The following is a 115,343-nucleotide window of genomic DNA, read 5'->3' as shown; positions in this document are numbered from 1 at the left end:
CGCACGGCGGCGATGCCTTTCTGGACAAGACGCCGGCCGCGGCCACCGTGCTGAACGGCTTCGGCAAGAGCACCGGCCTGGTTCAGGTGCAGGAACTGGGCGTGCTGGAAACGCCGATCGGGCTGACGAACACGTTCGGCGTGGGCACCGTGGCCAATGCGCAGATCCGCGCGGCGGTCGCCGCCAACCCCGCCATCGGCCGCGGCATGGCCACCGTCAATCCGTTGGTCTTCGAGTGCAACGACGGCTACCTGAACGACATCCAGGCGCTGGCAGTCCAGGAATCCCATTACGCCGCGGCGCTGGCCGCCGCCGGCAAGCAGTTCGCGCAGGGCGCCGTGGGCGCCGGCCGCGGCATGTCCAGTTTCTCGTTCAAGGGCGGCATCGGCTCGGCCTCGCGCGTGGCGCAGATCAAGGACGGCCCGCAGTACACCGTGGGCGCGCTGGTGCTGTCGAACTTCGGCCGCCTGCCCAACCTGACGGTGGCGGGCAGGCCGTTCGGCCGCCGTCTGGCGAGCCAGCTTGACCAAGGGCTTGCGCAGCAGGGCGAGAACGCCGTGATCGCGCCCGAGAAGGGCTCGATCATCCTGCTGGTGGCCACCGACGCGCCGCTGGATTCGCGCCAGTTGCGCCGTCTGTCGCTGCGCGCCGGCGCGGGCCTGGCGCGCACCGGCTCGGTGTTCGGGCACGGCAGCGGCGACATCGCGCTGGCGTTTTCCACGGCATACACGATTCCGCAATTGGCCGAGTCGCCCATGCCCGCGCTTGCCATGCTGCACGAGGCCCGCATCGATCCGCTGTTCGAAGCCGCCGCCGAGTCCTGCGAGCAGGCCATCATTGCCGCGCTGTGGCACGCAGAGAGCGTGACCGGCCGCGACGGCCATCACCGAGATTCCATCCGCCACGCCGCGCCCGACTGGCGCCAGTGGCTGTCCGCTACCGAATTCTGAATATCCTGAAGGCCAACTCATGAAGATCCTGATTTCCACCGATATCGAAGGCGTCGCCGGCGTCTTCCATCCCGAGCAGGTCCGCGCCGGCAATGGCGAATACGAGCGCGCGCGCGCCTGGATGACCGCCGAGGCCAACGCGGCCGTGCAGGGCGCCATTGCGGGCGGCGCCGAAGAGATTCTGGTCAACGATTCGCACGGCGGCTTTCGCAATCTGCTGCCCGACGGCCTGGACGAGCGCGCCCGACTGGTGCTGGGCAAGCCGCGCTACCTGGGCATGATGGGCGGGCTGGAAGAAGCGTGCGACGCCGTCTTCATGATCGGCTACCACTCCCGCTCGCAGGGCCGCGGCATCCTGGCCCACACCATCAACAGCTTCGCGTTCGCCCGCGTCGTCATCAACGGCATGGAGCTGGGCGAAGCGGGCCTGTACGGCGCGCTGGCCGGCGAACTGGGCGTGCCCGTCATCCTGGGCACCGGCGACGATGTGTTCATCGCGGAAACGCGCGATACGTTCCCCGGCGCTGAATGGGTGCAGACCAAAGTCGCGCACGGGCAGGGCAGTGGCATCACGCTGTCGCCCGCCGCGTCCCGCCGCGCGATTGCCGCGGCCGCCGAAACGGCCGTGCGCAACTTCAAGCGCGGCGGCGACAAGAAAGCCGTTCCTTTCGTCATTCCCGCGCCTATAGAATGCCGGTTGCAGACGCAGAGCGCGGCATTGGCCGACCTGTTCTGCATGTGGCCCACGCTCGAACGCGTGGACGGCGTCACCTTGCGATTCACCACGGATAGCATGCAGTCCGCCATCCGTACGCTGAACAGCCTGGGCGCCATGTCTTTCATGTTGCGCTAAGGATCCCATCTCCCATGTCTAGCACCGACGCCCGTATTGCCCAATTGCGGCAGGCCATGAGCCGCCGCGGTCTGACCGCCTACGTCGTACCTTCCTCGGACCCGCACCTGTCCGAATACCTGCCGGCCCGCTGGCAGGGGCGGCGCTGGCTGTCGGGCTTCACGGGCTCGGTGGGCACGCTGGTGGTCACGGCGGACTTCGCTGGTCTGTGGGTGGACAGCCGCTACTGGGTGCAGGCCGAAGCGCAGCTCGCCGGCACCGGCGTGCAGCTGATGAAGATTGCGCTGGCATCGACGCCGGGCCATGTCGACTGGCTGGCCGCCAATACCGGCGCGGGCGACGTCATCGGCGTGGACGGCGCGGTGCTGGGCCTGGGCGCCTTCCGCGCCTTGTCGGCTGCAGCGGCAACGTCCGGCGCCGTGCTGGAAATCCGCGAAGACCTGCTGGACGAAGTATGGGACGACCGCGCCGGCCTGCCGGACGCCAAAATTTATGAACACGTGGCGCCCGAAGCCTGCGTGACGCGTGCCGACAAGCTGGCGCAGGTGCGCGACGCGATGCGCAAGCACGGCGCGGACGTGCATTTCATCTGCACGCTCGACGACATCGCCTGGCTGTTCAACCTGCGCGGCGCGGACGTGGATTACAACCCCGTTTTCGTCGGCCATGCGCTGGTAGGCCTGGACCACGCCACGCTGTTCGTGGCCGATGGCAAGATTGATGACGACCTGCGCGCCATCCTGGCCGCGGACGGCGTCGAAGTGGCTGACTATGCCCAGGCGGCGGATGCGCTGGCTTCGCTGGAACAGGATCAGAAGCTGCTGATCGATCCGGCCCGCGTCACCTGCGGCGTGTTCCATGCCATGGACCCGGCCGTGCCGCGCGTGGAAGCCATCAACCCGTCCACGCTGCTCAAGTCGCGCAAGACCGACGCAGAGCTGGCCAACGTGCGCCAGGCGATGGCGCAGGACGGCGCCGCGCTGTGCGAATTCTTCGCCTGGTTCGAAGGCGCGCTGGGCAAGGAAACCATTACCGAACTGACCATCGACGAGCAGATCACGGCCGCCCGCGCGCGCCGTCCCGCCTACGTCTGCCCCAGCTTCGCCACCATCGCGGGCTTCAATGCCAACGGCGCGATGCCGCATTACCGCGCCACGCCCGAATCGCACGCCACGATCGAGGGCGACGGCCTGTTGCTCATCGACTCGGGCGGCCAGTACCGGGGCGGCACCACCGACATCACGCGCGTGGTGGCGGTGGGCACGCCCAGCGCGGACCAGAAGGTCGACTTCACGCTGGTGCTCAAGGGCATGATCGCGCTGTCGCGCGCATCGTTCCCGCGCGGCACGCCGTCGCCCATGCTGGACGCCATCGCGCGCGCGCCCATCTGGGAAGGCGGCGCGGAGTACGGCCACGGCACGGGTCACGGCGTGGGCTATTTCCTGAACGTGCACGAAGGCCCGCAGGTCATCTCGTACCGCGCGATACCGGGCCCGCACACGGCCATGGAGCCGGGCATGATCACGTCCAACGAGCCGGGCATCTACCGTCCGGGCCGCTGGGGCGTGCGGATCGAGAATCTGGTCGCCAACCGCAGCTGGCTGACCTCGGAGCTGGGCGAATTTCTGTGCTTCGAAACGCTGACGATGTGCCCGATCGACACGCGCTGCATCGAGCCTTCGCTGATGCGCGAGGACGAGATCGACTGGCTGAACGACTATCACAAGACGGTGTTCGAACGCCTGTCGCTGCTGGTCGAGGGTGAGGCGCTGGCGTGGTTGACGCTGCGTTGCGCAGCGATCTGACGTTGCATTGATGCCGGCGGCGCCCGGCGCAAAGCAGAAAGGCCACGACGCATGACGCCGTGGCCTTTTTTCATGGCGCGCGGTTGAGGCTATCGCACGGACCCGCCTTGATTGCGGTAGAGCAGGCGCGTGGCCACCAGGCAACCCAGCGACAGCAATGCGCCGTAGGCCAGCAGCACCAGCGCGACGGACGCCGGTGATTGGGCGGCCCATGCCAACTGCTCCCAGGTCATGGACTTGAGGATGATGAGACCGGCGCCCAGGCCCAGCACCTGCGCGAACCAGAACGCAAGGCTGCCCAGCGCCACGGCCCGGCCGGTGCCGGCGTATTCAAAGGCGTGGGGTAGCAGCTTCAGGCACACGATCGTGACCAGCGCCAGCAGCGCGACTGGCAATACCCAATAGCCCAGCGCGTACTCGGCCCATCCCGCTTCCAGCGTCTGCATCTGCAGAAAGCCGCCGAGCATGATGGAGAAGCTGGTCTGCCAGATCAGGACGGTCAGGCCGCAAATCCACGCCGCATGCCGCCGCGTCAGCGTAAGGCCTGCGCCCGGGCCGGTGGGCCCCGCCGTCCATGCGGCAATGCGCAACGCCACCCAGATGCCGATGACTTCCAGCACGATGGTGACGGCGCGGATCATCAGGTTGATGGCGATGGACCGGCCCACGATGCCCAGGCCGAATGCTTCCTCGAGCCAGGAGCCGCTCTTGAACGTGCCGATCATGAGCACGTTCTGTGCAATGCCGACGCCGCTGGACAGGCACAGCGTGTAGAGCGCCTGCAGGGCCAGGAACGTAGCCAGCATCCTGCCGGGCTGATTCACGGTCGCGGCATCGTGCCGGGCGAGCCACTGGCGCGTCGCGCACCAGGCGGTCAGGCCCACGACCAGCAGGGTCGACACCAGGGTGGCCAGCAGCGGGGCCAGCACCGGCGGCTGCATGTAGCTCGCGCGGATCTGGTCGCCGTAGGGCAACGGCGTCATCAACGTGTAGGCCTGCACCAGCACGGAATAAGCCAGCCGCAGCAGAACGGCGGCGACAGCGATGCGCCAGGCAAGGGAATAGGCAGGACGGGTGGAGTCGGTCATCAGCGCGAGGGTGAAGAACGGAGGGCGCTGCCGGGAAGGCAGCGGTCGAAAAATAGGGAGCGACCATAGCACGTGCGCGTGGCGCGGCTCGCAGCGTTGCCTTGCCGAGTGCAGCCAATTGTTACCCGCACGGCGCTAGGGGAAAACCCAAGCAAGTCGCGTCGCCCGGCTATAATCCAAATTTCCCGCACGCGCCCGCTCGTCCCGGGTGCTCATTACGATGACCAAATACGTATTTGTCACCGGCGGTGTGGTGTCTTCCCTGGGCAAGGGCATCGCCGCTGCGTCGCTTGCTGCCATTCTCGAGTCGCGTGGTTTGCAGGTCACCATGCTGAAGCTCGACCCCTACATCAACGTCGATCCGGGCACGATGAGCCCCTTCCAGCACGGTGAAGTGTTCGTCACTGAAGACGGCGCCGAAACCGACCTGGACCTGGGCCACTACGAGCGCTTCATTTCCGCTCGCATGCACAAGGTGAACAACTTCACCACCGGGCAGATCTACGAATCCGTGCTGCGCAAGGAGCGCCGTGGCGACTACCTGGGCAAGACCGTCCAGGTGATTCCCCACATCACGAACGAAATCCAGGACTTCATCGCCCGTGGCGCCGAAGCCGGCTGGAATGGCAACACCGATGTTGCCATCGTCGAAATCGGCGGCACGGTCGGCGACATCGAGTCGCTGCCGTTCCTCGAGGCCGCCCGCCAGATGAGCCTGCGCATGGGCCGCAACAACGCGGCCTTCGTGCACCTGACGCTGGTGCCCTTCATCGCCTCCGCCGGCGAACTGAAGACCAAGCCCACGCAGCACTCGGTGCAGAAGCTGCGCGAAATCGGCATCTACCCGAACGCGCTGCTGTGCCGCGCCGACCGCCGCATTCCGGACGACGAGCGCGCCAAGATCTCGATGTTCTCGAACGTGCCCCTGGACGCGGTCATTTCCGTCTGGGACGCCGACTCCATCTACAAGATCCCCGCCATGCTGCACAAGCAAGGCGTGGACAACATCGTCTGCGAAGCCCTGGGCCTGACCCCGCCGCCGGCCGACCTGTCCATGTGGGACAACCTGGTCGAAGCGCTGGAACACCCCGAGCACCAGCTCACCATCGGCATGGTCGGCAAGTACGTCGACCTGACCGAGTCGTACAAGTCGCTGACGGAAGCCCTGGTTCACGCCGGCATCCACACGCGCTCGAAGATCAACATCGAGTACATCGACTCGGAAGACATCGAAACCCGCGGCACCGACCAGTTGAAGCACCTGGACGCCATTCTGGTTCCGGGCGGCTTCGGCAAGCGCGGCACCGAAGGCAAGATCGCCGCCATCCGCTACGCCCGTGAAAACGGCGTGCCGTACCTGGGCATCTGCCTGGGCATGCAGCTGGCGGTCATCGAATTCGCCCGTCACGTCGCCGGCCTGGGCGGCGCCAACAGCACCGAATTCGATCCTTCCGCACCGCACCCGGTGGTTGCACTCATCACCGAGTGGATGGACCGCGAAGGCAAGGTCGAAAAGCGCGACAACTCGTCCGACCTGGGCGGCACCATGCGCAAGGGCGCGCAACGCGTGCCGATCAAGGCCGGCACCCGCGCGCAGACCATCTATGGCGACGAAGTGAACGAACGTCACCGTCACCGCTATGAGGTCAACAACGTCTACGTGCCGCGCCTGGAAGAAGCCGGCATGGTGATCAGCGCCCGCACGCCGACCGAGAACCTGCCCGAAATGATGGAACTGCCCAACCACCCGTGGTTCGTCGGCGTCCAGTTCCACCCGGAGTTCACGTCCACCCCGCGCGACGGCCATCCGCTGTTCTCCAGCTACATCCGCGCCGCCATCGAGCAGAAGGCTCGCCGCGGCCAGGAGGCCTGATGCGCGTCCGCGGTCCTGAGTTCCGTAAGCGGATCCTCGGGGCCGCGGGCCGTTTCCCCAGCGCCGCCCTATACGGCGGCGCTTCTTTCGGATACAACCGATTAGCATCGGATATGCGTCGCCCGTGCGCCTTGCGCGACACTGGCGGCGGCGTCGTATCCGGCGTCAGCCCCCAACCAACGCAACTGCTCTGAAGGAACCCCATGAGTGCTTATCTCATCGCCGACGTCAAAGTGACCAAGCCTGCGCAGTACGAGGACTACAAGCGTCTGTCCACGCTCGCGATGCGCGCGTACGATGCCAAGATCCTGGTGCGCGGCGGCGAATCCAAGCACCTTGAGGGGCGTGAACCCGGCCGTACCGTCGTCATGGAATTTCCGTCCATGGCTGCGGCGCAGGCGTTCTACGATTCCTGGCAGTACCGCCGTGCCCGCAATGCCCGCGAAGGCGCGGCCGTCATGAATATGTTTATCGTTCAGGGAATGTAAAGTCATGAGTGCAATCGTCGACATCATCGGCCGCGAGATTCTGGATTCGCGCGGCAACCCCACCGTGGAATGCGATGTGCTGCTGGAATCCGGCGCCATGGGCCGTGCGGCCGTGCCGTCGGGCGCGTCCACCGGCGCGCGCGAAGCCATCGAACTTCGTGACGGCGACAAGGGCCGTTATCTGGGCAAGGGCGTGCTGCGCGCCGTTGAAAACCTCAACACCGAAATCTCCGAAGCCCTGATGGGCCTGGACGCGCAGGAACAGACGTTCGTCGATCGCACCCTGATCGAACTGGACGGCACCGAGTCCAAGGAGCGCCTGGGCGCCAACGCCATCCTGGCAGCCAGCATGGCCGTGGCCCGCGCCGCCGCCGACGAATCGGGCCTGTCCCTGTACCGCTATTTCGGCGGCAGCGGCCCCATGAGCATGCCCGTCCCGATGATGAACGTCATCAACGGCGGCGCGCACGCCAACAACACGCTGGACCTGCAGGAACTGATGATCCTGCCGGTGGGCGCCGGCAGCTTCCGCGAAGCCCTGCGTTGGGGCGCTGAAGTCTTCCACATGCTCAAGAAGCTGATCCACGGCCAGGGCATGTCCACTGCCGTTGGCGACGAGGGCGGTTTTGCGCCCAACGTTCCCAGCCACGAAGCCGCCATTCAGCTCATCCTGAAGGCCATCACCGAAGCTGGCTACGAGCCGGGCACGCAGATCGCCCTGGGTCTGGACTGCGCCAGCTCCGAGTTCTACCGCGACGGCAAGTACACGCTGGCCGGCGAAGGCGGCATCTCGCTGTCCTCGCAAGAGTTCACGAACCTGTTGGCCACGTGGTGCGACAAGTACCCGATCATCTCGATCGAAGACGGCATGGCCGAAAACGACTGGGAAGGCTGGAAGCTCCTGACCGACCAGCTCGGCAAGAAGGTTCAGCTGGTGGGCGACGATCTGTTCGTCACCAACACCAAGATCCTGCGTGAAGGCATCCAGAAGGGCGTCGCCAACTCGATCCTCATCAAGATCAACCAGATCGGCACGCTGACCGAAACGTTTGCCGCCATCGAAATGGCCAAGCGCGCCGGTTACACCGCCGTCGTCTCGCACCGTTCGGGCGAAACCGAAGACTCGACCATCGCCGACATCGCCGTGGCGACCAACGCGATGCAGATCAAGACCGGCTCGCTGTCGCGCTCGGATCGCATGGCCAAGTACAACCAGCTCCTGCGCATCGAAGAAGAGCTGGCTGAAGTGGCGTCGTACCCCGGCCTGGAAGCTTTCTACAACCTGCGTTGATAAGAAGCGCGGCCCCGGCGTCTTGCCAGGGCCGCATCCACGCCACGACAGTTGAGGTTCCCGCGTATGCGCCTGTTGTTCCTGGTGCTGTTCGTGCTGCTAGGCTTGATCCAATACCCGCTGTGGCTGGGTAAGGGCGGCTGGTTCAAGGTCTGGGATCTGCAACGCCAGGTGGCGGAGCAGCGCGAGACCAACGAAGGCCTGCGCGCGCGCAATGCCGCGCTTGAGGCCGAAGTGCGCGATCTGGAAGGTGGATCGGGAGCCATCGAGGAGCGGGCGCGCGGAGAGCTGGGCATGATGCGGGACGGCGAAGTGTTCGTGCACATCCTGCCCCAGAATACCCAGCCGCCCGCCGGCGCCTCGCTTTCCGCCGAAGCGCCGCCCAAACCTGCCGTAACCGGCACCCCGGCGCGCGCAAATGCGCCGGCTGCCCGGCCTGCGTCGGCCGCGCCCACGACCCGGCCTGCTTCGACGACGGCCACCCCCCGGCCCGCGTCGGCAACGCCTGCCAGACCCGCCGCCACGACCGGCGCCAACAATTCAAATTCCACCGCCCGGCAGTGATGCCCGGCGGTTTTTTTGACCGGGCGGCGTCCCCGCCTATCCTGAGCCGCAGCGCAACTGCCGGCACTCCCCGTACACCACGCCTTCCGGATGGGGCCGCTTGCGCGCCCAGTCGACCGGATGCGTGTGCATTTCGTGTTCCAGCTCCACCACGATGGGCAGCAGGCCGCGGGTCAGCGCGTGGCCGGTGTAGGTGCCATCCTGCCGGCCTGACACGGCCAGCAGCGCCCGCAACGGCGGCAGCAGTGGCTTGTGCAAATACGTCAGGCGCAGCTTGAGCGTGTTGGCCAGGAAGATGTCCTGGCCGCCCGGGCGTGGCGGGCGGCGGGCATGCTGCAGATCCTGGTAGCCGTTGTCGATGGTCCGTAGGCCCGGCGCGCCAGCCACCTGCAGGTCCGGCCGCCCGTGCTCGCGGAACGACTGGTCGTCGGGCCGCAGCACTTCAATGCGCCAGGGCGGGGCCCCCATCAATGCCTTCAGTGCTGCCATCGCGCCATCCCGCCGTTCAATGGCGCCGGCCGGGCCGCTGGCGCTCGCATGCAGCGGCAGCAACGCCTGCAGAAAGGCCGCTCGCAGCCGGGCCGGGTCGCCATGGCCCGTGGCGCCGGCGCGCGCCGCTTCCATCAGCGCCAGGTGCGCCATCTGGCGCGCGCCGTGCCACCGCGCGGCCTCGACGCACAGCAGGCCCAGCAGCAGCACGATGGCGCCTGCCACGGCGAACTCGAGGGCGGCGGCCCCGTGTTGCCGGCGTACGGCGTGTAAGTCGCAAGAAAAAATAAAGGCGGTCATGGCTGCGCAGTGTGGCGCGCCCATGACCGCCTGTCGATAAGGACAATCCGGCGTGACAAAAACGTTCCGGCGGGCTTGCCGCCGGGACGCATCAATCATCAATGCACGGTGGGAGGCTCATCTCCGGAGGACGTCTGGCTCGCCGAGAACAGCGCCGCGCAGTCGACCGTATCGAACTTGTAAGGCTTGCCGCAGAAATCGCAGGCCACGTCGACCTGGCCGCGCTCTTCCAGGATGCTGTTGACCTCTTCTTCGCCCAGCGAACGCAGCATGTTCGCCACGCGCTCGCGAGTGCAGGGACAGTGCCAGCTCACCGGCTGGGGGTCGAAGGCGATGAGCGTTTCTTCCCAGAACAGGCGATGGATGAGCGTGTCGATGTCGGTGGCCAGGATCTCGTCGCGCTTAAGCGTGCCGGCCAGGGCGTTGATGCGTTCCCAGGTCTCGGCGGCTACCTGTTCGGTCAGGGCGCGGTCGGTCTCGCCGCCGCCGTGGTGCGGCAGGCGCTGCAGCAGCATGCCGGCCGCGTGGTCGGCGTCGGCCGACAGCCACAGCCGCGTATCCAGTTGCTCCGAGGCCTTCATGTAGTGTTGCAGGGCTTCGGCGACGGTATCGCCTTCGAGCGGCACGATGCCCTGGTAGGCCTGCTGGCCGGGCAGCTTGCGCTGCGGGTCCAGCACCACGATGAAGCGTCCATTGCCGCCGGGGTTCAACAGGCTTTGCATGTCGCCGGTGCTGGGCACGTCGTGGCCTTCGCGCATCTTGACAGTGGCGCGCAGGCTGAGGTCCGAGCGGCATTCCACCACCAGCAGGGCGATGGGGCCGTCGCCCTGGATCTGCAGCACCAGCGAGCCATCGAACTTGATGTTGGCGGCGAGCAGGGTGGATGCCGCCACCAGTTCACCCAGCAGGTCGGTGATGGCGGGCGGGTAATCGTGGTTGGCCTGGACGGCCTTCCACGTGTCAGACAGGCGCACCGCTTGGACGCGGACGCTGCGGTCTTCGGTAAGGTATTTTTTGAGCTGATCGGTCATAGCGGAATGTTAGCCGATCGCGGGGGGGTATTCCCCCTGCTGGCAGCAGGGGTTGGGGCACTTGCGGGGGCCCTCGGGGGAGCCGTCAGCCGATGCGTTTCAGGGCCGTCTTGTACTGTTGGCCGCGCGCCACGTAATGGGCGGTGTTCTTGTGCATGTTGGCGATTTCCTCGGCGGAAAGCTCCCGCACGATCTTGCCAATGCCGATGACCAGCGAATTGTCCGGAATGACCCGGTCTTCGGGGATGATCGCGCCGGCGCCGATCAGGCAGTTGCGGCCGATGACGGCATTGTTCAGGACGATCGCCTGCATGCCGACCAGCGCCCCTTCGTGGATGGTGCAGCCGTGCAGCATGGCCTGGTGGCCAACGGTGACGTTCGGGCCGATGGTCATGGGACAGCCCGCGTCGACGTGCAGGACGCTGGATTCCTGGATGTTGGTGCCTTCGCGGATCAGGATGGCGTCGTTGTCGGCGCGGATCGATACATGCGACCAGATGCTGACGCCGGCTTCCAGCGTGACGTTGCCGATGAGGTCGGCGCTGTCGGCCACGTAGGCCTGCGGGTCGATGCGGGGGATCAGGTCGTTGAGCTGGTAAATGGCCATGCCTAGGTCTCCGTTTGCCGCGCCGGGGCGGCAACGGGCGCGCCAACGTCGGTCTGGGGCGCGCTGGCCTGCGCGCGTTCTGCTTCACGCTCGCGCAGGATGCGCCGCTGGATCTTGCCCGTGGTGGTCATGGGCAGTTCGTCCACGTATTCGATTTCCTTCGGGTATTCGTACGGCGCCAGGCGCTCGCGCACGTGCTCCTGAAGGTTTTCGGTGATTTCGCCTCGGTCCCGGAGGGCAAATTCCGGCGTCAGCACCACAAAGGCCTTGACCACCGCCCCGCGCTCGGCGTCCGGCTTGGGCACCACGGCGGCATTGGCCACGGCCGGGTGGCCAATTAGGCAGCTTTCGATTTCACCCGGGCCGATCCGGTAGCCGGCCGACTTGAAAACGTCGTCGGCGCGGCCCGCATACCAGAGGTAGCCGTCCTCATCCACGGTGGCGAGGTCGCCCGTCAGGCACCAGTCGCCCTTGAACTTGGCCAGCGTGGCGGCCTCGTTGCGCCAGTAACCCAGGAACATGACCGGGTCCGGAAAGCCGTGGATGTCCAGCCGGTTGACCGCGATCTCGCCCGTGGCGCCCGGCGCGACCGGCGTGCCGTCGTCGTCCAGCACCGCCACATTGTGGCCGGGATACGGGCGGCCCATCGACCCGGGTTTGGCGGGCCAGCGTTTGTTGCTGTTGCCCACCACGTAGTTCATTTCGGTCTGGCCGAACATTTCGTTGGGCGTCACGCCCAGCGCCGTCCGGCACCAATCGAACACCGTCTCGCCCACGCTTTCGCCGGCGCTCATGATGGAGCGCAAGGCCAGCTGGTAGCGCTGGCGGGGCTCTGGCACCGCCTTCATCATCATCTTCAGCGCGGTGGGGAAGAGGAACGTATTGGTGACCTGATAGCGTTCCAGCAGCTCGAAGGCGCGTTCCACGGAGAAGCGCCCGCGCGTGCCGACGATGGGGTGGCCGAAATACAGCGTGGGCAGCAGGGCGTCCATCATGCCGCCGGTCCAGGCCCAATCGGCGGGCGACCAGAATACGTCGGCGGGCTTGGGAAACCAGTCCTGCGAGGCAACAAAGCCCGGCAGGTTGCCGATCAGCACGCTGTGGGGCAGCAGCGCGCCCTTGGGGGCGCCGGTGGTGCCGGAGGTGTAAAGCAGGATGGCCGGATCCGACGAACGGGTCTGCACGGCCTTGAATTCGTTGGGCTGGCGGGCCAGCAGGCTGCGCCACGGCAGCACGCGCTCGTCGGCGAAGCCGATGCCGATGACCTGCTGCAGGGCGGGACAGTGTTCGGTAACGGCCAGCAGGTTGGCGCTGGAGGCGTGGTCGACGATGGCGACGCGGGCTTCGGCATCGCACAGGCGGCTTTGCAGTGCCTCGGGCCCGAAGAGCGCCGACAGGGGCAGGACCACCGCGCCCACGCTGTAGATAGCCATGTGGGCGACTACGGTTTCCGGGCGTTGCCCCAAAACCACACCGACGCGGTCGCCTTTGCCCACGCCCATTTTCACCAGGCCGTTGGCGAGCTGATTGGCGGCTTCCGCCAGGCGGGCGAAGGTCCAGACCTCGCGGTTGCCGGACTCATCTTCGTAGTAGATGGCAATGCGCCGCGCATCCGGACTGCTGGATGCCCAGCGGTGGCAGCACGCTTCCGCGATGTTGAACTGGGTGGGCACCAGCCAGCGGAATGATTGGTAGAGCGCCTGATATTGGTCGTTCATGGCCCTATGTTGTAAGCATGTTGCGGCGTGAACGGGTCATATCGCCCGTTACTCAGGTGCAAGCATGACCTAGAGGGGCGTGAACTGCAATATCCCCGTTGCGTAACGGGGACGCATACGGGTTATCACGGATGCTTGCCTTGCCGGCGCAGCGCGGAGGGCAGGGCGGGCAGCGTCAGGGACCGTGGCGGGCGGCTGGCCGGGTCGCGCTGGCGTTCGGCCTGCAGCACCGCCCAGTCCAGAAGCTGGAGCTGGCCATCGTGCGTTTCTGCCAGCGCCGACAGGCTTTCGACCCAGTCGCCGTCGTTGCAGTACAGGATGCCGCTCACGTCGCGCAGTTCGGGTTTGTGGATGTGGCCGCAGACCACGCCGTCCAGCCCACGCCGCCGGGCTTCGCCGGCCAGCGCCTCCTCGAAGTCGGTGATGAACGACACCGCGTTCTTGACCTTGTGCTTCAGGTACTGGGACAGGGACCAGTAATGCATGCCCAGCCGATGGCGAAGGCGGTTGAAATGGTGGTTGACCCACAACGCAAACTGGTAGAGCCCATCGCCCAGGTGCGCCAGCCAGCGGCTGTGCTGGATGACGCCGTCGAACTGGTCCCCGTGCAGCACCAGCAGCCGCAGCCCCTTGGCCGTGACGTGCACGTCCTCGTCCAGGACCTCAATGTCGCCAAAGGCAAACCCGGCGAACTCGCGGGCGAATTCGTCATGGTTGCCCGGGATGAATACCACGCGAGTGCCATTGCGGGCCTTGCGCAGGATGCGCTGGATCACGTCGTTGTGCGCGCGGGGCCAGTGCCAGTGCTTGCGCAACTGCCAGCCATCGACGATGTCCCCGACCAGGTACAGCGTGTCCGAGTCGTTGTGATCCAGAAAATCGAGCAGGAATTCCGCCTTGCACCCGGCAGTGCCCAGGTGAATATCGGAAATCCACAGGGCGCGCCAGTGCGTCGGTTGGATCTCGTTCACGGTCGCTTCCCCTGTGGGCTGTGGTCATGCTTGAGAATGAGACCACCTAGCGATGACGCGCGCGTGACGAATCCATGACGCGGTTGTGACGGCGCGCGCGGCCAGGCAGGCGCACGCACCACCCGTCCAGCGGATCAGGACTGCCCGGTGGCCTTCTTGCCCTTCAGGCGCTTCCACAGCCCGCCGCCCAGCGCTGCCGCGGCCAGGATGCCGACCTTGGCGAACTTGGCCAGGAAAGCCGCGATCACCGCGAACAGACCGAGCTTCTTGGCGGCGACGCCCGCCACCAGAGCCGCCAGGCCATACTCGGCGACCTTGTCGCTCGAGGCATCGAAATCGGCGTAGCGCTTGCCTTCCACGTAGTGCAGGTTGTCCAGCAGCGCCAGCACGGCGGCCTTGTCCGTGGGCACCTTGTTCTTTTCGGTGATCAGGTCCAGGGTGATGTAGCCGTCGCGGCCCAGCGCGTAGGTGTTGTAGTTGACGGTGGCGTCTTCCTCCGCGGCGGCGTCCTTGTGCTTGGCGGCCACCGACCAGACCAGGCGCTGCGTATTGCTGTCGTACTTGGGCGCCTCCACCCAGCCGCCCACCGTCAGCTCCGGAAAACCGCGCTTCTTGCGTTCCTCGTTGGACGCCTCGGTGCCTTCACGCAGGCTGTCCAGCAGTTCGTTGACGTTCCAGTTGCGGGCGTCGTCGTCCTTGATGTAGCCGGCCTTGTCGAAATTGACAGTGACGACCCAATCCTCGTCGTCGCTCTTGGGCATCACGACGCCCAGCAGGGAAGGATCCTTGCCGTTGCCATAGGCCTGCATCAACCGGTCGGCCTGCGGGCGCGGCACGAAGAACATGTTCTGGGGCAGCTTCAGCGTGGCCTGGTCGCCCAGAGTCACCTCGGTCGGCCCTTGCCGGGCGGCGGCGAAGGCGGCTTTGGAAGCCGCTTCGATTTCCTGCTGGGCCGATGCGTTTTGAGCGGACGCGCCTGCGTGCAGGAACAACAGCGCGCTGGCGAGGGCCAGCGACAGGCGGGAAAGGAATGCGCGCATGGTGAGAATGAAGCCGTAAATTAAATGGGGCCTCATTGTCCGGGCGTGCGGCTGTCATCTTTCTGAACAGGCGCGCGAAATAGCGGGCGGCTTGGCAAGCATCAAACGGCGATACCGGCCGCGCGCCGCCGAGCGTGCCGGTCAGCGCGCTTTCTTGGCCTGCGGCGCGTTGCGCAGGCGCGTGCCCAGAATCCGGTCGTGCAGGAACTGACCGTCCGGGTCAAACCACGACCAGATGAAGATGGCGAAGGGGGCCGCCACGATGAACATGTCCACGGACGGCCAACCGGTGGCCAGCGCCGTGCCCCAGACCACGGCGGCGCCTGCCAGCACCAGCGGCCAGGCCAGGATGTAGCGCACGATCAGCAGGCCGGTCGACGGCGTGTTGCCGTGTCGGTCCACCAGCCGGATGTTCCAGGTCTTCATGGGAAGCGTCTGGCCGCGGCGGCGCCAGCACAGCACGAAGTAGGCGCCGATCGCCACGAACAGCCACGCCTGCCGGGCGGCCCGCAATTCCAGCGCATTGCGGCTTTGGGTGAGGGTATCCAGCAGGTAACCCGCGAGGAACACGACGCCGAACAGCAGGACGGCTTCGTACATCATGCAGGCAAACCGGCGCAGCCGATTGGGCGTCTCGTCGAGGTGGGCGTCATTCATGGACGCGTATTATCCATAAATTGTTGCCCGCACGCCGGTGGAGGTGTGTGCCCCAAGCCGCGCGCGCGATGCGCGCTTGCTGGCCCGAGGGGGGCTGCCCCGCCTTCGGGCGGCCGGGCGGCTGTTCTGGCCACTGCCGCTTCAGCGCGGCGTACACGCAAAAAAAACCCGCCGGTGAGGGCGGGTCTATAAAAGGGGCTATGCAGCCCCCAAGGGGAAAATCGTTAGGCCCGAAAGCCTGGGCCCAGCTTAGGCAGCGGAATGCGCGTTCTTGGCGCTCGTCTTGCCGGCCAGAGCCTTGATGCCGTGGGCCAGCTTGCGCAGGCCTGCAGCCAACGCCCGCATCGGATGCGGGCGGAATTGTTCTTCGATAGCCTGGAGCATCAGTTGACGCTCGAGTTCGTCGGTCAGGCGAATGGTGTTGTTCGGGTTGATCACAATAGCCTCCACGGGCTTGCACAGTTGTTTGCTACTAGGGATAACCCGGATTATAGGGGTTTACCCTGAAACTATGCAAGAGGCCGATTCAAGCTGGTGCAACCTGGCAACACCTTGGTGCTGATGATGCCCCAAAACCGCGCGGCCGGGCACCATAAGCAAAGATAGGCGCCGCATGTTGCGGCGCTTTTACAACGTGGGATGCTGGCGGAATCAAGGAAGGGGCGCCCCCGCGGCGTGTGTCGCAGGGGGCAGAACGCGCTCAGGCGTCGCGGTAGCCGGCGGCCACCAGCTCGAAGCCGAACAGGCGGCAATCGAGCGCGCCGTTGTGCAAGGGGACGCGCCGCTTGGGCTTCAAGCGCATCTGGTTGGGCAGCGTCAGGTCGCTGGTGATGACGTGCAGCTCCCATCCCGCGAAATTGCGCTTCAGGCAGGTGGCCCAGTCGCGCCACAGGTCGGCGTCCTGCTCCGCGCCCATGCGCTCGCCGTAGGGCGGGTTGGTGACGATCCAGCCGTGGTCGGCGGGCGCCGTCACGTCGCGGGCATCGCCCACTTCAAAACGGATCGAGTCGGCCGTCAGCCAGGCGCGCTCGGCGTTGTTGCGGGCGTATTCGATGGCCAGGGGATTGAGGTCGTAGCCGACCAGCGGCGCGTCCAGCTGCGGCAGGATGCGGGCGCGGGCGTCTTCCTTAAGGTCGCGCCAGCGGTACGCATCGTGGTCACGCAGACGTTCGAAACCGAACGGGCGCGAGATGCCCGGGGGCACGCCCAGCGCGATCCAGGCCGCTTCGATCAGAATCGTGCCGGAGCCGCAGAAGGGATCCAGCAGCGGCGCCGCCGGATCCCAGCCCGCCAGCGCCAGCATGCCGGCCGCCAGGTTTTCGCGCAGTGGCGCCTCGCCCTTGTCCAGGCGCCAGCCGCGCTTGAACAGGGATTCGCCCGACGTGTCCAGGTACAGCGTGGCCGTGTGACCCGTCAGGAATAGGTGCACGCGTGCATCGGGGCGTACCGTGTCGATGCTGGGACGTTCGCCTTCAAGCTCGCGCAGGCGGTCGCAGATGCCGTCCTTGGCGCGCAGGTTGCAGTACTGCAGGCTCTGCACGGGGCTCTTGATGGCCGAGGTGTCCACGCGCAGCGTCTGTTCGGCGCCGAACCAGCGTTCCCAGGGCGTATCGCGGGCCAGATCCAGGATGTCGTCTTCGTGCGAGATCTCGGCGTGCGCCACCTGCACCAGGATGCGGGTCGCCAGACGCGAGTACAGGTTGGCGCGCTGGATGCCGGACCAGTCCGACGTGAACGAACAGCCGGCCCGGCCTGCCTTGGCATCTTCGTAGCCGAGGGCCTGCATTTCGGCGGTCAGCGCTTCTTCCAGGCCTTGGGGGCAGGGGGCGAAGACGGTGAAGGTTTCAGCTTGTCGCGGCTCGCGGGGACGGCGGCTGCGGACATCGACGCGGGGGGCGGCGCGCTCGCGCGGGGCATCCCAGTCGTGATCTGCATCGGCTTCGTGCGCGAAATCGGATTGCTGCGCGTCGTCGGATGCTGCGGTGTGGTCGGGCTCTTGCGCGAATTCGGGGGCGGGGCCGTCGTCTTCGAACGGATCGTAGAAACGGCCGGCCGGCGTCGCCGGGGCAATGTACTGGTCGTCACGCAAGCGCGGCGCGCGCTGCGGCGTGCGGCCTGCGCGCGAGTCGGGTGCGTCATCGCGGCGGCTGTCATCACGGCGGCTGTCGTCCGCGCGGGTGCGGTCCGAAGCGCCACGGCGCGCCGAGGGACGGTCGGATTGGCCGCGATCGGAAGGACCTCGGTCGTACGGGCTACGGTCGTACTGTCCGCGCTCGGCCTGCCCGGGGCGTGACTGGCCAGACCGCGACGGCCCCGAACGCGGCGACGTGCCACGGGAGGGGGCATCGCGACCCGCGCCGGATGGCCTGCGGGCGCTGCGGGCCTCTTCTTCCTGGCGCCGCTGGTATCCCTCGGGGTCTTTCTGGCGTTCGGTATTGTCGCGGGCACGCTCGATCTGCGCGACCAGGCGCGCGCGGGCGCCGGTGCGGGTGCGTTTGGCAGCGCCCTCGGCTTGGGCGTCGCGGGCAGTTTTCTTGATCGTCAGCGTCTTGCGCGGGCGGTCCTGTTCATCAGAGGACATACGAATCCTGGCGAATGTGCAAAGGTAGGGGTATCAGAAGGGTTTGACGACGACCAGCGCCACCACCACCAAGAGCAGCAAGACGGGAACTTCGTTGAACCAGCGATAGAACTTGTGCGAACGGGTGTTCTTGCCCTGTTCGAACTTGCGCAGCATGAGGCCACAGGCGTGATGGTAGCCGATGACGAGCAGCACGAAAAAGAGCTTGGCGTGCATCCAGCCATTGCCCGGGCCCACGCCGATGCGGTAACCCACGTACAGCCACATCCCGAAAATGATGGCCACGACCGCCAGGATGGTGGTGAAGCGGTACAGGCGGCGCGCCATGCCGAGCAACGTTTCCTGGACAGCAGAGTCCGAGGTCTGCGCCAGATTCACGAAGATGCGCGGCAGATAGAACAATCCGGCAAACCAGGAAGCGATGAAGACGATGTGAAAGGTCTTGACCCAGAGCATGGCCATGGCGCGATCCGATGGAGGAAAGCCGCATTGTATGCGCGCCGGTGTGAGCAGCAGACGCCTGCCGCTTACACCTCCCGTCAGCCGGACGCCCTCAGATCACGTACAAATCCATATATTCATGGACCGGCATCGCTTCCAGCGTCGCCTGATCCAGCGACGCCGCCAAAATGCGCTGCTGCTGACGCGGTGGAAACACACGGGCCAGGTTGGTGCGGAATTTGGCCTCCAGCAGCGGAATGCCGTCGGCGCGGCGGCGCTTGTGGCCGATGGGGTATTCGCAGACGATTTCATCCAGCGCCGAGCCGTCGTTGAACTGCACGGTCAGTGCGTTGGCGATCGAGCGCTTGGCGGGGTTGTGATAGTCGCTGGTGAACGCGGGGTCTTCCACGCAGACGATCTTGGCGCGCAGCGCGTCGATGCGCGGATCCTGCGCGATCTCATCTTCGTAGTCGCCCGCGGTCAGGCGCCCGAACAGCATCGGAACGGCCACCATGTACTGAATGCAGTGGTCACGGTCGGCAGGATTGTTCAGAGGTCCCTTCTTGTCGATGATGCGGATGCACGCCTCGTGCGTGCGGATCCGGATCTGCTTGATGTCGTCGGCGCTTTTGCCCAGGGACTTGAGCAGACCGTGGAGCTGCATGGCGCATTCCACGGCGGTCTGCGCGTGAAATTCAGCGGGAAACGAAATCTTGAACAGCACGTTTTCCATCACGTAGCTGCCATAAGGCCGCTGGAACTTGAACGGCTGCCCCTTGAAAAGCACGTCGTAAAAGCCCCAGGTCTTGGCAGTCAGCACCGACGGATAACCCATTTCGCCGGTACGCGCGATCAGCGCCAGACGCACCGCGCGGCTGGTGGCATCGCCGGCCGCCCAGCTCTTGCGGCTGCCGGTGTTGGGGGCGTGTCGATAGGTGCGCAGGCTCTGGCCGTCGACCCAGGCAAGCGACACCGCGTTGATCACTTCGTCACGGGTCAGGCCCAGCATCTGCGCGACGACGGCGGTGGACGCCACCTTGACCAGCACGACGTGGTCCAGGCCGACCTTGTTGAAGGAGTTTTCCAGCGCGATGCAGCCCTGGATTTCGTGTGCCTTGATCAAGCCGGTCAGCACGTCGCGCATGGACAGGGGCGGCTTGCCCGCCGCGACCGCCGTGCGCGACAGCCAGTCGGCTGTGGCAAGGATGCCGCCCAGGTTATCGGACGGGTGGCCCCATTCGGCCGCGAGCCAGGTGTCGTTGAAGTCCAGCCAGCGGATCATCGTGCCGATGTTGAACGCGGCCTGGACCGGGTCAAGCTGGAACTGCGTGCCGGGCACCTTGGCGCCTTGCGGCACTACGGTGCCCGGCACGACCGGACCCAGCAGCTTCTTGCACGCCGGATATTCCAGCGCTTCCAGGCCGCAGCCCAGCGTGTCGATCAGGCAGTTGCGCGCGGTCTCGTACGCCAGATCGCTGCGGACTTCGTAGTTGAGCACGTAGTCCGCGATATCGGCCAGGACCTGGTCGGGTTCGGGACGGACGTTCGAGATCGGGGCAGACATAGCAGTACCTCTTCGGAAAAGTGAATACAGGTGGCCATGCCGCGCCCTCGATCGGTTTTACTTCCGCTTGGCTTTACTTGCGCTTGTCGATGGGCACGAACTTCTGATCTTCCGGGCCCACGTAGTTGGCGGTGGGGCGGATGATCTTGTTGTCGATGCGTTGCTCGATGATGTGGGCCGACCAGCCCGCGGTGCGCGCGATGACGAACAGCGGGGTGAACATGGCGGTGGGCACGCCCATCATGTGATAGCTGACAGCCGAGAACCAGTCCAGGTTGGGGAACATCTTCTTGACGTCCCACATGACGGTTTCCAGGCGTTCGGCGATGTCGAACATCTTGGTCGTGCCGGCCTTCTTGGACAGCTTCTTGGCGACGTCCTTGATGACCTTGTTGCGCGGGTCGGAAACCGTGTAGACCGGGTGACCGAAGCCGATGATGACTTCCTTGGCTTCCACGCGGCGGCGGATGTCGGCCTCGGCTTCGTCCGGCGTTTCGTAGCGCTTCTGGACTTCGAATGCGACTTCGTTGGCGCCGCCGTGTTTGGGGCCGCGCAGTGCGCCGATGGCGCCCGAGATGGCCGAGAACATGTCCGAGCCCGTGCCGGCAATGACGCGGGCCGTGAACGTCGAGGCGTTGAATTCGTGCTCGGCGTACAGGTTCAGCGAGATGTGCATCGCCTTGACCCATTCGTCGCTGGGCTTTTCGCCATGCAGCAGGTGCAGGAAGTGGCCGCCGATGCTGTCGTCGTCCGTCTGCACGTCGATGACGCGGCCGTTGTGGCTGTAGTGGTACCAGTAGAGCAGAGCCGAGCCCAGGTTGGCCATCAGGCGGTCGGCGATGTCGCGCGCGCCCGGGGTGTTGTGGTCGTCTTTTTCTGGCAGCACGCAGCCCAGCACCGACACGGCCGTGCGCATCACGTCCATCGGATGGCTGGCGGCGGGCAGGGCTTCCAGGGCGACCTGCAGTTGCGCGGGCAGGCCGCGCAGGCTGCGCAGCTTTTCCTTGTAGGCTTTCAGTTCGGCCTTGTTGGGCAGCTTGCCATGGACGAGCAAGTGGGCGATTTCCTCGAACTCGCTGGTATCGGCGATGTCCAGGATGTCGTAGCCGCGATAGTGCAGGTCGTTGCCGCTGCGGCCGACGGTGCACAGTGCGGTGTTGCCCGCGACCACTCCGGACAGCGCAACCGACTTCTTGGGCTTGAAACCGGCTTTTTCTTCCGGCTTGGCGTCCGATTTGGCTTCTTGCTTCTTGGGAGCCGTGCTCATGTCTCTACTCCTTTCCTTACGCGATGGAAGATGCAATGGGGGCGGGCGCCGCCGCGGGTCTGCCGCGGCGCGCGCCTGACGTTGCGCAACTAGGCCTTGCCCTTCTGAAAGAGCGCGTCCAGCCTGGATTCGAATTCGTGATAGCCGATGCGGTCGTACAGTTCTTCGCGCGTCTGCATCAGGTCGACGACGTTCTTCTGGTGGCCGTCGCGGCGGATCGCGGTGTAGACGGCCTCGGCGGCCTTGTTCATGGCGCGGAAGGCCGACAGCGGATAGAGCACCATGCCTACGCCGACGCTCTTCAGTTCCTCGACGGAGAAAAGCGGCGTCTTGCCGAACTCGGTGATGTTGGCCAGCACGGGCACCTTGACAGCCTTGACGAAGCGGTCGTAGGTGGGCAGGTCGTAAGCGGCTTCGGCGAAGATCGCATCGGCCCCGGCTTCCACACACGCCAGCGCGCGTTCGATGGCCGCGTCCACGCCGTGCGAGGCGATCGCGTCAGTGCGGGCGATCAGGTAGAAATCGCTGTCGGTACGCGCGTCGGCGGCGGCCTTCACGCGGTCGGCCATTTCCTCGGTGGTGACGATTTCCTTGCCGGGCCGATGGCCGCAGCGCTTGGCGCCGACCTGGTCCTCGATGTGGCAGGCGGCCGCGCCGAACTTGATCAGGCTTTTGACGGTGCGGGCGATGTTGAACGCCGACGGGCCGAAGCCGGTATCGATGTCGACCAGCAGCGGCACATCGCACACGTCGGTAATCCGGCGAACGTCGGTCAGGACGTCGTCCATCGTGTTGATGCCCAGGTCCGGCAGACCCAGCGAGCCGGCCGCGACGCCGCCGCCGGACAGGTAGATGGCGCGATAGCCGGCGCGCTTGGCCAAGAGGGCGTGGTTCGCGTTGATGGCGCCGATGATCTGCAGCGGATTCTCTTCGGCGAGCGCGCGGCGAAAGAGGGCGCCGGGCGATTCGGGTCTGGCCATGGTTGTCTCCTGTTCTTGGTAGCCCACGACCTTATCGCGGGTCCGAAAAATGAATCTGTCCCCTGCGCGACAATCCCCGCGGCAAGATCTTTCGCGAAGAGAGCGAAGAGACAGGTGTATTTCACGGTACTGCGGTATTCAATGCGGCACTGCGGTGCGGCACTTCAGGTGCCGCGCGCAATGCGGTCCCGCTTAAGGATTGGGCCCGCATGAACGGGCCCAATCCTTTTACTGCACGCTGCTTACTTCAGCAGGTCCTTGACGCCGTCGCGCTCTTCGAGGAGCTCTTTCAGCGTGAAGTCCAGGCGCTCACGCGAGAAGGCGTCGATTTCCAGGCCTTCGACGCGCTTGTATTCGCCGTTTTCGGTCGTGACCGGCACGCCGTAGATGATGCCTTCGGGGATGCCGTAGGAGCCGTCCGACGGGATGCCCATCGTGACCCACTTGCCGTTGCTGCCCAGGACCCAGTCACGGACGTGGTCGATGGCGGCGTTGGCGGCCGAAGCGGCCGAGGACAGGCCACGGGCTTCGATGATGGCGGCGCCGCGCTTGCCCACCGTGGGAATGAACGTGTCGCGGTTCCAGGCGTCGTCGTTGATCAGCTTGGACAGCGATTCGCCGCCGACAGTGGCGAAGCGGAAGTCGGGGTACATCGTGGGCGAGTGGTTGCCCCACACGACCAGCTTTTCGATGTCGGCGACGGCCTTGCCAGACTTGGCGGCCAGTTGCGACAGGGCGCGGTTGTGGTCCAGGCGCAGCATGGCGGTGAAGTTCTTGGCGGGCAGGTCCGGCGCCGACTTCATGGCGATGTAGGCATTGGTGTTGGCAGGGTTGCCGACGACCAGGACCTTGACGTTGCGGCTGGCGACGTCGTTCAGGGCCTTGCCCTGAGCCGTGAAGATCTGTGCGTTGACGGACAGCAGGTCCTTGCGCTCCATGCCCGGGCCGCGCGGACGGGCGCCAACCAGCAGGGCCACGTCGGCGTCCTTGAAGGCGGTGCGCGGGTCGCTGTGCGCGGTGACTTCCTGCAGCAGCGGGAAGGCGCAGTCATCCAGTTCCATGATGACGCCTTTCAGGGCCTTTTGCGCTTTCTCGTCGGGGATTTCCAGCAGTTGCAGGATGACGGGTTGATCTTTACCCAGCATTTCGCCCGAGGCGATGCGGAATAGCAGTGCGTAACCGATTTGGCCGGCGGCGCCGGTGACGGCGACACGCAAGGCAGGCTTGGACATGGACGTTCTCCGTAATGGTTTGGCGAGAATAAAATCTCACCAATCAGTGTAATCGTTGGGCGCGGTAACAAGCGGCCGCTAGGGGCGCTGCGCGTCGCGCGGACAGCTTTGAATCCTAGATCGAATTAACGTAAGCGTCAATTGATCTTCTATCTTATATAAGACATAAGACGTTGGACAGCTCGCCTCCCGATATGCCACAATAGAGCGTTTATTCGAATGCGCCGCGGCCCACTGGGCCGCGCGCCTGTATCAAGCCATAAGGCCGGCGGCAGCAGCGCATACGGATGAGTCTGCATCCCTTGGTGCTGCCTTCTCATTCATCCGGATAAACATGACACTTTCAAGAAGATCCATGGCAGAGCCTAGGCCCGAAACCTCCTTACGCAATCGCGCCGCCCGTCCAACGGGCGAGGGAGCCGCTTTCAGTCCGCTCTACCGCCAGATCAAGGATCTGCTTGTCCAAAGCCTCGAACGCGGCGAATGGAAGCCCGGCGAGCTCATCCCCAGCGAAATCGATCTGGCCGCCCGTTTTCAGGTGAGCCAGGGCACGGTGCGCAAGGCGGTCGATGAGCTGGCCGCCGAGCACATGCTGCTGCGCCGCCAGGGCAAGGGCACTTTTGTCGCCACCCACCACGAAGCCCGCGTGCGCTACCGTTTCCTGCGCCTGGCCCCCGACGAAGAGGGCGAGGCCGGCCGCGCCGAAAGCCGCATCCTGGAATGCCGCCGCACCCGCGCGCCCGCCGAAATCGCCCGAGCGCTGGACTTGCGCGCCGGCGAGACCGTCGTCATGATCCGCCGCCTGCTGTCCATGGGGCAGACACCGACTGTGCTGGACGACATCTGGCTCCCCGGTTCCATATTCCGTGGTCTTACCCTTGAGCTGCTGACCGCCAACAAGGCGCCGCTCTATGGCCTTTTTGAATCCGAGTTCGGCGTCAGCATGGTGCGCGCGGACGAGAAGCTGCGCGCGGTCGCCGCGCCGGCTGAAGTCTGTACGCTGCTTAATGTTGCCGCCGGCACGCCGTTGTTGCAGGTAGACCGGGTGTCTTACACATACGGTGACCGCCCCATGGAAATCCGCCGGGGGTTGTACTTGACCGATCGATACCACTACCGCAATAGTCTGAATTGATGAGCTTTTTACCTACGATTTGATACCAACCCGTCTCTGGGCGAAAATACCGCGTTTGCCCGCAAGGGCCGCGGCGATTTAGCCGTAACGATTCCCTAGTTCCGAAACACCGAGGCCGTCATGTCCGACACCGCTGCCAAGCCACGTCCGCAGTTTCGCAATATTGGTATTGCGCAAATTGCCAGTTACCGCCTGCCCCTGGCCGGCAAGCTGTCCATTCTGCACCGCGTAAGCGGCGCGTTGTTGTTCCTCTGTCTTCCCTTGGTCATTCTGCCGCTCTTCGCGGCCAGCGTGGCCGCACCGCAGACGTTCGCCGCCGTGGCCGCGTACGCCGGCAACCCGATCGTCAAGCTCGTTTTCCTCGTCCTCGTCTGGGGCTACCTGCATCACTTCTGTGCGGGCATCCGGTACCTGCTCCTGGATCTGCACATCGGCATCGACAAGCAGTCTTCCAAGAAGAGCGCCGGCGTGGTGTTCGGCGTCAGCCTCGCGCTGACCCTGGTGTTCGCTCTCAAACTGTTCGGAGTGCTGTAAATGGCCGCCGCTAAAAACTACGGACCTAAGCGCCTGGTCGTCGGCGCGCACTATGGCGTCATGGATTTCATCATCCAGCGCATCACCGCCGTCATCATGGCCGTGTACACGCTGGTGCTGCTCATCGGCATCCTGATGATGCCGGCCTTCACGTACGAACACTGGACCGCGCTGTTCAATTTCTACGTGGGCGTTCTTCCGGTTGGCCAGATCCTGGCCACCCTCGCATTCATTGCGCTGGCCTGGCATGCCTGGATTGGCGTGCGCGACATCTGGATGGACTACGTCAAGTCGGTGGGCGTGCGCCTGCTGATGCAAGTGCTGACGATCCTCTGGCTGGTCGGTTCGGTCGTTTACTTCGCGCAAATCCTCTGGAGCATTTAAGCCGTGGTCTCTGTCCTGAAATCCCTGCCGCGCCGCCAGTTTGATGTGGTGGTCGTGGGCGCCGGCGGAGCCGGCATGCGTTGTTCGCTGCAACTGTCCCAAGCGGGCCTGTCCGTTGCGGTGCTCTCCAAAGTGTTCCCCACGCGTTCGCACACCGTCGCCGCGCAAGGCGGCGTGAGCGCCTCGCTGGGCAACATGAGCGAAGACAACTGGTACTGGCACATGTACGACACCGTCAAGGGTTCGGACTGGCTGGGCGACCAGGACGCCATCGAATTCATGTGCCGTGAAGCACCGAACGCCGTGTACGAGCTCGAGCACTTCGGCATGCCGTTCGACCGCAACCCCGACGGCACGATCTACCAGCGTCCGTTCGGCGGCCACACCGCCAACTTCGGCGAAAAGCCGGTCCAGCGCGCCTGTGCCGCTGCCGACCGTACCGGCCACGCCCTGCTGCACACCCTGTACCAGCGCAACGTTGCCGCGCGCACCCAGTTCTTCGTCGAATGGATGGCGCTGGACCTGCTGCGCAACGAAGCCGGCGACGTCGTGGGCGTGACCGCCCTCGAAATGGAAACGGGCGAAATCTACATCCTGGAAGCTAAGACCACGGTGCTGGCCACCGGCGGCGCGGGCCGTATCTGGGCCGCTTCCACCAACGCGTTCATCAACACCGGCGACGGCCTGGGCATGGCTGCCCGTGCCGGCATCCCGCTGCAGGACATGGAGTTCTGGCAGTTCCACCCGACCGGCGTGGCCGGCGCGGGCGTGCTGATCACGGAAGGCGTGCGCGGCGAAGGCGGCATCCTGCTGAACAAGGATGGCGAGCGCTTCATGGAGCGCTATGCGCCCACGCTGAAGGATCTGGCGCCGCGTGACTTCGTGTCGCGCTCGATGGACCAGGAAATCAAGGAAGGCCGCGGCTGCGGTCCGGACGGCAGCTACGTGGTGCTCAAGCTCGATCACCTGGGCGCCGACGTCATCAACAAGCGCCTGCCCTCGATCCGCGAAATCGCCATCAAGTTCGGCAACGTGGACCCGATCAAGGAACCGATCCCCGTCGTTCCGACCATCCACTACCAGATGGGCGGCATTCCGGCCAACTACCACGGCCAGGTGCTGACGCGCGAAAACGGCGAGAACAAGATCGTCAACGGCCTGTACGCCATCGGCGAGTGCGCCGCGGTCTCGGTCCACGGCGCGAACCGCCTGGGCACGAACTCGCTGCTCGACCTGATCGTGTTCGGCCGCGCCACCGGCAACCATATCGTGAACTCGCATCCGGAGCGCCAGCGTGCGCACCAGGACCTGCCGCAACAGGCTGTCGAGTTCTCGCTGGACCGCATCAACAAGCTGGAATCGCGTACGTCCGGCGAAAAGACGCAAGACATCGGCAACGCCATCCGCTTCTCGATGCAGCGCCACTGCGGCGTGTTCCGCACGCTGGACCTGCTGAACGAAGGCGTGACCCAGATCGAAGACCTGGCCAAGCAAGCCGACAGCATCTACTTCAAGGACAAGTCCAAGGTGTTCAACACCGCCCGCGTCGAGGCGCTGGAACTGGCGAACATGACCGAAGTCGCACGCGCCACGATCAAGTCGGCCGCCGCCCGCACCGAAAGCCGCGGCGCGCACGCGCTGGACGATCACCCGACGCGCGACGACGAGAACTGGCTGAAGCACACGTTGTGGTACTCCGAAGGCAGCCGCCTGGATTACAAGCCTGTTCAGATGAAGCCGCTGACGGTCGAATCCTTCCCGCCCAAGGCGCGTACCTTCTAAGTCCGGATTGAGCCTACTATGAGCACCAAGAGAATCGTCAAGTTCGAAATCTACCGCTACGATCCGGACAAGGACGAGCGTCCCTACATGCAGAAGCTGGACGTCGAACTCCAGCCCACCGACAAGATGCTGCTCGATGCGCTGGTGCGCATCAAGAACGACGTCGATGACAGCCTGGCCCTGCGCCGCTCGTGCCGTGAAGGCGTGTGCGGTTCCGACGCCATGAACATCAACGGCAAGAACGGTCTGGCCTGCACGACGAACCTGCGCGAACTGAAGGAACCGATCGTGCTGCGTCCGCTGCCCGGTCTGCCGGTCATCCGCGACCTGATCGTGGACATGACGCACTTCTTCAACCAGTACCACTCGATCCGCCCGTACCTCATCAACGACACGCCGCCGCCCGAAAAAGAGCGCCTGCAGTCGCCCGAGGCGCGCGAAGAGCTGGACGGTCTGTACGAGTGCATCCTGTGCGCGTGCTGTTCCACTTCCTGCCCGTCGTTCTGGTGGAATCCGGACAAGTTCGTCGGCCCCGCCGGCCTGCTGCAAGCCTACCGTTTCATCGCCGACAGCCGCGACGAAGCCACCGGCGAGCGTCTGGACAACCTGGAAGATCCGTACCGCCTGTTCCGTTGCCACACGATCATGAACTGCGTCGACGTCTGTCCCAAGGGACTGAACCCGACCAAGGCGATCGGCAAGATCAAGGAACTGATGGTCCGCCGCACGGTCTAGTTTTTGTGTATTTGAGGTGTACGAATGAGCAGGCTGACTGAACTGGAGCGGGCGCGACTGCGTTGGCGGGCGCGCCGCGGCCTGCTCGAAAATGACTTGATCATCACCCGGTATCTGGATGCCCACGAGGCTGAACTTACCGATGATGACGTGGCCGCATTGACCCAGCTGTTCGAGATGGGAGACAACGATCTTCTCGATCTGCTGCTGGCCCGTAAGGAACTCGAAGGCGAGCTGGATACGCCCAGGCTTCGAGGCATTATTGGCCAGATGCGCGCGCTCTGATTAATTGAGAGGAAAAACATGAACCTGTCTGACAAAAAAGCCACTCTGTCCTTCTCGGATGGCAGCGCACCCATTGAGTTCCCTGTCTACAAGGGCACGGTCGGTCCGGATGTGATCGACATCCGCAAGCTTTACGGCCAGACGGGCATGTTCACGTTTGACCCCGGCTTCATGTCGACGGCTGCCTGCGAATCGGGCATCACGTACATCGACGGCGACAAGGGCGAACTGCTGTACCGCGGCTACCCGATCGAACAGCTGGCCGTGAACTGCGACTTCATGGACATCTGCTACCTGATCCTGAACGGCGAACTGCCGAACCAGGAGCAAAAGGCCGATTTTGACTCGCAAGTGACCCATCACACGATGGTCAACGAGCAACTGCACTTCTTCCTGCGTGGTTTCCGCCGCGACGCCCACCCGATGGCCGTCCTGACGGGCCTGGTCGGCGCGCTGTCCGCGTTCTACCACGACTCCACCGACATCACGAACCCGCAGCATCGCCACATCTCGGCCATCCGCCTGATCGCCAAGATGCCGACGCTGGTTGCGATGGCGTACAAGTATTCGCAAGGCCAACCGTTCATCTACCCGCAGAACGACCTGTCCTACACGGGCAACTTCCTGCGCATGATGTTCGCCACGCCGTGCGAAGACTACAAGGTCAATGAAGTCGTCGAGCGTGCGCTGGACCGCATCTTCATCCTGCACGCCGATCACGAGCAAAACGCCTCCACCTCGACCGTGCGCCTGTGCGGTTCGTCGGGCACCAACCCGTTCGCCGCGATCTCGGCTGGCGTGGCTTGCCTGTGGGGCCCGGCTCACGGCGGCGCCAACGAAGCTTGCCTGCAGATGCTCGAAGAACTGCAAGCCAACGGCGGCATCGACAAGGTCGGCGAGTTCATGGAGAAGGTCAAGGACAAGAACTCGGGCGTGCGCCTGATGGGCTTTGGCCACCGCGTCTACAAGAACTACGATCCGCGCGCCAAGCTGATGCAGGAAACCTGCAAGGAAGTGCTCTCGGCCCTGGGCCTGGAAAACGACCCGCTGTTCAAGCTGGCCATGGAACTGGAACGCATCGCTCTGTCGGATCCGTACTTCGTCCAGCGCAAGCTGTACCCGAACGTGGACTTCTACTCGGGTATCGTCCAGCGCGCCATCGGCATCCCGACCTCGCTGTTCACGGCCATCTTCGCGCTGGCCCGCACGGTGGGCTGGATCGCCCAGTGGAACGAAATGCTGTCGGATCCCGACTACAAGATCGGCCGTCCCCGTCAGTTGTTCACCGGTTCGGTCACGCGCGACGTGCCCCCGATGGACAAGCGTTAATCCGCTACGCGCTTCCGGAGGGCGACGCCATCCGGCAAAACGCCAGTCAGCTCTGCGCCGACTGGCGTTTTTCTTTGGCGCTTACATGTTCGCGGCTACAGGTAGTTCATCGTGAAGGTGACTGCCGCATTGGCCGAGCCGGGTGTGACCTTGTCGCCCGTTTGACGGTATCTGGCCTGCAAGGGAATCTTGAAGCTTCCGCCCGTTGCGCTGTTGTAGCCGGCAAACGGCTGCCTTTTTCCCAGAATGGCGGGGTTCCCGTTTCCGTCCAGCAACTGGACGCCGACGCCCGTCGCCGAAGAGTTTGCGTCCAGACCGATGACCGCGTTCGCGGCGTCCACGACTGGGGTGGCGGCGTCGATCTGATAGTGGATGGCGCTCATTCCCGCCGGGCAGCCGTTCAATGAAATGTCGAATCCCACAAGCTGACTGGACGAGCCCTTGCCGGTGAAAACCGAGGACTTGGGTGTTCCGAGGAATACGGAAACGTCGGGCGTGGTGCAGGCCTGTGACGTCACCAGCATCGCCATGGTGACGAACTGGACTTCGAGGCCCGAATTCGTGGCGATGCCGCCACCCGCTTCGTTCGATGTCGGTGCCGCGGCGGCAATGGTTGTCGGTGGAACAATGCCGGTGGCCACGGGTCCGGTTTTGACGAACATCGCGCGTAGCTGCCCGCCGTTGGTGACGGCGCCCGCCATGTTGCACGCGCCGCCTCTCCAGATTTGCGTCAGGGCCTGGAAAGCTGCCCACCCGCAGCCGTTCAAATAGCTCCTGCCGGCAAGGATGACGCCCAGGCCTTCGACGCCAGTCGCGTAGACCGTGTACGTGATTCCGTCAACCGCCTTGGTCCAGCCCGAGCTGGAAGTGGATGCGCGCATGCTCGTGCCGGTGCCGACGCCTGCGGGAGCATTGCAATTGAACCAGTTGGTGGTGGCGTCGGTTTCCAGCCAGCCGGTCAGCGCCATGCCATTGGCCGCATCCCGGGGTACCGTGATGTGAGCCGGCGTGTTCACGGAAACCGCACTTATCGTCTGGGCGCAAATCGAGGCGGCCCAGGAAGCGGTGGATCCAAACAAGGCAAGCAGCACGATCGCCGCATGCAGGACGGGTTTATTCATCAGTATTCTCATCATCAGTTTTTGGCTACCCGGGTTAGCGCCGACCGCTCGCAGAGCAGTCCACTCGCCTGCGGCAGCGATCCGTCTTTGGGCGGCCGCGCCGAAAGGGCATAGCCGAACGTGCATGTTTCGCCATCGTTTGCGCCCCATTTCACTGTCAGGATGCCCTGGGTGTCCTTCAACCCGCGCGCAAGGACGCGGCCGCCCTGTGCCACGACGCCCACGCTCTTTCCGTCCGCGTCCAGAACGTCGGCGCCGAAAGGAAGGGGCTCGCCGCTCGGCGTGGTGACGGTCAGCAGCGCCGCGCTTCCTGCGTTTTCGGTTTCGAAGGTCAGCCGAACCACGGCACCGGCGGTGGGGGCCACATGTTGCTCGGTGGCCTTGAGTTCGACATTGAGAGGCAGGCCCTTGGGATCGAGTTCGACGCTGTTTCTGGCGTAGGGCGTCAATGTCGATACGATCGCGCGGCCCTTGGAATCGAGGCGCACGCCGCTGCTGTTGAGCACCCGCGCGCCCGCGGCGTCTTTCGCCTCGACGATGGCGACCGTTTCGCCGGAGGCCGGCGTCATGACGACGCCGCCGCCATAGGCTACGACGCCGCCGGACAGGCCTGCGCCGTATTGCGTGTAGTTCGAACTGGTGCTGGCATTGGCCGCGACGGCGGTAACGGGGGTGAGGTACGAGGCGTTCGCCGCAATGTTGGTGTTGGCCGGGCTATTGGCAGACATGGCGCGCCCGCCGCTGACGCCATAGTTGAACGCGTTGTCTGCGCCGAGCGAGCCTGCCACGGATTGCTGGACGCTGCTCGATCCATCCGATCCCTTTTGCAGGCTGGTCGACGCATAGACCGGGTTCTGATGGCGCCCCAGCGGGATGCCCACGTTGAGCATGACCTGGTTGTCCCACTTCTGCGTGCCCACGTTGAGTTGGCGGGTCGCAGAAACGCTGTAGTTCACTTTCTTGAAACTGTTGCTGTAGCCAGCCTGGATCTGCGTGTCGCGGCCGGACTTATCCCAGTAATCCTGCGTCGAGCCGGTGAAATGGATGGAGCCATAACCCTGCGGAAGATTCTGGTTGATCGTCGCCTGCAGGCGGCCGCGCTGCGTGCCATACTGGCCAGCGCCTTGCCCCTGCTCATGCCGGGATCTCAGTTCCATGGCGTCGGCCATGCTGAGGTAGCCGCGGCTGGAATAGCGGTAGGCGCCCAGCGTTAGGCTAGTGTTGGTGGGCGCCAGAAACTTGGAGTAGCTGAGTTTGACGCTTTGACCGTTGCGGTTCTTTTCCTTGGGCAGGCGCGTGGCCGCCTGGGTGACATCCAGGCCAAACGCACCGAAATCGGTGTTCAGCGCGGCGCCGCCCATTGCCGCGGCGTAGCCCTGCGCCCCGGTCAGGCCGCCGTACGCGGTCACGAGATTGTTGATGCCATGCTGCACGGTGGCTTGCGCCATCAGGGGCCGATCGGCCGTCTGCGGCGTGCGGTATTGGCCCGCGGTAACGCTGTACCGGGTCACGCCCGGGCGCAAGGAATTCACCGCGCCGGAGAAGGGAACCCGGGAGATCAGGACGCGGCCGTCGGCTTCGTTGACCACCATTTCCAGGTCGCCGCCGTATCCGGTGGCATACAGGTCGTCGATGATGAACGGGCCGGGGGCCACGGTGGTTTCGTAAATGATGTTGCCGTTCTGGCGGACCTGGACGCGCGCGTTGGTGTTGGCGATGCCGCGCAGGGTAGGCGCAAAGCCGCGCTGCGATTCGGGATACATGCGATCGTCGCTGGACATCTGCACCCCGCGAAAGCCAACGCTGTCGAAGGTGGAGCCGTCCGTGAACGCGTCGCCGATGACCAGCTGGCTTTTCATGCCGGTGATGTTGCGCCGCAGATTGGTCTGCACGCTTTGATACTGCAGGCTGCTCTTGCTGCTTTTCGTCGCGTTGCCGGTGTGCCGCAGGCGCCAGGGGCCCACGTTGGCGCCGGCATTCAGACCGGCGAAACTCTGCGTCGAAGACTTGCCGTTGGCGCGGGAGGTGTAGAAGTTGGTGTTGTAATTCAATAGTGCGGCCGGCACGCCTTCGTCCCAATGCTTCGGATCCACATAGCCGCGGCCCTGCCGGACCAGCGACGCCTGAGGCACCGCCACGTTCAGCCGCTGCTCTCCTGCATCAAATTCCGCGCTTGCTTCCTTCACCAGCTCGGCCAGCGCAACGCACTCGTTGCCGCTCAGCCGTTCGGCAAGCGCGGCGTCGATCTTCGTGAGGTCGATGCCCACCATATCAACGAGCGCCTGGTCGAAGCACGCTTGAAGCGGCGCGTTCCCTGACGAGGGCTTGCCGATCCGCACGTCGGAACGCCCCAGCCAGCGGTCGTTCACCAGGACGTCGAGGCGGTAGGTGCCCGGAATGGCGCTGTTTGAGCGCGCGAACTGGCTGACGTCCACGTTTGCTCCGCCCAAAAAGGCATCGTTGAATTCCACGTCCGCATCCAAGGCTGCGAGCTCGGCGCCCGCTGCCCATGCAGTTGCGCTGAGCAGGCTGAGCGTGATCGCGGCGAGCGCGAAATGCGGCGTGGTGGCAAGAGGTTTCATGGTGAGGGTGTGCGTGATCAGGCACGGCGCTGTTGGCTGGATGAATCCGGCCGTTAGCGCCGCCCCTGCAGGCGTCGAGTCTTGGTTTTGAGAGCGGACTGCCGGCCGGTCAGTGCGGGCCGGAAACGCTTGGGTTGTGCTATGCGGGGCTGAGGGTGCGGGTGCCCTTGACGGCGCCGCCGTGGTCATTAAGGAAGCGGTACGTCACTTCGGTGTTAGCGCCCTGGACAACGTCGCCCACCAGGGGAAGGACCTTCTTTTCACCGGGGGCCAGCATGTCCCCGTCGGTGAACTTGGCGCTCTTGCCGTTGCTTGCCACATTCACTTCGATGAAGGTGACGTGATACGGAGTCGGATTGGTGGCTTCGATGGCGTTGCGATTGCCGGATTTGACCAGGCGCCAGCTGACCTGCGAGGGCGCGTCCTCGGCTTTGCCTTTGAGACCTGCGGGACGGTAGAACAGCTTGATCCGTGAGCGGAAGGCCATTTGCAGCAGGTTCTGGCTGGCCTTTTCCTTGGGGGGGATTTCCAGCACGTTGAGCCAGAATACGGACTCCTTGTCCTGGACCATCGATTCTCCCGTGTGCATCAGACGCAGGGTCTGGCCTTTGCCTTGGTCGATGCGGGTGACGGGCGGGGTCACGATGAAGGGGACCTGGATGGAGCCGGGCGCCGCCTTGGCGTCGCCCTTGTCGATCCAGGCTTGGGTGAGGGCAGGTTGGCTGCCCTCGTTCTTGAGCTTGACGTTGACTTCGGCCTGCCCAGCTTCATAGATGATGCGAGTGCTGCCAATGACGACGGATGCGGTGGCCGGCGCGGCGGCGGAAATACAGCCTGCCAACGCGGTGGCAGCAATAACTACGTTGAATGGGTTCATCGGATTCCTCGGACTATAACGGTGGGTCTTGACTACTGATCCGGGCGGCTTCAAGGCATTTCAGAGGCCGAGCCTGGCGGCCTATTGGTAAATGATGGTGTATTTGGCGGTGGCGGTTACGTTGCCGGCGCTGGCCTGACCGAGTGCGAAATACTGGGCCAGGTAATTGAGCGAGGCCTCGCCGCTGCTCAGGGAAACGGCCTTGGAGTTCTGGGCTTCGTCAGCCACCGTGACGTTGATCGGCGTTGCGTCGCCGTTCAGAAGACGGATTTCAACGTTGTTCGCGCCACCCGCGCCGATGGTCAGGTTGCCGGTTGCGGCATTGCCATTGGAGCCGGGTTCGAAAAGGGTGTGGACCATGCCCGTGTCCGGGGTGCATCCCGTCAGTCGGATGGTGAACGGCGTGGTACCGGCCGTTTGGCCTGCCGTGGTCAGGGCGTCGACGCCGACCGAGGGCATGAGCACGTTGAAGTTCTTGTTGCCGCTGCCGTTGCCGTCGATGGTGCACGTGTTGGCGGAGACTGCGCCGGTGAAAGTGATTGTGCCGTCGGCGGCGAACGCCAGTTGCGAAGTGGAAGCGAAGGCGCTGATGGCCAGCGCAATGAACACCTTGGATTTCATGATTTGATGTCTGTCAAAAAGGGCCGAAAAACGATTTGCCGACGGTGTTTTTCAGCGGTTCAGGGTGTGTTTCCGTCGACAGGGGTCATTACATTCGGTCTGAGAAGTGGTGTCTTTAATAAAATTCTGATAATTCGCCACAGAGTAATTTTGCGGATAGCATCACCGCCATGATTCCGATAGCACTTCCCAGCGCCAGTTTTTTCATCTTGCTCACCGCCGGCTTCTTCGCAGGACTGTTGCTGCTGGGATGGGGGCTGGTTCTGGCGATCAGCCGCGGCGCGCGGCGCACGGTTCGCAAGTACTGGAAGACGTCGGCGTTGCTGTGCGTGGCGCTGTTGGTGCCATTCAGCTTTTATGCGTGGTTCCAGGCCATGATGTGGCAGATCGAGCGGGAGATCGAACGCGGCGAAGCGGCACGCAATGTGACGTTGCAGCAGGCCACGACAGTGAGCGGTGTCACGATGCCTGCCGGTACGCGGTTGAAACTGCAGGACGAAGGAAAACTCGACACCTACGTCGAGGGCAGCTTTCCGCAGGCGGTGTCCATGCTGGGTGTGAACGCGACGTTCGTGCGGCGTTATCTCGATGCCGAATACGAGAAGGACACGTATGCGCTGCTGGGCAGGCATCCGCGATCGGTCATTCTGCGCGGCGCCGGTGTGCAGGACGTGCAGGGCTGGCGTTGCGATGCCACGCAGGACATCGAGTTCGACTTGATGCCCGATGGCGCCTTGAAGGCGTTTGAACAATGTGTGCTGGCGGACGGCAACCGGGCCGCAGACCTGGAGATCGCGCCGGGGGCTGTGCTGCGTGGGTCTGACGGCACCGTCTATACCGATGGTTCGCGCGACCCGGACCGTTGGCGGGTGAGCGTGAATGGCACGACTGCCGTGCAGGTGTTCGGGCTTTACCTGAGCCGGCCGAGCCTTTATCTGGATGCGTCGCGCGAAGTGCTGCGGGTCACGGATGCGGAGCTCGCGTGCAGCACCCCGTTCGGCGGGCTGACCTACCCCGCCGGCACGCAATTCAAGACTGCGCGGCGCAAGGCCGCGGGCGAGCGCGAACCGTATCCCGGTGTGCTGGTTTTTTCGCCGTGGAACGGGCAGGCTGCCAAGCGCGCCGGCCATGAGGATGTGCCCGAGGGCAAGTCCGTCTTGCAGACGCTGCAAGGCGAGGTCGTGGACATCGTGGATAACGAAGCGGCGGGCGTGATCCGCTTCGACACCTTCATCATCGACGGCAAGGAGCCGGAGCGCCCGGCCCGGGCGCGCTGCCCCTGAGCGGGCGCGTCAGCCGCCGGATGCGTCAATAGCCGATGCCGCGCGCCATCAGCACCGCAAACAGCGGCAGGAAGATGAACAGGTGCGAGGCGATCATCACCCAGCGCCGCGCGCGCTTGATCTCGGGCAGGGTGGGGATGAACTCCGGTTGCTGGCGACGTTGCTTAGCCCAGCGCAGAAAAGTGAGCGTGGGCGGGATGGAACAGAGCGCGATGACGACGAAGAGCGAGATCTTGGCGTGGAACCAGGGGTTGCTCATGTAGAATGCCGCGCCCTTGGCGCCCAGCGTCAGCCGCAGCACGCCGGTGATGAGCACCAGGATCGCGGACAGGCCATAGAGGCGGTCATAGATGATCAGACGCTTCACGCCGGCGGCCGTCAGGTCGGGGCGCAGCAATACGGCTTCGGCGGTCATGACCACCACCATTACGAAGATCGCCAGGTAGTGGAACCAGGCATACATTGCATCGGCCAGCATGTCGTCTCCAGGTAAAGGACAAGCTAGGTTTTACCATCCCGAATGAAAACGGGCGCCCCGTTTGGGGCGCCCGCGTGTCTGCAACGAGACGGTGCGATCAGCGGCGGCGCTTCTTGGCTTCTTCCGCGGCTTCCTGCTGTGCGTCCACCACGGCCAGCGCCGTCATGTTGACGATGCGGCGCACGGTGGCGCTGGTGGTCAGGATGTGCACGGGACGCGCGGCGCCCAGCAGGATCGGACCCATCGCGACGCCATTGCTGCCAGTCATCTTCAGCATGTTGTACGTGATGTTGCCCGTGTCCAGATTGGGCATGACCAGCAGGTTGGCGCGGCCCTTCAGCGTGCTGTCCGGGTAGGCCAGGACGCGGATTTTTTCCGACAGGGCGGCATCGGCGTGCATTTCGCCGTCGACTTCCAGATCGGGCGCGCGGTCTTGCACGATCTGGCGCGCAGCGGCCATCTTGCGCGACGATTCCGTGACGCGGCTGCCGAAGTTCGAGTGCGACAGCAGGGCGATCTTGGGCACGACGCCGAAACGCAGCATTTCATCGGCGGCCTGGATGGTGATGCTGGCGACTTCGTCGGCCGACGGGTTCTCGTTGACGTGCGTGTCGGTGACGAACAGCGTCTGGTCGGGCAGCATCAGCACGTTCAGGGCGGCGTACGTCTGGCCTTCCTTTTTGCCGATGATTTCGTCGATGTACTTGAGCTGGTTGTCGTACTTGCTGGCCACGCCGCACAGCAGCGCGTCGGCGTCGCCACGGCGCAGCAGCATCGCGCCGATCAGCGTGTTGTGCTTGCGGATCATCGCCTTGGCGATGGCCGGCGTCACGCCTTCACGGCCCTTCAGCTGGTAGTACGCGTTCCAGGTTTCGTTGAAGCGGCTGTCGTCTTCGGGATCGACGATCTCGAAGTGCTGGCCGGCGACGAGGCGCAGGCCGGCCTTCTGGATGCGCATCTCGATGACGGCGGGACGGCCGATCAGGATCGGGAACGCCAGCTTTTCGTCGGCGACCGTCTGCACGGCGCGCAGGACGCGTTCGTCTTCGCCGTCGGCGTAGATGACGCGCTTGGGCGCTTTCTTGGCCTGGGCGAACAGCGGGCGCATCAGTTGGCCCGAGTGGTACACGAAGCCCATCAGCTTCTGGCGGTAGGCTTCGATGTCTTCGATGGGACGAGCGGCGACGCCGGAGTCGGCGGCAGCTTGTGCCACGGCCGGGGCGATCTGGACGATGAGGCGCGGATCGAACGGCTTGGGGATGATGTACTCGGGGCCGAACGACAGTTCCTGGCCGGCGTAGGCGCGGGCCACTTCATCGTTCTGCTCGGCCTGCGCCAGATCGGCGATGGCCTTGACGCACGCCAGCTTCATTTCTTCGGTGATGCGCGAGGCGCCCGCATCCATGGCGCCGCGGAAGATGAAGGGGAAGCACAGGACGTTGTTGACCTGGTTCGGGTAGTCCGAGCGGCCGGTTGCGATGATGCAGTCGGGGCGCGCGGCCTTGGCGACTTCGGGGCGGATCTCGGGTTCCGGGTTGGCCAGGGCCAGGATCAGCGGACGGTCGGCCATGGTCTTGACCATGTCGGCCGTCAGCACGCCGGCGGTGGAGCAGCCCAGGAAGACATCGGCGCCATTGACCACGTCGGCGAGCGTGCGCGCGTCGGTCTTCTGCGCGTAGCGCTTCTTGTTGGCTTCCATGTTCTCGTCGCGGCCGTCCCAGATGACACCGCGCGAGTCCACCACGAAGATGTTCTCGCGCTTGATGCCCAGGTGAACCAGCAGGTCCAGGCAGGCGATGGCGGCGGCGCCGGCGCCCGAGCACGCCAGCTTGACCGAGCCGATATCCTTGTTCACGACCTTCAGGCCGTTCAGGATGGCGGCCGACGAGATGATGGCGGTGCCGTGCTGGTCGTCGTGGAAGACGGGGATCTTCATGCGCTCGCGCAGCTTCTTCTCGATGTAGAAGCACTCGGGCGCCTTGATGTCTTCAAGGTTGACGCCGCCCAGCGTGGGTTCCAGCGCCGCGATGATGTCGACCAGCTTGTCCGGATCGTTTTCCGCGAGTTCGATGTCGAACACGTCGATGCCGGCGAATTTCTTGAACAGGCAACCCTTGCCTTCCATCACGGGCTTGGCGGCCAGCGGGCCGATGTTGCCCAGGCCCAGCACGGCGGTGCCGTTGGTGATCACGCCCACGAGGTTGCCGCGCGACGTGTACTTGGAGGCGGCGTCGTCGCCCTGGTCGAAAATGGCCATGCAAGCCGCAGCCACGCCGGGGGAGTAGGCCAGGGACAGGTCGTCCTGGTTGGCCAGGGTCTTGGTCGGGGTGACCGAGATTTTGCCGGGAGTGGGATAGGCGTGGTAGTCCAACGCCAGTTTGGTGAGAGTTTCGTCCATGGGATCGGGGCCTGAAAGGGCTAACGGAAAAAAAACGGGATGACAAAAGGCGGGCTCGCGGCCCGCCGTATTCTTTGCGAAATGCTTGGGGAACACCCGTATTTCACCAGAAAGCGCGGGTGCTTGGTTGCTGCACTGCAGCGAGTGTTTGTTTTGGTTAGCTTTTAATCAAGCAAACACCAGCGCTGGATCGGTCCGATGGTCGAGGTTCGATGGACGAGAGTCAGACCTCCCAGGGCGGCGCCTGGCGGCTGCCGGCATTCAGGGATTCGCGCAGTGCGCGCGTGTCGTCCTGCCTGCCCAGGCTGTCCAGGGCGTACAGCACGATCCAGTCCGCGCTGACCTCGAAGAAATCGCGCAACCGGGCCCGGGTGTCGCTGCGGCCGAACCCGTCGGTGCCGAGCGTGCGGTAGGGCGCGGGCACGTACGCGCGGATCTGTTCGGGTACGGCGCGCACGTAATCGCTGGCGCCGATCACGGGCGCGTCGCTGCCGCCCAGGCAGGTGCGCACCCAGTCCTGATCGTCGGGCGCGTCCAGGCCCAGCACACGCGCGCGCTCAGCCTGGCGGCCGCTGCGGGCCAGCTCGGAATAGCTGGTGACGCTCCAGACCTCGGCGTCCACGCCGAATTCATCCTGCAGGCGGGTGGCGGCCATCTCGGCCTCGCGCAGCATGGGGCCGGCGGCCAGAAGGCGGACCTGCGCCTTGCCGCGCGCGGGCCGCAGCCGGTACAGGCCGCGCAGGATGCCTTCGCGCGTGGCCGGGTCCTCGGGCATGCGGGGTTGCGCCAGGTTCTCGTTCGTGACGGTCAGGTAGAAGAATTCGTCGCGTTGCTCGTCCAGCATGCGGCGCATGCCGTGTTCGACGATGACGGCGACCTCGTAGGCGTAGGCCGGGTCGTAGGCGCGGCAGTTGGGGACGGTGGCGGCCATGATGTGGCTGGAGCCGTCCTGGTGTTGCAGCCCCTCGCCGCCCAGCGTCGTGCGGCCCGACGTGGCGCCGATCAGGAAGCCCCGGGTGCGCTGGTCGGCGGCGGCCCAGATCAGGTCCCCGATGCGTTGGAATCCGAACATCGAGTAATAGATATAGAAGGGCAGCATCGGCAGGCCGTTGACCGAATAGCTGGTGCCGGCCGCGGTCCATGACGAAATCGCGCCGGCTTCGGTGATGCCTTCTTCGAGGATCTGGCCGTCGCGGGCCTCGCGGTAGTACAGCACCGATCCGATGTCCTCGGGTTCATAGAGCTGGCCTTGCGCGGAATAGATGCCGATCTGCCGGAACAGGTTGGCCATGCCGAAGGTGCGGGCTTCGTCGGCAACGATGGGCACGATGCGCGGACCCACGGTGGCGTCTTTCAGCAGCGCGGTGAGCATGCGCACGATGGCCATCGTGGACGACATTTCCTTGCCGTCTGCGGCCAGGGCGAAACGCGCCCATTGGTCTGCGTCCGGGGGCGCGAGCCGCGGGGCCTCGGCGTTGCGGCGCGGAATGTAGCCGCCCAGCGCGGCGCGGCGCGCCTGCAGGTGGCGCAGCTCGGCGCTGTCGTCGGCGGGCCGGTAGAACTTGAGCGCCAGGCAGTCGGCGTCGGAAATCGGCAGCGCGAAGCGGTCGCGGAAGGCGAGCAGCGCCTCGTCGTCCAGCTTCTTCTGCTGGTGGGTGGTCATCTTGCCCTGGCCGGCCGTCCCCATCCCGAACCCCTTCTTGGTCTGCGCGAGGATGACGGTGGGCTGGCCGCGATGGCGCGCGGCGCGGTGGTAAGCGGCGTGGATCTTCACCATGTCGTGGCCGCCCCGGCTCAGGCGGTCGATGGCTTCGTCCGACCAGTCGGCCACCAGTGCAGCCAGTTCGGGATTCTGATTGAAGAAATGGGCGCGGTTGAAGGCGCCGTCGTTGGCCGCGAAGGTCTGGAACTGGCCGTCCACGGTGTTGGCGAAGGCGCGGGCCAGTGCGCCGCCCGTGTCCCGGCGCAGCAGGGCGTCCCAGTCGCTGCCCCAGACCAGCTTGATGACGTTCCAGCCGGCACCCGCATACAGGGTTTCCAGCTCGTCGATGATGCGGCCGTTGCCGCGCACGGGACCGTCCAGGCGTTGCAGGTTGCAGTTGACGACGAAGATCAGGTTGTCGAGCTTTTCGCGCGCGGCCAGCGTGAGCGCGGCGATGGATTCGGGCTCGTCCATTTCGCCGTCGCCGAAAATGCCCCACACCTTGCGGTCGGCGCCGGGCACGAGCGAGCGGTGCTCCAGGTAGCGCATGAAGCGCGCCTGGTAGATCGCGTTGATGGGGCCGATACCCATCGAACCCGTGGGGAACTGCCAGAAGTCGGGCATCAGCCACGGGTGGGGATAGGACGACAGGCCCCGCAGGCCGCGCGTGGTGGCCGTGATCTCCTGGCGAAAGTGCGCCAGGTCATCTTCGCCCAGAAAGCCCTCCAGGAAGGCGCGCGCGTACACGCCGGGCGCAGAGTGCGGCTGCATGTAGACGATGTCGCCGGGATTGCCGTCCGAGCGCGCCCGGAAGAAATGGTTGAAGCCGACCTCGAACAGGTCGGCGGCCGACGCGTAGCTGGCGATGTGGCCGCCGAGTTCGCCATGCGCCTGGTTGGCGCGCACCACCATCGCCAGCGCGTTCCAGCGGTTGATGCGGGCGACGCGCTCTTCGACGGCCAGATTGCCGGGGAAGGGCGGTTCCTGGTCGGCGGGAATGGTGTTCAGGTAGGCGGTGCGGGTCTGGCTGTTGGCGCGCAGGCCGAGCGAGGCGGCATGGCCCAGCACGCTGTCCAGCACATAGCCGGCACGATCGGCCCCGTCCGCCTCCAGCAGGGACTGCAGCGCTTCGCGCCATTCGGCGGTTTCTGCGGGGTCGGCGTCGTCTTGGCGGGCCGACGCGGAAAGAGGCTGGCGAGGGTCGAGCATGGTAAGTCGTCTCCTGTTTTTATCCTCATCCTAGACCCATGCGCCAGGCATGAGGCATCGAAATTCCCGGGCAAATCCGGCGCTTTCAGCATAATCTTTCGCCAGGGTCCCGCGCCACGGCAGGTTCTACCGCCGCATCGTGCTTACGGCTGGTGACCACGGTGTGGACGGCCAGGCGCTAGAATTCGCGGCTATCAATAGGGAGAAACCCATGACTGAGCCCATCCGCGTTCCGCCGGAGGTCACGCTGCCGGAGCTGACGTTCCGCGGCGTCCTGCTCGGCGCGCTGATCACCGTCATCTTTACCGCCTCGAATGTGTTCCTGGGGCTGAAGGTGGGCCTGACGTTTTCGTCCGCCATCCCGGCGGCGGTCATCTCGATGTCCGTCCTTCGCATGTTCAAGGACGCCAACATCCTTGAAAACAACATGGTGCAGACGCAGGCCTCGGCGGCCGGCACGCTGTCGGCCATCATCTTCATCCTGCCGGCGCTGGTCATGATGGGCCACTGGCAGGGCTTTCCGTTCTGGCAGACGCTGGGCATCTGCGCGGCCGGCGGCATGCTGGGCGTGATGTTCACGATTCCGTTGCGTCACGTGATGGTGGTGCAGAGCAACCTGCCGTATCCCGAGGGCGTGGCGGCGGCCGAGATTCTGCGCGTCGGCAGCGCCGAGCGCGCGCAGGACGAGCCGCAGGACGCCGCGGGCGCCTCGGCCAAACCCGCCGCCACCGGCATGGGCGACATTGTCGCCGGCGGCATCGCGGCGGCCGTGGTCAGCTTTGCGGCCAACGGCCTGCGGGTCCTCGGCGACAGCGTGAGCGGCTGGTTTGCATTGGGCGGCGCGGTGTTCCGCCTGCCGATGGGCTTTTCGCTGGCGCTGCTGGGCGCGGGCTATCTGATCGGCATCGTTGCCGGGCTGGCGATGCTGACGGGCCTGGTGATTGCGTGGGGCATCGCGGTGCCCATCCTGACCGCCATGGGCGACATGCCCCCCGGCGCGACGCTGGCTTCGTACGCCACAGGCTTGTGGTCCTCGCAGGTGCGCTTCATTGGCGCGGGCGTGATCGCCGTCGGCGCGATCTGGACGCTGGCGACGCTGTTCGTGCCGATGGCGCGCGGCGTGAAAGCGTCGTTTTCGGCGCTGACCAAGGAGGGCGCCGCACGCGCCGGGGCCGCGCCGCGCACGGAGCGTGACCTGTCGGCCGGCTGGATCTCGGCGGTGACGCTGGTGCTGGTGGCGATCCTGGTCTTCACGTTCCAGGTGTTCCTGTCCGGCACGCCGCTGTCGTCGGGCGCCATCTGGAAGCTGGTGGCCTATGCGGTGCTGTTCGCGTTTGTGTTCGGTTTTCTGGTGGCGGCCGCCTGCGGCTACATGGCGGGCCTGGTGGGTTCGTCGACCAGCCCGATCTCCGGCGTGGGCATCGTCGCCATCGTGCTGGTGTCGGTGCTGATGCTGGGCGTGGGCGGCGATCTGATGGCGCTGGAAAATGGCGTGCAGATGGCGATCGCGCTGGCGATCTTCAGCACGTCGGCCGTGGTGGCGGTGGCGTCCATTTCGAACGACAACCTGCAGGACCTGAAGACCGGCTGGCTGGTGGGCGCAACGCCGTGGCGCCAGCAGGTTGCGCTGCTGATCGGCTGCGTGGTGGGCGCGGCGGTGATCTCTCCAGTGCTGGAGCTGCTGTACAACGCGTATGGTTTCGCGGACGCGATGCCGCGCGAGGGCATGGACCCGTCGCAGGCGCTGTCCGCGCCGCAGGCCACACTGATGCTGGCGATCACGCGCGGCATCTTCACCCACCAGCTCAACTGGACCATGATCCTGATCGGCATGGCCGTCGGTGTGGGCCTGATCGTGGTGGATGAAATTCTGAAGCGCACATGCAAGGTTGCGCGCATCCCCGTGCTGGCGGTGGGCATCGGCATCTACCTGCCGCCGACCGTGGCCGCGCCCATCGTGGCGGGCGCGCTGCTGGCGTGGCTGCTGGAAGGCGCCCTGCGCCGCCGCGCTGCCGCCGCCGGCCAGCCCTACGACACCTATGCCGAAGCGGCCAACCGCCGCGGCGTGCTGCTCGCTTCCGGGCTGATCGTGGGTGAGAGCCTGGTGGGCGTGCTGATGGCCGCAATCATCGGGGCAGCGGGGTCCGAGGCGCCGCTGGCGATCGTTGGCGAAGACTTCGCCGGCATGGCGTCCTATCTGGGGCTGGCCGTGTTCGTGCTGGTGGCGGTGCTGTTCTGGCGCCGGGTGATGCGGCTGGCGTAGAACAGGGTGTCAGACACCCGTGCCCGGTTGCAGCAGATCCGCCAGCGTACGCGCGATGACCTTCGTCGCGCGGCGCAGGTCTTCCAGAACGACACGTTCGTCGCTCCGCTTGGCGTGCGATTCCAGCACCGTGCGCGGGCCTGCGCCGTAGATCACGCCGGGGATGCCGGCCTCGGCGTATAACCGCACGTCGGTGTACAGCGGCGTGCCCATCGCCGGAATGGGTTCGCCGAACACGGCCTCGCCGTGTTGCTGGATGGCCTGCACCAGCGGCTGCGCGCCCGGCAGCGGGCGCATCGAATTGGCCAGCAACAGCCGCTTGATGTCCACGCGGATGCCGGGACATGACGCTGCGGTTTCCTCGATGATGCGCCGGATGCCAGCCTCGACCTCGGCGGCGTTTTCTTCGGGAATCATGCGGCGGTCCAGCTTGAAGCTGACCTTGCCCGGCACTACGTTCGTGTTGGTGCCGCCTTCGATCCGTCCCACGTTCAGGTACGGATGCGAAATGCCCGGCACCTGCGACGTGATCTTGCGATACTGCGCGTTCTGCGCATACAAGGCATTGAGCAGCGCGACGGCGCCCTGCAGGGCGTCGACGCCGCTGCTGGGAATGGCGGCGTGGGCCATCTTGCCGTGCACCGTCACCTCCATCTGCAGGCAGCCATTGTGCGCGGTGACGACCTCATAGCTGAAGCCCGCCGCGATCAAGAGGTCGGGGCGCGTCAGCCCCTGCGCCAGCAGCCAGCCGGGGCCCAGCAGGCCGCCGAATTCCTCGTCATACGTGAAGTGCAATTCCACCGCGCCGCGGGTCGGCTTGGCGATGGCTTCCAGCGCCCGCACGGCGAACGTGAAGCTGGCGAAGTCGCTCTTGCTGACCGCGGCGGCGCGGCCGTACAGGCTGCCGTTGTCGATCTCGGCGCCATAAGGATCGTGCGTCCAGCCGTCGCCGGGCGGCACCACGTCGCCGTGGGCATTTAGCGCGATGCGCGGGCCCTCATCGCCGTATTCGCGCCGCACGATGAGGTTGGTGATGGACTGCATGCCGTAGTTCTGCACGGCCTGCGCAGGCACGGGATGCGCTTCGGCCTCAAGGCCAAAGCCCTGCAGCAGTTCCGCGGTGCGCACCGCGTGCGGCGCGTTGTTGCCGGGCGGCGTGTCGGTGGGCACGCGCACCAGTTCCTGCAGGAAGCGGACTTCTTCGTCGAAATGGGCGTCAACCCAGGCGTCGAGTCGGGCGTAATCGGTCATGGCGTTATGTCGAGGTTTCGTTGGCCAGCGCATCGAGCAGGCCCAGCATGGCCTGCGCGGCAAGTTCGATGTCGTCGCTGGTGGTGGATTCGTTGGGGTTGTGGCTGATGCCGTTGTTCTGGCCGCGCACGAACAACATGGCTTGCGGCATGACCTCGTGCAGTTTCATGGCGTCGTGTCCCGCGCCGCTGGGCATGCGGTGCACGGGTACGCCCAGCGCGTCGACCGCGTGCTCCCAGCGCTGCTGCCACCGCGGATCGCTGGGCGCGGCGGCGGCGCGCATGGTTTCCTCGAGCGCATAACGCAGGCCGCGCCGCTGGCAGATGGCGGCCAGCTCGGCCAGCACGTCGTCCGCCAGCGCGTCGCGCTGCGTATCGCTGGGCGCGCGCAGGTCCAGGCTGAATCGGCACTCGCCCGGCACGACGTTGATCGACCCGTTGGGCACTTCGAACATGCCCACGGTGCCGACCGAGTCGCCATCGCGGGCGGCGCGCCGTTCGACAAACAGCGCCAGTTCGGCGGCGGCCACGGCGGCGTCGCGCCGTCGGTCCATGGGCGTCGTGCCCGCGTGGCTGGCCAGGCCCAGGATCTGCACTTGATAGCGCACGCAGCCGTTGATCGACGTGACGACGCCCAGCGGCAGCCCCAGTTCGTACAGCACGGGGCCTTGCTCGATGTGGACCTCGACAAAGCCCAGGTAGCGGGCCGGGTCGCGCCGCAGGCCGGCAATGCCGTCGATGTCCAGCCCCGCGTGCAGCATGGCGTCGCGCATGGTGATGCCGTCGGCGTCCTTCTGGTCCAGCCATTCAGGCTTGAAATCGCCGATCAGGGCGCCCGACCCCAGGAACGTCGCGCGATAGCGCTGGCCTTCTTCTTCGGCGAAGGCGATCACCTCGACGTCGAAGGGCAGCCGGCGGTTCTGGCGGTGCAGCGCGCGCACGCAGGCCATGGGCACGAAGATGCCGAGCCGACCGTCGTACTTGCCGGCGTTGCGTACCGTGTCGAAATGGCTGCCCGACATGAGGACCGGTGCGCCGGGCTGCGCGGCACGGTAACGCCCGACCACGTTGCCGACGGCATCGATGCCGACCTCGTCAAAGCCGCAGTCCTTCATCCATTGCGAGATGCGCGCGGCGCAGGCGCGGTGCGCGTCGGTCAGATAGGTGACTGTGAGTTGGCCTTTCTCGGCGTAGCCGGGATCGCTGTAGACGCTGAGCGCCTCGTGCCAGTCCCAGATGTCCTTGCCCATTCCGGCCTCGCCGACGCGCTCGCGCGGGCTCGGCTCGGCGTTCGGATCGTTCAGATTGTTGGCCATGGTCGTCCTGTTCAACGGTCGGGGGTGTAGGGGTGCGTGGCTTTCCAGTGCCGCGCGATGTCCAGCCGGCGGCAGATCCAGACACGGTCGTGGCGTGCGATGTGATCCAGAAAGCGTTGCAGGGCGACGATACGCCCGGGCCGGCCAAGCAGGCGGCAGTGCATGCCGATGCTGAGCATCTTGGGCGCCTCGCTGCCTTCGGCATAGAGCGCGTCGAAGCTGTCTTTCAGGTACTGGAAGAACGGATCGGCGTGCGAATAGCCCTGCGGCAGCGCAAAGCGCATGTCGTTGCAGTCCAGCGTGTAGGGCACGATGAGCTGCGGCGCGGTCGAGCCATCGGTCTTGCGGACCTGCATCCAGAAGGGCAGGTCGTCGCCGTAGTAATCGCTGTCGTATTCGAATCCGCCGTCGTCGGCGACCAGCCTGCGCGTGCGCGGGCTGTCGCGTCCGGTGTACCAGCCCAGCGGCCGCGCGCCGGTCAGCGTGGTGATGGCGTCGATGGCCAGCCGCATGTGCTCGCGTTCGGTGGCCTCGTCCACGTCCTGGTAATGGACCCAGCGCCAGCCGTGGCAGGCGATCTCATGGCCCAGTTCCACGAAGGCAGCCGTCAGATCGGGGTGGCGTTGCAGGGCCATGCCCACGCCGAACACCGTCAGCGGCAGTTGCCGCTTTTCGAATTCGCGCAGGATGCGCCACACGCCCGCTCGTGACCCGTATTCGTAGATGCTTTCCATGCTGAGATGCCGGTCCGGATAGCTGGCGGGGTTGAACATCTCGGACAGGAACTGCTCGGAGCCGGCGTCGCCATGCAGCACGCTGTTCTCGCCGCCTTCTTCGTAGTTCAGCACGAACTGCACGGCGATCCGCGCGTTGCCCGGCCACTGCGCGTGCGGCGGATTGCGTCCGTAGCCGACGAGGTCGCGGGGGTAGGGCAGCGTGGTGTCGTAGAGGGGCATCGGCGGGACGGCGGTGGTTGCATGGAGGAGCTGATCGGTCCTCCAGGGCAAGGGTTCGATCATGTATACAAAGTATGTACATCAAATACCAGCCGCCGGCCATCGGCGAATGCCCTACGCCGCGGTTTTCATACTGTCGCGGCGTCGCGCTCCTTGAACAATTCCTCGCCCATGAAGTCGATGAACACCCGTAGCTTGGGCGCCAGATGCTTGCTGGACGCCCACAGCAGCCGGAATGTGCCTTGGTGTTCGACATGGGCGTCCAGCACCGAAACCAGTTCCCCACGCAGCAGGGCAGGCCGCACCAGAAAATCGGGCAGGCACGCGATGCCCAGGCCTGCGACTGCCACATCCAGCAGGGCCGCGGACGTGTTGCACACCATCGACGCGGGCACTGTCCATTCGGGCATGCCTGCGTCGCGCTTCAGCGGCCACGGTTCAAGCTTGCCGGTGCTGGGAAATCGATGCTGCAGGCAGGCGTGATGCTGCAGGTCGGCCGGACCGCGCGGCGTGCCGCGGCTGGCCAGATAGCCCGGCGCGGCGACAAGCAGCAGACGATAGTTGCCGACCGGGCGCGACACCAGCCGCGAGTCCGTCGGCTCGCCCGTGCGCATCACGATGTCGAAGCCTTCGTTGATGACGTCCACCAGACGATCTGAAAAATCCACATCCAGTTCGATCACGGGATAGCGGTGCATGAACGCGGTCAACGCCGGCATGACCAGCATGCCGACGAGCGGAAGGCTGATGCGCAATCGGCCTTGCGGCGCCTGGCGGGTTTTGGAGAGTTCCAGTTCGGCGGACTCGAGTTCGCACAGGATGCGGCGGCAACGTTCCAGGAAAACGGCGCCCTCGGCGGTCAAGGTAATGCTGCGCGTGCTGCGATGGAGCAGGCGCACGCCCAGGCGTGTTTCCAGCCGGCAGACGCTCTTGCCCACGGCCGACGCCGACACGCCCAGATGGCGGGCGGCTTCGGAATAACTGCGCGTTTCGGCGGCTTGCACAAAGGCAGCAATGGCGCTGAGCGATTCGACCATGATGCAATTCAGGACAATTTGTCCGATATGTTTTGAACACCGGCATTATTGTCCCGGACTGCACTTGCCGCCAACATGGCTGCCTTCCCACGACACGTGCCGGCGTCGGGGATTTCCACCCGCCGCCGGCCAATCAAAAGGCAGAACATGGCAGGTAATCAGGCGGCGGCCTCCGGCCCCGGCGCGCGCGAGGCGCGTCTTCCCATTGCAGCACTGCTGGCCCTGGCGCTGGCCGGTTTCGTCACGATCCTGACGGAAGCCCTGCCGGCCGGCCTGTTGCCGCAGATCAGCGCGGGGCTGGCTATTTCCGAAGCGATGGCCGGACAGCTGGTGACGATCTACGCGATCGGTTCGCTGGCGGCGGCGATACCGTTGACCGCTGCGACGCGAGGCGTGCGCCGCCGCCCGTTGCTGCTGGCCGCGATCGCCGGCTTCGTCATCGCCAACACCATCACGACGGTGTCCGCCAGCTATGTGCTGACGATGGCGGCGCGTTTCGTCGCCGGCGTGTCCGCCGGGCTGCTGTGGGCGCTGGCCGCGGGCTACGCTGCGCGCATGGTGCCGGAGCATCAGAAAGGGCGGGCCATCGCCATCGCGATGGTGGGCACGCCGCTGGCGTTGTCGCTGGGCGTGCCGGCGGGCACCTTCCTGGGCAACGTGGTGGGATGGCGCTGGTGTTTCGGCATCATGAGCGCGCTGGCGCTGATCCTGATGGCATGGGTGCGCATCCAGGTGCCGGACTTTGCGGGCCAGGCTGCGGGCAAGCGCGCGCCGCTGCGCCGCGTCTTCACCCTGCCGGGCGTGCGCGCGGTGCTGTTCGCGTTGTCGGCATTGGTCCTGGGCATCAGCGGCAATGATCCGGCCGTGGTGACCACGGCGGTGGCGGCATGGGGCCTGGCGTTTGGCGGGGCGCCGACGCTGTTCCAGACTGCACTGGCCAAGACCGCGGGCGAGTCGGCCGATGTGGCGCAGTCGATGCTGGTCACGGCCTGGAATCTGGCGATCGCGGGCGGCGGTGTCATCGGCGGCCTCCTGCTCGAAGGCGTGGGCGTCGCCGCCTTTGCGCCCGCGCTGGTGCTGTTGCTGGCGGCGACGCTGATCGTGGCGGCAGCGGCGCGCCGCCATGGGTTTCCCATGGCGGGCGGGCAGGGCTGCAATGTCAACGCAAGTCCCCGCAAGGCCACCCCGTGACGCCGAATCCGCCGCTATCCGTTGCGGTAGAGAAAGCTGTAGGCGTTGATCGCCGGCACCCCTCCCAGGTGCGCATACAGGACCTTCGAGCCGGCGGGAATCTCGCCTTTGCGGATGATGTCCATCATTCCCTGCATGGATTTTCCTTCGTACACGGGATCGGTCATCATGCCTTCCAGCCGAGCGCACGTGCGGATGGCATCGTTGGTTTCGGCTGAGGGCAGGCCATACGCGGGATAGGCGTAGCGCGTGTCGAGCACCACGTCCTTGTCTTCGATGGGCTTGTCCAAGCCGACGAGGTCGGCGGTGCGCCGCGCGATGCGCAGGACCTGCGCGCGGGTTTGGTCCGGCGTGGCGGATGCATCGATGCCGATGACGCGATCGGCGCGGCCGTCGGCCGCAAACCCCACCACCATGCCGGCCTGCGTGCTGCCCGTGACCGCGCAGACGACGATGTAGTCGAACTTGAATCCCAGCTCGGCTTCCTGACGGCGCACTTCTTCGGCAAAGCCCACGTAGCCCAGCCCGCCTAATTCGTGATCGGACGCGCCCGCCGGAATCGCATAGGGCTTGCCGCCGCGGCGTTTCACTTCTTCCAGCGCCTCTTCCCAACTGCGGCGAAAGCCGATGTCAAAGCCCTGATCGACCAGCCGCACGTCCGCACCCATGAGGCGGCTCATCATGATGTTGCCGACGCGGTCGTAGACCGCATCGGAATAGTCCACCCAGTTCTCCTGGACCAGCACGCAGGCCAACCCCAGTTTGGCGGCCACCGCCGCGACCATCCGCGTGTGATTGGACTGGATGCCGCCAATCGTGACGAGCGTGTCGCAGCCTTGTTCCAGCGCCTGCGGAATCAGGTATTCGAGCTTGCGCAGCTTGTTGCCGCCGAAGGCGAGGCCGCTGTTGCAGTCCTCACGCTTGGCGTAGATCTCGACCTTGCCGCCCAGATGCTGCGACAAGCGCTCCAGCTTTTCGATCGGGGTATCGCCAAAGGTCAGGCGATGACGGGGAAAACGTTGCAGATCCATGGTGGCTCCTGGTGATTCGGGCGGGCCCGGCGTTGCGGCGGGATTCGCAAAAATCATAGAAATCATGGGGTTGAGGGGTCAATTGCGTATTTTTTAATTCCGCCAAATCGAAAGGTCGTTATCTGCGATTAATGGATCTAATATTTCCAAAATAAAAATCCAGGCGAAATTTAATTTTCAGGGACGCAACCAATGACCGCCGTTTTCTCGCTGGACCGCATCGACCGCCAGATCCTGCGCATTCTTCAGGACGATGCGCAGATCACCAATCTGGACTTGAGCGCCCGGGTGCATCTGAGCCCGGCAGCGTGCCTGCGGCGGGTGGAAAGGCTAAAGAGCGAAGGCGTCATCCGAAAGACGGTCGCGTTGCTGGAACCGGCGGACGTCGACATGGCCACGCTGGTCATCGTTGGTGTGGTGCTGGATCGCTCGACGCCCGATTCCTTTACGGACTTCGAGGAAGCGGCCAAGGGCATCAGCGGTTGCCTGGAATGCCATCTGGTGGCGGGCGAATTCGACTATTTCCTGATGTTGCGTATCCGCGACCTGGAACGCTTCAACAAGCTGCATGCGGGCGAGATCATCAAGCTGCCCGGCGTACGCCAGATTCGTACTTTTTTCGTGCTCAAAGAGATCATGTCGACCACCGCGCTGCCCGTTTGACGACGCGTAAACGCAACACTCATCTTTTCTGTTATTTGAAATGACGCGCTGCCGCATTTTGGATTGACAGATTTTGGTGGCGCGTAGACGGCGGATTGGAAGGGGTTGGACGGACATTCCGTTGCCGCATGACAGCATTCCGAAAGGCCTTTTGCGTCACAGAAATGCAGGAAGACGCCCATAAACTCAAAGGGTTATACTTCTCGACCATAGGCTTTCAAGGCTTGTACGCGCCTTCTGCCCCTGCTATCCGCCTAACGGGAAGCCCGTGTCGCGGAAGGTTTTCCTGCATCGTCTCGAGTGAAGCACTCGTAAAGGTGAAGCGATATGTCTTCGGAAATAGAATCTCTATCCACGTCTTACCTCTTTGGGGGTAATGCCCCGTATGTCGAGGAGCTTTACGAAGCCTACCTCGATAACCCCGGTTCGGTACCTGACAACTGGCGCGAATATTTCGACCAATTGCAGCACGCTCCCGCAACCGACGGCCAGGAATCCACTCGCGACCAGGCCCATGCTCCCATCGTCGAATCGTTCGCCCAGCGCGCCAAGGCCAATGCGTTCGTGCAACGCGCCGCAGAACCCGACCTGAGCGTGGCCAGCAAGCAGGTTTCGGTGCAATCGCTGATTGCCGCCTACCGCTCGCTGGGCTCGCGCTGGGCCGACCTCGATCCGCTCAAGCGCCAGGAACGTCCGCCGATCCCGGAACTCGATCCCGCCTTCTATGGGCTGACCGAAGCCGATCTGGACCAGACGTACTCGGCCACCAACACCTACTTCACGACCGCCAGCACGATGACGCTGCGCGACATCCTGAAGGCGCTGCGCGACACCTACTGCCGCAGCATCGGTGCAGAATTCACCCACATCTCCGACCCCGCCGCCAAGCGCTGGATCCAGGAACGCCTGGAAACCACGCTGGGCGCGCCCACGTACACCGCGGAAGAAAAGCGCCATATCCTTCAGCAGCTGACTGAGTCCGAAGGCCTGGAACGCTTCCTGCACACCAAGTACGTCGGCCAGAAGCGCTTCTCACTGGAAGGCGGCGAAAGCTTCATCGCCTCGATGGACGAAGTGGTCAATCACGCCGGTGAAAACGGCGTCCAGGAAATCGTGGTCGGCATGGCCCACCGCGGCCGCCTGAACCTGCTCGTGAACATCATGGGCAAGATGCCCGGCGACCTGTTCGCCGAGTTCGAAGGCAAGCACGCCGAAGGCCTGACCGACGGCGACGTGAAGTACCACAACGGCTTCTCGAGCGACCTGTCTACGCGCGGCGGCCCCGTCCACCTGTCGCTGGCGTTCAACCCGTCGCACCTTGAAATCGTCAACCCCGTCGTCGAAGGCAGCGCACGCGCCCGCCAGGAACGCCGCGGCGATGCCGAAGGCAAGCAAGTGCTGCCGGTGCTGGTGCACGGCGACGCGGCCTTTGCCGGCCAGGGCGTCGTGATGGAAACCCTGAACCTGGCGCAGACGCGCGGCTACGGTACGGGCGGCACGCTGCACATCGTCATCAACAACCAGATCGGCTTCACCACGTCCGACCCGCGTGACTCGCGTTCGACGCTGTATTGCACCGACGTGGTCAAGATGATCGAAGCCCCGGTGTTCCACGTCAACGGCGACGATCCCGAAGCCGTGGTGTTCGTCACCAAGCTGGCGCTGGACTACCGTCTGCAGTTCCGCCACGACGTCGTCGTGGACATCGTCTGCTTCCGCAAGCTGGGCCACAACGAGCAGGACACCCCGTCGCTGACGCAGCCCCTGATGTACAAGCGCATCGGCCACCACCCCGGCACGCGCAAGCTGTACGCTGACAAGCTGACCACGCAAGGCGTGCTGGCCGACGGCGAAGCCGATCAGCTGGTCAAGGACTACCGCCAGCTCATGGAAGACGGCCAGCGCACCATCGAACCGGTGCTGACCGACTACAAGAGCAAGTACGCCATCGACTGGTCGCCGTTCCTGGGCGCCAAGTGGACCGACCAGGCCGACACCGCCGTGCCGCTGGCTGAACTCAAGCGCATCGGCGAACGCATCACCACCGTGCCGGAAGGCTTCACGGTGCACCCGCTGGTCGCCAAGCTGCTGAACGACCGCCGCACCATGGCCAAGGGCGAAATGAACCTGGATTGGGGCATGGGCGAACACCTCGCCTTCGCGACCCTGGTGTCCTCGGGCTACGCCATCCGCATCACCGGCCAGGATTCGGGCCGTGGCACGTTCACGCACCGCCACGCCGTGCTGCACGACCAGAACCGCGAACGCTGGAACGACGGCACCTACATCCCGCTGCAGAACGTGTCGGAAGGCCAGGCGCCGTTCACCGTCATCGACTCCGTGCTGTCCGAAGAGGCGGTGCTGGGCTTTGAATACGGTTACTCCAGCGCCGAACCCAACACGCTGGTCATCTGGGAAGGCCAGTTCGGCGACTTCGTCAACGGCGCCCAGGTCGTGATCGACCAGTTCATCAGCTCCGGCGAAGCCAAGTGGGGCCGCCAGTCGGGCCTGACGCTGATGCTGCCGCACGGCTACGAAGGCCAGGGTCCCGAGCACTCGTCGGGCCGCATCGAGCGCTTCCTGCAGCTGTGCGCCGACAACAACATGCAAGTGATTCAGCCGACCTCGGCTTCGCAGATCTTCCACGTTCTGCGCCGCCAGATGATCCGCCCGTTCCGCAAGCCGCTGGTGTTGTTCACGCCGAAGTCGCTGCTGCGCAACAAGGACGCCGGTTCGCCCCTGACCGATCTGGCCGGCGGCAGCTTCCGCCCGGTCATCGGCGAGGTCGACGAGGCCATCGACGCCAGCAAGGTCAAGCGCGTGCTGGCTTGCTCGGGCAAGGTGTACTACGACCTGGTCAACGCCCGCCGCGAGCGTGGCGCCGACAACGTCGCCATCATCCGCGTCGAGCAGCTGTATCCGTTTGCGCACAAGTCGTTCGAAGCCGAACTGCGCAAGTACTCCAAGGCGACCGAAGTGATCTGGGTGCAAGACGAACCCCAGAACCAAGGCCCCTGGTTCTACGTTCAGCATCACGTGTACGAGAACATGGTCGAAGGCCAGAAGCTTGGCTACGCAGGCCGTGCCGCGTCGGCATCGCCGGCCGTGGGCTACCTGGCCAAGCACCAGGAGCAGCAGAAGGCCCTGATCGAAACGGCCTTCGCGCCCAAGTTCAAGGTCATGTTGACGAAGTAACCTTTACTTGATGCACGCGCCGCGGGCGGCAAGCGTTCCGGAACCCCGTTTCGAACCTTGCCGCGCCGCGTGACAAGAACACACTCTCTACGGAATAAACAAAATGGCTATTACCGACGTCGTCGTTCCCCAACTTTCCGAATCCGTTTCCGAAGCGACCCTGCTGACCTGGAAGAAGCAGCCGGGCGCTGCCGTTGAAGCCGACGAAATCCTGATCGAAGTCGAAACCGACAAGGTCGTGCTGGAAGTGCCGGCCCCCGCCTCGGGCGTGCTGGCCGAAATCGTCAAGGGCGATGGCAGCACCGTGACCTCGGGCGAAGTGCTGGCCCGCATCGACACCGCCGCCAAGGCTGGCGCCGCCGCCACCGCGCCGGCTGAAGCCCCCAAGGCCGCCGAGCAAGCCGCTGCTGCTCCCGCGCCCGCCGCTGCCGCACCGGCCTCGACGGCCGCCGCCGGCGTCGCTTCGCCCGCCGCCTCGAAGATCCTGGCCGAGAAGGGCGTTGACGCCGCTTCCGTGGCGGGTTCGGGCCGTGATGGCCGCGTGACCAAGGGCGACGCCCTGGCCGCCAGCGCCGCTCCCGCCAAGGCCGCACCGGCCAAGGCCGCCGCCGCGCCCGCCCCGACCACGCTGTCGCTGGATGGCCGTCCGGAACAGCGCGTGCCGATGAGCCGCCTGCGTGCCCGCATCGCCGAGCGCCTGCTGCAATCGCAGCAAGAAAACGCCATCCTGACGACGTTCAACGAAGTCAACATGCAGGCCGTGATCGACCTGCGCGCCAAGTACAAGGACAAGTTCGAAAAGGAACACGGCATCAAGCTGGGCTTCATGTCGTTCTTCGTCAAGGCCGCCGTTGCCGCGCTGAAGAAGTACCCGCTGATCAACGCCTCGATCGACGGCAAGGACATCATCTACCACGGCTACTTCGACATCGGTATCGCTGTCGGCAGCCCGCGTGGCCTGGTGGTGCCGATCCTGCGCAACGCCGACCAGCTGTCCATCGCCGACATCGAAAAGACCATCGCCGACTTCGGCCGCCGCGCTGCTGACGGCAAGCTGGGCATTGAAGAAATGACCGGCGGCACGTTCTCGATCTCCAACGGTGGCGTGTTCGGCTCGATGCTGTCGACCCCGATCATCAACCCGCCGCAATCGGCCATCCTGGGCGTGCACGCCACCAAGGATCGCGCCGTCGTCGAAAACGGCCAGATCGTCATCCGCCCGATGAACTACCTGGCCCTGTCCTACGACCACCGCATCATCGACGGCCGCGAAGCCGTGCTGGGCCTGGTCGCCATGAAGGACGCCCTGGAAGATCCGCAGCGCCTGTTGCTGGACCTGTAATCTCGACGCCCCTGACCGGCGCCGCGCCCGACCTGCTGGTCGCGCGGCGCCCGGGCCGGCTCCCCGCCGGCCCGCAGCCCGACTGCGCTGGGCAGGAAGTGCGCTTCTTCATCCCTCATTCGCGAGAACACTATGTCCAAACAATTTGACGTCGTCGTGATCGGCGCAGGCCCCGGCGGCTACATCGCCGCCATCCGCGCCGCACAGCTCGGCATGTCGGTCGCTTGCATCGACGCCTGGCAGAATGGCCAAGGCGGCCCGGCTCCCGGCGGCACCTGCACCAACGTCGGCTGCATCCCGTCCAAGGCGCTGCTGCAATCGTCCGAACACTTCGAACAAGCCAACCACCACTTCGCCGAGCACGGCATCGAAGTCAAGGGCGTCAGCCTGAAGCTCGACACGCTGATCGGCCGCAAGAACACGGTGGTCAAGCAGAACAACGACGGCATCCTGTACCTGTTCAAGAAGAACAAGGTCACGTTCTTCCACGGCAAGGGCGCGTTCAGCGGCCAGGTGGAAGGCGGCTGGGCCATCAAGGTCACCGGCACCGCCGAGGAAGACCTGGTTGCCAAGCACGTCGTGGTCGCCACCGGCTCGTCGGCGCGTGAACTGCCCGGCCTGCCGTTCGACGAAAAGGTCGTGCTGTCCAACGACGGCGCACTGAACATCGGCGCCGTGCCCAAGACGCTGGGCGTCATCGGCGCCGGCGTGATCGGCCTGGAAATGGGCAGCGTGTGGCGCCGCCTGGGTTCCGAAGTCACGATCCTGGAAGCGATGCCGGAATTCCTGGCCGCCGCCGACGGGCAAGTGGCCAAGGAAGCCCTCAAGGCTTTCACCAAGCAAGGCCTGAACATCCAGATGGGCGTCAAGATCGGTGAGATCAAGGCGACCGCCAAGTCGGTGACCGTGCCTTACGTCGACGCCAAGGGCGCCGAGCAGAAGCTGGTCGTGGACAAGCTGATCGTCTCGATCGGCCGCGTGCCCTACACCGGCGGCCTGAACGCCGACGCCGTGGGCCTGAAGCTGGACGAGCGCGGCTTCGTGGCCGTCGACGGCGACTGCAAGACCAACCTGCCGAACGTCTGGGCAGTTGGCGACGTGGTGCGTGGCCCGATGCTGGCGCACAAGGCCGAAGAAGAAGGCGTGGCGGTTGCCGAGCGTATCGCCGGCCAACACGGTCACGTCAACTTCGACACCGTGCCGTGGGTCATCTACACTTCGCCGGAAATCGCCTGGGTCGGCAAGACCGAGCAGCAGCTCAAGGCCGAAGGCCGCGAGTACAAGGCCGGCAGCTTCCCGTTCCTGGCCAACGGCCGCGCCCGCGCGCTGGGTGACACCACCGGCTTTGCCAAGGTGATCGCCGATGCCAAGACCGACGAAGTCCTGGGCGTGCACATCGTGGGCCCGATGGCCTCGGAACTGATCTCGGAAGCCGTGACCATCATGGAATTCCGCGGCGCCGCCGAAGACATCGCCCGCATCTGCCACGCGCACCCGACCCTGTCGGAAGCCGTGAAGGAAGCCGCTCTGGCCGTGGACAAGCGCGCGCTGAACTTCTAAGCCGCGTCTGACTTCTGCAAGACCGGGGGCGGGTTCCAGGACCCGCCCTTTTCTTTACTCCCTTCAGCTTGATCCGGTTCCCCTATGAACGTCAGCGACTACTACGAACACGCATTGGCCGAACGCGGCTACAAGCCCGACGACGCGCAGAAGAAGGCGATCGACCGCTTGCAGCGCTATTACGACGAATGGGTCAAGTTCAAGTCGATGCGCTCGAATGCGCTGAAAAAGCTGCTGAACCGTCCCGACGTGCCGCGCGGCGTGTACCTCTGGGGCGGCGTGGGCCGCGGCAAGAGCTTCCTGATGGACGCCTTCTATGCCACCGTGCCCGTCGTGCGCAAGACGCGTCTGCACTTTCACGAGTTCATGCGCGGCGTGCACCGCGAACTCGAGGAAGTGAAGGGCATGCAGGATCCGCTGGACGAGGTCGCCAAGCGCGTGGCCAAGCGTTACCGGCTGATCTGCTTTGACGAATTCCACGTGTCCGATGTGGCGGACGCGATGATCCTGCACCGCCTGCTGCTCAAGCTGTTCGAATACGGCACGTCCTTCGTGATGACGTCCAACTACGAACCGTCCACGCTGTACACCGATGGTCTGCACCGCGACCGCGTGCTGCCCGCCATCGCGCTGATCCAGTCGCGCATGGATGTCATGAACGTGGATGCGGGTATTGATTACCGCCGCCGCTCGCTGGAGCAGGTGCAGAGCTATCACACGCCGCTGGACGAGAACGCGCAGAAGGCGCTGCAGGCGGCCTTCGATGCGCTGGCCGACACGCCGCCGCAGGATCCGGTGCTGCACATCGAGCACCGCGAGATCCGCGCGCTGGCGTTGGGCGGCTCGGTCGTGTGGTTCGACTTTGCCACGCTGTGCGGCGGTCCGCGTTCGCAGAACGACTACCTGGAACTGGCCAACCGCTTCCACGCCGTGATCCTGTCGGGCGTGCCGCGCATGGGGCCGCGCCAGGCGTCCGAGGCGCGCCGCTTTACGTGGCTGATCGACGTGTTCTACGACCACCGCGTCAAGCTCATCATGTCGGCCGAATGCGAACCTGAAGAGATCTACACGGAAGGCGCGCTGGCCAACGAGTTCCACCGGACGGTGTCGCGAATTCTGGAAATGCAGTCGCGCGAATACCTGGAATCCGAACGCCGGTTGGCCGTGACGTTGTAGTAAAGCCTCATCCGGTCCTCATTTCGAGGGCCGGGTGGGTGCAATCATTGTTAATGCAAGTCATTATCAATTAAGATTTTGGGACTTTTGGTTCAGCGCCGCAGTCTCAACCGTGTCTTCCACCTTGCTTTCCTCATCGGCCCCGTGCGTCGACGCCCAGGTCGCGCCTGTCGATGGCCTGTATCGCGATCACCGCCCGTGGCTGTTCGGGTGGCTGCGCCGCAAGCTGGGTTGCGAACACCGCGCGGAAGACCTGGCCCAGGACGTCTTTGTCCGGGTGATCCAGGGCCGCAAGCAGGTGCGCGCCAGCGAGGCGCGCGCGCTTCTCACCACCATTGCAAAAGGCCTGGTGGTCGATCACCAGCGGCATGCCGCGCTGGAGCATGCGTATCTGGCCTATCTGGCCACCGTTCCCGAATCCTATGCGCCATCGCCCGAGGCGCAGGCCGAGCAACTGCAGGCGCTGGTTCAGCTGGATCGCCTGCTGGACGGGCTGCCGCCCAAAGCCCGCGCGGCCTTCCTCTTGTCGCAGCTGGATGGCCTGACGTATCCCGAGATCGCCGACCGCCTCGATGTGTCGTTGAGTTCGGTGCAGCAGTACATGGTGCGCGCAATGTCCGCCTGCTATGCGGCGATCCATGCCTGACGCGGCCAACGGCGCGCCTGTGGACGCCCGCCCGTCCGATGCCGTGGTGCGCGAGGCCATTGCGTGGTGGGCGCGCCTGCAATCGGGCATTGACGATGCGCGCGACCACGAATCTTGCCGGGCCTGGTTGGCCCAGGACCCCGCGCACCGCGTGGCGTGGGATCGGCTGCAGGACATCGGCCGCAATGCGCGCCGCGTGCCGGCGGCCCTGGCGCACACGGCGCTGAATGCGCCTGCCTCGCACGGCCGGCGCGCCGCGCTGCGCTGTCTGCTGGCCGGCGCGGGCATCGCTGCCACCGGGTGGGCGGGCTACCGCCATGCCCCGTGGCAACGGCTGGTCGCCGACTACAGCACGGGCGTGGGCGAGCGCCGTGCGCTGGCGCTGGCGGACGGGCTGCGCGTCACGCTGAACAGCGATACCGCGGTGCGCGTCAACGTCAGCGGCAGCGCGCGCGACATCGACCTCCTGCGTGGCGAGATGCTGGTGCAGGCCGAGCCGCGCCCCGGCGTGCAGGCGCTGCGCGTGGATACCGGCTACGGCGAACTGCGGGCCGAGCGCGCGCGGTTTGACCTGCGGCGCACGGCGGACGGTTCGCGCGTGGGTGTGTATGAAGGCAGCATCGCGCTGCTGCGCCAGGGCGTGCTGACGCAACTGAGCGCTGGCGAACGGCTTGCCTACGCCGACGACGGCGAGGTCCGCCGCGGCGCGTCGGACCCGGATCGCCTGGCGTGGGTGGATGGGATGGTGGTGGCCAAGGAGTGGCGGCTGGACGATTTTGCCGAGCACCTGGCACGCCAGCGGGTGGGCGTGATCCGCGTTGATCCCGCGGTGGCGGCATTGCGGCTGTCGGGCGTGTTTCCGCTGGACGACGCCGAGCGCGCGCTCAAGGCGCTGGAACACACATTGCCCATCGCGGTGACGCGCCGCACGCAGTACTGGCTGCAGGTTGGCCCCAGCGGCGCCTGAGTTACAAATTTTCTTGCCGGCGCATTGCAGGTTTTGCATCCCCGTACGGAAAGCAGAAAGAAACCACCGTACAGGGAGATGTTTGTGTCCGCTTCAATCCACCCGCGCCTGCGCACACCGATGACCGCCGGCCGTAAAGCTGTGCTGGCCGCGACCTGCGCCGGGGCGCTGTTTGCCGGTGCGCCGGCGGCTTGGGCGCAGCCGGCGCCTGCCGCAGGTGCGCAAGCCGCCGCCAATGGCCAGCGCAGCTACCAGATTCCCGCAGGGCCGCTGGCCGACGCGCTGACCCAGTTCGCGCGCAGCGCCGGGGTGGTGCTGTCGTTCGACCCGGCGCTGGTGCGCGGCCGGCGTTCGGACGGGTTGAATGGTTCTTACACGGTGGGCGCGGGTTTCTCGCGCATCCTGGCGGGCAGCGGCCTGCAGGCGCGCGCGCAGTCGGGCAACACCTGGACGCTGGCGCCCGCGCCGGTCTCCACGGGCGACACGCACACGCTCGCGCCGGTGACGGTGACGGGCATGTCGGACAGCGCCTTTGCGCCCACGGTGGGCTATGTGGCCACCGCCAGCGCCAGCGCCACCAAGACCGACATCCCGTTGATCGAGACGCCGCAGTCGGTGTCCGTGGTCACGCGCGAACAGATCACCGAGCAGGGCGCGCAGACGCTGAACCAGGTGCTGCGCTACACGGCGGGCGTTGCCACCGAGTCCCGCGGCGCCACGGCGACCCGCCTGGACCAGTTCAACGTGCGCGGGTTCTCGGCGTCCACCTATCTGGATGGGCTGCGTGTGTTCGGCGGCCGCGATGCGCTGCCGCAGGTCGACGCCTTCCGCCTCGAGCGCGTCGACGTCCTGAAGGGCCCGGCGTCGGTGATGTACGGGCAGGGCGGCCCGGGCGGCGTGGTGAACCAGGTCAGCAAGCGTCCGCTGGAAGAGCCGCTGCGCGAAGTGGAGCTGCAGGTCGGCAACTACGACTTCCGCCGCGCCAACTTCGACTTCGGCGGCCCCATCGACGAAGAGGGCAAATACCTGTACCGCCTGGTGGGCTCGGGCTACATGTCTGACGGCCAGGTTCAGGACACCAAGGAGCGCCGCTACTTTGTGTCGCCGGCGTTCGCGTACAAGCCCAATGCGGACACGTCGCTGACCATCCTGACCAACTTCCAGCACGATCCCGACATGGGCTCGTACGGCGCCGTGCCGGCGATGCGCACGCTGCTGCGCGCGCCCGACGGTTTCCGCCTGCCGGCCGATTACTATGATGGCGACGCCAATTTCGAAAAGAGCGACCGCAAGAGCTATTCGCTGGGCTACATCCTGGACCATCGCTTCAACGACACCTTCAAGGCGTCGCAAAGCCTGCGCTGGACGCATTCGGACGCCAAGTACCGCAGCGTCTATGGCGCGATGACCAACTACTACGGATACACCGACCCGACCTACCTGTATCACCAGCGCGCCTCCATCGCGACGGACGTGGACGTTGGCGCGCTGACGATCGACAACAACCTGGAGGCGCGGTTCAACACGGGCAAGATCGGCCACAACGTGCTGGTGGGCTTTGACTATCAGCACGTCAAGACCGACACGCTGTCGGGCTTTGGCTCGGCGCCCCCGCTGTACGTGAAGAACCCGGACAACTTCCAGAACATTCCGGTGCCGGCGTTCTCCAGCGACGCGTCCACCACGCAGTACCAGACGGGCGTGTACTTTCAGGACCAGATCAAGATCGACCGTCTGTCGTTCCTCTTGGGCGGGCGCTACGACTGGTCGCGCAACGTGGGTGAAACGACCGCCATCGCTTCCGGCCGTGTCACCCCGTCCAAGCTGAACGCAGAAGCCTTTTCGGGCCGGATCGGCGCCATCTACAACTTCGACAATGGCGTGGCGCCGTACTTCAGCTATTCGGAATCCTTCGAGCCGCAGTCGGGCACGGGCTGGAACAACACGCCGTTCAAGCCAATCGAAGGCAAGCAGTACGAGGTGGGCATCAAGTACCAGCCGCCGGGTTCGGCCACGTTGCTGACGTTCGCGGCGTTCGACATCCGCCGCGAGAACATGACGACCACCGATCCGGATCCGACGCACGTGTGCGGCACGGCCGGCGGCCGCTGCTCGATCCAGGCGGGCGAGCTGCGCACGCAGGGCATCGAGCTCGAAGCCAAGACCGAGCCGATGCGCGGACTGTCGCTGATTGCCGCGTACTCGATCATGAATAACGAGTACACCAAGGCCTACCCGAATGCGGCCGGCTTCGACCTGACCGGCAAGACCCCGGCCGCGCTGCCGTCGCAGCAGGCGTCGGCGTGGGCGCGCTACCAGCTTCAGGAAGGGCCGCTGGCCGGCCTGGGCGTTGGCGGCGGCGTGCGCTACATCGGATCGTCGTACGCCAACGAGGCCAACACGCTGAAGGTGCCGAAGGTCACGCTGGTGGACCTGATGCTGGACTACGACCTGGGCCGCGCCTCGCCCGCGCTCAAGGGCATGCAGGTGGCGCTGAACGTGCAGAACCTGTTCGACAAGGAGTACATCGCGTCGTGCTCCGGCGAATCGTGGTGCTGGTTCGGCTACCAACGCTCCATCAAGGCCAGCTTGCGGTATCGCTGGTAAGCAGCGCCAAAAGGCGGCTCCCCGGCGAGCCGCCTTTTCTTTTGGTCCGAGACTGCCGTTCCTGTCTTAACGAGAATCGTTATAATTCAGGCCTTATACAGGGAAAGGCGGATAAGCTCGGAAACCCCGTCCCCACCCCGGGTCCGCCACGGACCCGCAACCACCTAGAACTCCCGTGAAAGCTCCCGCAGCCGGCGCAGGCATGATGCGCTACAGAATGGCCGTTTTCTCTCGCGCGACGGCCGCCATCCTGGGCGGCTACGCCCTGGCTTCGGCGGCGGCTGCCTGTCTGGCGGTCTGGCTGCCCATGGGGCGCGCCGACGCCGTGACCGCGGCGCAGATGCTGTCCTTCGTGGTCTACGCCTGCGGCGTGATCTGGGTGTTCGCCACGCGCAGCGCCTGGCGAGCCTGGGCCGGCATCCTGGGCCCGGCCGCGCTGCTGGGCGGTCTATTCCTGGCGCATCGGCTGGTGGCGGCATGAAGGCAGCCAAGCACAAGCATCCCGGCGAAGAGGGCATTCGTCAGTCCATGTCCTGGCTGCACACGTGGGCCGGCCTGATCTTCGGCTGGGTGCTGTTCGCCATGTTCCTGACCGGCTCGCTGGCCTTCTTCCGGCCCGAGATCACGCGCTGGATGCAACCTGAGGTTCAAGCGCAGCCGGCGCCGGCAGTGCAGGCCGTTGCCACGGCGCAGCGCTATCTGGCGGAACACGCGCCGGATGCCAAGCGCTGGTTCATCACGCCGCCCTCGGATCGCGAGCCCCTCATTCAGTTGCTGTACCAGACGCCCAAGCCCAAGCCGGGCGAACGCGGGTTCGTGCGCGTCAAGCTGGATGCGGCCACCGGCGAGCCCGTGACGGCGCGCCAGACGCGCGGCGGCGACTTCTTCTACCGCTTCCATTTCGAACTGGAGACCGCGTTTCCGTGGGGGCGCTGGCTGGCCAGCATCGCGGGCATGTTCATGCTGGTGGCGATCATCAGCGGCATCATCACGCACAAGAAGATATTCGCGGACTTCTTCACCTTCCGGCCGGGCAAGGGCGGGCAACGCGCCTGGATGGATGGTCACAACGTCCTGTCGGTGCTGGGTCTGCCGTTTCACCTGATGATCACCTTCAGCGACCTGGTGCTCTTCATGGTGATGCTGATGCCCGCGGGCATCCAGGCCGTGTACGACAATCCGCGCCAGTTCACGAGCGAGGTCTTCAAGGCCAACAAGATCACGCCGCCGCAGAACCAGCCGGCGCCGCTGGTCGACATCGCGCCGCTGGTGGAACAGGCGCAGCAGCATTGGCAGGGCCGCCTCGGGCGGGTGACCGTCAACAACCCCGGCGATGCGGGCGCCACCATCACGCTGGTGCGCAACGTGGGTGACGGCGTGTCGTACGGGCTGCTGGCGCCCTTCATGCGCTTTGATGGGGTGACGGGCGCGCTGCTGGAGGCCGAGGACGATCACAGCGCCACCGTCGTGACCACGGGCGTCATCACCGGCCTGCACCTGGGCCTGTTCGCCGAGCCGCTGCTGCGCTGGTTCTATTTCATCGTCAGCCTGGCCGGCACGGCCATGGTGGCCACAGGCCTGGTGCTGTGGATCGCCAAGCGCCGTCAGAAGGCGCGGCAGGGCGACGCGCGGGAAGCCTTCTCGCTGCGTCTGGTCGACGGCCTGAATGCGGGCACCATCGCGGGCGTCGTGTTCGGCGTGGCGGCGGTGTTCCTGGCCAACCGGCTCCTGCCGGCCGACATGCCCGGCCGCCAGGTCTGGGAAGTGCGCGCCTTCTTCATGGCCTGGGGGCTGTCGCTGGTCTACGCGTTTTTGTTCCAGCGGCGCAAGTGGCAGGACCTGCTTGCCATCGCCGCCGCCGCGCTGGCGCTGGTGCCCGTGGTCAATGCACTGACCACCGACCGGCACCTGGGCGTTTCTCTGCCGCAGGGCGACTGGGTGATGGCGGGCTTTGACCTGACGTGCCTGGCCAGCGCCGTGTTCTTTGCCTGGATGGCGGTGAAGGCCGCCCGCGCCCGCAAGGCGCCCGCCAGAACGGCAGGCAAGCCGCGTGCCGCGCGCAACGAAGCGGTCAAGGCCGCCGTCGCCGCCACTGCCCATACCCCGGCAACCGCCCCAGCCCCAGCCCCCGCCCACGAGCCCGCCGTCCCGGCCGCCGTGCACCGGACCGCTTTTGAACCGCGAGGTGATACGCCATGACGCTTGCCGCCTTCTGCCTGGCCTATGCAGGGTTTTCCGCCCTGTGCCTGGGCATGGACCGTCACTACGAAGACCTGTTCGACCGCGCCTTGCCGCGCCGCCATCGGCTGCCGCTGCGGCTGTTCGGCTGGGCGTCGCTGGCGCTGTCGTTGTGGACGTCGGCGGCGGTCTGGGGCTGGAGTTACGGCACGGTCGAATGGATCGGCATCCTCAGCATCGCCGGTTTGCTGCTGATCTGGTTCCTGACCTTCCGGCCGCGCGCCGCTCTCACCGCGGGCGGCCTGTGCGCGCTGGCGGCGCCAGTGCTGGCGGTGCTGTAAACACGGGGCCTCGAGTCTTTCCGGGGCGGGGCCGGGCTGCGGCACGTTACACTGGCGGCTTCCCCTAGCAACCGCCTTCTCGCCTCATGAACACCCGCGTCCTTACCGGCATCACCACGACTGGAACTCCCCATCTCGGCAACTACGCGGGCGCGATCCGTCCGGCGGTGCAGGCCAGCACGCAGCCCGGCGTGGACGCATTCTTCTTTCTGGCGGACTACCACGCGCTGATCAAATGCGACGACCCAGCGCGCGTGGCGCGCTCGCGCCTTGAGATCGCCGCGACGTGGCTGGCGGTGGGCCTGGACCCCGAGCGCGTGACGTTCTACCGCCAGTCGGACATCCCCGAAATCCCCGAACTAAGCTGGCTGCTGACTTGCGTGACCGCCAAGGGCCTGATGAACCGGGCGCATGCCTACAAGGCCTCGGTGGACCAGAACGTGGCCAAGAACGTCGATCCGGACGACGGCATCACCATGGGGCTGTTCTCGTACCCGATCCTGATGGCCGCGGACATCGTCATGTTCAACGCCAACAAGGTGCCCGTGGGCCGCGACCAGATCCAGCATCTGGAAATGGCGCGCGACATCGCGCAGCGCTTCAACCATCTGTACGGCCGCGATTATTTCTCGCTGCCGGAAGTGGTCATCGAAGAAGACGTGGCCACGCTGCCCGGGCTGGACGGCCGCAAGATGTCCAAGAGCTACAACAACACGATTCCGCTTTTCGAAGGCGGCAAAAGCGCATTACGCGCCTCGGTGATGCGCATCGTGACTGACTCGCGCGAGCCGGGCGAACCCAAGGACGCCGAATCGTCCCATCTGTACACGCTGTACCGCGCGTTTGCCACGTCCGAGCAATCGGCGGCGTTCCGCCAGCAGCTCGAGGCCGGCATGGGCTGGGGCGATGCCAAACAGGCGCTGTTCGAGCACCTGGAAAACCTGCTGGCCCCGATGCGCGAAAAGTACGTCGACCTGATGGCCAACCCGGGCCGCATCGAAGACATCCTGCAGGCGGGCGCCGCGAAGGCGCGCAAGCTTGCCGTGCCGTTCATGCAGGAACTGCGCGAGGCCGTGGGCCTGCGCACGTTGGGCGCCGCCGCTACGGCGGGCAAGAGCGCCCAGGGCAAGAAGGAAAAGTCCAAGGGCGCGCGATTCGTCAGCTTCCGCGACGAAGACGGCGGCTTCCGCTTCCGCCTGCTGGCGGCCGATGGCGAGGAACTGTTGCTGTCGCAGCGCTTTGCCGATCCCAAGGAAGCGGGCGCACTGATGCGCCGCCTGCAGTCCGAACCCGCCGACAGCGTCCTGCAGGCACATGCCCAGGGCTATGCGGTGGTGATTGACGGCGTGACGGTCGCCACCGCGCCCGAAGGCGCGCAGGGCGAACCGGCTGCGGGCATCGCGCGCACGCGCGAAGCGCTTCTGTCGCTGGCGCAGGAATAACCGGTAGCGGGCAGCGGATGGACAAAGACGGCGCGGGCAATCCGCGCCGTTTTGCATTCAGTTCAGGCGTGCGCTGGCGACGATGCGCCCGTCGCGCACCTGAAAGCGCTGCACGCGGCCTTGCCCCGCGATTTCAAGCTGGTCACCGTCCGAATAGCCCGTGACGTGGGGACAGTCCAGCCATTGCGGATTGATGAACGGAAAATACTTCAGCGTGCCGCTGCCCCCGCTGGCGAAGTCGAACGTGGTGTTGGCCACGACTTCGGGATCCCATTGGCTGGCGTCGTACGTGATCACGCAGCCGATGCCGATGCGGTAGACGATGCTGGCGCCCATGCTGGCAAATCCCAGCGCGCCCACATGCAGTTGCGCGCCATTGCGCAGTTCGATGACCCGGCTGCCCAGGCGTTCGAGTGTGACGTGCTTGAAGGTGACCGCGGCGCTGTCGACGATCAGATGCGAATACTGACCCAACGTCACGTCGCCGTAGACGCCGCTTGCCGTGGCGTCCTTGTCGGTGATGGTTGCGGTTTCGTTTGCGGCGAGCGTAATGGTGCTGAGCATGACGGAACGGATCTCCGGGCTATCAGGGGGCGCGCTCTTGTTCTGATGCTGCTCCCCGACAGGCGCTTCGCGCGGTAGCTCGCCTGACCGCGGGTGGTTGTGTCTCCGGTGAACGCTTTTAATGACAGCGCCACGCTGGGTTTTATTATTTAGACACAATTAGATATTTTCACTTATTTCTGTGGTGCCGAATTGCGGGAGCGCAACAAAAGCGCGTGATCTAGGGGCAAGCCCCTAGATTGCAGCAGCACTTGAAGGTGGCCTGAAGGGGCTGCCCAAAAGAAAATCCCGGCGCCTCGGACGCCGGGATTTCGGTAAAGCAGGGATCGCGAGGGATCAGTGAATCAGCGCTTCAACTTGGCAAACGCGTCGGCCATGGCGCTGTTCATCGACGCTGCTGCGCCGCCGCCTGCGTTGCGGCCGCCATCGCCCTGACGGCGCGGGCGATCACCGCCCTTGGGCGCATCGGCGCTGCGGCGGACGGGCGCGGCGGTGTCGTTCAAGCGCATGGTGAGCGCCACGCGCTTGCGCGCGGCGTCCACTTCCAGCACCTTGACGCTGACCGTCTGGCCGACGCGCACCACGTCGCGCGGATCCTTCACGAACTTCTCGGCCAGCGCCGAGATGTGGACCAGTCCGTCCTGGTGCACGCCGATGTCGACGAACGCGCCGAAGTTGGCCACGTTGGTCACCACGCCTTCCAGCACCATGCCCGGGTACAGGTCGTTCAGCGTTTCCACGCCTTCCTTGAACTGCGCCGTCTTGAACTCGGGGCGCGGATCGCGGCCGGGCTTTTCGAGTTCAGCGAAGATGTCCTTGACGGTCGGCAGGCCGAAGCGCTCATCGGTAAAGTCCGACGGCGACACGCCCTTCAGGGCTTCGCGCTGGCCGATGATCTGCTTCACTTCGGCCTTGATCTTGGCCACGATGCGCTCGACCACCGGGTAGGCTTCGGGGTGGACCGACGAGGCGTCCAGCGGGTTGTCGCCGTTGGGGATACGCAGGAAGCCCGCGGCCTGTTCGAATGCCTTCTCGCCAAAGCGCGGAACCTTGCGCAGGACCTCGCGCGTGGGGAACGCGCCGTTTTCGTCGCGGAAAGAGACGATGTTCTTGGCCAGCAGCGAGTTCAGGCCGGACACGCGGGCCAGCAGCGCAGCCGACGCCGTGTTTACGTCCACGCCCACCGCGTTCACGCAGTCTTCGACCACGGCGTCCAGCGAGCGTGCCAGTTCGCGCTGGTTGACGTCGTGCTGGTACTGGCCCACGCCGATGGCCTTGGGATCGATCTTGACCAGTTCGGCCAGCGGGTCCTGCAGGCGGCGGGCAATGGACACGGCGCCGCGCAGTGTCACGTCGAGGTCGGGGAATTCCTGGGCGGCGATTTCGGAGGCCGAATACACCGACGCGCCCGCTTCGGAAACGACGACGCGGGTGACCTTCAGGTCGGGGAAGCGCTCCATCATGTCGCCGACGAGCTTTTCGCTTTCACGCGAAGCCGTGCCGTTGCCGATGGCGATCAGGTCCACGTTGTGGCGCGCCACCAGCGCGGCCAGCGTGTTGATCGTGCCTTCGCGGTCGCGGCGCGGCTCGAACGGGTACACGGTGGTGGTGTCGACAACCTTGCCGGTCTTGTCGATGACGGCGACCTTGCAGCCCGTGCGGATGCCGGGGTCCAGGCCGAGCACGGCCTTCGGACCGGCCGGCGCGGCCAGCAGCAGGTCTTTCAGGTTGGCGGCGAACACGCGAATGGCCTCGGCTTCGCCGCTTTCGCGCAGGCGGCCGATCAGCTCGCTTTCGAATGCGGTCAGGAGCTTGACGCGCCAGGTCCAGCGGCAGACTTCACCCAGCCAGCGCGCGCGCGGCGTGGCGTCCAGTGCGAACAGGCCGTTGCCGAGCTTCAGGAAGTTGGCGATGCGGGCCACGCACGGATGCGGCGTCTGGGCTTCGAGGTCGGCTTCCAGGCCAAGGCGCAGCTCGAGCACGCCTTGCTGGCGGCCGCGCAGCAGCGCCAGGATGCGGTGCGAGGGCAGCGTGCGCAGCGGCTCGTTGAAGTCGAACCAGTCGCGGAAGTTGGCGCCTTCGGTTTCCTTGCCCTCGATCATCTTGGAGTACACCAGGCCGGTGGACCACAGGTGCTCGCGCATGTCGGCCAGCAGGTCGGCGTTTTCGGCGTAGCGTTCGGCCAGGATGTCGCGCGCGCCATCGAGCGCCGCCTTGGCGTCGTTGATGGCGGCTTCGGGATTGAGGTACTGCGCGGCCAGCGCGGCGGGATCGCAAGCGGGATCGGCCAGGATGGCGTCGGCCAGCGGTTCGAGGCCGGCTTCGCGGGCAATTTGGGCGCGCGTGCGGCGCTTGGGTTTGTACGGCGCGTACAGGTCTTCCAGGCGCTGTTTGGTGTCGGCCGTGGCGATTTCCTGCTGCAGCTCGGGCGTCAGCTTGCCTTGCTGCGAAATGGATTCCAGGATGGCGCCGCGGCGTTCTTCGAGCTCGCGCAGGTAGCCCAGACGGACTTCCAGGTTGCGCAGCACAGTGTCGTCCAGGCCGCCAGTCGCTTCCTTGCGGTAGCGGGCGATGAAGGGCACGGTGGCGCCGTCATCCAGCAGTTCCACCGCCGCAGCGATCTGGGAGGCGCGGGCGCCCAACTCGGTGGCGAGCTGAGCGACGATGCGGGCGTTGTCGACGCCGGTGGCGACGTTCGTGATAGTGGAAGTTTCAGACATCTCTATACGACGGCAAAAAGGGAAAACGAGGGGCGGATTGTGCCATAAGCCGTTGTTACGGAACGTGGCCGAAGTGACTGATCCGTCCCTCTGCCAAGGGCATTGCGGCAGGCCGCAAGCAGGAAAAGGGCGCGCCAGCGGGTATCATTTGGGGCCCTACATTAGGCTGCTGTAATGCTGGACCTGGACATATCCGAATTCTTTGACGAGGACGGGCCGCTGGCCACGGCCTTGCCCGGCTACAAGCCGCGTCCATCGCAGGTGGAACTGTCGCAGGCCATTGGCCAGGCCATCCAGGACCGCGCCACGCTCGTGGCCGAAGCCGGCACCGGCATCGGCAAGACCTGGGCCTATCTTGTACCCGCCTTCATCCAGGGCGGCAAGGTGCTCATTTCCACCGGCACACGCACGCTGCAAGACCAGCTTTTCGCGCGCGATCTGCCGCGCGTGCGCGCCGCGCTGGCTGCGCCCGTCACGGCCGCGCTGCTCAAGGGGCGCGGCAACTACGTGTGCCACTATCACCTCGAACGCCTGCAGGGCGACGAGCGCGCGCTCAAGTCCCGCTCCGAAATTCAGCAGCTGCGCCAGATCCAGGTGTTCGCAGGCATCTCCAAAACGGGCGACCGCAGCGACCTCGCACAGGTGCCCGAAGACGCCGACATCTGGCAACGCGTCACGTCCACCCGCGAGAACTGCCTGGGCCAGGAATGCCCGCGCATCCGCGATTGCTTTGTCGTCAAGGCGCGCCGCCAGGCGCAGGAAGCCGACGTCGTCGTCGTCAACCATGCGCTCTTCATGGCGGACCTGATGCTGCGCGAAGAGGGCGTCACGGACCTCCTGCCTGAAGCCGACACCGTCATCTTCGACGAAGCGCATCAATTGCCCGACACCGCCACGCGCTTTCTGGGCAGCAGCGTATCCACGCACCAGTTGATGGACTTCGGCCGCGCGCTGGAAGTCGCGGGGCTGGCGTATGCGCGCGAAGCCGCCAAATGGAGCGACGTCAGCCGTCACATCGAAACCGCCGCGCGCGAATTGCGGCTGGTCTGTGCGCCGCTCGACAAGATGCCGGGGCGCAAGGCCACGTTCGAGGCCATCCCCAATCCCGAGGAATTCGACGAGGCGCTGCTGTCGCTGCGCGAAGCCATCGACAGCGCCACCAAGGCGCTGGGCGCCGTCGCCGAAAAGCATCCGGATCTGCTCGCCGCTGCCCGCATGGGTGCGGAAATTTCGGTCAAGCTCAAGCGCTGGGCCACGCCCGGGCGCAGCAGCGGCGGCGCGCACGACGACGAAGGCTGGGGCCGTGACGATCAGGCCCCCGTGCAGAGCCCGCTGGGCGACGGTCCGTCCACGCCCGCGGCCTTGCTTGAAGGCGCCGCGCAGGCCGAGCAATGGACCGGCCCGGCCGTGCGCTGGGTCGAGCACGGCCTGCATCACGTGCGGCTGCATTCGGCGCCGCTGTCCGTGGCGCAGGCGTTCTCCAAGTTCCGCAAGCCCGGCCAAGCCTGGATCATGACGTCGGCCACGCTGTCGATCAACGGCGAATTCACGCACTTCACCAGCCAGCTTGGCCTGGACACCGCCCGCACCGGCAAATGGGAGTCGCCGTTCGACTATCCCGAGCAGGCGTTGCTGTTCGTGCCGCGTGGCATGCCCGAACCCCAATCGCCGCAGTTCCTGGACCGCTTCGTGCAGACGCTGATGCCGCTGCTGGAGGCCAGCCCGGGCGGCACGCTGGTCCTCTGTACGACGCTGCGCGCCGTCGACAAGGTTGCCAACCTGCTGGCCGACGCCTTCGACGACGCGGGACACGACTGGCCGCTGCTCAAGCAGGGCGAGGGCACTCGCCGCGACCTGCTGGACCGCTTCTGCAAGCTCAAGCATCCGGTGCTGGTCGGTAGCGCCAGCTTCTGGGAAGGCATCGACCTGCCGGGCGACGTGCTGACGCTGGTGGCGATCGACAAGCTGCCGTTCGCGCCGCCCGACGATCCCGTCATCGAGGCCCGCCTGCGCGCCTGCCGGGCGCAGGGCGGTAATCCCTTTGCCGAATACCAGCTGCCCGAAGCCGCGATCTCGCTCAAGCAGGGCGCGGGCCGTCTGATCCGTACCGAATCCGATTGGGGCGTACTGATGGTGGGCGACGCGCGGCTGGTGGAAAAGCCGTACGGCAAGCGTCTGTGGCGCGGCCTGCCGCCGTTTGCGCGCACGCGCGAACTGGAAGAGGTGCTGGCGTTCTACCGGCGCAAACGCGGACCGGACGACGCATAACACCCGGCACCCTCTGTCGCACAGACGAAAAAAAGCCCTTCAGAAATCTGAAGGGCTTTTTGCTTCCCATGCAGGCGGAATCAGTTGAAGGGATTCCACCAGCTCCTGTCGGCCTTCAGGCCCTGGGTCCGGAACGCGCTGTTCGGGAAGTTCTTGTCGTAGACGCGCTGGGCATCGTTCTTCAGGTCGGTCATGTTCAGTTTGTCGTACGACTGAACCATCAGGTAGAGGGCCTCTTCGGTGGCGGGGGCGCCTTCGAAGTCGGTGATGACGGTCTGCGCGCGATTGGCGGCGGCCACGTAGGCGCCGCGCTCGTAGTAATAACGGGCGACGTGGACTTCGTTCATGGCGATGGTGTTGACCAGCCACGCCACGCGCTTTTCGGCGTCGACGCTGTACTTGCTTTCGGGGTAGCGCTTGATCAGCTCGGTGAAGGCGTCATAGGACGCGCGCAGACCCTTGGGATCGCGCTCGGCCGGATCCTGGCCGGTGATGTTGCTCATGAAGGCGCTGGCCGGCGTGAAGTTGACCAGGCCCTTCAGGTAGAGCGCGTAATCGGTGCCGGGGTGATTGGGATAAAGCTGCTGGAAGCGGTCGATGGCCGCGAGCGCCTGCTCGTTTTCGCCGTCTTTCCAGTTGACGTAGGCCAGTTCAAGCAGCGCCTGCTGCGCGTAGACGCCGAACGGGTAGCGGCTTTCGATGGCGGTCAGGCGCTCGCGCGCTTCCTTCCAGCCGCCCGACGCCATTTCGGCCTTGGCGTCCGCGTAGAGTTGTTCTGCGCTCCAGTTGGTGGTCTTGTCGTATTTGCTGTCCGCCCCGCTGCAACCGGCGATGACGATGACGGCAAAAAGCGCGATGACCACGCGCAAAACCGACCCGCTGCGGGATGCGGGGTTCGAGGGAGCTGCAGGGTGGTGAATCACGAGAATCGTATCCTTGGTGTTAGCATGGCAGGCTGATTATATGATTTGTCTCCATGTCTGATACAGCCGCCCGCGCAGATCTTGTTTCCGACGATAGCGCCGACGAAAATCTCGACGAATCCGGCCGCGGGGAGCCGCAACTTGTAACCGTGCCGTCCGCCACGCGCGCCGACCGGCTCGACAAGATTCTGGCCGGCCTCCTGCCCGACCATTCCCGCAACCGCCTGCAAGGCTGGATCGAATCCGGCAACGTCCTGGTCAATGGGGCGCCAGGCAAGATCCGCCAGACGGTCGGCCCCGGCGACGAACTCACCATTTGGGCCCAGCCCGCGCCCGACGCGCTGGCCTTCACGCCCGAACCCGTTGAGTTCGGCGTGGTCGCGGAAAGCCCCGACTGGATCGTCGTCAACAAGCCGGCGGGCCTGGTCACCCACCCGGGGGCCGGCAACTGGAGCGGCACGCTGCTCAACGGCCTGCTGCATCGCTACCCGGAGCTCGCGCAGGTTGCACGCGCGGGCATCGTGCACCGCCTGGACAAGGACACCTCCGGCTTGATGGTCGTGGCCCGCAACGACATCGCCCAGACCCATCTCGTGCGCCAGCTTCAGGCGCGCAGCATGGGCCGCGAATACGTGGCCCTGGCGCACGGCTGGGTTGCCGCCGCAGGCAAGGTCGACCGCGCCATCGGCCGCGATCCGCGTGTGCCGGTGCGCATGAGCGTCGAACGGCCCGTCGCGCCCAAGCCGGCCATCACCAATTACGCGCCGGCCCGGCGCGGCTCGGTGGAACCCGGCGGCCGTGTCACCGAAGTGGTATGCCGCCTGGAAACGGGACGAACCCACCAGATCCGAGTGCACATGGCCAGCCTGGGGCATCCGCTGCTGGCCGACACGATCTACGGCGGCAAGAACATTGCCGGGGCAGAGCGCCAGATGCTGCACGCCCGCGCGCTCCATTTCGACGATCCCGGCGGCAAGGGCGACGTCCACTTCGACGCGCCGGTGCCTGCCGACATGGCGCAGGTCCAGGAGAGCATTGCATGGAACGCCTGATTGCAGACCTGCCCGTCGTGACGGGACCCGACTGGAATGGCGTCAGCTACTTCTGCACGACCCGCGCCGGCGGCGTCGGCGTGGCGCCGCATGACACCCTCAATCTTGGCCTGCGGGCCGAAGACAACCCCGAGGCCGTGGCCGAGAATCGCCGCCGCGTGCGCGCGGCAGTGCCGGCCGACCCGCTGTGGCTGCGTCAGGTGCATGGCAGCGAGGTCGTGGACGCGGACGCGATCGACGTGCCGGCCGAGCCTGCCGTGGACGCCAGCGTCACGGCGCAGCCCGGGCGCGTCCTGGCCATCATGGTGGCCGATTGCCTGCCGGTGCTCATCGCCGACACAGAAGGCAAGGTGCTGGGCGCGGCGCATGCCGGCTGGCGCGGCCTGGCGGGCGGGGTCCTGGAACATACGCTGGACGCCATGCGCGCCAAGGCGCCGCAGGCGGCCGGTTGGCGCGCCTGGGTCGGGCCCGGCATCGGCCCGCAGCATTTCGAAGTGGGGCAGGACGTGCTGGACGCCTTCACGGCGGACGACCCGGCCACGGCGCGCTTTTTCGCGCCACGTGCCGGCGCGGCCGGCAAGTGGCTGGCCGACCTCGCCGGATTGGCGGATTTCCGGCTGCGGCGCGCCGGGGTACAAGAGGTGTCCCTCAGCGGCGAATGCACGGTGACGCGCAAGGACCGGTACTTTTCCTACCGCCGCGACGGGGTGACGGGACGCATGGCAATGCTGGCCTGGTTGCACCCGGTTTGACGCCGCGCAAAGGCCGGGCCCGGGCTTGCGTTTTACCGTAGTGAGCCTCCTTGTATACCCGCATTGACAGTCCTGGACCCGGAATGCAACATCAATCGCGAAGTCTCGATAACAAGGTGTCGAAGTGAATGCCAATCTCTCCGCAGGTCCCATTCCGGTGAGCGTGGCACCGGAAGTCCTGGCTGACATCCAGGCAGAGTTCGCGCGCGAATGGCAACGCCTGTGCGACGATGCGCAGCGCGGCACGCTGGCGCCGCCGTCCGATCGCCGGTTCTCGGGCGATGCCTGGGCGGCGAACGCGTCGCATCTGTTGCTGGCGCATACCTATCTGCTGTCCGCCCGCGCCATGCAGCGCATGGTCGATGCCGCGCAGGTCAGCGAGCCCATGCGCGACCGTCTTCGATTCTCCATCATGCAGTGGGTCGACGCGCTGTCACCCAGCAACTTCCTGGCGTTGAATCCGGACGCGCAGCAATCCATCGTCGAAAGCGCGGGACGCGCGTTGAACGAAGGCCTTGCAAACCTGTTGGGCGACGTCCAGAAAGGGCGCATCACACAGACCGACGAGTCCCAATTCGAGATCGGCCGCAACGTGGCCACGACCCCCGGCGACGTGGTGTTCGAGAACAAGCTGTTCCAGCTCATCCAGTACGCGCCGTCGACCGGCACCGTGCACGAACGGCCACTGGTCATCGTGCCGCCGAACATCAACAAGTTCTACATCCTGGATCTGCAGCCCGAGAACTCGTTCGTGCGTCACGCGGTCGGGGAGGGCTACACGGTCTTCCTGATTTCCTGGCGCAATCCGGTGGCGGCCGATACCGACGGCGTGGACCGCGCCACCTGGTCCGACTACCTTGACGACGCGGTGCTGCAAGCGCTGCGCGTGGCCAGCGACATCACGAAGCAGCCGCAGGTCAATGCGCTGGGCTTCTGCGTGGGCGGCACGATGCTGGGCGCGGCGCTGGCGCTGGCCGAAGCGCGCGGCGAGCATCCCGTGGCCGCGCTGACGCTGCTCACCTCGATGCTCGATTTTCACGACACCGGCGTCCTGAACGTCTTTGTCGACGAAACCCACGCGCTCATGCGCGACCATCAACTGGGCAACGGCGGTCTGATGGCGGGCCGCGATCTCGCCACCACCTTCTCGTTCCTGCGCCCCAATGAGCTGGTCTGGAACTACGTGGTCGGCAATTACCTGAAGGGTCAGAAGCCCCCGGCCTTCGATCTGCTGTTCTGGAACGGCGACAGCACGAACCTGCCAGGGCCTTTCTTTTCCTGGTATTTCCGCAATACCTACCTTGAGAACAACCTCAAGGTGCCGGGCCGCGCGCAGGCCGCCGGCCTGCCGCTGGACCTGACTCGGTTGCGCATGCCGGTCTATATCTTCGGTTCGCGCGAAGACCACATCGTGCCGTGGGTCTCGGCCTACGCGTCCACGCAGGTGCTGCGCGGACCGCAACGTTTCGTGCTGGGCGCATCCGGCCACATCGCGGGCGTGGTGAATCCGCCCGCCAAGAAGCGCCGCAGCTACTGGGTGGCCGATGCGCTCGAACAGGAAAGCCAGCCGCTTCCCGGCGACCCCAACACGTGGTTTTCGCAGGCCGTGGAGCAACCCGGAAGCTGGTGGCCGGACTGGTCGGGCTGGCTGGCCGAGCATTCGGGCAAACAGGTCAAAGCAAGGACAAAGGCAGGCAATGCCAAGTACCGGCCGATCGAGCCGGCCCCTGGCAGATATGTAAAGGTCCGGGCGGCCTGATACCGCGTATCGCGGTCCGATCCCCCGGGCAGGAAGATGTTTAATCAACGAGGCGTCCGTCGCACACAGGAGGAAGTCCAATGAGCGGAAAACTGGCTTACGTAACAGGCGGGATGGGCGGGATCGGCACCTCTATTTGCCAGCGCTTGGCCAAGGATGGCTTTCGCGTCGTGGCAGGTTGCGGCCCCAGCCGCAATTACCAGCAATGGCTGGATGAGCAAGCCGCGCAGGGGTTCACGTTCTACGCGTCGGTGGGCAACGTGTCCGATTGGGACTCCACCGTCGCCGCCTTCGAAAAGGTCACGGCTGACCTCGGGCCGGTGGACGTGCTGGTCAACAACGCGGGCATCACCCGCGACGGGCTGTTCCGCAAGATGACGGCCGACGATTGGCGCGCGGTCATCGACACGAACCTGAACAGCCTGTTCAACGTGACCAAGCAGGTCATCGACGGCATGGTCGAGCGCCAGTGGGGGCGCATCATCAACATCAGTTCGGTCAATGGCCAGAAGGGTCAGTTCGGCCAGACCAACTACTCCACGGCAAAGGCCGGCATCCACGGTTTCACGATGGCGCTGGCGCAGGAAGTGGCCAGCAAGGGCGTGACCGTCAACACGATCTCGCCGGGATACATCGGCACCGACATGGTCCGCGCCATCAGGCCGGACGTGCTGGAAAAAATCGTCGCCACGATTCCGGTGCGCCGTCTTGGCACGCCCGAGGAAATCGCGTCCATGACGTCGTGGCTGGCGTCGGATGAATCCGGCTTTTCGACCGGCGCGGACTTCTCGCTGAACGGCGGCCTGCACATGGGTTGACGTGACATGGGCCGCCCCGCGGCGGCCCACTGGCGCTGTACGGCTTCGGGCAGAGGGCCGTACGGCATTACACTCACATTATTCGAAGCCTAAAGAGATCGCCCGATCCGGGGACAACCATGACGCAAGCACAAACCGGCGCCAGCCTGCGCCTGATTAAAAAATACCCCAACCGTCGCTTATACGACACCCGGACCAGCACCTACATCACCCTGGCAGATGTCAAGCAACTGGTCCTGGCGAACGAGGAATTCCAGGTTGTCGATGCCAAGAGCAGCGAAGACCTGACGCGCAGCATCCTCCTGCAGATCATTCTTGAAGAGGAGAGCGGCGGCATGCCCATGTTCTCCTCGAACATGCTGTCGCAGATCATCCGTTTCTACGGCCACGCCATGCAAGGCATCATGGGCTCGTACCTGGAAAAGAACATCCAGGCCTTCATGGAGATCCAGCAGCGCATGGCCGAGCAGTCCAAGGGCCTGTACGGCAGCCAGTTCGGGCCGGAAGCCTGGACGCAATTCATGAATGTGCAGACGCCGATGCTGCAGAACATGATGAACAACTACATCGACCAGAGCAAAAACCTGTTCGTGCAGATGCAGGACCAGATGCAGGATCAGACGCGCGCGATGTTCTCGACCTTCCCGTTCACGCCAGGCAGCACCCCGGGCGCGGGCCGCAAGTAACCACCGCCGGACGCAGGGCCTGACCGGTCCGCGTCAATGCAATAAAGCCGTCTTGGCGCATGCCAAGGCGGCTTTTTGCTGATTGAGCCAACGCAATGATCCGGCATTTTTAGTGCGGCCAGGTTCAGGGTTGTGTCAGCAAAATCCACTAAATTAATGAAAACGGTTCTTGTTTGTGTTTTGAGAGCCGCTATTTTCATTTGTGTCTCAAGGATTATGCACATGATCAAGAAAGCCTTGGCGCTGGCCATTGTCGCGTTGAGCGTGTCCGCCGCCCATGCGGCCGAATACCCCATCGGCAAGCCTGTCGAAAAGGGCGGCATGGAAATTGGCGCGGTGTATCTGCAGCCGATCGAAATGGACCCGCCCGGCATGATGCGTCCGGCCAAGGATTCCGACGTGCACCTGGAGGCCGACATCCACGCCACGGCCGGCAACAAGACTGGTTTTCCTGAAGGCGAGTGGGTGCCGTATCTGGTCGTGAATTACGAGATCCAGAAGGTCGGCAGCCAGAACGTGCAGAAGGGCACGTTCATGCCGATGGTCGCCAACGATGGCCCGCACTATGGCGAAAACGTGAAGCTCGAGGGCCCGGGCAAATACAAGCTCAAGTACACCATCCTGCCGCCGACGGCGAACAAGATGAGCCACTTCGGCCGTCACGTCGACAAGGAAACGGGTGTGGGCGAATGGTTCGAGCCGTTCGACCTGGAATATGAATTCGTCTACGCCGGCACCGGCAAGAAGGGCGGTTACTGATCGTGCGCCGCCTGCTTCGCGTACTTGCCGCAATGCTCATCGGCCTGTCCGGCGTAGCCGGCATGGCGCCCGCGCAGGCGGACGAACTGCCCACGTTCACCTTGCGGTTCAAGCCGGACGGCACGTTTGAGCCGGCCACGCTGGAAGTGCCCGCGGGCCGTTTCAAGATTGAACTCATCAACGAGAGCAACGAGCCGGTGGAATTCGAAAGCATTCCGCTGCGCAAGGAAAAAGTCCTGGGACCGGGGGTGAAGTCCTTCGTGGTCATCACCATTTCGCGTCCCGGCGAGTATCCCTTTTTTGACGACTTTCACCAGAGCGTGAAAGGCACCTTGGTCGTCAAGCCCAAGGAATAACGCGGCACCAAAGCATGGAACAGGTACTTTTCATCGTCTGGCGCGAAAGCGTCGAAGCCCTGCTCGTGGTGGGCATCCTGTACACGTGGTTGCGCGCCACGCCGGAAGGCAAGCGCGGGCTGCCGTACCTGTGGGGCGGCGTGGCGGCGGGCCTGGCGTTGGCCGTGGCGCTGGCGCTGGTGCTGCTGGGCGTGTCGTCCTGGCTCAGCGATGAAGGGCAGGAATGGTTCCAGGCCATCATGTCGCTGGCCGCTTGCGCGCTGGTGGTGCAGATGGTCGTGTGGATGAAGAAGCACGGCCGCACGCTCAAGGGCGAACTCGAAAGCGGGGCGCGCGCCTCCGTGGCAAGCGACAACTGGTGGGGCCTGCTCGTGCTGGTCGCCATCGCCGTCGCCCGCGAAGGCAGCGAAACCGTCGTGTTCCTGTACGGCACGGTGTCGGCGGGCGAGGGCGGCAGCGACATGCTGATGCTGGCCGTCGCCGGCGTGGCCGGTTTCGCGGTGGCGCTGCTGACGTTCTGGCTGCTGCAACTGGGCGGCAAGCTCATCACGTGGCGCCGCTTCTTCTTCGTGACCGAAATCCTGTTGCTGCTTTTGGCCGGCTCGTTGCTGGTGGGCGGCCTGGACCACCTGATTTCGCTGGATGTCCTGCCGACCATCGTGGACCCGGTCTGGGACAGCTCCTGGCTGCTGAGCGACAGCACGGGCATTGGCAAGGTGCTGGCCGACTTCGCGGGATACCGCGCATTGCCTGCGTTGTCCTCGCTGCTGTTGTGGGTGGCTTACTGGATCATCGTCTGGGCGCTGCTGCGCTGGGCGGGCGGACGGCCTGCGCCCGTGGCCGCTGCCCGCGGAGCATCCTGATTCCGGTGTTTTCTCCGGACTGATTTTCTTAAGGTTTGACCATGGCTGCTGCACTCGGGAGGGCAACCTCCCGCATCGCCGACTTCCTCCGTGACCATGCCCCGCTGTTGCGCAAGCTGCAGTGGGGCATTGTCGCGTTGTACGCGTTCCTCCTCATCGTGCCGGCGTTGCTGCCGCTGCCCGACAACGCGGCGTCGGTGTTCAACAACCTGACCGTCGTGGCGCAGTTTGCGTTCTGGGGCGTGTGGTGGCCGTTCGTCCTGATCTCGATGCCGATCCTGGGACGCGCATGGTGCGGCTGGCTGTGTCCCGAAGGGATGCTGACCGAATGGGCCAGCGAACGCGGCCAGGGCCGGGCCATTCCGAAGTGGATGCGCTGGGGCGGCTGGCCGTTCGTGGCCTTCGCGCTGACGACCATCTACGGTCAGCTGGTCAGCGTCTATCAGTACCCCTTGGCGGTGCTGGCCGTCCTGGGTGGGTCCACCGTGGCAGCCATGATCGTCGGCTGGCGCTACGGGCGCAGCAAGCGTGTGTGGTGCAAGTATCTGTGCCCGGTCAATGGCGTGTTCAACCTGCTGGCCAAGCTGGCGCCCTGGCACTTCAAGGTCGAGGAGGAAAAGTGGCGCCATCCCGTCATCCGCATCGAGCCCATCAACTGTGCGCCGCTGGTGCCGCTGCGCCACATGAAGGGCGCGGGCGATTGCCACGTCTGTGGACGGTGCAGTGGCTATCGCGGCGCCATTGCACTGACACCCCGCTCGCCTGAAGAAGAGATCGTTCACGTGGCCGATGGCGATCCGTGGCAGACGGCATTGCTGTGTTTCGGCCTGATGGGCATTGCGATCGGCGCGTTTCTCTGGAGCGCCAGCCCGTGGTTCGTGACGGCCAAGCAGTGGGCCGCGACCTGGCTGGTCGAGCACGACATCCTGTGGCCGCTGATGGACAACGCGCCGTGGTTCATCCTGACGCACTACCCGGACGTGAACGACAGCTTCTCGTGGCTGGACGGCGCCGGCATTCTGCTCTTTGTCGTCGGCGCCACGATATGCGTGGGCGGCGCGGCCTTCCTGTCGTTGTGGCTCGCCGACCGCATTGCGCCCGCCGCACCCGTGCCGCCGGCGCCCGTCAATTCCCATGCTGCCCATGCGCCCGTATCGCGCTGGGGGCGGGCCGGCCTGCACAAGCTGGCGCAGGCGCTGATTCCGTCGGCTGGCATTGGCGTGTTTTTGGGCCTGTCCGCCACGACGATCACGCTGCTCAAGCATGAAGGCGTGCAGGCGGCATGGGCGACGCCGGTCCGGTTCACGCTGCTGACCCTGGCGGTGCTGTGGACGCTGCGTCTTTACGCGCGCCTCCTGAATGCGCGTCCGGTCGGCATGGCGCGCAAGGTTGGCGCGGGTTTGGTGCTGGCCGCGGGCCTCGCGCCGTTCTGCATGGCGTGGGTGCTGTTCTTCGCGGTCTGGTGAGCGTTTGACGGGGCCGCTGCGATACAGTGGGGGCTTATCCGGCGCCGCCGGCATTTTCCTCACTGCTATCCGCCATGGCTTCCTACGCATTTCGTCTACTCAACGTTTTCGCCTCTTCCACATTCAGCGGCAATCAGCTCTGTGTGTTTGAAGACGCGCGCGGCATGGACGACGCCACCATGCTCAATCTTGCGGCGCAATTCAATCTGTCCGAGACCACGTTCATCCTGCCTTCGGATCAAGCCGATGCGCGGGCGCGCGTCTTTACACCAGGCTTTGAAATGAAGTTCGCCGGGCATCCGGCCATCGGCACCGCGCAGGTCGTGCGCGACCTGCGGCAGACCGGCGACGTGTTGACGCTGGAATTTCAGGCCGGCGTCGTGCCGCTCACTGCCCATGGCGACGCGTGGACCTTCACCGCGCCGTGTCCGGGCGGGGTGCGCACCGCCGCGCCCAAGTTGGATCCCGCCGGCATCGCCGGACTGGTGGGCCTGGGCGAAAACGACCTGCTGGCCGACCCGATCTGGGTGGATACCGGTGCGGACCAGTTGCTCGTGCCGCTTGCCAGCGTGGACGCAGTGCGCCGGGCCAAGCCGGATGCGTCGCTGCTCGGCCGCTGGCAGACCAGCAGCCTCGAACGCAAGTCGCTTTATCTGTTTGCGTTTGACGAAGGCAATGTCCAGGCGGGCCGACAGGTCGTCGTGGCCCGCTACTTCTACGCCACGCCGGGCGGTGCGATCAACGAAGATCCCGGCACCGGTTCGGCTTGCGCCAATCTCGGCGGCTGGCTTCTGCACCGCAAGGCGGCGCTGCCCGCCAGCGTGCTGGTGGAGCAGGGCGACCAGACCGGCCGCCCCTGCCGCCTGCAGCTGGATGTGTCGACCGACGGCCGCATCCAGGTGGGCGGACGCGCGCTGGGAATCGGCCGCGGCGCCGTCACGCTGTAGCAGAGCGCAAATCCCAAAGCGAGCATGTAAAAGCCAAACGTGAAAACGGCGCCTGTTTGCACAGGCGCCGTTTTCAAATCAGGCGTCAACTACATCGATGCCTTGATTACTTGCGGTTCTTGGCCGGATCAACCTTGATGTTGTTCTTGACCTGCTTCACGCCTTCAACGCCACGGGCGACCTTGGCGGCGTGATCCGCTTCGGCAGCGGTGCCGACGGTGCCGGTCAGCGTGGCTTCGCCGTTGTTGGTTTCGACGGCGATTTCCAGGGCGCTCAGCTGCTTGTCGGCAACAAAGGCGGCCTTGACCTTGGTGGTCACGGTGGCGTCGGACGCGTATTCACCCACGGACTGTTTCGGCTTGCCGTCATCGGCGGCAAAAGCCATGGAAGTGAAGACAGCGCCCGTACCCAGTGCGGCGGCGGCGATCAGCTTGCGAATTTCCATAGTAATGCTCCTTTTTATTGGTGTTCAGCGCGTTCGTGACGCTATGACGATCTACTAAAGCTCAGATGTGGGTTCTATTTCTTGCGGAAGGCGCCGCCCAGAATGGACAAGAGAGCCAGGACCAGAAAGACGAAGAACAGGATCTTGGCAATCCCCGCGGCGCCGGCGGCGATGCCGCCGAACCCCAGGACAGCCGCGATGATCGCGATAACGAAGAAAACTACGGCGTAATGCAACATGTCAGCTTCTCCTGGTGGTTATGGGAATCAGGGATTGCGGTCGAAGAAGTCGCGGACTTCCTTTTGCGCCTCATCCTTGGTCTTGCCGTAGCGTTCCTGGATCAGACCAGCCAGACGCTCGGCGTTGCCTTCGGTGCGGGTCAGTTCGTCGTCGGTGAGTTCACCCCAAGCCGCCTTGGCCTTGCCCGTCAGTTGCTTCCACTTTCCGGCGATGATGTCGTTGTTCATGGTGACCTCTCTCTGGTTTCGTGCGGCGGCAGGTTCATGGCCTATGAAGCTGCCGGAACGCGGTGTGTTGGGAACTGATCAGCTAGGTTCTAAGCTACGAGTCGCCCCCTGGGGCTGTCAAACCACGCTGTGGAGAAATGTAACTGCGCCTCTGCGGAAAAAGCCCTGTGTTTGAGACGAGAAAACGCGTTCCGGGCGCACGAAGGTCGAGTTACATTTGAGCAACCATTTGACCCCTTTTGTGCGCGGCTAGTAACCGATCCGCTCTCGAAACCCACTGCTGGCGCGGCTGGCCGGGCAGGGCGCATGCCGGTATAGTCCACACGGAACCGGCTGGCGGTTCGCCACGTAAAGGGAGAAAAGCTCGCATGATGAAACGACTTTGCAGCGCCATCTTGCTGGCGCTTGGCGCCATGGCGGCCGTGGGGTGCACGCACGTGACGGACCGGTATCAGGCCTTGGCGCCCATCGCATCCCCGCACGGCTGATGGCATCGCAAGACGAAAAAAAACGGGGCGCCTGAGCGCCCCGTCCGCATTTGCGCCGAGCCGTTCAGGGCTGGGCGATGCGCTTGGCGATGTGGTCCAGCGCTTCTTCCACCTGATCGACCAGGATCAGGCACAGATCGCCCGAATTCAGGCGCGCCAGCGCCGTGTCGATCGCCACGAACTCACCATGGATCTCGTCGATCTGCGTGGTGCGGCTGGCGCCCACCAGACCCTGCTGCAGCAGGGCCAGCACTTCGCCGTCCGCGCGGCCGCGTTGACACTGGTCCTGGTAGAGCAGCACGTCGTCGAAGGCCGCGCCCAGGATCTCGGTCTGCATGCGGATGTCTTCGTCGCGGCGGTCGCCCGCGCCACTGATGACGACCGAGCGGCGCTTGGCCGGCATGGCGTCCACGGCACGCACCAGCGCCTGGATGGCGTCGGGGTTGTGGCCATAGTCGGCGATCACCGTGGCGCCGCGGTAGTCGAACACGTTGAAGCGGCCAGGAGCCGTCTGCGCGTCGTTGACGAACGTGGCCAGGCCGCGGCGCACGACATCCCAGCCCAGGTCCAGCGCCCATGCCGCCGCAATGGAGGCCATCGCGTTCTCGACCTGGAAGGTGATCGTGCCGTTGCGCGTGAGCGGGATCTCGGCCAGCGGGAAACGCACCTCGTCGGCGCCTTGCGCCGCCACGATGGCATCGCCATCGCGGTAGACCGAACGCAGGCCCTGCGCGCGATGCGTGGCCAGCACGGGATGGTTGCGGTCTTCGGCAAAGTAGGTGATCGAGCCCGGGCAGCTTGCGGCCATCTCGGCCACGATGGGATCGGCCGCGTTCAGCACTGCCATGCCCGACGGATGCACGTGCTGCACGATGACGCGCTTGACCACGGCCAGGTCCTCGACCGTGCTGATGTAGCCGAGCCCCAGGTGGTCGCCCATGCCGATGTTGGTGACGATGGCGACGTTGCAGCGGTCGAACGCCAGGCCTTCGCGCAGGATGCCGCCGCGCGCGGTTTCAAACACCGCGGCGTCCACGTCCGGGTGCATCAGCACGCTGCGCGCGCTGCGCGGACCGCTGCAGTCGCCGGTGTCGATGCGCAGGTTGTCGACGTACACGCCGTCGGAGTTCGTCATGCCCACGCGGTTGCCGGCCGCGCCCAGCAGGTGCGCGGTCAGGCGGACCGTGGTGGTCTTGCCGTTGGTGCCCGCGACGGCCACGACCGGAATGCGGCCGTCGTCGCCGTCCGCGAACATGTTGGCGATGATGGCTTCGCCCACCGCGCGGCCCTTGCCGAACGAGGGGTTCAGGTGCATGCGCAGGCCAGGCGCGGCGTTGACTTCCACGACGCCACCGTGCTGCTCTTCAAGCGGGTATTGCACCGTTTCGGCCACCACGTCCACGCCGCAGATGTCCAGGCCGATCATGCGGGCCGCGGACACCGCGCGCGCCGCCATTTCGGGGTGGACCTCGTCGGTCACGTCGGTGGCGGAGCCGCCGGTGCTCAGGTTGGCGTTGTTGCGCAGGAAGATCAGCGTGCCGGAGGGCGGCACGGAGTCGGCGTCAAAGCCTTGCTTTTTTAGCGTCGCCAGGGCGATGTCGTCGAAACGGATCTTCGTCAGCGAGGTGGCATGGCCGTCGCCGCGCAACGGGTCGGCGTTGACCTGGTCCACCAGTTGGCGGATGGTCTGCTGCCCGTCGCCCGTGACTTGCGGCGGATCGCGGCGCGACGCCGCGACCAGCGCGCCGCCAACCACCAGCAGGCGGAAATCGTGGCCCGGGATGTAGCGCTCGACGATGACCTCGGAGCTGATCTCTTCGGCCACTTCAAACGCTTGGATCACGCGCTCGCGGGTTTCGATGTTGACCGCGACGCCACGGCCCTGGCTGCCGTCGCGCGGCTTGACCACGACCGGGCCGCCCAGTTCCTGCGCCGCTTCCCAGGCCTCTTCGGCGGTGGTCACCGAACGGCCCATCGGCACCGGCACCCCCGCGGCGTCCAGCAGCATCTTGGTCAGGTCTTTGTCCTGCGCGATGGATTCGGAGATGGCGCTGGTCAGGTCGGTTTCGGCGGCCTGGATGCGGCGCTGCTTGCTGCCCCAGCCAAACTGGACCATGCTGCCTTGCGTGAGGCGGCGGTAGGGGATGTTGCGCGCGGTAGCGGCGTTCACGATGGAGCCGGTGCTGGGCCCCAGGCGCACGTCTTCGTCCAGCTCGCGCAGACGCTTCAGGGCGTCGGCAATGTCGAACGGCGTGTCATCGAGCGCGGCGCGCACGAGGTCCTGCGCCAGTTCCATCGCCAGCTTGCCGACTTCTTCTTCGCTGTACTCGACCACGACCTGGAACACGCCCGGTTCGATGGTGGAGGCGGTGCGGCCGAACGTGACGGGGCAGCCGGCGTGCGCCTGCATCGTCAGCGCGACGATCTGCAGCACGTGGGCGATGGACACCGCGCCCTGGTGACCTTCGGGGCGCAGCAGGCCGGTTTGCGGCAGCCGCGCGCGCAGGCGGGCTTCGAACTCGGGCAGGTTGTCGATGGAGCATTCGGCATCGCCGCAGGACACGATGGCCTCGATGGCGGTGTTCTTGCTCCACAGATTGGGGCCGCGCAATGCTCGGATTCGGGAGACTTCCATGGCAGGGTTTCCTGTCGTCTGACGCGCGTCCGCCGGGGGCGGCCGCGCGCCTAATAAGGTCAGTTTTGTTGGATCCAGCGGCGGACCAGATCGATGGTCGGGCCGGAGAACGCCTCGTCGGACTGCAGCAGGGCGAAGTCGCCCGCTCCGATGCCGTCCAACACGCTGGCAATGGCCTTGCCGTGGTCGGGCTCGTCCTGGATGTCCTTGACGCGGCTGCCTTGCGCCAGGCCCTGGCGCAACAGCGCGCGCGCTTCGCCTTCGGAGCGCTTGCTGCGCACGGTCGCGTCGTCATACAGAACCACGCGGTCGAAGGCGTCGCCTAGAAGCTTGCCCTGTTCGATCAGGTCCGCGTCGCGGCGGTCTGCGCCGGCCGAGTAGACGGCAGCGCGCCGGGCGGACGGGAACTGGTCGATGGCCGTGAGCAGCGGACGCAGCCCCGAGGCGTTGTGCACGTCGTCCACCACGACCGTGGCGCCATTGCGCTCAAACAGCGTGAACTGCCACGGCGCGTCGGCCTGGTCGATGTCGAAGGTCTCGATGCCGGCGCGGATCAGTTCCACCGGGATGTCCAGCGCCCACGCCGAACCCACGGCTGCCAGCACGTTTTCAACCTGGAAGGCGACGCGGCCGCCATGTGTCAGCGGGATGGCGGCGACGTCGGCCAGGCGTTCTTCCTGGCTGCCCTGCGCCAGCACGATGCTGCCGTCGCGCACGAACACCGCGCGTCCGTCCTGGGCCAGGTGCTGGACGATGGCGGGCAGGGCGGGATCGATGCCGAAGAAGATCACGCCGCCGTCGCAGAGCTCGGCCATTTCGACCACGCGCGGATCGCGCGCGTTCAGCACGGCCACGCCATCGGGCAGGACCACGTCCACCTGCGTGCGGAACACGTTGAACAGGCGCTCCGTTTCGTTGATGTCGAAGTCGCCGAGATGATCGCCGTCGTCGATGTTGGTGACCACGCCGACCTGGCAGCGGTCGTAGGCCAGGCCCTGGCCAAGGATTACGCCGCTGTCGTTCTCGATGACGGCGGCGTCCACGTTGCGGTTCATGAGCAGGCGCGTGCCCGACGCGAAGTCGGCGCGGTCGCCCTTTTGCACGAGACGACGGTCCAGGTAAAGCCCTTCGCTGCACGCGAGGCCGGTGCGCTTGCCGGACAGGTGCAGCAAGCGCGCCACGAGGCGGGCGACGACGGTCTTGCCGTTGGTGCCGGTCACGCCGACGATGGGAATGCGGCCCGCGTCGCCCTCGGGGAAGAGATGGTCGACGATCGCGCGGCCCACGGGACGCGGCGTGCCATCGGCGGGCTTCAGGTGCATCAGCAGGCCAGGTCCGGCGTTGACTTCGACGATGGCGCCGCGCTGTTCATCCAGCGGGCGCGTGATGTCTTCGGCCACGAGGTCCACGCCAGCGATGTCCAGGCCGACGATGCGCGCGGCCAGCGTCACGGTGGCGGCCACGCTGGGGTGGACGCGATCGGTCACGTCGAACGCGACGTTGCCGCTGCGCTGCACCAGCACGCGCTGGCCTTCGGGCGGCACGCTGTCTTCCGACAGACCCTGGCGCGCGATTTCCAGCCGGGCGGCGGAATCCAGGCGCACGGGATTGAGCGGATGGTTCTCGGTACGGCCGCGGCGCGGGTCGGTATTGATCTGGTTGTCGATGAGTTCGGTGATGGTCGACTTGCCGTCGCCCGTCACCCACGCCGGTTCGCCAGCGGCCGCCGCGACCATGCGGTTGCCCACCACCAGCAGGCGGTGTTCGTTGCCCAGCACGAAGCGTTCGACGATGACGCCGCTACCTTCGTCCACGGCGACGCGGTAGGCCGAGACCACTTCCTCGCGCGTCGTCAGATTGGTGAAGACGCCGCGGCCATGGTTGCCGTCGTAGGGCTTGACCACCACGGGCAGGCCGATGTCCTCGGCGGCGTCCCAGGCGTCTTCCTCGCTTTCAACGAGACGCCCTTCGGGCACCGGCACGCCGCAGGTCGACAGCAGTTCCTTGGTCAGGTCCTTGTCGCGCGAAATGCCTTCGGCGATGGCGCTGGTGCGATCGGTTTCGGCCGTCCAGATGCGGCGCTGCGCCGAGCCGTAGCCGAATTGGACGAGGTTGCCTTCAAAAAGACGGATATACGGAATATCGCGATCATCGGCCGCATCGACGATGCAGGCCGTGCTGGGGCCGAGGCAGTGGCGGTCGACCAGGCTGCGCAGCTTAGCCACGGTGGCGGGCACGTCGAACGGCCGGTCCTCGATGGCGGCCATGACAAGGTCGCGCGCTTCGTTCAATGCAGTGCGGGTGACCTGTTCCTGCCAGGCGCGCACGACGACCTTGTAGACGCCGCGCTTGGAGGTTTCGCGGGCCTTGCCGAAGCCGCCGCGCAAGCCGGCCAGGTTCTGCAATTCAAGGGTGACGTGTTCAAGAATGTGGCCGGGCCACGTGCCTTCTTTAAGGCGGGCAAGAAAACCGCCCCGCACGCCGGGGCTGCATCGATGTTCGATCAGCGTCGGCAGCCATTCAGTCAGGCGCTCATAAAATCCGGGAATCGTGTTGGAGGGGTAATCCTCCAGTTCACCGATATCCACCCATGCTTCAAGGACCGGACGATACGTCCAAATGTTCGGGCCGCGCAAAGCCACGACATCGATAAATTCAATGTCTTTCTTTTTCATGTTTTAATTCGCTCGAGAAGCAGGTTGGCACGCGCGGACGCCCCTATGCAAGACCGCGATCTTATTGGGGTTGCGCCTTAAGAATAATGCCAACGAGTGGGGGATCCCAGATGTTCCTAATTAGAAAAATCGGCTGATACTATACGACGCCTTCATGGCGTGAACTCGTTGTGTTGTAAGGAAGGGACACGTTTGCCGCCGATGGCGTCAAACCGGTTGCCGCCTAGTAGGGCAGAGTCCTGGCCCGGTATGCGTTCCAATGAAAAAACCACACCTGCTTTCCGGCCTTGCCGACGCATTTCCTGCCCGCTGGCGGGATGAAATCCGCACCGAAGTGGCGGATGACGAAACCCTTCTGGCCTGGGTCGAAATAGACCTCGATCAGCGTTTGAAATTCCAGCCGGGTCTGGTCGCCGTGACCGATAAACGGCTGATCGCCCGCCTTCCCGACGATTCCGGTTGGGAATCCTGGCCATACGGCCCTCAATTGAAGTTATCCCTCAGCGATCATGCTGGCGCCGCCGTGCTGGAGCTGCACGACGACACCGGCCGTCTGGGCGTCTGGCGATTCACGCTGGCTTGCAATCCCGCGGCGCTGCGGCTGATGGCCCAGTTTGAAACGCAGCAGTCGATTCGTCTGTCGGGCAAGCCTGCCGAAGCGCTCGAAGAACGCACCTGCACGATCTGTAATAACGTCATTCCCGCGGGCGAGGAAGAATGCCCGACGTGCAATCAGGAACAGGCCGCGCCGTCGACCACCTGGGCGCTCTTGCGGCTGTGGCGTTTTGCGCGGCCTTACCGCGGTCCGCTGTTTGCCGGGTTTCTGCTGACGCTGCTCGGCACCGCGGCCACGCTGGTGCCGCCGTACCTGACGATGCCATTGATGGACGATGTGCTGATCCCGTTCCAGAACGGTGCGCCCATTGATTACAGCCTCGTGCGGCTTTATCTGGGCGGCCTGTTGGGATCGGCCATTCTGGCGTGGGGGCTGGGTTGGGCGCGCACGTATATTCTGGCGTGGGTCAGCGAACGCATCGGCGCGGATCTGCGCACCACCACTTACGCGCACCTGCAGCAACTGTCGCTTGAGTATTTCGGCGGCAAGCGCACCGGCGATCTGATTTCTCGCATCGGTAGCGAAACCGACCGCATCTGCGTATTCCTGTCGCTGCACCTGCTGGACTTCGCCACCGACATTCTCATGATCGCCATGACGGCGGTCATTCTGATCAGCATCAATCCGTGGCTTGCACTGGTCACGCTGGTGCCGCTGCCGTTCATCATCTGGATGATCCACGCGGTGCGCGACCGCTTGCGGCACGGCTTCGAAAAGGTCGACCGCATCTGGTCCGAGATAACGAACGTGCTGGCCGACACCATTCCCGGCATTCGCGTGGTCAAGGCATTTGCGCAGGAAAAGCGCGAGGTCGCGCGTTTCCGCGAAGCCAACAACCGCAACCTGGAAGTGAACGATCGCGTCAACACGACGTGGTCGCTGTTTTCGCCGACGGTCACGCTGCTGACCGAAGTTGGCCTGTTGGTGGTGTGGATTTTCGGCATCTGGCAGGTGTCGCAAAAGCAGATCACCGTGGGTGTGCTGGCCGCGTTCCTGGCGTATATCGGGCGCTTCTACATGCGCCTGGATTCCATGAGCCGCATCGTGTCGGTCACGCAGAAGGCTGCCGCTGGCGCCAAGCGTATCTTCGACATCCTGGACCACGTGTCCAGCGTGCCGGAACCCCAAAACCCCGCCAAGCTGCCGCATATCAACGGCCGCATCGAACTGCGCGACGTGGGCTTTCGCTACGGCAACCGCCAGGTCATCCGCGGGTTGAATCTGTCGATCGCCCCGGGCGAAATGATCGGGCTCGTGGGCCACAGCGGTTCGGGCAAGAGCACGCTGATCAACCTGATCTGCCGTTTCTACGACGTATCCGAAGGCGCCGTGATGGTGGATGGCGCGGACATCCGTTCGGTCCGCGTGGCCGACTACCGGCGCAATATCGGGCTGGTGCTGCAGGAGCCGTTCCTGTTCTTTGGCACCATTGCCGAGAACATTGCTTACGGCAGGCCGGACGCCACGCGCGACGAGATCGTGGCTGCGGCGCGCGCCGCGCATGCGCACGAATTCATCCTGCGCCTGCCGCACGGCTACGACTCGCTGGTGGGCGAGCGCGGCCAGGCCTTGTCCGGCGGCGAACGCCAGCGCATCTCGATTGCGCGCGCCCTGTTGATCGACCCGCGCATCCTGATTCTTGATGAAGCGACGTCGTCGGTGGACACCACGACCGAGAAAGAAATTCAGAAGGCCCTGGACAACCTGGTCCGCGGCCGCACCACCATCGCGATTGCGCACCGCCTGAGCACGCTGCGCAAGGCCGACCGGCTGGTGGTCCTGGACCGCGGCCAGATCGTGGAGCAGGGACCGCACGAAGAACTGATGGCCCGCGAGGGCGCCTACTATCGCCTGTATCAGGCGCAGGCGCGCCAGGCGGAAGCCGACGCCCAGGCGTCGGGCAGCGAAGACATGGCCGCCGTGGCCTGACGCGGAAACGGAACTCTCGCCATGACCTTGCCGTTCTTTCAATTGCGCCGCAATGCCTTCGGACGCCTGGAGTTCCAGTCGGCCGACGGCGAATCGCATGAAGGTGTCATCCCGGTGCGCGCCTTTCCGATCAGCGAGGCCGGACGCGGACTGTCGCTGGTGACCAGCGACGGGCACGAGCTGCTGTGGATCGAACATCTGTCCGACGTCCCCGCCGAGCCGCGTGCGCTGATCGAAGAAGAACTCGCCAGCCGCGAGTTCATGCCCGAAATCTGCAAGCTTTCCAGCGTGTCCACCTACGCCACGCCCAGCGTCTGGAAGGTGGATACCGACCGCGGTCCAACGTCGTTCACGCTACGCGGCGAAGAAGACATCCGCCGCCTGTCCGCCCAGACGCTGCTTGTTGCCGACAACCACGGCATCTTCTATCTGGTGCGCGACATCCAGTCGCTGGACAAGCACAGCCGCAAGCTGCTGGACCGCTTTCTCTGACGGCAAGGCGGTCGTACAACGCCGGTGTCAGACACCCCGCCCCTTGAACGGCGTGTGCGATTCCAGTTCCCCCAGATAGTCCGTCACCGCGGCGGTTTCCTCATCCAGGAAGTTCTGGATCGCCTCGGCGAACCCCGGATGCGCCACCCAGTGCGCTGACCACGTCGGCGTGGGCAGCAGGCCGCGCGCCATCTTGTGTTCGCCCTGCGCGCCGCCCTCGAAGCGCGCAATGCCATGCGCGATGCAATAGGCGATGGACTGCATGTAGCAGGTCTCGAAGTGCAGCCCCGGTACGTATTCCGTCGCGCCCCAATACCGGCCATATAACGCGTCGCCGCCCGCCAGATTGAGCGCCGACGCGACCGGCACGCCGTCGCGTTCGGCCAGGATCAGCACGAAGGCATCGGGCTGGTCGCAGTATGCCTGTTCGAAGAACTCGCGGCTCAGATAGGGCGGGTTGCCGTGGTCGAAGTAAGTGCGGCAATAGCAGCCGTAAAAGAATTCCAGTTCCTCCGCGCCGATCTCGGCGCCGCGCAGCCAGCGGAAGGTGAGGCCCGCGGCGGCGACCTTCTTGCGGTCCTGGCGGATCTTCTTGCGCTTGTCATGGCTCATGGTGGCCAGGAATGCGTCGAAGTCGGCGTAGCCCGCGTTGGTCCAGTGGAACTGCACGCTCTCGCGGATCATGAAGCCCGCCTCGCGCAGCGCGCGCACGTCGGCGTCGGCCGGAAACAGCAGGTGCAACGACGACACGTTGACCTCTTCGGCAAACGCCACCAGGCCGCGCACCAGCGTTGCGCGGTCTTCGTCGTTGGCGGCCAGCAGCCGCGGGCCGGTGACCGGCGTGAACGGAATGGCCGACAACAGCTTGGGGTAGTAGCGCATGCCGTGCCGCTGGAAGGCGTCGGCCCACGCGTAATCGAACACGTACTCGCCGCGCGAATGCGACTTCAGGTAAAGCGGCACCGCGCCTGCCAGCACGTCGTCGCGCCACAGCGCCATGAAATGGGGCGCCCAACCCGTCTGGCGCGACGCGCAGCCCGTGTCGTGCAGGGCAAGCAGAAAGGCGTGCCGCAGAAAGGGTTGGTCTCCGGCCAGCGCGTCCCATTGCCGGGCGTCGATGCGGGACAGATCGGTTTCCAAGGTAAGGCGCAGGGGATCCATCCGCGAATGATAAAGTCTTCGGCAGCGCATGGCGTGCAAGCCATGGCAACGACAGGGATTTGAGGCGTCCACGCGGCGCCCGGGAACGACGGCAATATGGACAGCAGCAAGACTGCCCCCGGCGGGCAGGATGACGATGCGCACGGCCTGCGCGAGCAGGCGCTGGCGGCGCTTGCCGCCACGGCATGGCCCGACAAGCTGGCGCGCGTGCGCGCCATTGCCGACGACGCCCGGCTGGATTGCGAGCGCGTTCTTGCGCCCGTCGCGGGACTGCCCGGCCGCCCCGCAAGGCCCGAACTGGTCGCGCCGGGCGAGGTCAGACAGCGGTCCATGGCCACGCCGGAAGGCAGGGCAGCGCTCCTGCACGCGCTGGCCCACATCGAATTCAACGCCGTGAACCTTGCGCTGGACATCATGTGGCGGTTCGCAGGCATGCCCGAGGCGTTCTACCGCGACTGGCTGCGCGTGGCGCGCGAAGAAGCGCTGCATTTCGACCTGCTGCGTCAGCGCCTGGACACGTTGGGCTATGCCTACGGCGACTTCCCCGCGCACAACGGATTGTGGGATATGGCCGAGCGCACGCAGGACGACCTGCTGGCGCGCCTGGCCCTCGTGCCGCGCACGCTGGAAGCGCGCGGCCTGGATGCGTCGCCGATGATCCGCAACAAGCTGGCGGGCGCGGGCGACGCGCAAAGCGCCGCCATCGTCGACATCATCCTGCGCGACGAGATCGGCCACGTCGCCATCGGCAACCATTGGTACAAGCAGCAGTGCGCGCAGGCGGGCAAAGAGCCGGTGGCCTGCTATGCCGAACTGGCGGCGCGCTATCAGGCGCCGCGCCTGCGCGGCCCTTTCAACCTGGAGGCGCGGCGCGCCGCCGGATTCGACGACGACGAGCTTGCCGCGCTGCAGGCCGGCTGAAGGGACGACGGGAAAATGGACATCACAATCGACGCGCTGCTGACGGGCGCCGTGCGGCCGCTGGGCGATTCGGGGCGCGACAGCGGCATCGACAAGCACCCGGTCTCCGAGCGGCGCTGGCTCGGTCTGGAAGGACTGGACGGCGACGCGCAGGCGGACCGGCGCTTTCACGGCGGGCCGGAAAAGGCGCTGCACCACTACGCGCGCGACCACTATCCCGCCTGGCTGCAGACGCTGGGCGAACGCGCGGTGCTGCGCGCGCCCGGCGCGTTCGGCGAGAACCTTTCCACCACCGGCCTGACCGAAAACGACGTGTGCGTGGGCGACGTCTATCGCGCGGGCTCCGCGTTGATCCAGGTATCGCAGGCGCGCCAGCCGTGCTGGAAGCTGGATCACCGGTTCCAGCACAAGGGCATGGCCGCGCAGGTACAGGCCAGCGGCATGACGGGCTGGTATTACCGCGTGCTGCAGACCGGCTGGCTGGCGCCCGGCGACTCGCTGACGCTGCAAAAGCGGCTGCATCCGCAATGGTCGCTGGCGCGGGTGCAGGACATCCTGAACCGCCGTGTGCTGGACCCGGACGTGCTGCACGCGCTGGCCGCGCTGCCCGAGCTGTCGCCGAACTGGCGCGCGCTCTTTGAAAAGCGCGCGCGCGCCGGCGAAGTCGAAGACTGGACGCGGCGCCTGCAAGGCGATGCCGCCATCGCCCCTCCCAAGGAATCCCAAGCATGAAATCCCTGTTGCGCCGCTCGCGGTCGAACACTCCTGTAAATCGCGCGTTGACCGCCGCCGCGATCACGACCGCCGCGCTGATTGTGCCGGTGCCGCCGGCGCTGGCCGCCGGCGACTTTGCCGCCTGCCTGTCGCAGTTGCGCGCGCCCGCCTTGAAGGCCGGCGTGTCGGCGGCGACGTTCGACACGCACACCGCAAACCTCGCACCCGACATGGCGGTGATCGACCTGCTGGACGCGCAGCCGGAGTTCAAGACGCCCATCTGGGACTACATGGCGGGCCTGGTGGACGACGAGCGCGTGGCAGATGGGAAGGCCGGCATGGCGCGGTGGCAGGCCGAACTGGACCGGGCGTCGCAGCGTTATGGCGTGGACCCGGCCACGATTGCCGCGGTCTGGGGCGTGGAAAGCAACTTCGGCCGCACGCTGGGCGGACGGCCGCTGCTGACGTCCTTGTCGACGTTGTCGTGCTATGGCCGGCGCCAGGCGTATTTCCGGGGCGAATTCTTCTCCACGCTGAAGATCATCCAGGACGAACACATCGCGCCCGAGCGCCTGGTTGGCTCGTGGGCCGGCGCGTTTGGCCAGACACAGTTCATGCCGTCGACCTATCTGCGGCTGGCGGTGGATTTTGACGGCGACGGCAGGCGCGATCTGGTCGACAGCGTGCCGGACGCGCTGGCATCCACGGCGAATTTCCTGAAGCGCGCGGGCTGGAACCCGGCGCTGGCGTGGGGCTACGAGGTCAGGTTGCCCGCGAAGCTGGACACGTCCGGCGCGGGCCGCAAGAACAAACGGCCCATGTCGTCGTGGGTGAAACAGGGCGTGACGCGCGCCGATGGACAGGCGCTGCCAGGCGGCGATACGCCGGCGGGTCTGCTGCTGCCGGCGGGCCGCAACGGTCCGGCGTTTCTGGTGACGCGCAATTTCGATGCCCTGTATTCCTACAACGCCGCCGAAAGCTATGCGCTGGCCATTGCGCATCTGTCCGACCGCCTGCGCGGCGGCGGCCCGCTGATCCAGGCCTGGCCCACGGACGATCCCGGGCTGTCGCGCGCCGAAAGGCGCGAACTGCAGCGGCTTCTGATCGCGCGGGGCTATGAACTGGGCGAGCCCGACGGCATGATCGGCGCTCGCACGCGCCAGGCCTTGCAGGCCGCCCAACGCGAACTCGGCCTGCCGCCAGACGGACGCGCCGGCCAGAAGGCACTTAAGGCGCTCAGGACGTCGACAGCCACGCCGAAGGGATGAACCGAAAGCCCTATCCAAAAGCATGAGCCGCCCGCGCGATTTACAACTTTTGCAAAGTCGTCGCGGGAGGCAACAGCATTGCCGCGCACCGCGCTTTTCATCGGCCTATACTGATTTCCCCACTTTTTCAGGAGCGCGGCAATGAGTCTATTGGACACTTTGGCCTCGATGGCCGGCGGTGGTCAGCAGGGCGGTTCGGCCTCGCTGCTGCCTGCGCTGATCGAGCAACTGAACAAATATCCGGGCGGTCTGACCGGTCTGATCGCCAGCTTTCAGAAGGGCGGGCTGGGCGAAGTGGTGGCGTCCTGGGTGGGCACGGGGCAGAATCTGCCCGTCAGCCCTGACCAGCTCGGTTCCGTGCTGGATCCCGGCGTCGTGAACGAACTGGCGGCCAAGACGGGGCAGGACACCACTTCCGTGCTGGATTCGCTGTCGGCCCTGCTGCCGCAACTGGTCGACAAGGCCACGCCGGAAGGCGCGGTGCAGCCCGGCCAGCCATTCAACCCCGCCGATCTGCTGGGCTCGCTGTCCGGCATGTTCGGCAACCGCGGATAAAGGCTGGACAGTCCCCTGATACCCCCGCAGCTCAAATCCCCCCTGCGCCGGCGCCTCTTTCAGGCGCTGGCGTTAAGCGCCCTGGCGCCGCTGGCGGCATGTTCGCCGCCGCTTTCCCTGAACGCCACCTTCCTGCAGCTCTGGCGCAGCCACGCGGACCTGACGCCCGAAGACTGGCGCCAGCGGCTGCGCAGCTTCCGGCGGCTGGGCTGCCGCGAGATCTTCCTGCAATGGACCGGACTGGAAGGCGGGCGGCCGCACGACTGGATGGCCCCCGGGGCGCTCCTTGCGACCCTGTTCGACGAAGCCGCGCACCAGGGCATTGGCATCCACGTGGGCCTGCCGTACGACCAGCGCTGGTGGGACGTGCTGGCCCGCGCCGACACGCCCGCGCTGGCCGCCTTTCTGGACCAGACGCGCGAACGCGGCGCCACGTACATGCGGGAGTCCGGCTGGAATCAGCGGCGCGCGTTCCGCGGATGGTATCTGCCGTACGAACTGGAACAGTACAACTGGGCGTCCGCCGATCGGCAGGCGCTGCTGGTGCCATGGCTGGACGCGTTGTCGCGCGCGGCGCAAGAGACCAGCAGCAGCGTGCCGTGCATCTCGACGTATCACAGCCGCCTGCCGGGCGACGGGTCATTGATGAAGTTGTGGAGCCATGTTCTGGACCACGTGGGCATACACCCCATGATCCAGGACGGCGTCGGCGTGGCCGGGTTGGAGAACCTGCGGGCGCTGGAACCGCTCCACGACATGCTGCTGGCGCGCCACGCGTCTTTCGACCTGATCCTGGAACTGTTCGAGGAACTGCCGTCGGGCGCCACCGATGGCTCGACCTTCAAGGCGCGCTCCGCCGATTTTGAGCGGGTGCGTGAGCAGTGGGAGGTGGCGCGCGGCTACGGCGCCAAGCGCATCGTGGCGTTTGCGCTGGACCCGTGGGTCATCGACGACACGCCGGAGGCGCGTGCGCTGATGCAGGCCTGGATGGACGCCCGGCTCTGAAGTTCGCTTTGGCTGCGCGGCCCCGCAGTGCGCCTCTGGAATGCGCGGCGCCAGGCGCACCGCGTCAGTTGAAGCTGCGGCCGATGATTTCCAGCATGACCTCGTTGGTGCCGCCGAAGATGCGCAATGCGCGCGCGTCGGCCCACGCTCGGCCGATGCCGTATTCCGCCATGTAGCCGGAGCCGCCATAAAGCTGCAGCAGATCGTCCAGAATGCGGCCCTGCATTTCCGTCGCATTGAGCTTGGCGATGGCCGCCGTCGTCGCGTCCAGCTCGCCTTCCATCATGTGCGCCAGGCAATCGTCCAGGAAGACGCGCAGCATCGTGCTCTGCGCGCGCGCATTCGCCAGTTTGAAGCGCGTGTTCTGGTAGTCGATGACGCGGCGCCCGAACACCTTGCGGTCGCGCGTGTATTGCGCCGCCTGTTCCAGCATGCCTTCCTGCGACGCCGCCGCACGCAGCGCAATGGCCAGGCGTTCGCGCGCCAACTCGCGCGTCATGATCTCGAACGCATTGTTCAGCGGACCCAATAGGCAGTCGGCAGGCAGGCGCACGTCGTTGAAAAACAGTTCGCAGGTGTCCTGGCTGTGCTGGCCGATCTTGTGCAGGGGCGCGCCCTTCGTGTAACCCGGCAGGTTTTCCTCGACGCAGAACAGCGACAGCCCGCGCGCACCCAGATCGGGATCGGTGCTGGCCAGTACGATGGCCAGGCCCGCGTTCACGCCGTTCGTGATGAAGGTCTTCTGACCATTGAGCACGAAGTGTTCGCCATCGCGCCGCGCGCGCGTGCGCACGGCCTTCAGGTCACTGCCTGCGTCCGGCTCGGTCAGCGCGATGGCGCCGATGGTCTCGCCGCGCGCCATGGCAGGCAGCCAGCGCTGTTGCTGCGCGTCGGTGCCGACGTTCAGCAGATACGGCGCGACCATGTCGGAGTGGATCGAAAAGCCGATGCCCAGGTAATTGGCGCGGGCCAGCTCCTCGATCACCACGGCCGAATGCCCGAAGTCGCCGCCCGCGCCATACGGATCCGGCAGCGCGCAATTGAGCAGCCCCTCGTCGCCGGCCCGCCGCCACAGCGCGCGCGGGGTCACGCCTGCGTCTTCCCATTCGGCATAGCGGGGCGCGATCTCGCTCTCGATAAAGCGCTTGACCTGGTCGCGGAAGAGTTCGTGGTCGTCCCGGAAAACGCGGCGCATGGTGGCCTCCCTATTTCTTGTACGCGTCCGTGCCGCTGGTCTGGCCACGCAGCACGGGGGCCTCGGGCGTCCCGGTCAGGAACAGGCTGTAGTGGTCGCCCGGCTGCAAGGCAGGCAGCGGCAGCGCCTGCGACGCGGCCGTGCCGCAGCCGGCGGCCAGCGTTGCGCTGACCGGATTGATCGCGCGCGCGGCGGACGCGCCGGGCTCGACGTCCTTGAACAGGACCGGGCCGGACGGACTGACGGACAACTGCCCGGCGGGGCAATCCGTCGCCAGGTTGTAGAAGCGCAGCTCGGCCTTCAGCGCGTCCTGCGCGCCGGCGTTGTCGTCGATGACGCTGAACGACAGCCTGCCGCCGTCACGCCGCGGCACCAGCGTGCTGAACGTATCGGGCGCCACCTGCAGCGTGCCGGCAAGCTTGCCGTCGATGCGCACGTCGAAGGGCTGATTGCCCTTCACGATGGCGTAGGTGGTGGCCTGCCGGTCCGGTCCGATCTCCTGGACCGGCCCCTGAGCGACCTGCGCCTGCAGCGGATTCACGTGCGGATTGACCACCCGCACGAACGAGGAACCTGCCGGCGGGCGGGCGGCATACAGTTGCGCCAGCACGCCTTCGGCGGCGGCGCTGGCGGAGCAGGCCGCCAGCGTCAGGGCGAGGGCAAGACGAAAGGTTGTGCGAGTCATGTTTGCGGCTCCGGTTTCTTGCTGAGGCGCGTTTCAAGATACAGGCGTTCGAGCTGCTTGCGGTCCGCCTTGTCCGTGCTGGTGGTGGGAAAGTGCGGGCACGCCACCAGTTCTGACGGAATCATGTACGGCGGCAAACGCCGGCCCAGCGAGACCTTCCAGTCTGTCAGATCAGCGGGCAGCGGTTGCAGGCCGGGGGCAGGGGAGCGCGTACGCTGGTCGTTTGCGGCGGGTTCGACAAAGCCAATCAGCCTGACGATAGCGCCATCGGGCCGCCGCAGCGCCACCGTGGCGCCGGCACGCGCGCCAGGCAGGGCGGCGATGGCCGCGTCGATCTCCGCCAGTTCGATGCGATAACCATGCAGCTTGATCTGATCGTCGATGCGGCCGCGGAAGGTGACGGTGTGGCCCCTAGCGCCGGTGGCTTTTCTGGCCGCTATTTTTCCTGAAAGCATTCGTAATATGTGTCGAAATATGTCAAGTTTTCCGGGCATCATCCGAGTCGCGGAACATCGCTTCGCGCGATCGCATCACAGGGGAGATGCAGGTTTCATCCGGAATTTGGGGTCAATTCACCTGTGGCCGTTACAACTGCCAAGATAAAGCACGAAACAATAAATTTCCGTTATGAACGCCGGGCTTTAAACGCGCCGATTCGCGCCAACGGAAATGCCGCGTTGCAAAACGGGGCCGTTGTGCGGATAATCACGAGTAATTCTTATTTAGATTTCCGGGCGTCCCAGGATGGCCCGAGGTCCTTCTACCGCCGTGGCCAGCGACGCGTCGTCCTCACAAATCGAATCCCTGTACACCCACCATCACGGATGGCTTCATGGGTGGTTGCGCCGACGCCTGGGCAATTCGTGTGACGCGGCCGACCTGGCGCACGACGCTTTCGTGCGCCTTATCCAGAAGCCGCGCCGCTTCGACAGCGCTCCCGAGGCTCGGGCGTATTTGCGCGCCATGGCCAACGGCATGTGCGTGGACCTGTGGCGGCGCCGCCAGATCGAGCAGATGTGGCTGGAAGAACTGGCTGCGCGGCCCGAGGCCGTGGCGCCGTCGGCTGAACATCAGGTGATCGTCATCCAGGCGCTGCTGGAAATCGACGGCATGCTGCGCAGCATGCCCGTCAAAGCCGCCAATGCTTTCGTCATGGCGGTCGCATGCGAGATGTCCGACAAGGAAGTGGCGCAGGAGCTGGGTGTGTCCACCCGAATGGTCCGCAAGTATGTCGCCCAGGCCATGCTGCACTGCCTGATGCTGGAGGCGCGGTCGGTGGCCAACGCGCCTCCGATCCTTGTGCATCCGGCCGCTCCCGTGGGGACCGGTTCGGCATGACGGGCTGGGATTTCCGCGTTCGAGGCGCAACATGACCTCCGTGCAATCCGCCGTCGAGCCTACGCACCAGGCGCTTGAACAGGCCGCCGAATGGTTTGCGCTGCTGCGCTCCGGCGAGGCCACGCCCGACGAGCGCCGGCGCTGGCAGACCTGGCTTGAACGCGCGCAGGAAAACCGGACCGCCTGGGGCTACGTCGAGCGCATCAGCAGCCAGTTCCAACCCGTCCAGTCCAGCCCCGGCCGCGACGCCGCCGCCAAGGGCTATTGCGCGGCCAATAGCCGCATGGCGCGGCGGCGTCAGATGCTGTTCGGCCTGGCGGCGCTGGCCGGCACGGGCCTGTCCGGGCTGGCGGCGTGGCGTCTCACGCCGCTGCCCGGCGTGGTGCTGGCCTGGGCGGCCGATCACCGCAGCGCCACCGGCGAGGTTCGGCAGATCGAACTGGCCGACGGTTCCGTCGTCTGGCTCGGCACCGGCAGCGCCTTCGACGAGGATTACAGCGGCGGCCTGCGCCGGCTTCGCCTCTTGGCAGGCGAAATACTGATACAGACCGCGGCCGATCCCGCACGCCCGTTTGTCGTCGATACCCCGCAGGGCAGGGTGCGCGCCCTCGGCACGCGATTCACGGTGCGGCTCGACGGCGACGAGACGCTGGTGGCGGTCTACAAGGGCGCCGTCGAAGCGCGCACCGCCGTCACGGGCAGCACGCGCGTTATCCAGACGGGCGAGCAGACGCGCTTCACGGACGCAGCGCTGGCCGCCACGCAATCCGCCGATCCCGCGCGCGAGGCCTGGTCGCGTGGCATCCTGGTCACCAACAACACGCCGCTGGCGGATGTCGCCAGCGAGCTGCAGCGCTATCGCGGCGGCGTGCTGCGCGTGGCGCCCGAGATCGCCAACCTGCCGGTCATCGGCAGCTATCCGGCCACCGACCCCGATCGGGCGCTGGCCATGCTGGAAGGCGTTCTGCCCATCCGCATCCAGCGGACCTTGCCGTGGTGGGTCAGCATCCAGCCGCGCGGTGGTCCGGTCGGCAGCCGCTGACGCGATCCTCACCCTTTCCCGCCGCCCGCCCGTCCGCGATTCATCGCGATTCGCACGGCATCGCAACAATTTTTCTCCCGCCCGGTTCCGCTTTTGAGGTTCTCGTTCGATTCCCCAAATGAGAGCGAATTCAATCGCACGGCTCGTCGATAAACCTCATCGGAACCCAGTTCGTCATGCCCCGTCATTCAGTCCTTGCCGCTAAGCGGCCGCCCCACTCATTCCGCCGCCTCGCGGGCAGTTCCCGCCTGACCTGCTCGGCGCGTGTCGTGCAATTGGCGATCGCGGGCGGCGTGGCGGTCCTGGCCGTCGACGCGCCGGACGCCTATGCGCAGACCGCGGCGGCTCAACAATCCGCCGCAGCCGCGACGCGGCATTACGACATTCCCGCCGGCCCCTTGAGCACGGTGCTCGCCCGCTTTGTCAGCGAGTCAGGCGTGCTGGTCGCCGGCGCAGGCGAACTCGCGGAGGGCAAGCAAAGCCCGGGCGTGTCGGGCGACCTGGACCCGCGCGCCGCGTTGAATGCCTTGCTGGCGGGCACCGGCCTGGCCGCATCGCCGGCAGAGGGCGGCAGTTATGTGCTGCACCGCGCGGCGCCCGCCGGCGGTGTGGCCACGCTGGCGCCCGTCACCGTGCAAGCAGACGGCTTCGGTGCCACGGAAGGTTCGAACAGCTACGCCATGACCGGCCCCTTGTCCTTCGCCACCGGGCTGCCGCTCACGCAGCGCGAAACGCCGCAGACCATCAGCGTCATGACGCGCCAGCGCATCGAGGACGAGGGCGTCGACAGCATCGAGGCGCTGCTGGACCGCACGCCGGGCATCTCGGTGCAGAACATCGGCACAGGCCGGTTCTCGATTCTTTCGCGCGGCTACAACATCGATAACTATCAGTTTGATGGCGTCCTGACCGCGACCGACATCGTGTCGCAGAACATCCCGCAGAGCCAGACGGACCTGGCCATCTATGACCGCGTCGAGGTCCTGCGCGGCGCAACGGGGCTGATGACGGGGGCGGGCGATCCCTCGGGCACCGTCAACCTCATCCGCAAGAAGCCCACGCGCGAATTCCAGGGCTATGCCAGCGTGGGCGCAGGCACCTGGGGCCGTGGCCGCGGCGAACTGGACGTGGGCGGGCCCATCAACGACGCCGGCACATTGCGCGGCCGCTTCGTCGCCGCGCACGAGCAAGGCAACACGCATATCGACTACTACAAGGAAAACAAGACGGTTTTCTACGGCGTGCTGGAGGCCGATCTTACGCCGAACACAATGCTCACGGCGGGCATCGACTACCAGAACAACGATCCGCGCGGACAGTCGTCGACCGGACTGCCGCTCTTTTACGCTGACGGTCAGCAGACCGATTTCAAAGCGTCCGACAACGCCGGGGCACGCTGGAACACCGACGAGCTCAAGGTCTACAACGCCTTCCTCAACCTCGAGCACAAGTTCGCCAACGACTGGAAGCTCAAGTTTTCGGGCAACTACCTTCACGGCAAGCGCGAGTTTTCGTCGGCCGACGCCAGTTGGGGTTTCGTCGAGCGCAATACGGGCGACGGCGTGCAGTTTTATGGCGGCCTCGGTAGCGCCCGCCAGCGCCAGACCGGCTTCGACGTGCAGGCGGCCGGACCATTCGAATTGTGGGGAAGGCAGCACGAGTTCGTCGTGGGATTGAATTGGGCGGAGTTCAATAACTATCACGAGCCGGCCGACGACGACATCGAAGGCCGTGACGTCAACATTTACACCTGGGGCAACGACACTGCAGGGCCTACCGCGTCAGGCGAGAAACTCATGGATTACGACGGCTGGCAAAAGCAGCAGGGCGTCTATTCCGCGTTGCGCTTGAAGCCTACGGACGACCTCGCCGTCATCGTGGGCGCGCGCGTCAGCAACTACCGCTACAAGCTCTCGCAGATCTACACGTCGCCCGCGCTGGCGCGAAACAACAAGATCACGGAAATGAGCGAAAGCGGCGTTGTCACGCCCTACGCCGGCATCGTCTACGACCTGAACGACCAGCATTCCGTCTACGCCAGCTACACCAGCATCTTCAAGCCGCAAAGCGCCCGCGATCGCAATGGCAACGTGCTGGACCCGCGCACCGGCGACAACTACGAAATCGGCTTGAAGAGCGACTACTTTGGCGGCCGCCTCACCAGCGCCATCGCGCTCTATCAGATCCGCCAGGACAACCTGGCCGAAGTCGACGAAGGCCAGTTCGTGCCCGGCACCGTACGGGAACCGGCGTACCGCGCCGTCAGCGGTGCCAAAACGTCGGGCCTGGATATCGAGTTCAACGGCGAATTGGCCCCCGGCTGGCAAGCCGCGCTCAGCTATAGCTACAGCATCACCAAAGACGGCGAGGGCGGGACCATCCGAACCAACTTCCCGCGCCACATGGCCAAGCTGTGGACCACCTACCGCCTGCCCGGCGACTGGCACCGCCTGACCGTGGGCGGCGGCGTCAACTGGCAAAGCCGCATCTACTACAGCGCCACTACCTGGTCCCTGCCGGGCGTGACGCTCAAGGGCGAGCAGCCCGCCTACGCCGTCGCCAACCTGATGGCGCGCTACGACTTCAACCGCCAGCTCTCGGCAACGCTGAACCTGAACAACGTGTTCGACAAGAAGTATCTGCAGGGGCTGGACACCACCTTCTACACCGGGATTTACGCACCTACCCGCCACGCCATGCTGACGTTGAAGTATCAGTTCTGACCTGGGAGGCCGCGCGCGCGCCCGATCTGCTTCTGCTGGAGGGGGGAAGGCTGACGTGGGCGGCCAGGCGACCCGAGCTGCCTGACGCGGCCACCCTAATGCGAGTAAGGTACGGGAAAGGCCGTTTCGCCTGGCACGCCGGCCTGTGCCGCCAGCAGGAACCGAACACCATGAAGATTCATCACGCAGCGCTGCGCCTGCTGCTCGCCGGGGCGGCCATTGCAGCCCTCGCCGCCTGCGCAGAGACCCCGCAGCAACCGCGAAACAACGTGGACTACCGCAGCCGGCCGCTGGATTCGCCGGCGGGTTCCAACAACAACACCAACCCGTCCGGCCAGCGTCTGACGATTCAATCGGGCGAGGGCGAACGCCTGAATCTCCCCTGGTTCATCGAAGGAGCCCAGGACTGGGTCAACCGGCAGTGACCCAGACGAAAAAAATCCTCAAGGGTCTGCACCCTTGAGGATTTTTGGTTTCAGCTGACGTTGCTGAACGGAATTTGGTGGAGCCGGGGGGAATTGAACCCCCGTCCGCAAGCCCTCCGCAACCAGTTCTACATGCGTAGTCGATTTATTTGGTTTTAACTTTGGACTTAGCCAACCGACAGGCCGGACCAAAGCGATTCACGTAATTTAAATCTGAGCCGTGTGACCCCAGCGCAGACCGATTCCTTGTGAATGTCGCTGCTGCGGTTCGAGGGTTACCCCCCTAGGAAGTTGCCTTCCTCCGCCTGACCCAAGGACAGATCAGTGCAGCGGCTCACCGCTTAAGCGGCGAGAGCGAAACGCTCGTCGTTGGCGTTTGTAGTGTTCCAGTGGTTTAACGAGCGTACTGGTGCTCGGCATGCCCTGAGTTGTTTCGCGACCCACGTCGAATCCGGATCGGCCCCAAGACCTTCCATTGTACTGCAAATGCAAGCGCCTGCCATCCTGTAAACCCAAGCGGTGTCAAGCGTGGCGGGGGCGAGACAAGCTTGGCGTCAGGCCGCGTTGGCGCACGCCGCCTTGGATTGCCGCCGGCCCCGGGACGCCGCCATCATCAGTGCGGCCAGCCCGACGGAAGCCGCCACGATGACGGCCGCGGCGCCGCCCAGCGTCGCCAGGCCGTAGTGGTCGATCACATGTCCGCCAACCACCGCGCCCAGGCCGATGCCGATGTTCGCGCCGGAGATGTTCAGCGACGCGGCAAACGCGGGCGCCTCGGGGGCGGACTTCATCAGCCGAACATGGCAGACGATGAAAAGCGCGGCCTGGGCGATTCCCCAGATGCCCAGCGCGACAGCCAGCAGGCCGTGCGACTGCATGACCGGCGCGACGAACGCCAGGCCGACCGCCATCAGCGACGAGAACAGCGCCGTGGCGCCGAGCGGGCTGCGGTCCACCAGGCGTCCTCCCAGCGTGTTGCCCACCAGCCCGACGGTGCCAAACGCCATCATCGTCCAGCCGACGGTCTCGCCGTCAAAGCCGCCCAGCCGCTCCAGCATGTCGGCAAGATAGGTATAGGCCGTAAACATGCCGGTGAAAACCAGCAGCGACAGCACCACATGGCTCACAACGATGGGTTTGCGCAGGATCCGCAGCTGCGTGACGAGGCGCACGCTGTCGGCGCGGATGCGCGTGCTGGGGAAGGTCAGTAATAGCAGCAGGGCCTTGGCAAACGCCACCACGGACAGCACCCAGAACGCGGCGCGCCACCCGAACGCGTCCGAGATCAGCACACCGATCGGAATGCCGAACACCGTGGCGGCGACGATGCCGAACGCTACCGTCGAAATGGCGCGGCCGGCGCGCGCGGGACCCACCAGTTCGACGGCGGTGGCGCTGGCCAGCGACCAGAACACCGGCAGGGCCAACGCCGGCACAAAGCGGGCGATCGCCATGATCCAGATGTTGGGCGCCACGGCGGCCAGCGCGTTGGACAGGCCAAATAGCACCAGCACCCCGATGAACAGGCGCTTGCGCTCCATGTTGGCCATCAGGGCGGTGAGCAGGGGGCCGGTCGCCGCGACCGTGAAGGCAAACAGCGTCACCAGCAGGCCTGCCTGGGAAACGGTCACGTCCAGATCGCGGGCAAGCCCGGGCAGCAGCCCCACGATCAGGAACTCGGTGGTCAGGATGGTGAAGCCGGCGGCGGAAAGTAGCAGGATGGGCAAAAGCATAGGCATTCCTTGAACGCGAGGCGGGATGGCGCCGCGCGGGCAGGGAGTTGAAGGCAAGGTCAAAAGGTCTGGCGTGCGCCGCGTCAACGTAGCGGGCACGGTGCGGCGGGACGGAGGTCCGCCAGCACGGAGATGTCGTCGCCGCCTGCGAGAGGCTGCAACGCCGGCATGAGCCGGAAACGGAGCGATCCGGACAACCCGGATCGCGATGCACGGTTCACACTTTAGGGGAGATCGCCGGACGGATAAACCCCCGGCATCCGGATAGATTGTTCGGCCTGCTGCACTAATTCGACAGAACAATCGCGGGCAGCTGCGGCGTCATCAGCGAGGATGCCGCGTTGGAAGGTGCATCATCACCGAAGGCGGGGCGTGACCGAAGGCGGGTGGACGGGCAAACGACCCATCCCCGGCATTTAGCGCAAGTCGCGGGGCAGCAGCGGCTCGATGGCGGACCAGAGTTCCTGTGGCGAATTCGCGCAGGTTTCAGCCTGCCAGGCAATGACGTTGTCGTCTTCGCCGACGTAGCCATAGGCCGCGGCCACGGCGGGCATGCCCGCCGCGTGGGCGGCCTGGATATCGCGCAGGTCATCGCCGACGTAGACGCAGCGGTCGGTCTCAAAACCCGCTTCGCGCGCGGCGTGCTGCAAGGGCAGGGGATGCGGCTTGGCGTGGGCAGTGGTGTCGCCGCAAACCAGCACGGCGCTGTCGCGCGTCAGGTCCAGGAATTCGACGATGGGCAGGGTCAGGTAGGTGACCTTGTTGGTGACGATGCCCCAGGACATGCCACGGTTGCGGATGTCAGCCAGCAGGTCTTCGATCCCGGGGAACAGCTTGCTGTGCACCGTCGAGCTGGCGGCGTAGTCTTCCAGAAACTGCAGGCGGGTGGGCTCATAGTCTGCGTCGCCCGGTTGCAGGTTCAGCGCCACCCGCAACAGTCCGCGCGCGCCCTGAGATGCCACGGGACGCAGCGCCTCGTATGCCATTGGCTCCAGGCCGCGGCGGGTGCGCTGACGGTTCGCGGCGGCTGCAAGGTCGGGGGCGGTGTCGGCCAGGGTGCCGTCGAAATCAAACAGGATCAGGGCGCTCATTTACGGGTTGCCATCAGATAGTTGACCGAGGTGTCGGAAGTCAGCGAGTAGATCTGGGTGATCGGGTTGTATTCCATGCCGCGCATGCTCACCGGTTCCAAGGCCGCGCCGCGCGCCGCCGCCGACAGCTCGCTGGGCTTGATGAACTGGTCGTAGGTGTGGGTGCCGCGGGGCAGGAGGCGCAGGACGTACTCCGCGCCGATGATCGCGAACACGAACGACTTGGCGTTGCGGTTCAACGTCGAAAAGAACACCCAGCCGCCGGGTTTCACCAGCGTCGAGCAGGCGCGCACGATCGAGGCCGGATCCGGCACGTGCTCCAGCATTTCCATGCAGGTCACCACGTCATACTGGCCTGGCTGCTCGGCAGCCAGTTCCTCGACGGGCACCTTGCGGTATTCCACCTTCACGCCCGATTCCAGGCCATGCAGGCGCGCGATCTTCAGGGACTTGTCGGCCAGGTCGATGCCGGTTACGTCGGCGCCGCTGCGGGCCATCGCTTCCGACAGAATGCCGCCGCCGCAACCTACATCCAGCACCTTGCGGCCGGCCAGGCTGCCCGCGCATTCCTGAATCCACTCCAGCCGCAGCGGATTGATGGCGTGCAGCGGCTTGAACTCGCTTTCGGGGTCCCACCAGCGGCTGGCCAAGGCGCTGAACTTGTCGATTTCGGCCTGATCGGCATTGACGGAGGCTTGCGCGGTGTCGTGAGTTTGCGTGTTCATGGGCGGTCCGGCGTAAGGCTGCTCTATATATAGAGGGGTCCAGCGCGCTAGGCGAGGAAGGGGCTTGCCGATGCACCAGAGGGGTGCATCGCAGGCGAAAAAAAGGGCCTCGCTATGCGAGGCCCCCTTATTGTAGCTAGTCCGGCAATTACTTGCGGCTACCCACGATTTCGATCTCAACGCGACGGTTCTGGGCGCGGCCTTCCTTCGTCTTGTTGGAAGCGATCGGCTGCAGTTCGCCCTTGCCTTCCGTGTAGATACGGTTGGGGTCGATGCCCAGGCTGACCAGGTAAGCCTTGACCGAAGCGGCGCGGCGCTCGGACAGCTTCTGGTTGTACTGTTCGGTACCGATCGAGTCGGTATGGCCGACGGCGATGATCGTTTCCAGATCGATGGTGCTGGCTTGCTGAGCGACTTGCTGCAGCAGTTGGCGACCTTCGGGCTTCAGGGTCGACTTGTCGAAGTCGAAGAACGTGTCAGCATTGAACACGACCTTTGCCGCCATCGGGGCCGGCTTCGCCTTCTGTTGGGCAACCGGGACGCCGTCGCAACCGGGGATACCGGTGGCCGGGGTCCAGAAGGCATCGCGCCAGCACAGTTCGTTCGTGCCGTTCTTCCAAACGTTACCGAACGGGTTGCGCCAGTTGTCCACGGTTTGCGCGGAAGCTACACCAGAGGCCGTGACGGCGGCGAAGGCGAGCGCCAGAGCGAATTTGGAGGGTTTGTTCATGTTTCTCCTCGTTGAGCTTGAAGCTGGATAAGTGACTCGCAGCGAACCCCCGCCGCATATCAGGAAAACGGGGCCAGTATAGCAACGCCAAGAGCTGGTTCAAAGGAATAGCTACTGGGTTTCCTGCGTGCTGGAAACAATCTTAAGGCATTTGGGGGGCTTTGGCTTCCCTGGACAGGCGCATTAATGCTGGATATGACGTTTTCGGCACTCCTGTCGTTTCCCATGTTGGTTTTTGACAACAGGGCCGCAGGGCGCGGGTGGGCGTGGCCGGGCGGCGTTTCTGATCGGTCCGTCGCGGCCCGCTCGCGGCGCCTTCGGACGGCCCATCGGACCGGTCCCCCAATCGAATGATAGAATTTCCTGTTTACCCGGCCCGGGTTCCTCCTTACACGATTCTGTCGTTATATATATGGATTCCTTTGCCAAGGAGACGCTTCCGGTATCGCTGGAAGAAGAGATGCGCCGCAGTTACCTCGATTACGCGATGAGCGTGATCGTCGGTCGGGCGCTACCGGATGTGCGGGACGGCTTGAAGCCTGTCCACCGGCGCGTGCTCTACGCGATGCACGAGCTGAACAACGACTGGAACCGCGCCTATAAGAAGTCAGCGCGTATCGTCGGGGACGTCATCGGTAAGTACCACCCCCACGGCGACCAGTCCGTGTACGACACCATTGTCCGCATGGCGCAGGATTTCTCCATGCGCTACATGCTGGTCGACGGCCAGGGCAACTTCGGTTCCATCGACGGCGACAACGCCGCGGCGATGCGTTACACCGAAATTCGCCTGGCCAAGATCGCCCACGAACTCCTGGCCGACATCGACCAGGAAACCGTCGACTTCGGACCCAACTACGACGGCAGCGAACAGGAACCCCTGCTGCTGCCGTCGCGCCTGCCCAACCTGCTGGTCAACGGCAGCTCCGGCATCGCGGTGGGCATGGCGACCAACATTCCGCCGCACAACCTCCAGGAAGTGGTCGACGGCTGCCTGTACTGCCTGCGCAATCCGGCGTGCACGGTCGATGAGCTGATCGAGCTCATCCCGGCGCCGGACTTCCCTACGGGCGGCATCATCTATGGCATGTCCGGCGTGCGCGAAGGCTATCGCACGGGTCGCGGCCGCGTCATCATGCGCGCCAAGACGCACTTCGAAGACATGGAGAAGGGCAATCGCCAGGCGATCGTGATCGACGCGATTCCCTACCAGGTCAACAAGAAGACGCTGCAGGAACGCATCGCAGAGCTGGTCAACGACAAGAAGATCGAAGGCATCTCCGACATCCGCGACGAGTCGGACAAGGACGGCATGCGCCTTGTCATCGAGCTCAAGCGCGGCGAAGTGCCTGAGGTCGTGCTGAACAACCTCTACAAGAACACCCAGCTGCAGGACACCTTCGGGATGAACCTGGTGGCGCTGGTCGACGGCCAGCCCCGCCTGCTCAACCTGAAGCAGATGATCGACTACTTCCTGCAGCATCGCCGGGAAGTGGTCACGCGCCGCACGGTTTTCCAGTTGCGCAAGGCCCGCGAGCGCGGCCACGTGCTGGAAGGCCTGGCGGTGGCGCTGGCCAACATCGACGATTTCATCGCGATCATCAAGGCGGCCCCGACTCCTCCTGTCGCCCGTCAGGAACTGATGGCGAAGTCCTGGGATTCGTCGCTGGTGCGCGAAATGCTGTCGCGCGCCGACGGCGACACGCCGGGCGGCCGCGCGGCTTTCCGTCCGGACGATCTGGGCGTCGAGTTCGGTCTTCAGGGCGACGGCCTGTATCGCCTGAGCGATACGCAGGCCCAGGAAATCCTGAACATGCGCCTGCAACGCCTGACCGGGCTGGAGCAGGACAAGATCGTCGGCGAATACAAGGACATCATGTCCACCATCGCCGACCTGCTGGACATCCTGGCGCGTCCCGAGCGCATCACGACGATCATCAGCGAAGAACTGCAGGCCATCAAGGCCGAGTTCTCGACCGGCGCCAAGGACTCGCGCCGTTCGGAAATCGAACTGAACGCGACTGAACTCGATACCGAAGACCTGATCACGCCGACCGACATGGTCGTGACGCTGTCGCACGGCGGCTACATCAAGAGCCAGCCGCTGTCCGAATACCGCTCGCAAAAGCGTGGCGGACGCGGCAAGCAGGCCACGGCCATGAAGGAAAACGACTGGATCGACCAGCTCTTCATCGCCAACACGCACGACTTCCTGCTGTGCTTCTCGAACCGCGGCCGTGTGTACTGGCTGAAGGTCTGGGAAGTGCCGCAAGGCACGCGCAACTCGCGCGGCAAGCCGATCGTCAACATGTTCCCGCTGGCCGACGGCGAGAAGATCACGGTGGTGCTGCCGGTCAAGGAATTCAGCGAAGACCACTATGTCTTCATGGCGACCTCACGCGGCACGGTCAAGAAGACCCCGCTGTCCGACTTCTCCAACCCGCGCAAGGCCGGCATCATCGCCGTCGACCTTGACGATGGCGACTACCTGATTGGCGCGGATCTCACCGACGGCAAGCACGACGTCATGCTGTTCTCGGACGCCGGCAAGGCCGTGCGCTTCGACGAAAACGACGTGCGTCCAATGGGCCGCAACGCCCGCGGCGTGCGCGGCATGATGCTCGAGGACACGCAGACGGTCATCGCGCTGCTGGTCGCCGGCGACGAAACGCAGACGGTGCTGACCGCCACCGAAAACGGCTACGGCAAGCGCACGCCGATCGCGGAGTACACGCGCCATGGCCGCGGCACGAAGGGCATGATCGCCATCCAGACCACCTCGCGTAACGGCAAGGTGGTGGGCGCGGTGCTGGTCACGCCTACCGATGAAATTATGCTCATCACCACCGGCGGCGTCCTGGTGCGCACCCGTGTCGCGGAAATCCGCGAAATGGGCCGTGCGACGCAGGGCGTCACGCTGATCAACGTCGACGACGGCAGCACGCTGTCCGGCGTGCGCCGTGTCGTCGAAAGCGACGCGGACGATGACGGCGAACTGGACGAAGACGGCCAGCAAACCGGTGGCGACGACAGCAACGACGCAGCAGATTCGACGGAACCTACGGAGCAATAATGGCCCGCCCCTGGAACTTCTCGGCCGGCCCCTCGGTCTTGCCCGAGGTGGTGCTGCAGCAAGCCGCTGCAGAAATGCTGGACTGGCACGGCAGCGGCATGTCCGTGATGGAAATGAGCCATCGCGGCAAGCATTTCGTGCAGATCTGCGATGAAGCAGAGTCCGATCTGCGCGACTTGCTGGGCCTGCCGGCCGATTACGCCGTCATGTTCATGCAAGGCGGCGGTTCCGGGGAAAACGCCATCGTTCCCATGAATCTCATGGGACGCCGCGGCGCGCCAGCCGCGGATTTCGTCGTGACGGGCCATTGGTCCAAGCGTTCGTACAAGGAAGCCGGCCGCTACGGCAGCACGCACATCGCGGCCAGTTCCGATCACGCCACCCAGATCGACGGCCGCGAACAGGGGCCGCTGACCTGGGTGCCGCCCGCCGACACCTGGCAGGTGCGCAAGGAATCGGCCTACCTGCACCTGTGCAGCAACGAAACCATTGGCGGTGTCGAATTCCTGGACTGGCCCGAGACCGCTGACCTCGGCGCACCCGACGTGCCCCTGGTCATCGACGCATCTTCGCACTTCCTGTCGCGCCCGATGGACGTGTCGCGCTGCGGCATGATGTACGCCGGCGCGCAGAAAAACGCTGGCCCGGCCGGCGTCACCATGGTCATCGTGCGCCGCGACCTGATTGGCCAGGCCTTGCCGATCTGCCCCTCGGCGTTCGACTACGCCAACGTGGCAGCCGAACACTCGCGCTACAACACCCCGCCCACCTTTGCGATCTACATCGCGGGCCTGGTGTTCAAGTGGGTCAAGGCCAATGGCGGCGTGGCGGGCATGGAAGCCGCCAACAAGGCGAAGGCCGATCTGCTGTACGGCTACCTGGACAGTACCAGCTTCTACCGCAATCCCATTCACGCGCCCGTGCGTTCGCGCATGAACGTGCCGTTCGTGCTGCACGACGAGTCGCTCAACGACGCCTTCCTGAAGGGCGCCGAGGCAGCGGGCCTGACGCAGTTGAAAGGCCACAAGAGCGTGGGCGGCATGCGCGCCTCCATCTACAACGCGCTGCCGCTCGAAGGCGTGGCGGCGCTGGTCGAGTACCTGAAGGAATTCGAGCGCCGCCATGGATGACGAGCTGCAGCGCAAGCTGCTTCCCCTGCGCAAGCGCATCGACGACCTCGATGCGCAGATTCTCGATCTTCTGTCGCAGCGCGCGCGCGCCGCGCTCGACGTGGGCGAGGCCAAGCATGCCGCGCATGCCGATGGCCCGGTGCTGCGCCCCGAACGCGAGGCCGAGGTCATCCGCCGCCTGCAGCAGATCAATCCCGGGCCGTTCCCGAACGCCGGCGTGGCGTCGGTCTGGACCGAAATCATCTCCGCATGCCGGGGCCTGGAGCGCGGCATGACCGTCGCGTTTTTGGGACCGCAGGGTTCGTTCTCGGAGCAGGCTGCGCTGGAACACTTTGGCCATGCGGTCCAGAAGCTGCCTTGCGCCTCGTTCGACGAGGTCTTCCGGGCTGTCGAGGCCGGTCAGGCAGACGTGGGCATGGTGCCGGTGGAAAACTCCACCGAAGGTGCCGTCAACCGCAGCCTGGACCTGCTGCTGAACACGCCGGTCAAGATCCTGGGCGAGCGTTCGCTCGTCATCCGCCATTGCCTGATGTCGCAATCGGGCGGCATGGACGGCATCAAGACCATTTCCGCGCACCCGCAGGCGCTGGCCCAGTGCCAGGGCTGGCTGACGCGCAACTATCCCGACGTCGAGCGCGTGGCCGCTTCCAGCAATTCCGAAGCAGCGCGCGCCGCCGCGTCGGATGCGAGCATCGCGGCTATTGCCGGCGAAGTGGCTGCGCCCGCCTGGAACCTGCAGATCG

At 65.4% G+C, this 115,343-nt stretch carries 95 protein-coding genes, 1 other RNA gene and 2 pseudogenes (2 of these 98 cut by a window edge); 54 read left to right on the top strand and 44 right to left on the bottom strand.

Annotation, left to right across the window (positions count from 1 at the left end):
- The 3 genes in view from B3098_RS07030 to B3098_RS07020 are tightly spaced (at most 19 nt apart) and all read left to right on the top strand, a layout consistent with a single transcriptional unit that may run on beyond the window.
- Positions 1–950, top strand: the 3' portion of a protein-coding gene (locus tag B3098_RS07030) for a P1 family peptidase (RefSeq protein WP_286893399.1). The gene continues 145 nt to the left of window position 1, outside the view; the window shows 950 of its 1,095 coding nt (coding positions 146–1,095); its start codon lies beyond the left edge, outside the window; it ends in the stop codon at positions 948–950.
- Positions 951–969: 19 nt separating this feature from the next.
- Positions 970–1,803, top strand: a complete 834-nt coding sequence (locus B3098_RS07025) for a M55 family metallopeptidase (RefSeq protein WP_286893397.1) — start codon at positions 970–972, stop codon at positions 1,801–1,803.
- A gap of 14 nt (positions 1,804–1,817) precedes the next feature.
- Positions 1,818–3,608 carry an aminopeptidase P family protein gene (locus B3098_RS07020; RefSeq protein ID WP_286893394.1) on the top strand — a complete coding sequence of 597 codons (1,791 nt, stop codon included), beginning with the start codon at positions 1,818–1,820 and terminating at the stop codon, positions 3,606–3,608.
- Positions 3,609–3,697: 89 nt separating this feature from the next.
- Here the strand turns inward: B3098_RS07020 and B3098_RS07015 are convergent, their stop codons facing one another.
- The gene (locus tag B3098_RS07015; RefSeq protein WP_286893390.1) at positions 3,698–4,696 is read right to left on the bottom strand and encodes a hypothetical protein; all 999 of its coding nucleotides are present in this window, start codon (positions 4,694–4,696) and stop codon (positions 3,698–3,700) included.
- 220 nt (positions 4,697–4,916) lie between these two features.
- Here B3098_RS07015 and B3098_RS07010 point away from each other — a divergent pair, with 220 nt between their 5' ends.
- From B3098_RS07010 to ftsB, 4 genes are all read left to right on the top strand, one after another.
- The gene (locus B3098_RS07010; RefSeq protein ID WP_175122909.1) at positions 4,917–6,569 is read left to right on the top strand and encodes a CTP synthase; all 1,653 of its coding nucleotides are present in this window, start codon (positions 4,917–4,919) and stop codon (positions 6,567–6,569) included.
- Positions 6,570–6,772: 203 nt separating this feature from the next.
- Positions 6,773–7,057 (top strand): DUF1330 domain-containing protein, encoded by a 285-nt coding sequence (locus B3098_RS07005; RefSeq protein WP_056322046.1) that lies wholly within the window; start codon positions 6,773–6,775, stop codon positions 7,055–7,057.
- A 4-nt stretch (positions 7,058–7,061) separates the two neighbouring features.
- Positions 7,062–8,348, top strand: a complete 1,287-nt coding sequence (gene eno, locus B3098_RS07000; protein ID WP_054429546.1) for a phosphopyruvate hydratase — start codon at positions 7,062–7,064, stop codon at positions 8,346–8,348.
- 66 nt (positions 8,349–8,414) lie between these two features.
- Positions 8,415–8,912 carry a cell division protein FtsB gene (gene ftsB / locus B3098_RS06995; RefSeq protein ID WP_175122908.1) on the top strand — a complete coding sequence of 166 codons (498 nt, stop codon included), beginning with the start codon at positions 8,415–8,417 and terminating at the stop codon, positions 8,910–8,912.
- A gap of 36 nt (positions 8,913–8,948) precedes the next feature.
- On the opposite strand, the gene B3098_RS06990 is transcribed toward ftsB, so the two are convergent.
- From B3098_RS06990 to B3098_RS06925, 14 genes are all read right to left on the bottom strand, one after another.
- Positions 8,949–9,701, bottom strand: a complete 753-nt coding sequence (locus tag B3098_RS06990) for a TadE family protein (protein ID WP_349677718.1) — start codon at positions 9,699–9,701, stop codon at positions 8,949–8,951.
- Positions 9,702–9,799: 98 nt separating this feature from the next.
- Complete coding sequence (gene hslO, locus B3098_RS06985; RefSeq protein ID WP_286893376.1) at positions 9,800–10,732, bottom strand: Hsp33 family molecular chaperone HslO; 933 nt, start codon at positions 10,730–10,732, stop codon at positions 9,800–9,802.
- A gap of 85 nt (positions 10,733–10,817) precedes the next feature.
- Positions 10,818–11,339, bottom strand: a complete 522-nt coding sequence (locus B3098_RS06980) for a gamma carbonic anhydrase family protein (RefSeq protein WP_175122905.1) — start codon at positions 11,337–11,339, stop codon at positions 10,818–10,820.
- A 2-nt stretch (positions 11,340–11,341) separates the two neighbouring features.
- Positions 11,342–13,057, bottom strand: a complete 1,716-nt coding sequence (locus tag B3098_RS06975) for an acyl-CoA synthetase (RefSeq protein ID WP_286893374.1) — start codon at positions 13,055–13,057, stop codon at positions 11,342–11,344.
- Between the two features lie 125 nt (positions 13,058–13,182).
- Positions 13,183–14,028, bottom strand: coding sequence for a UDP-2,3-diacylglucosamine diphosphatase (locus B3098_RS06970; protein WP_286893372.1), 846 nt, complete (start codon positions 14,026–14,028; stop codon positions 13,183–13,185).
- 134 nt (positions 14,029–14,162) lie between these two features.
- The gene (locus B3098_RS06965; RefSeq protein WP_286893369.1) at positions 14,163–15,068 is read right to left on the bottom strand and encodes a DUF2167 domain-containing protein; all 906 of its coding nucleotides are present in this window, start codon (positions 15,066–15,068) and stop codon (positions 14,163–14,165) included.
- Between the two features lie 141 nt (positions 15,069–15,209).
- A complete protein-coding gene (locus tag B3098_RS06960; RefSeq protein WP_286893366.1) occupies positions 15,210–15,725 on the bottom strand; it encodes an RDD family protein in 516 nt (171 codons plus the stop codon).
- 249 nt (positions 15,726–15,974) lie between these two features.
- Positions 15,975–16,163 carry a hypothetical protein gene (locus B3098_RS06955; RefSeq protein WP_008161862.1) on the bottom strand — a complete coding sequence of 63 codons (189 nt, stop codon included), beginning with the start codon at positions 16,161–16,163 and terminating at the stop codon, positions 15,975–15,977.
- A 262-nt stretch (positions 16,164–16,425) separates the two neighbouring features.
- Positions 16,426–17,814 carry a THUMP domain-containing class I SAM-dependent RNA methyltransferase gene (locus tag B3098_RS06950; RefSeq protein WP_254594174.1) on the bottom strand — a complete coding sequence of 463 codons (1,389 nt, stop codon included), beginning with the start codon at positions 17,812–17,814 and terminating at the stop codon, positions 16,426–16,428.
- Positions 17,815–18,339: 525 nt separating this feature from the next.
- Complete coding sequence (locus B3098_RS06945; RefSeq protein WP_175137366.1) at positions 18,340–18,768, bottom strand: CopD family protein; 429 nt, start codon at positions 18,766–18,768, stop codon at positions 18,340–18,342.
- A gap of 91 nt (positions 18,769–18,859) precedes the next feature.
- Positions 18,860–20,311 (bottom strand): bifunctional 2-methylcitrate dehydratase/aconitate hydratase, encoded by a 1,452-nt coding sequence (locus B3098_RS06940; RefSeq protein ID WP_286893354.1) that lies wholly within the window; start codon positions 20,309–20,311, stop codon positions 18,860–18,862.
- A 73-nt stretch (positions 20,312–20,384) separates the two neighbouring features.
- On the bottom strand, positions 20,385–21,578 hold the full coding sequence (prpC, locus tag B3098_RS06935; RefSeq protein WP_056322074.1) for a bifunctional 2-methylcitrate synthase/citrate synthase: 1,194 nt from the start codon (positions 21,576–21,578) through the stop codon (positions 20,385–20,387).
- 89 nt (positions 21,579–21,667) lie between these two features.
- On the bottom strand, positions 21,668–22,558 hold the full coding sequence (gene prpB / locus B3098_RS06930; RefSeq protein WP_175122897.1) for a methylisocitrate lyase: 891 nt from the start codon (positions 22,556–22,558) through the stop codon (positions 21,668–21,670).
- A 242-nt stretch (positions 22,559–22,800) separates the two neighbouring features.
- Positions 22,801–23,790, bottom strand: a complete 990-nt coding sequence (locus tag B3098_RS06925; protein ID WP_054429535.1) for a malate dehydrogenase — start codon at positions 23,788–23,790, stop codon at positions 22,801–22,803.
- Positions 23,791–24,145: 355 nt separating this feature from the next.
- Between B3098_RS06925 and B3098_RS06920 the strand changes: the two genes are divergently transcribed.
- From B3098_RS06920 to B3098_RS06890, 7 genes are all read left to right on the top strand, one after another.
- Positions 24,146–24,925 carry a GntR family transcriptional regulator gene (locus B3098_RS06920; RefSeq protein WP_056322083.1) on the top strand — a complete coding sequence of 260 codons (780 nt, stop codon included), beginning with the start codon at positions 24,146–24,148 and terminating at the stop codon, positions 24,923–24,925.
- A 120-nt stretch (positions 24,926–25,045) separates the two neighbouring features.
- The gene (gene sdhC, locus B3098_RS06915) at positions 25,046–25,459 is read left to right on the top strand and encodes a succinate dehydrogenase, cytochrome b556 subunit (protein ID WP_063952703.1); all 414 of its coding nucleotides are present in this window, start codon (positions 25,046–25,048) and stop codon (positions 25,457–25,459) included.
- Entirely contained in the window at positions 25,460–25,843 is a 384-nt protein-coding gene (sdhD, locus tag B3098_RS06910; RefSeq protein ID WP_008161843.1) for a succinate dehydrogenase, hydrophobic membrane anchor protein, read from the top strand. It abuts the gene before it with no gap.
- 3 nt (positions 25,844–25,846) lie between these two features.
- Positions 25,847–27,625, top strand: coding sequence for a succinate dehydrogenase flavoprotein subunit (gene sdhA, locus B3098_RS06905; RefSeq protein WP_175122896.1), 1,779 nt, complete (start codon positions 25,847–25,849; stop codon positions 27,623–27,625).
- A gap of 18 nt (positions 27,626–27,643) precedes the next feature.
- On the top strand, positions 27,644–28,360 hold the full coding sequence (locus B3098_RS06900) for a succinate dehydrogenase iron-sulfur subunit (RefSeq protein WP_056322095.1): 717 nt from the start codon (positions 27,644–27,646) through the stop codon (positions 28,358–28,360).
- A gap of 24 nt (positions 28,361–28,384) precedes the next feature.
- Positions 28,385–28,645: a succinate dehydrogenase assembly factor 2 gene (locus tag B3098_RS06895; protein WP_056567847.1), complete on the top strand. Its 261-nt coding sequence runs from the start codon at positions 28,385–28,387 to the stop codon at positions 28,643–28,645.
- An 18-nt stretch (positions 28,646–28,663) separates the two neighbouring features.
- Positions 28,664–29,974, top strand: coding sequence for a citrate synthase (locus B3098_RS06890; protein WP_006218129.1), 1,311 nt, complete (start codon positions 28,664–28,666; stop codon positions 29,972–29,974).
- Positions 29,975–30,069: 95 nt separating this feature from the next.
- Here the strand turns inward: B3098_RS06890 and B3098_RS06885 are convergent, their stop codons facing one another.
- From B3098_RS06885 to B3098_RS06870, 4 genes are all read right to left on the bottom strand, one after another.
- Positions 30,070–31,095, bottom strand: coding sequence for a fimbrial protein (locus B3098_RS06885; protein WP_286893326.1), 1,026 nt, complete (start codon positions 31,093–31,095; stop codon positions 30,070–30,072).
- 14 nt (positions 31,096–31,109) lie between these two features.
- Positions 31,110–33,677, bottom strand: a complete 2,568-nt coding sequence (locus tag B3098_RS06880) for a fimbria/pilus outer membrane usher protein (RefSeq protein WP_286893323.1) — start codon at positions 33,675–33,677, stop codon at positions 31,110–31,112.
- 139 nt (positions 33,678–33,816) lie between these two features.
- Positions 33,817–34,554 carry a fimbria/pilus periplasmic chaperone gene (locus tag B3098_RS06875; protein ID WP_286893320.1) on the bottom strand — a complete coding sequence of 246 codons (738 nt, stop codon included), beginning with the start codon at positions 34,552–34,554 and terminating at the stop codon, positions 33,817–33,819.
- 81 nt (positions 34,555–34,635) lie between these two features.
- Positions 34,636–35,175, bottom strand: coding sequence for a fimbrial protein (locus tag B3098_RS06870; protein WP_279971660.1), 540 nt, complete (start codon positions 35,173–35,175; stop codon positions 34,636–34,638).
- Positions 35,176–35,345: 170 nt separating this feature from the next.
- Here B3098_RS06870 and B3098_RS06865 point away from each other — a divergent pair, with 170 nt between their 5' ends.
- On the top strand, positions 35,346–36,458 hold the full coding sequence (locus tag B3098_RS06865; protein ID WP_286893317.1) for a hypothetical protein: 1,113 nt from the start codon (positions 35,346–35,348) through the stop codon (positions 36,456–36,458).
- Between the two features lie 25 nt (positions 36,459–36,483).
- Here the strand turns inward: B3098_RS06865 and B3098_RS06860 are convergent, their stop codons facing one another.
- The 3 genes from B3098_RS06860 to mdeB form a co-directional block, all read right to left on the bottom strand.
- On the bottom strand, positions 36,484–36,936 hold the full coding sequence (locus B3098_RS06860; protein WP_279971658.1) for a DUF2214 family protein: 453 nt from the start codon (positions 36,934–36,936) through the stop codon (positions 36,484–36,486).
- Between the two features lie 97 nt (positions 36,937–37,033).
- Positions 37,034–39,334 carry an NADP-dependent malic enzyme gene (locus B3098_RS06855; protein ID WP_175122888.1) on the bottom strand — a complete coding sequence of 767 codons (2,301 nt, stop codon included), beginning with the start codon at positions 39,332–39,334 and terminating at the stop codon, positions 37,034–37,036.
- 223 nt (positions 39,335–39,557) lie between these two features.
- Complete coding sequence (gene mdeB / locus B3098_RS06850) at positions 39,558–42,245, bottom strand: alpha-ketoglutarate dehydrogenase (protein ID WP_286893312.1); 2,688 nt, start codon at positions 42,243–42,245, stop codon at positions 39,558–39,560.
- Positions 42,246–42,456: 211 nt separating this feature from the next.
- On the opposite strand from mdeB, the gene B3098_RS06845 reads away from it, so the two are divergent.
- Complete coding sequence (locus B3098_RS06845; RefSeq protein ID WP_286893310.1) at positions 42,457–44,508, top strand: OPT family oligopeptide transporter; 2,052 nt, start codon at positions 42,457–42,459, stop codon at positions 44,506–44,508.
- 9 nt (positions 44,509–44,517) lie between these two features.
- Here the strand turns inward: B3098_RS06845 and B3098_RS06840 are convergent, their stop codons facing one another.
- The 4 genes and pseudogenes from B3098_RS06840 to B3098_RS06825 all read right to left on the bottom strand — a co-directional run bounded on the left by B3098_RS06840 (position 44,518) and on the right by B3098_RS06825 (position 49,067).
- Entirely contained in the window at positions 44,518–45,759 is a 1,242-nt protein-coding gene (locus B3098_RS06840; RefSeq protein ID WP_286893308.1) for a M20 family metallopeptidase, read from the bottom strand.
- A 4-nt stretch (positions 45,760–45,763) separates the two neighbouring features.
- Positions 45,764–47,005 (bottom strand): annotated as a pseudogene (locus tag B3098_RS06835) (hydantoinase/carbamoylase family amidase); the annotation flags it as partial.
- A gap of 80 nt (positions 47,006–47,085) precedes the next feature.
- Positions 47,086–48,030, bottom strand: a complete 945-nt coding sequence (puuE, locus tag B3098_RS06830) for an allantoinase PuuE (protein ID WP_286893305.1) — start codon at positions 48,028–48,030, stop codon at positions 47,086–47,088.
- Positions 48,031–48,158: 128 nt separating this feature from the next.
- Positions 48,159–49,067, bottom strand: coding sequence for a LysR family transcriptional regulator (locus B3098_RS06825; protein ID WP_286893303.1), 909 nt, complete (start codon positions 49,065–49,067; stop codon positions 48,159–48,161).
- Positions 49,068–49,214: 147 nt separating this feature from the next.
- Between B3098_RS06825 and B3098_RS06820 the strand changes: the two genes are divergently transcribed.
- On the top strand, positions 49,215–50,258 hold the full coding sequence (locus B3098_RS06820) for an MFS transporter (protein ID WP_286893300.1): 1,044 nt from the start codon (positions 49,215–49,217) through the stop codon (positions 50,256–50,258).
- A 14-nt stretch (positions 50,259–50,272) separates the two neighbouring features.
- On the opposite strand, the gene B3098_RS06815 is transcribed toward B3098_RS06820, so the two are convergent.
- Positions 50,273–51,289, bottom strand: coding sequence for a 1-aminocyclopropane-1-carboxylate deaminase (locus B3098_RS06815; RefSeq protein WP_279971649.1), 1,017 nt, complete (start codon positions 51,287–51,289; stop codon positions 50,273–50,275).
- A 192-nt stretch (positions 51,290–51,481) separates the two neighbouring features.
- On the opposite strand from B3098_RS06815, the gene B3098_RS06810 reads away from it, so the two are divergent.
- From B3098_RS06810 to B3098_RS06755, 12 genes are all read left to right on the top strand, one after another.
- On the top strand, positions 51,482–51,952 hold the full coding sequence (locus tag B3098_RS06810; protein WP_191576694.1) for an Lrp/AsnC family transcriptional regulator: 471 nt from the start codon (positions 51,482–51,484) through the stop codon (positions 51,950–51,952).
- A 327-nt stretch (positions 51,953–52,279) separates the two neighbouring features.
- Positions 52,280–55,147 (top strand): 2-oxoglutarate dehydrogenase E1 component, encoded by a 2,868-nt coding sequence (locus B3098_RS06805; RefSeq protein WP_286893295.1) that lies wholly within the window; start codon positions 52,280–52,282, stop codon positions 55,145–55,147.
- Between the two features lie 103 nt (positions 55,148–55,250).
- Positions 55,251–56,489, top strand: a complete 1,239-nt coding sequence (gene odhB, locus B3098_RS06800) for a 2-oxoglutarate dehydrogenase complex dihydrolipoyllysine-residue succinyltransferase (RefSeq protein WP_175122879.1) — start codon at positions 55,251–55,253, stop codon at positions 56,487–56,489.
- A gap of 132 nt (positions 56,490–56,621) precedes the next feature.
- Complete coding sequence (gene lpdA / locus B3098_RS06795) at positions 56,622–58,049, top strand: dihydrolipoyl dehydrogenase (RefSeq protein ID WP_056567795.1); 1,428 nt, start codon at positions 56,622–56,624, stop codon at positions 58,047–58,049.
- An 84-nt stretch (positions 58,050–58,133) separates the two neighbouring features.
- The gene (zapE, locus tag B3098_RS06790; RefSeq protein ID WP_105237867.1) at positions 58,134–59,225 is read left to right on the top strand and encodes a cell division protein ZapE; all 1,092 of its coding nucleotides are present in this window, start codon (positions 58,134–58,136) and stop codon (positions 59,223–59,225) included.
- A 112-nt stretch (positions 59,226–59,337) separates the two neighbouring features.
- Positions 59,338–59,871 (top strand): sigma-70 family RNA polymerase sigma factor, encoded by a 534-nt coding sequence (locus B3098_RS06785; protein WP_279973221.1) that lies wholly within the window; start codon positions 59,338–59,340, stop codon positions 59,869–59,871.
- Entirely contained in the window at positions 59,864–60,838 is a 975-nt protein-coding gene (locus tag B3098_RS06780) for a FecR domain-containing protein (protein ID WP_279973219.1), read from the top strand. Before B3098_RS06785 ends, B3098_RS06780 begins: the two co-directional genes overlap by 8 nt.
- Before the next feature lie 78 nt (positions 60,839–60,916).
- Positions 60,917–63,445: a TonB-dependent siderophore receptor gene (locus B3098_RS06775; protein ID WP_286893291.1), complete on the top strand. Its 2,529-nt coding sequence runs from the start codon at positions 60,917–60,919 to the stop codon at positions 63,443–63,445.
- A 202-nt stretch (positions 63,446–63,647) separates the two neighbouring features.
- Positions 63,648–63,926 carry a DUF3649 domain-containing protein gene (locus B3098_RS06770; protein WP_175122875.1) on the top strand — a complete coding sequence of 93 codons (279 nt, stop codon included), beginning with the start codon at positions 63,648–63,650 and terminating at the stop codon, positions 63,924–63,926.
- Positions 63,923–65,644: a PepSY-associated TM helix domain-containing protein gene (locus B3098_RS06765; RefSeq protein ID WP_286893289.1), complete on the top strand. Its 1,722-nt coding sequence runs from the start codon at positions 63,923–63,925 to the stop codon at positions 65,642–65,644. Before B3098_RS06770 ends, B3098_RS06765 begins: the two co-directional genes overlap by 4 nt.
- Positions 65,641–65,964: a DUF3325 domain-containing protein gene (locus B3098_RS06760; protein WP_286893286.1), complete on the top strand. Its 324-nt coding sequence runs from the start codon at positions 65,641–65,643 to the stop codon at positions 65,962–65,964. The genes B3098_RS06765 and B3098_RS06760 overlap by 4 nt, the downstream gene beginning before the upstream one ends.
- Positions 65,965–66,050: 86 nt before the next feature.
- On the top strand, positions 66,051–67,406 hold the full coding sequence (locus B3098_RS06755; protein ID WP_279973215.1) for a tryptophan--tRNA ligase: 1,356 nt from the start codon (positions 66,051–66,053) through the stop codon (positions 67,404–67,406).
- 57 nt (positions 67,407–67,463) lie between these two features.
- Here the strand turns inward: B3098_RS06755 and B3098_RS06750 are convergent, their stop codons facing one another.
- Both B3098_RS06750 and tex read right to left on the bottom strand, forming a co-directional pair.
- Positions 67,464–67,970, bottom strand: coding sequence for a hypothetical protein (locus B3098_RS06750; protein WP_279973214.1), 507 nt, complete (start codon positions 67,968–67,970; stop codon positions 67,464–67,466).
- A gap of 344 nt (positions 67,971–68,314) precedes the next feature.
- The gene (gene tex, locus B3098_RS06745) at positions 68,315–70,690 is read right to left on the bottom strand and encodes an RNA-binding transcriptional accessory protein Tex (RefSeq protein WP_286893281.1); all 2,376 of its coding nucleotides are present in this window, start codon (positions 70,688–70,690) and stop codon (positions 68,315–68,317) included.
- A 174-nt stretch (positions 70,691–70,864) separates the two neighbouring features.
- Between tex and B3098_RS06740 the strand changes: the two genes are divergently transcribed.
- Entirely contained in the window at positions 70,865–72,958 is a 2,094-nt protein-coding gene (locus tag B3098_RS06740) for an ATP-dependent DNA helicase (RefSeq protein ID WP_286893278.1), read from the top strand.
- 80 nt (positions 72,959–73,038) lie between these two features.
- Here the strand turns inward: B3098_RS06740 and B3098_RS06735 are convergent, their stop codons facing one another.
- On the bottom strand, positions 73,039–73,827 hold the full coding sequence (locus tag B3098_RS06735; RefSeq protein ID WP_175123345.1) for an outer membrane protein assembly factor BamD: 789 nt from the start codon (positions 73,825–73,827) through the stop codon (positions 73,039–73,041).
- 107 nt (positions 73,828–73,934) lie between these two features.
- On the opposite strand from B3098_RS06735, the gene B3098_RS06730 reads away from it, so the two are divergent.
- The 10 genes from B3098_RS06730 to B3098_RS06685 all read left to right on the top strand — a co-directional run bounded on the left by B3098_RS06730 (position 73,935) and on the right by B3098_RS06685 (position 83,339).
- Positions 73,935–74,933, top strand: coding sequence for an RluA family pseudouridine synthase (locus tag B3098_RS06730; protein WP_175122870.1), 999 nt, complete (start codon positions 73,935–73,937; stop codon positions 74,931–74,933).
- Positions 74,921–75,685 (top strand): peptidoglycan editing factor PgeF, encoded by a 765-nt coding sequence (gene pgeF, locus B3098_RS06725; protein ID WP_218345171.1) that lies wholly within the window; start codon positions 74,921–74,923, stop codon positions 75,683–75,685. Before B3098_RS06730 ends, pgeF begins: the two co-directional genes overlap by 13 nt.
- A 124-nt stretch (positions 75,686–75,809) precedes the next feature.
- Positions 75,810–77,444, top strand: a complete 1,635-nt coding sequence (locus B3098_RS06720) for a PHA/PHB synthase family protein (protein WP_175122868.1) — start codon at positions 75,810–75,812, stop codon at positions 77,442–77,444.
- Between the two features lie 80 nt (positions 77,445–77,524).
- A complete protein-coding gene (locus B3098_RS06715; RefSeq protein ID WP_175137390.1) occupies positions 77,525–78,262 on the top strand; it encodes a 3-ketoacyl-ACP reductase in 738 nt (245 codons plus the stop codon).
- A 119-nt stretch (positions 78,263–78,381) separates the two neighbouring features.
- A complete protein-coding gene (gene phaR, locus B3098_RS06710; protein WP_175122867.1) occupies positions 78,382–78,948 on the top strand; it encodes a polyhydroxyalkanoate synthesis repressor PhaR in 567 nt (188 codons plus the stop codon).
- A 222-nt stretch (positions 78,949–79,170) separates the two neighbouring features.
- Complete coding sequence (locus B3098_RS06705; protein WP_056569437.1) at positions 79,171–79,707, top strand: iron transporter; 537 nt, start codon at positions 79,171–79,173, stop codon at positions 79,705–79,707.
- A gap of 32 nt (positions 79,708–79,739) precedes the next feature.
- Positions 79,740–80,063 carry a cupredoxin domain-containing protein gene (locus tag B3098_RS06700; RefSeq protein ID WP_175123344.1) on the top strand — a complete coding sequence of 108 codons (324 nt, stop codon included), beginning with the start codon at positions 79,740–79,742 and terminating at the stop codon, positions 80,061–80,063.
- 14 nt (positions 80,064–80,077) lie between these two features.
- On the top strand, positions 80,078–80,926 hold the full coding sequence (locus tag B3098_RS06695; protein WP_175122866.1) for an FTR1 family iron permease: 849 nt from the start codon (positions 80,078–80,080) through the stop codon (positions 80,924–80,926).
- Positions 80,927–80,967: 41 nt separating this feature from the next.
- On the top strand, positions 80,968–82,392 hold the full coding sequence (locus B3098_RS06690) for a 4Fe-4S binding protein (protein ID WP_286893266.1): 1,425 nt from the start codon (positions 80,968–80,970) through the stop codon (positions 82,390–82,392).
- Between the two features lie 74 nt (positions 82,393–82,466).
- Positions 82,467–83,339, top strand: a complete 873-nt coding sequence (locus tag B3098_RS06685; protein ID WP_286893264.1) for a PhzF family phenazine biosynthesis protein — start codon at positions 82,467–82,469, stop codon at positions 83,337–83,339.
- A 106-nt stretch (positions 83,340–83,445) separates the two neighbouring features.
- On the opposite strand, the gene B3098_RS06680 is transcribed toward B3098_RS06685, so the two are convergent.
- From B3098_RS06680 to cphA (B3098_RS06660), 5 genes are all read right to left on the bottom strand, one after another.
- Positions 83,446–83,784, bottom strand: coding sequence for a BON domain-containing protein (locus B3098_RS06680; protein ID WP_056567736.1), 339 nt, complete (start codon positions 83,782–83,784; stop codon positions 83,446–83,448).
- Positions 83,785–83,858: 74 nt separating this feature from the next.
- A complete protein-coding gene (locus B3098_RS06675) occupies positions 83,859–84,023 on the bottom strand; it encodes a DUF1328 domain-containing protein (RefSeq protein WP_006389411.1) in 165 nt (54 codons plus the stop codon).
- A 27-nt stretch (positions 84,024–84,050) separates the two neighbouring features.
- Positions 84,051–84,251 carry a CsbD family protein gene (locus B3098_RS06670; protein ID WP_006218180.1) on the bottom strand — a complete coding sequence of 67 codons (201 nt, stop codon included), beginning with the start codon at positions 84,249–84,251 and terminating at the stop codon, positions 84,051–84,053.
- A 552-nt stretch (positions 84,252–84,803) separates the two neighbouring features.
- On the bottom strand, positions 84,804–87,374 hold the full coding sequence (gene cphA / locus B3098_RS06665) for a cyanophycin synthetase (RefSeq protein WP_239212483.1): 2,571 nt from the start codon (positions 87,372–87,374) through the stop codon (positions 84,804–84,806).
- 59 nt (positions 87,375–87,433) lie between these two features.
- Positions 87,434–90,049, bottom strand: a complete 2,616-nt coding sequence (gene cphA, locus B3098_RS06660) for a cyanophycin synthetase (RefSeq protein ID WP_286893232.1) — start codon at positions 90,047–90,049, stop codon at positions 87,434–87,436.
- Positions 90,050–90,308: 259 nt separating this feature from the next.
- On the opposite strand from cphA (B3098_RS06660), the gene B3098_RS06655 reads away from it, so the two are divergent.
- Both B3098_RS06655 and B3098_RS06650 read left to right on the top strand, forming a co-directional pair.
- A complete protein-coding gene (locus B3098_RS06655) occupies positions 90,309–92,594 on the top strand; it encodes an ABC transporter ATP-binding protein (RefSeq protein WP_286893229.1) in 2,286 nt (761 codons plus the stop codon).
- Positions 92,595–92,615: 21 nt separating this feature from the next.
- Positions 92,616–93,086, top strand: coding sequence for a DUF1854 domain-containing protein (locus B3098_RS06650; RefSeq protein WP_286893227.1), 471 nt, complete (start codon positions 92,616–92,618; stop codon positions 93,084–93,086).
- Positions 93,087–93,113: 27 nt separating this feature from the next.
- On the opposite strand, the gene B3098_RS06645 is transcribed toward B3098_RS06650, so the two are convergent.
- Entirely contained in the window at positions 93,114–94,247 is a 1,134-nt protein-coding gene (locus B3098_RS06645; RefSeq protein WP_286893225.1) for a GNAT family N-acetyltransferase, read from the bottom strand.
- Positions 94,248–94,343: 96 nt separating this feature from the next.
- On the opposite strand from B3098_RS06645, the gene B3098_RS06640 reads away from it, so the two are divergent.
- The 5 genes from B3098_RS06640 (at position 94,344) to B3098_RS06620 (ending at position 98,710) form a co-directional block, all read left to right on the top strand.
- A complete protein-coding gene (locus tag B3098_RS06640) occupies positions 94,344–95,168 on the top strand; it encodes a ferritin-like domain-containing protein (RefSeq protein WP_279973185.1) in 825 nt (274 codons plus the stop codon).
- 15 nt (positions 95,169–95,183) lie between these two features.
- On the top strand, positions 95,184–95,900 hold the full coding sequence (locus B3098_RS06635; RefSeq protein ID WP_286893222.1) for an MOSC domain-containing protein: 717 nt from the start codon (positions 95,184–95,186) through the stop codon (positions 95,898–95,900).
- Positions 95,897–97,150 carry a lytic murein transglycosylase gene (locus B3098_RS06630; protein WP_286893221.1) on the top strand — a complete coding sequence of 418 codons (1,254 nt, stop codon included), beginning with the start codon at positions 95,897–95,899 and terminating at the stop codon, positions 97,148–97,150. Before B3098_RS06635 ends, B3098_RS06630 begins: the two co-directional genes overlap by 4 nt.
- 141 nt (positions 97,151–97,291) lie before the next feature.
- Entirely contained in the window at positions 97,292–97,705 is a 414-nt protein-coding gene (locus B3098_RS06625; protein WP_175122855.1) for a YidB family protein, read from the top strand.
- Positions 97,706–97,708: 3 nt separating this feature from the next.
- Positions 97,709–98,710: a DUF4434 domain-containing protein gene (locus tag B3098_RS06620; protein WP_349677729.1), complete on the top strand. Its 1,002-nt coding sequence runs from the start codon at positions 97,709–97,711 to the stop codon at positions 98,708–98,710.
- 64 nt (positions 98,711–98,774) lie between these two features.
- On the opposite strand, the gene B3098_RS06615 is transcribed toward B3098_RS06620, so the two are convergent.
- The 3 genes and pseudogenes from B3098_RS06615 to B3098_RS06605 form a co-directional block, all read right to left on the bottom strand.
- Entirely contained in the window at positions 98,775–99,905 is a 1,131-nt protein-coding gene (locus B3098_RS06615) for an acyl-CoA dehydrogenase family protein (protein ID WP_286893216.1), read from the bottom strand.
- Positions 99,906–99,915: 10 nt separating this feature from the next.
- Positions 99,916–100,590, bottom strand: a complete 675-nt coding sequence (locus B3098_RS06610) for an alginate O-acetyltransferase AlgF (protein WP_175122853.1) — start codon at positions 100,588–100,590, stop codon at positions 99,916–99,918.
- Positions 100,587–100,982: pseudogene (locus tag B3098_RS06605) on the bottom strand (D-alanine--poly(phosphoribitol) ligase); the annotation flags it as partial. The pseudogene B3098_RS06605 and the gene B3098_RS06610, both read right to left, overlap by 4 nt.
- A 352-nt stretch (positions 100,983–101,334) precedes the next feature.
- Between B3098_RS06605 and B3098_RS06600 the strand changes: the two are divergent.
- The 4 genes from B3098_RS06600 (at position 101,335) to B3098_RS06585 (ending at position 106,118) form a co-directional block, all read left to right on the top strand.
- Positions 101,335–101,928: a sigma-70 family RNA polymerase sigma factor gene (locus B3098_RS06600; protein ID WP_286893211.1), complete on the top strand. Its 594-nt coding sequence runs from the start codon at positions 101,335–101,337 to the stop codon at positions 101,926–101,928.
- A 31-nt stretch (positions 101,929–101,959) separates the two neighbouring features.
- Positions 101,960–102,970, top strand: a complete 1,011-nt coding sequence (locus B3098_RS06595; protein ID WP_286893209.1) for a FecR domain-containing protein — start codon at positions 101,960–101,962, stop codon at positions 102,968–102,970.
- 269 nt (positions 102,971–103,239) lie between these two features.
- Complete coding sequence (locus tag B3098_RS06590) at positions 103,240–105,693, top strand: TonB-dependent siderophore receptor (RefSeq protein ID WP_286893207.1); 2,454 nt, start codon at positions 103,240–103,242, stop codon at positions 105,691–105,693.
- A 170-nt stretch (positions 105,694–105,863) separates the two neighbouring features.
- Positions 105,864–106,118 (top strand): hypothetical protein, encoded by a 255-nt coding sequence (locus B3098_RS06585; protein ID WP_279973166.1) that lies wholly within the window; start codon positions 105,864–105,866, stop codon positions 106,116–106,118.
- Positions 106,119–106,193: 75 nt separating this feature from the next.
- On the opposite strand, the gene ssrA is transcribed toward B3098_RS06585, so the two are convergent.
- The 5 genes from ssrA to ompA all read right to left on the bottom strand — a co-directional run bounded on the left by ssrA (position 106,194) and on the right by ompA (position 110,397).
- Positions 106,194–106,582, bottom strand: a transfer-messenger RNA (tmRNA) gene (gene ssrA / locus B3098_RS06580).
- Between the two features lie 90 nt (positions 106,583–106,672).
- The gene (locus B3098_RS06575) at positions 106,673–107,851 is read right to left on the bottom strand and encodes an MFS transporter (protein WP_286893203.1); all 1,179 of its coding nucleotides are present in this window, start codon (positions 107,849–107,851) and stop codon (positions 106,673–106,675) included.
- A 416-nt stretch (positions 107,852–108,267) separates the two neighbouring features.
- Entirely contained in the window at positions 108,268–108,942 is a 675-nt protein-coding gene (locus B3098_RS06570; protein WP_286893201.1) for an HAD-IA family hydrolase, read from the bottom strand.
- Positions 108,939–109,667: a bifunctional 2-polyprenyl-6-hydroxyphenol methylase/3-demethylubiquinol 3-O-methyltransferase UbiG gene (gene ubiG / locus B3098_RS06565; RefSeq protein WP_105237922.1), complete on the bottom strand. Its 729-nt coding sequence runs from the start codon at positions 109,665–109,667 to the stop codon at positions 108,939–108,941. The genes B3098_RS06570 and ubiG overlap by 4 nt, the downstream gene beginning before the upstream one ends.
- 148 nt (positions 109,668–109,815) lie before the next feature.
- Positions 109,816–110,397 carry an outer membrane protein OmpA gene (gene ompA / locus B3098_RS06560; RefSeq protein ID WP_056322232.1) on the bottom strand — a complete coding sequence of 194 codons (582 nt, stop codon included), beginning with the start codon at positions 110,395–110,397 and terminating at the stop codon, positions 109,816–109,818.
- Positions 110,398–110,809: 412 nt separating this feature from the next.
- Between ompA and gyrA the strand changes: the two genes are divergently transcribed.
- The 3 genes in view from gyrA to pheA are tightly spaced (each overlapping or abutting the next) and all read left to right on the top strand, a layout consistent with a single transcriptional unit that may run on beyond the window.
- On the top strand, positions 110,810–113,470 hold the full coding sequence (gene gyrA, locus B3098_RS06555) for a DNA gyrase subunit A (RefSeq protein ID WP_175122839.1): 2,661 nt from the start codon (positions 110,810–110,812) through the stop codon (positions 113,468–113,470).
- Positions 113,470–114,600, top strand: a complete 1,131-nt coding sequence (gene serC, locus B3098_RS06550; protein WP_286893194.1) for a 3-phosphoserine/phosphohydroxythreonine transaminase — start codon at positions 113,470–113,472, stop codon at positions 114,598–114,600. Before gyrA ends, serC begins: the two co-directional genes overlap by 1 nt.
- Positions 114,593–115,343 carry the 5' portion of a prephenate dehydratase gene (gene pheA, locus B3098_RS06545; protein WP_279973156.1) on the top strand. 335 nt of this gene lie beyond the right edge of the window, so only the first 751 of its 1,086 coding nucleotides appear in the window; its start codon is at positions 114,593–114,595; its stop codon lies off the right edge, out of view. The genes serC and pheA overlap by 8 nt, the downstream gene beginning before the upstream one ends.

The organism is Achromobacter sp. UBA2119 (assembly GCF_002331005.1).
Taxonomy (GTDB): Bacteria; Pseudomonadota; Gammaproteobacteria; order Burkholderiales; family Burkholderiaceae_B; genus Achromobacter; species Achromobacter animicus.
The sequence above is the reverse complement of the archived record's forward strand: the minus strand, read 5'-3'. Positions and strand labels throughout refer to the sequence as shown.

Coding starts and splice junctions, on each gene's coding strand:
- B3098_RS06630 (WP_286893221.1), top strand. CDS start 95,897: ATGAAATCCCTGTTGCGCCGCTCGCGGTCGAACACTCCTGTAAATCGC.
- B3098_RS06570 (WP_286893201.1), bottom strand. CDS start 108,942: ATGAGCGCCCTGATCCTGTTTGATTTCGACGGCACCCTGGCCGACACC.
- B3098_RS06770 (WP_175122875.1), top strand. CDS start 63,648: ATGATGCGCTACAGAATGGCCGTTTTCTCTCGCGCGACGGCCGCCATC.
- B3098_RS06625 (WP_175122855.1), top strand. CDS start 97,292: ATGAGTCTATTGGACACTTTGGCCTCGATGGCCGGCGGTGGTCAGCAG.
- B3098_RS06670 (WP_006218180.1), bottom strand. CDS start 84,251: ATGAACAACGACATCATCGCCGGAAAGTGGAAGCAACTGACGGGCAAG.
- B3098_RS06640 (WP_279973185.1), top strand. CDS start 94,344: ATGGACAGCAGCAAGACTGCCCCCGGCGGGCAGGATGACGATGCGCAC.
- hslO (WP_286893376.1), bottom strand. CDS start 10,732: ATGACCGATCAGCTCAAAAAATACCTTACCGAAGACCGCAGCGTCCGC.
- B3098_RS06690 (WP_286893266.1), top strand. CDS start 80,968: ATGGCTGCTGCACTCGGGAGGGCAACCTCCCGCATCGCCGACTTCCTC.
- B3098_RS06705 (WP_056569437.1), top strand. CDS start 79,171: ATGATCAAGAAAGCCTTGGCGCTGGCCATTGTCGCGTTGAGCGTGTCC.
- B3098_RS06815 (WP_279971649.1), bottom strand. CDS start 51,289: ATGGATCTGCAACGTTTTCCCCGTCATCGCCTGACCTTTGGCGATACC.
- prpB (WP_175122897.1), bottom strand. CDS start 22,558: ATGGCCAGACCCGAATCGCCCGGCGCCCTCTTTCGCCGCGCGCTCGCC.
- serC (WP_286893194.1), top strand. CDS start 113,470: ATGGCCCGCCCCTGGAACTTCTCGGCCGGCCCCTCGGTCTTGCCCGAG.
- ubiG (WP_105237922.1), bottom strand. CDS start 109,667: ATGAACACGCAAACTCACGACACCGCGCAAGCCTCCGTCAATGCCGAT.
- B3098_RS06650 (WP_286893227.1), top strand. CDS start 92,616: ATGACCTTGCCGTTCTTTCAATTGCGCCGCAATGCCTTCGGACGCCTG.
- B3098_RS06845 (WP_286893310.1), top strand. CDS start 42,457: ATGACTGAGCCCATCCGCGTTCCGCCGGAGGTCACGCTGCCGGAGCTG.
- B3098_RS07020 (WP_286893394.1), top strand. CDS start 1,818: ATGTCTAGCACCGACGCCCGTATTGCCCAATTGCGGCAGGCCATGAGC.
- gyrA (WP_175122839.1), top strand. CDS start 110,810: ATGGATTCCTTTGCCAAGGAGACGCTTCCGGTATCGCTGGAAGAAGAG.
- B3098_RS06885 (WP_286893326.1), bottom strand. CDS start 31,095: ATGAATAAACCCGTCCTGCATGCGGCGATCGTGCTGCTTGCCTTGTTT.
- mdeB (WP_286893312.1), bottom strand. CDS start 42,245: ATGCTCGACCCTCGCCAGCCTCTTTCCGCGTCGGCCCGCCAAGACGAC.
- B3098_RS06965 (WP_286893369.1), bottom strand. CDS start 15,068: ATGCGCGCATTCCTTTCCCGCCTGTCGCTGGCCCTCGCCAGCGCGCTG.
- eno (WP_054429546.1), top strand. CDS start 7,062: ATGAGTGCAATCGTCGACATCATCGGCCGCGAGATTCTGGATTCGCGC.
- B3098_RS06945 (WP_175137366.1), bottom strand. CDS start 18,768: ATGGCCATGCTCTGGGTCAAGACCTTTCACATCGTCTTCATCGCTTCC.
- B3098_RS06900 (WP_056322095.1), top strand. CDS start 27,644: ATGAGCACCAAGAGAATCGTCAAGTTCGAAATCTACCGCTACGATCCG.
- B3098_RS06635 (WP_286893222.1), top strand. CDS start 95,184: ATGGACATCACAATCGACGCGCTGCTGACGGGCGCCGTGCGGCCGCTG.
- zapE (WP_105237867.1), top strand. CDS start 58,134: ATGAACGTCAGCGACTACTACGAACACGCATTGGCCGAACGCGGCTAC.
- sdhD (WP_008161843.1), top strand. CDS start 25,460: ATGGCCGCCGCTAAAAACTACGGACCTAAGCGCCTGGTCGTCGGCGCG.
- B3098_RS06585 (WP_279973166.1), top strand. CDS start 105,864: ATGAAGATTCATCACGCAGCGCTGCGCCTGCTGCTCGCCGGGGCGGCC.
- B3098_RS06675 (WP_006389411.1), bottom strand. CDS start 84,023: ATGTTGCATTACGCCGTAGTTTTCTTCGTTATCGCGATCATCGCGGCT.
- B3098_RS07005 (WP_056322046.1), top strand. CDS start 6,773: ATGAGTGCTTATCTCATCGCCGACGTCAAAGTGACCAAGCCTGCGCAG.
- B3098_RS06700 (WP_175123344.1), top strand. CDS start 79,740: ATGCTCATCGGCCTGTCCGGCGTAGCCGGCATGGCGCCCGCGCAGGCG.
- tex (WP_286893281.1), bottom strand. CDS start 70,690: ATGTCTGAAACTTCCACTATCACGAACGTCGCCACCGGCGTCGACAAC.
- cphA (WP_239212483.1), bottom strand. CDS start 87,374: ATGGAAGTCTCCCGAATCCGAGCATTGCGCGGCCCCAATCTGTGGAGC.
- B3098_RS06875 (WP_286893320.1), bottom strand. CDS start 34,554: ATGAACCCATTCAACGTAGTTATTGCTGCCACCGCGTTGGCAGGCTGT.
- phaR (WP_175122867.1), top strand. CDS start 78,382: ATGACGCAAGCACAAACCGGCGCCAGCCTGCGCCTGATTAAAAAATAC.
- B3098_RS06610 (WP_175122853.1), bottom strand. CDS start 100,590: ATGACTCGCACAACCTTTCGTCTTGCCCTCGCCCTGACGCTGGCGGCC.
- prpC (WP_056322074.1), bottom strand. CDS start 21,578: ATGAGCACGGCTCCCAAGAAGCAAGAAGCCAAATCGGACGCCAAGCCG.
- B3098_RS06825 (WP_286893303.1), bottom strand. CDS start 49,067: ATGGTCGAATCGCTCAGCGCCATTGCTGCCTTTGTGCAAGCCGCCGAA.
- lpdA (WP_056567795.1), top strand. CDS start 56,622: ATGTCCAAACAATTTGACGTCGTCGTGATCGGCGCAGGCCCCGGCGGC.
- B3098_RS06820 (WP_286893300.1), top strand. CDS start 49,215: ATGGCAGGTAATCAGGCGGCGGCCTCCGGCCCCGGCGCGCGCGAGGCG.
- B3098_RS06595 (WP_286893209.1), top strand. CDS start 101,960: ATGACCTCCGTGCAATCCGCCGTCGAGCCTACGCACCAGGCGCTTGAA.
- B3098_RS06895 (WP_056567847.1), top strand. CDS start 28,385: ATGAGCAGGCTGACTGAACTGGAGCGGGCGCGACTGCGTTGGCGGGCG.
- ftsB (WP_175122908.1), top strand. CDS start 8,415: ATGCGCCTGTTGTTCCTGGTGCTGTTCGTGCTGCTAGGCTTGATCCAA.
- B3098_RS07010 (WP_175122909.1), top strand. CDS start 4,917: ATGACCAAATACGTATTTGTCACCGGCGGTGTGGTGTCTTCCCTGGGC.
- sdhC (WP_063952703.1), top strand. CDS start 25,046: ATGTCCGACACCGCTGCCAAGCCACGTCCGCAGTTTCGCAATATTGGT.
- B3098_RS06980 (WP_175122905.1), bottom strand. CDS start 11,339: ATGGCCATTTACCAGCTCAACGACCTGATCCCCCGCATCGACCCGCAG.
- B3098_RS06695 (WP_175122866.1), top strand. CDS start 80,078: ATGGAACAGGTACTTTTCATCGTCTGGCGCGAAAGCGTCGAAGCCCTG.
- odhB (WP_175122879.1), top strand. CDS start 55,251: ATGGCTATTACCGACGTCGTCGTTCCCCAACTTTCCGAATCCGTTTCC.
- B3098_RS06865 (WP_286893317.1), top strand. CDS start 35,346: ATGATTCCGATAGCACTTCCCAGCGCCAGTTTTTTCATCTTGCTCACC.
- pgeF (WP_218345171.1), top strand. CDS start 74,921: ATGGAACGCCTGATTGCAGACCTGCCCGTCGTGACGGGACCCGACTGG.
- B3098_RS06880 (WP_286893323.1), bottom strand. CDS start 33,677: ATGAAACCTCTTGCCACCACGCCGCATTTCGCGCTCGCCGCGATCACG.
- B3098_RS06715 (WP_175137390.1), top strand. CDS start 77,525: ATGAGCGGAAAACTGGCTTACGTAACAGGCGGGATGGGCGGGATCGGC.
- cphA (WP_286893232.1), bottom strand. CDS start 90,049: ATGAAAAAGAAAGACATTGAATTTATCGATGTCGTGGCTTTGCGCGGC.
- B3098_RS06805 (WP_286893295.1), top strand. CDS start 52,280: ATGTCTTCGGAAATAGAATCTCTATCCACGTCTTACCTCTTTGGGGGT.
- B3098_RS07015 (WP_286893390.1), bottom strand. CDS start 4,696: ATGACCGACTCCACCCGTCCTGCCTATTCCCTTGCCTGGCGCATCGCT.
- B3098_RS06855 (WP_175122888.1), bottom strand. CDS start 39,334: ATGGACGAAACTCTCACCAAACTGGCGTTGGACTACCACGCCTATCCC.
- ompA (WP_056322232.1), bottom strand. CDS start 110,397: ATGAACAAACCCTCCAAATTCGCTCTGGCGCTCGCCTTCGCCGCCGTC.
- B3098_RS06730 (WP_175122870.1), top strand. CDS start 73,935: ATGTCTGATACAGCCGCCCGCGCAGATCTTGTTTCCGACGATAGCGCC.
- B3098_RS06990 (WP_349677718.1), bottom strand. CDS start 9,701: ATGACCGCCTTTATTTTTTCTTGCGACTTACACGCCGTACGCCGGCAA.
- B3098_RS06775 (WP_286893291.1), top strand. CDS start 60,917: ATGTTTGTGTCCGCTTCAATCCACCCGCGCCTGCGCACACCGATGACC.
- B3098_RS06810 (WP_191576694.1), top strand. CDS start 51,482: ATGACCGCCGTTTTCTCGCTGGACCGCATCGACCGCCAGATCCTGCGC.
- B3098_RS06780 (WP_279973219.1), top strand. CDS start 59,864: ATGCCTGACGCGGCCAACGGCGCGCCTGTGGACGCCCGCCCGTCCGAT.
- B3098_RS06975 (WP_286893374.1), bottom strand. CDS start 13,057: ATGAACGACCAATATCAGGCGCTCTACCAATCATTCCGCTGGCTGGTG.
- B3098_RS06940 (WP_286893354.1), bottom strand. CDS start 20,311: ATGTCTGCCCCGATCTCGAACGTCCGTCCCGAACCCGACCAGGTCCTG.
- B3098_RS06920 (WP_056322083.1), top strand. CDS start 24,146: ATGGCAGAGCCTAGGCCCGAAACCTCCTTACGCAATCGCGCCGCCCGT.
- B3098_RS06925 (WP_054429535.1), bottom strand. CDS start 23,790: ATGTCCAAGCCTGCCTTGCGTGTCGCCGTCACCGGCGCCGCCGGCCAA.
- B3098_RS06615 (WP_286893216.1), bottom strand. CDS start 99,905: ATGCGCCGCGTTTTCCGGGACGACCACGAACTCTTCCGCGACCAGGTC.
- B3098_RS06575 (WP_286893203.1), bottom strand. CDS start 107,851: ATGCTTTTGCCCATCCTGCTACTTTCCGCCGCCGGCTTCACCATCCTG.
- B3098_RS06840 (WP_286893308.1), bottom strand. CDS start 45,759: ATGACCGATTACGCCCGACTCGACGCCTGGGTTGACGCCCATTTCGAC.
- B3098_RS06685 (WP_286893264.1), top strand. CDS start 82,467: ATGGCTTCCTACGCATTTCGTCTACTCAACGTTTTCGCCTCTTCCACA.
- B3098_RS06750 (WP_279973214.1), bottom strand. CDS start 67,970: ATGCTCAGCACCATTACGCTCGCCGCAAACGAAACCGCAACCATCACC.
- B3098_RS06740 (WP_286893278.1), top strand. CDS start 70,865: ATGCTGGACCTGGACATATCCGAATTCTTTGACGAGGACGGGCCGCTG.
- B3098_RS07025 (WP_286893397.1), top strand. CDS start 970: ATGAAGATCCTGATTTCCACCGATATCGAAGGCGTCGCCGGCGTCTTC.
- puuE (WP_286893305.1), bottom strand. CDS start 48,030: ATGCCCCTCTACGACACCACGCTGCCCTACCCCCGCGACCTCGTCGGC.
- B3098_RS06645 (WP_286893225.1), bottom strand. CDS start 94,247: ATGGATCCCCTGCGCCTTACCTTGGAAACCGATCTGTCCCGCATCGAC.
- B3098_RS06755 (WP_279973215.1), top strand. CDS start 66,051: ATGAACACCCGCGTCCTTACCGGCATCACCACGACTGGAACTCCCCAT.
- B3098_RS06870 (WP_279971660.1), bottom strand. CDS start 35,175: ATGAAATCCAAGGTGTTCATTGCGCTGGCCATCAGCGCCTTCGCTTCC.
- B3098_RS06600 (WP_286893211.1), top strand. CDS start 101,335: ATGGCCCGAGGTCCTTCTACCGCCGTGGCCAGCGACGCGTCGTCCTCA.
- B3098_RS06760 (WP_286893286.1), top strand. CDS start 65,641: ATGACGCTTGCCGCCTTCTGCCTGGCCTATGCAGGGTTTTCCGCCCTG.
- B3098_RS06960 (WP_286893366.1), bottom strand. CDS start 15,725: ATGAATGACGCCCACCTCGACGAGACGCCCAATCGGCTGCGCCGGTTT.
- B3098_RS06655 (WP_286893229.1), top strand. CDS start 90,309: ATGAAAAAACCACACCTGCTTTCCGGCCTTGCCGACGCATTTCCTGCC.
- B3098_RS06680 (WP_056567736.1), bottom strand. CDS start 83,784: ATGGAAATTCGCAAGCTGATCGCCGCCGCCGCACTGGGTACGGGCGCT.
- B3098_RS06765 (WP_286893289.1), top strand. CDS start 63,923: ATGAAGGCAGCCAAGCACAAGCATCCCGGCGAAGAGGGCATTCGTCAG.
- B3098_RS06860 (WP_279971658.1), bottom strand. CDS start 36,936: ATGCTGGCCGATGCAATGTATGCCTGGTTCCACTACCTGGCGATCTTC.
- B3098_RS06890 (WP_006218129.1), top strand. CDS start 28,664: ATGAACCTGTCTGACAAAAAAGCCACTCTGTCCTTCTCGGATGGCAGC.